General features: G+C 68.6%; 105 protein-coding genes and 1 pseudogene (2 of these 106 running past the window's edge). 50 read left to right on the top strand and 56 right to left on the bottom strand.

Annotated elements, in window-relative coordinates:
* Positions 1-357, bottom strand: the beginning of a protein-coding gene (locus ACXJKM_RS06865; RefSeq protein ID WP_457351190.1) for a ProQ/FINO family protein. 555 nt of this gene lie to the left of the window's left edge; only the first 357 of its 912 coding nucleotides appear in the window; it begins with the start codon at positions 355-357; the stop codon falls past the left edge of the window.
* A gap of 92 nt (positions 358-449) precedes the next feature.
* Between ACXJKM_RS06865 and ACXJKM_RS06870 the strand changes: the two genes are divergently transcribed.
* The gene (locus tag ACXJKM_RS06870; RefSeq protein ID WP_457351192.1) at positions 450-935 is read left to right on the top strand and encodes a GFA family protein; all 486 of its coding nucleotides are present in this window, start codon (positions 450-452) and stop codon (positions 933-935) included.
* Here the strand turns inward: ACXJKM_RS06870 and ACXJKM_RS06875 are convergent.
* The 4 genes from ACXJKM_RS06875 to ACXJKM_RS06890 form a co-directional block, all read right to left on the bottom strand.
* Positions 932-1609 (bottom strand): DUF4197 domain-containing protein, encoded by a 678-nt coding sequence (locus ACXJKM_RS06875; RefSeq protein ID WP_056191809.1) that lies wholly within the window; start codon positions 1607-1609, stop codon positions 932-934. The genes ACXJKM_RS06870 and ACXJKM_RS06875 overlap by 4 nt on opposite strands.
* Before the next feature lie 40 nt (positions 1610-1649).
* A complete protein-coding gene (locus tag ACXJKM_RS06880; protein ID WP_056191807.1) occupies positions 1650-2654 on the bottom strand; it encodes a sensor domain-containing diguanylate cyclase in 1005 nt (334 codons plus the stop codon).
* A gap of 201 nt (positions 2655-2855) precedes the next feature.
* The gene (locus ACXJKM_RS06885; RefSeq protein ID WP_457351194.1) at positions 2856-3794 is read right to left on the bottom strand and encodes a nucleoside hydrolase; all 939 of its coding nucleotides are present in this window, start codon (positions 3792-3794) and stop codon (positions 2856-2858) included.
* Positions 3791-4573: a fumarylacetoacetate hydrolase family protein gene (locus ACXJKM_RS06890; RefSeq protein WP_457351196.1), complete on the bottom strand. Its 783-nt coding sequence runs from the start codon at positions 4571-4573 to the stop codon at positions 3791-3793. Before ACXJKM_RS06890 ends, ACXJKM_RS06885 begins: the two co-directional genes overlap by 4 nt.
* 34 nt (positions 4574-4607) lie before the next feature.
* On the opposite strand from ACXJKM_RS06890, the gene ACXJKM_RS06895 reads away from it, so the two are divergent.
* The 3 genes from ACXJKM_RS06895 to ACXJKM_RS06905 all read left to right on the top strand — a co-directional run bounded on the left by ACXJKM_RS06895 (position 4608) and on the right by ACXJKM_RS06905 (position 8316).
* Entirely contained in the window at positions 4608-5504 is an 897-nt protein-coding gene (locus ACXJKM_RS06895) for a hypothetical protein (RefSeq protein ID WP_457351197.1), read from the top strand.
* 123 nt (positions 5505-5627) lie between these two features.
* Positions 5628-5909 carry a BTH_I0359 family protein gene (locus ACXJKM_RS06900; RefSeq protein ID WP_056191800.1) on the top strand — a complete coding sequence of 94 codons (282 nt, stop codon included), beginning with the start codon at positions 5628-5630 and terminating at the stop codon, positions 5907-5909.
* A gap of 94 nt (positions 5910-6003) precedes the next feature.
* On the top strand, positions 6004-8316 hold the full coding sequence (locus tag ACXJKM_RS06905) for an ATP-binding protein (protein WP_457351199.1): 2313 nt from the start codon (positions 6004-6006) through the stop codon (positions 8314-8316).
* On the opposite strand, the gene ACXJKM_RS06910 is transcribed toward ACXJKM_RS06905, so the two are convergent.
* The 4 genes and pseudogenes from ACXJKM_RS06910 to ACXJKM_RS06925 all read right to left on the bottom strand — a co-directional run bounded on the left by ACXJKM_RS06910 (position 8303) and on the right by ACXJKM_RS06925 (position 10868).
* Positions 8303-8824: a GNAT family N-acetyltransferase gene (locus ACXJKM_RS06910; protein WP_457351377.1), complete on the bottom strand. Its 522-nt coding sequence runs from the start codon at positions 8822-8824 to the stop codon at positions 8303-8305. The two genes, ACXJKM_RS06905 and ACXJKM_RS06910, sit on opposite strands and share 14 nt — an antisense overlap.
* Before the next feature lie 78 nt (positions 8825-8902).
* Positions 8903-9277 (bottom strand): annotated as a pseudogene (locus ACXJKM_RS06915) (GNAT family N-acetyltransferase); the annotation flags it as partial.
* Positions 9268-9840, bottom strand: coding sequence for a helix-turn-helix domain-containing protein (locus tag ACXJKM_RS06920; protein WP_457322847.1), 573 nt, complete (start codon positions 9838-9840; stop codon positions 9268-9270). The pseudogene ACXJKM_RS06915 and the gene ACXJKM_RS06920, both read right to left, overlap by 10 nt.
* 29 nt (positions 9841-9869) lie before the next feature.
* The gene (locus ACXJKM_RS06925; RefSeq protein ID WP_457351201.1) at positions 9870-10868 is read right to left on the bottom strand and encodes a questin oxidase family protein; all 999 of its coding nucleotides are present in this window, start codon (positions 10866-10868) and stop codon (positions 9870-9872) included.
* 30 nt (positions 10869-10898) lie between these two features.
* On the opposite strand from ACXJKM_RS06925, the gene soxR reads away from it, so the two are divergent.
* Entirely contained in the window at positions 10899-11387 is a 489-nt protein-coding gene (gene soxR, locus ACXJKM_RS06930; RefSeq protein ID WP_235531787.1) for a redox-sensitive transcriptional activator SoxR, read from the top strand.
* A gap of 104 nt (positions 11388-11491) precedes the next feature.
* On the top strand, positions 11492-12268 hold the full coding sequence (locus ACXJKM_RS06935) for a ferredoxin--NADP reductase (protein WP_457351202.1): 777 nt from the start codon (positions 11492-11494) through the stop codon (positions 12266-12268).
* Positions 12269-12438: 170 nt separating this feature from the next.
* Here ACXJKM_RS06935 and ACXJKM_RS06940 read toward each other — a convergent pair whose 3' ends face one another.
* The 6 genes from ACXJKM_RS06940 to ACXJKM_RS06965 form a co-directional block, all read right to left on the bottom strand.
* Complete coding sequence (locus ACXJKM_RS06940) at positions 12439-13278, bottom strand: LytR/AlgR family response regulator transcription factor (protein WP_457351204.1); 840 nt, start codon at positions 13276-13278, stop codon at positions 12439-12441.
* A gap of 16 nt (positions 13279-13294) precedes the next feature.
* A complete protein-coding gene (locus ACXJKM_RS06945) occupies positions 13295-13696 on the bottom strand; it encodes a hypothetical protein (protein WP_457351206.1) in 402 nt (133 codons plus the stop codon).
* Positions 13693-15135, bottom strand: coding sequence for a sensor histidine kinase (locus ACXJKM_RS06950; RefSeq protein ID WP_457351208.1), 1443 nt, complete (start codon positions 15133-15135; stop codon positions 13693-13695). Before ACXJKM_RS06950 ends, ACXJKM_RS06945 begins: the two co-directional genes overlap by 4 nt.
* Before the next feature lie 216 nt (positions 15136-15351).
* Positions 15352-15921 carry a YceI family protein gene (locus ACXJKM_RS06955; RefSeq protein WP_056191784.1) on the bottom strand — a complete coding sequence of 190 codons (570 nt, stop codon included), beginning with the start codon at positions 15919-15921 and terminating at the stop codon, positions 15352-15354.
* A 51-nt stretch (positions 15922-15972) separates the two neighbouring features.
* Positions 15973-16506, bottom strand: a complete 534-nt coding sequence (locus tag ACXJKM_RS06960; protein WP_056191782.1) for a YceI family protein — start codon at positions 16504-16506, stop codon at positions 15973-15975.
* Positions 16507-16526: 20 nt separating this feature from the next.
* Positions 16527-17063 carry a cytochrome b gene (locus ACXJKM_RS06965; protein ID WP_457351210.1) on the bottom strand — a complete coding sequence of 179 codons (537 nt, stop codon included), beginning with the start codon at positions 17061-17063 and terminating at the stop codon, positions 16527-16529.
* 217 nt (positions 17064-17280) lie between these two features.
* Between ACXJKM_RS06965 and ACXJKM_RS06970 the strand changes: the two genes are divergently transcribed.
* From ACXJKM_RS06970 to ACXJKM_RS06980, 3 genes are all read left to right on the top strand, one after another.
* Entirely contained in the window at positions 17281-18393 is a 1113-nt protein-coding gene (locus tag ACXJKM_RS06970; protein WP_457351212.1) for a TRAP transporter substrate-binding protein, read from the top strand.
* A gap of 63 nt (positions 18394-18456) precedes the next feature.
* Positions 18457-19125: a TRAP transporter small permease subunit gene (locus ACXJKM_RS06975; RefSeq protein ID WP_457351378.1), complete on the top strand. Its 669-nt coding sequence runs from the start codon at positions 18457-18459 to the stop codon at positions 19123-19125.
* Positions 19118-20989, top strand: a complete 1872-nt coding sequence (locus ACXJKM_RS06980; RefSeq protein ID WP_457351214.1) for a TRAP transporter large permease subunit — start codon at positions 19118-19120, stop codon at positions 20987-20989. The genes ACXJKM_RS06975 and ACXJKM_RS06980 overlap by 8 nt, the downstream gene beginning before the upstream one ends.
* Before the next feature lie 143 nt (positions 20990-21132).
* Here the strand turns inward: ACXJKM_RS06980 and ACXJKM_RS06985 are convergent, their stop codons facing one another.
* From ACXJKM_RS06985 to ACXJKM_RS07000, 4 genes are all read right to left on the bottom strand, one after another.
* Positions 21133-22047, bottom strand: a complete 915-nt coding sequence (locus ACXJKM_RS06985) for a DMT family transporter (RefSeq protein WP_056191772.1) — start codon at positions 22045-22047, stop codon at positions 21133-21135.
* An 83-nt stretch (positions 22048-22130) separates the two neighbouring features.
* Positions 22131-22928 carry a substrate-binding periplasmic protein gene (locus ACXJKM_RS06990; RefSeq protein WP_457351216.1) on the bottom strand — a complete coding sequence of 266 codons (798 nt, stop codon included), beginning with the start codon at positions 22926-22928 and terminating at the stop codon, positions 22131-22133.
* 66 nt (positions 22929-22994) lie between these two features.
* On the bottom strand, positions 22995-23714 hold the full coding sequence (locus ACXJKM_RS06995) for a site-2 protease family protein (RefSeq protein WP_457351218.1): 720 nt from the start codon (positions 23712-23714) through the stop codon (positions 22995-22997).
* Positions 23714-24595: a DUF2167 domain-containing protein gene (locus ACXJKM_RS07000; protein WP_457321069.1), complete on the bottom strand. Its 882-nt coding sequence runs from the start codon at positions 24593-24595 to the stop codon at positions 23714-23716. Before ACXJKM_RS07000 ends, ACXJKM_RS06995 begins: the two co-directional genes overlap by 1 nt.
* A 116-nt stretch (positions 24596-24711) precedes the next feature.
* Between ACXJKM_RS07000 and ACXJKM_RS07005 the strand changes: the two genes are divergently transcribed.
* Positions 24712-25221 carry a DUF4440 domain-containing protein gene (locus ACXJKM_RS07005; RefSeq protein WP_457351220.1) on the top strand — a complete coding sequence of 170 codons (510 nt, stop codon included), beginning with the start codon at positions 24712-24714 and terminating at the stop codon, positions 25219-25221.
* A 21-nt stretch (positions 25222-25242) separates the two neighbouring features.
* Here the strand turns inward: ACXJKM_RS07005 and ACXJKM_RS07010 are convergent, their stop codons facing one another.
* Complete coding sequence (locus ACXJKM_RS07010) at positions 25243-28788, bottom strand: indolepyruvate ferredoxin oxidoreductase family protein (RefSeq protein WP_457351222.1); 3546 nt, start codon at positions 28786-28788, stop codon at positions 25243-25245.
* Positions 28789-29004: 216 nt separating this feature from the next.
* Between ACXJKM_RS07010 and ACXJKM_RS07015 the strand changes: the two genes are divergently transcribed.
* From ACXJKM_RS07015 to ACXJKM_RS07025, 3 genes are all read left to right on the top strand, one after another.
* The gene (locus ACXJKM_RS07015) at positions 29005-29514 is read left to right on the top strand and encodes an Lrp/AsnC family transcriptional regulator (RefSeq protein WP_056191761.1); all 510 of its coding nucleotides are present in this window, start codon (positions 29005-29007) and stop codon (positions 29512-29514) included.
* Between the two features lie 10 nt (positions 29515-29524).
* Positions 29525-30262, top strand: a complete 738-nt coding sequence (locus ACXJKM_RS07020) for a metallophosphoesterase family protein (protein ID WP_457351224.1) — start codon at positions 29525-29527, stop codon at positions 30260-30262.
* 67 nt (positions 30263-30329) lie between these two features.
* On the top strand, positions 30330-31439 hold the full coding sequence (locus tag ACXJKM_RS07025; RefSeq protein WP_457351226.1) for a diguanylate cyclase: 1110 nt from the start codon (positions 30330-30332) through the stop codon (positions 31437-31439).
* Here the strand turns inward: ACXJKM_RS07025 and ACXJKM_RS07030 are convergent.
* From ACXJKM_RS07030 to ACXJKM_RS07040, 3 genes are all read right to left on the bottom strand, one after another.
* Positions 31436-34027: a hypothetical protein gene (locus ACXJKM_RS07030; RefSeq protein ID WP_457351228.1), complete on the bottom strand. Its 2592-nt coding sequence runs from the start codon at positions 34025-34027 to the stop codon at positions 31436-31438. The two genes, ACXJKM_RS07025 and ACXJKM_RS07030, sit on opposite strands and share 4 nt — an antisense overlap.
* The gene (locus ACXJKM_RS07035; RefSeq protein WP_457321080.1) at positions 34027-34662 is read right to left on the bottom strand and encodes a hypothetical protein; all 636 of its coding nucleotides are present in this window, start codon (positions 34660-34662) and stop codon (positions 34027-34029) included. The genes ACXJKM_RS07030 and ACXJKM_RS07035 overlap by 1 nt, the downstream gene beginning before the upstream one ends.
* Before the next feature lie 178 nt (positions 34663-34840).
* Complete coding sequence (locus tag ACXJKM_RS07040; protein ID WP_457351230.1) at positions 34841-36466, bottom strand: LuxR C-terminal-related transcriptional regulator; 1626 nt, start codon at positions 36464-36466, stop codon at positions 34841-34843.
* A 63-nt stretch (positions 36467-36529) separates the two neighbouring features.
* Between ACXJKM_RS07040 and ACXJKM_RS07045 the strand changes: the two genes are divergently transcribed.
* Both ACXJKM_RS07045 and ACXJKM_RS07050 read left to right on the top strand, forming a co-directional pair.
* Entirely contained in the window at positions 36530-37417 is an 888-nt protein-coding gene (locus ACXJKM_RS07045) for an EamA family transporter (RefSeq protein WP_457321094.1), read from the top strand.
* Between the two features lie 9 nt (positions 37418-37426).
* Positions 37427-38050 carry a hypothetical protein gene (locus ACXJKM_RS07050; RefSeq protein WP_457351232.1) on the top strand — a complete coding sequence of 208 codons (624 nt, stop codon included), beginning with the start codon at positions 37427-37429 and terminating at the stop codon, positions 38048-38050.
* On the opposite strand, the gene ACXJKM_RS07055 is transcribed toward ACXJKM_RS07050, so the two are convergent.
* Positions 38041-38835 (bottom strand): isocitrate lyase/PEP mutase family protein, encoded by a 795-nt coding sequence (locus ACXJKM_RS07055; RefSeq protein WP_457351233.1) that lies wholly within the window; start codon positions 38833-38835, stop codon positions 38041-38043. The two genes, ACXJKM_RS07050 and ACXJKM_RS07055, sit on opposite strands and share 10 nt — an antisense overlap.
* Before the next feature lie 194 nt (positions 38836-39029).
* On the opposite strand from ACXJKM_RS07055, the gene ACXJKM_RS07060 reads away from it, so the two are divergent.
* The 4 genes from ACXJKM_RS07060 (at position 39030) to ACXJKM_RS07075 (ending at position 43560) form a co-directional block, all read left to right on the top strand.
* Positions 39030-39398 carry a methylglyoxal synthase gene (locus ACXJKM_RS07060; RefSeq protein WP_457351235.1) on the top strand — a complete coding sequence of 123 codons (369 nt, stop codon included), beginning with the start codon at positions 39030-39032 and terminating at the stop codon, positions 39396-39398.
* Between the two features lie 22 nt (positions 39399-39420).
* Positions 39421-41529 (top strand): putative bifunctional diguanylate cyclase/phosphodiesterase, encoded by a 2109-nt coding sequence (locus ACXJKM_RS07065; RefSeq protein ID WP_457321090.1) that lies wholly within the window; start codon positions 39421-39423, stop codon positions 41527-41529.
* A 66-nt stretch (positions 41530-41595) separates the two neighbouring features.
* Positions 41596-41760, top strand: a complete 165-nt coding sequence (locus ACXJKM_RS07070; protein ID WP_200955205.1) for a hypothetical protein — start codon at positions 41596-41598, stop codon at positions 41758-41760.
* Between the two features lie 87 nt (positions 41761-41847).
* Positions 41848-43560 (top strand): NAD(P)/FAD-dependent oxidoreductase, encoded by a 1713-nt coding sequence (locus ACXJKM_RS07075; RefSeq protein ID WP_457351236.1) that lies wholly within the window; start codon positions 41848-41850, stop codon positions 43558-43560.
* On the opposite strand, the gene ACXJKM_RS07080 is transcribed toward ACXJKM_RS07075, so the two are convergent.
* From ACXJKM_RS07080 to ACXJKM_RS07090, 3 genes are all read right to left on the bottom strand, one after another.
* Complete coding sequence (locus ACXJKM_RS07080) at positions 43557-43931, bottom strand: zf-TFIIB domain-containing protein (protein ID WP_457351238.1); 375 nt, start codon at positions 43929-43931, stop codon at positions 43557-43559. The genes ACXJKM_RS07075 and ACXJKM_RS07080 overlap by 4 nt on opposite strands.
* Positions 43932-44030: 99 nt before the next feature.
* Entirely contained in the window at positions 44031-44678 is a 648-nt protein-coding gene (locus ACXJKM_RS07085; protein WP_457351240.1) for a glutathione S-transferase family protein, read from the bottom strand.
* Positions 44675-44914 carry a hypothetical protein gene (locus ACXJKM_RS07090; RefSeq protein ID WP_457351242.1) on the bottom strand — a complete coding sequence of 80 codons (240 nt, stop codon included), beginning with the start codon at positions 44912-44914 and terminating at the stop codon, positions 44675-44677. Before ACXJKM_RS07090 ends, ACXJKM_RS07085 begins: the two co-directional genes overlap by 4 nt.
* A gap of 24 nt (positions 44915-44938) precedes the next feature.
* Here ACXJKM_RS07090 and ACXJKM_RS07095 point away from each other — a divergent pair, with 24 nt between their 5' ends.
* Complete coding sequence (locus ACXJKM_RS07095; protein ID WP_056191728.1) at positions 44939-45220, top strand: DUF427 domain-containing protein; 282 nt, start codon at positions 44939-44941, stop codon at positions 45218-45220.
* Here the strand turns inward: ACXJKM_RS07095 and mltA are convergent.
* The 3 genes from mltA to apaG form a co-directional block, all read right to left on the bottom strand.
* Positions 45204-46301, bottom strand: a complete 1098-nt coding sequence (gene mltA, locus ACXJKM_RS07100) for a murein transglycosylase A (protein ID WP_457351244.1) — start codon at positions 46299-46301, stop codon at positions 45204-45206. The two genes, ACXJKM_RS07095 and mltA, sit on opposite strands and share 17 nt — an antisense overlap.
* A gap of 102 nt (positions 46302-46403) precedes the next feature.
* Entirely contained in the window at positions 46404-48371 is a 1968-nt protein-coding gene (locus tag ACXJKM_RS07105) for a site-specific recombinase (RefSeq protein WP_457351246.1), read from the bottom strand.
* Entirely contained in the window at positions 48368-48742 is a 375-nt protein-coding gene (gene apaG / locus ACXJKM_RS07110) for a Co2+/Mg2+ efflux protein ApaG (protein WP_056192606.1), read from the bottom strand. The genes ACXJKM_RS07105 and apaG overlap by 4 nt, the downstream gene beginning before the upstream one ends.
* An 83-nt stretch (positions 48743-48825) precedes the next feature.
* Here apaG and ACXJKM_RS07115 point away from each other — a divergent pair, with 83 nt between their 5' ends.
* From ACXJKM_RS07115 to ACXJKM_RS07130, 4 genes are all read left to right on the top strand, one after another.
* Entirely contained in the window at positions 48826-49551 is a 726-nt protein-coding gene (locus ACXJKM_RS07115) for a substrate-binding periplasmic protein (protein WP_457351248.1), read from the top strand.
* 293 nt (positions 49552-49844) lie between these two features.
* Entirely contained in the window at positions 49845-50465 is a 621-nt protein-coding gene (locus tag ACXJKM_RS07120; RefSeq protein WP_457351250.1) for a DNA-3-methyladenine glycosylase I, read from the top strand.
* 34 nt (positions 50466-50499) lie between these two features.
* A complete protein-coding gene (rpe, locus tag ACXJKM_RS07125; RefSeq protein WP_457351252.1) occupies positions 50500-51192 on the top strand; it encodes a ribulose-phosphate 3-epimerase in 693 nt (230 codons plus the stop codon).
* Between the two features lie 137 nt (positions 51193-51329).
* Positions 51330-51803 (top strand): low molecular weight protein-tyrosine-phosphatase, encoded by a 474-nt coding sequence (locus ACXJKM_RS07130; protein WP_056191718.1) that lies wholly within the window; start codon positions 51330-51332, stop codon positions 51801-51803.
* Here ACXJKM_RS07130 and ACXJKM_RS07135 read toward each other — a convergent pair whose 3' ends face one another.
* From ACXJKM_RS07135 to ACXJKM_RS07155, 5 genes are all read right to left on the bottom strand, one after another.
* Positions 51804-54905, bottom strand: coding sequence for an efflux RND transporter permease subunit (locus tag ACXJKM_RS07135; protein ID WP_457351254.1), 3102 nt, complete (start codon positions 54903-54905; stop codon positions 51804-51806).
* Positions 54902-56089 (bottom strand): efflux RND transporter periplasmic adaptor subunit, encoded by a 1188-nt coding sequence (locus ACXJKM_RS07140; RefSeq protein WP_457351256.1) that lies wholly within the window; start codon positions 56087-56089, stop codon positions 54902-54904. Before ACXJKM_RS07140 ends, ACXJKM_RS07135 begins: the two co-directional genes overlap by 4 nt.
* 107 nt (positions 56090-56196) lie before the next feature.
* On the bottom strand, positions 56197-57105 hold the full coding sequence (locus ACXJKM_RS07145; RefSeq protein WP_457323749.1) for a pseudouridine-5'-phosphate glycosidase: 909 nt from the start codon (positions 57103-57105) through the stop codon (positions 56197-56199).
* Entirely contained in the window at positions 57106-58014 is a 909-nt protein-coding gene (locus ACXJKM_RS07150; protein WP_457351258.1) for a carbohydrate kinase family protein, read from the bottom strand.
* 17 nt (positions 58015-58031) lie between these two features.
* A complete protein-coding gene (locus ACXJKM_RS07155) occupies positions 58032-58724 on the bottom strand; it encodes an alpha/beta hydrolase family protein (protein WP_457351260.1) in 693 nt (230 codons plus the stop codon).
* 94 nt (positions 58725-58818) lie between these two features.
* On the opposite strand from ACXJKM_RS07155, the gene alaC reads away from it, so the two are divergent.
* Entirely contained in the window at positions 58819-60039 is a 1221-nt protein-coding gene (gene alaC, locus ACXJKM_RS07160) for an alanine transaminase (RefSeq protein ID WP_457351262.1), read from the top strand.
* Entirely contained in the window at positions 60036-60683 is a 648-nt protein-coding gene (gene gph / locus ACXJKM_RS07165; protein ID WP_457351264.1) for a phosphoglycolate phosphatase, read from the top strand. The genes alaC and gph overlap by 4 nt, the downstream gene beginning before the upstream one ends.
* A gap of 164 nt (positions 60684-60847) precedes the next feature.
* Here gph and ACXJKM_RS07170 read toward each other — a convergent pair whose 3' ends face one another.
* On the bottom strand, positions 60848-61450 hold the full coding sequence (locus tag ACXJKM_RS07170; protein WP_056191702.1) for a chalcone isomerase family protein: 603 nt from the start codon (positions 61448-61450) through the stop codon (positions 60848-60850).
* A 272-nt stretch (positions 61451-61722) separates the two neighbouring features.
* Here ACXJKM_RS07170 and trpE point away from each other — a divergent pair, with 272 nt between their 5' ends.
* The 7 genes from trpE to ACXJKM_RS07205 all read left to right on the top strand — a co-directional run bounded on the left by trpE (position 61723) and on the right by ACXJKM_RS07205 (position 67813).
* Positions 61723-63210 carry an anthranilate synthase component I gene (gene trpE / locus ACXJKM_RS07175; RefSeq protein WP_457351265.1) on the top strand — a complete coding sequence of 496 codons (1488 nt, stop codon included), beginning with the start codon at positions 61723-61725 and terminating at the stop codon, positions 63208-63210.
* Between the two features lie 76 nt (positions 63211-63286).
* Positions 63287-63871, top strand: a complete 585-nt coding sequence (locus tag ACXJKM_RS07180; RefSeq protein WP_457351267.1) for an anthranilate synthase component II — start codon at positions 63287-63289, stop codon at positions 63869-63871.
* 70 nt (positions 63872-63941) lie between these two features.
* Positions 63942-64991 (top strand): low-specificity L-threonine aldolase, encoded by a 1050-nt coding sequence (gene ltaE, locus ACXJKM_RS07185; RefSeq protein WP_457351269.1) that lies wholly within the window; start codon positions 63942-63944, stop codon positions 64989-64991.
* 3 nt (positions 64992-64994) lie between these two features.
* Complete coding sequence (gene trpD, locus ACXJKM_RS07190) at positions 64995-66041, top strand: anthranilate phosphoribosyltransferase (RefSeq protein ID WP_457351271.1); 1047 nt, start codon at positions 64995-64997, stop codon at positions 66039-66041.
* Entirely contained in the window at positions 66038-66832 is a 795-nt protein-coding gene (gene trpC / locus ACXJKM_RS07195; RefSeq protein WP_457351273.1) for an indole-3-glycerol phosphate synthase TrpC, read from the top strand. Before trpD ends, trpC begins: the two co-directional genes overlap by 4 nt.
* A complete protein-coding gene (locus ACXJKM_RS07200) occupies positions 66829-67515 on the top strand; it encodes a uracil-DNA glycosylase (protein ID WP_457351275.1) in 687 nt (228 codons plus the stop codon). Before trpC ends, ACXJKM_RS07200 begins: the two co-directional genes overlap by 4 nt.
* Positions 67516-67654: 139 nt before the next feature.
* Positions 67655-67813 carry a hypothetical protein gene (locus tag ACXJKM_RS07205; protein WP_157256194.1) on the top strand — a complete coding sequence of 53 codons (159 nt, stop codon included), beginning with the start codon at positions 67655-67657 and terminating at the stop codon, positions 67811-67813.
* Positions 67814-67817: 4 nt separating this feature from the next.
* Here ACXJKM_RS07205 and ACXJKM_RS07210 read toward each other — a convergent pair whose 3' ends face one another.
* Entirely contained in the window at positions 67818-68753 is a 936-nt protein-coding gene (locus ACXJKM_RS07210) for a LysR family transcriptional regulator (protein ID WP_056191688.1), read from the bottom strand.
* An 83-nt stretch (positions 68754-68836) separates the two neighbouring features.
* On the opposite strand from ACXJKM_RS07210, the gene ACXJKM_RS07215 reads away from it, so the two are divergent.
* From ACXJKM_RS07215 to ACXJKM_RS07230, 4 genes are all read left to right on the top strand, one after another.
* Entirely contained in the window at positions 68837-69622 is a 786-nt protein-coding gene (locus tag ACXJKM_RS07215) for an alpha/beta hydrolase fold domain-containing protein (RefSeq protein WP_457323529.1), read from the top strand.
* A gap of 34 nt (positions 69623-69656) precedes the next feature.
* Positions 69657-70874, top strand: a complete 1218-nt coding sequence (locus ACXJKM_RS07220; protein WP_457351276.1) for an efflux RND transporter periplasmic adaptor subunit — start codon at positions 69657-69659, stop codon at positions 70872-70874.
* Positions 70875-70954: 80 nt separating this feature from the next.
* Positions 70955-74170, top strand: a complete 3216-nt coding sequence (locus tag ACXJKM_RS07225; protein WP_457351278.1) for an efflux RND transporter permease subunit — start codon at positions 70955-70957, stop codon at positions 74168-74170.
* A gap of 8 nt (positions 74171-74178) precedes the next feature.
* Complete coding sequence (locus ACXJKM_RS07230; RefSeq protein WP_056192599.1) at positions 74179-75567, top strand: efflux transporter outer membrane subunit; 1389 nt, start codon at positions 74179-74181, stop codon at positions 75565-75567.
* Here the strand turns inward: ACXJKM_RS07230 and ACXJKM_RS07235 are convergent.
* The 3 genes from ACXJKM_RS07235 to ACXJKM_RS07245 form a co-directional block, all read right to left on the bottom strand.
* Positions 75548-76222, bottom strand: a complete 675-nt coding sequence (locus tag ACXJKM_RS07235) for a GNAT family N-acetyltransferase (protein ID WP_082532352.1) — start codon at positions 76220-76222, stop codon at positions 75548-75550. The genes ACXJKM_RS07230 and ACXJKM_RS07235 overlap by 20 nt on opposite strands.
* Positions 76219-76695, bottom strand: a complete 477-nt coding sequence (locus tag ACXJKM_RS07240; protein ID WP_056191680.1) for a MarR family winged helix-turn-helix transcriptional regulator — start codon at positions 76693-76695, stop codon at positions 76219-76221. Before ACXJKM_RS07240 ends, ACXJKM_RS07235 begins: the two co-directional genes overlap by 4 nt.
* 108 nt (positions 76696-76803) lie before the next feature.
* Entirely contained in the window at positions 76804-77007 is a 204-nt protein-coding gene (locus ACXJKM_RS07245) for a hypothetical protein (protein WP_056191678.1), read from the bottom strand.
* Positions 77008-77174: 167 nt separating this feature from the next.
* Between ACXJKM_RS07245 and ACXJKM_RS07250 the strand changes: the two genes are divergently transcribed.
* On the top strand, positions 77175-77744 hold the full coding sequence (locus ACXJKM_RS07250; protein ID WP_056191676.1) for a thymidine kinase: 570 nt from the start codon (positions 77175-77177) through the stop codon (positions 77742-77744).
* A gap of 85 nt (positions 77745-77829) precedes the next feature.
* Here the strand turns inward: ACXJKM_RS07250 and ACXJKM_RS07255 are convergent, their stop codons facing one another.
* From ACXJKM_RS07255 to ACXJKM_RS07265, 3 genes are all read right to left on the bottom strand, one after another.
* Entirely contained in the window at positions 77830-78066 is a 237-nt protein-coding gene (locus tag ACXJKM_RS07255) for a hypothetical protein (protein WP_056266878.1), read from the bottom strand.
* A gap of 95 nt (positions 78067-78161) precedes the next feature.
* Positions 78162-78923 (bottom strand): enoyl-CoA hydratase/isomerase family protein, encoded by a 762-nt coding sequence (locus ACXJKM_RS07260; protein WP_457351281.1) that lies wholly within the window; start codon positions 78921-78923, stop codon positions 78162-78164.
* Positions 78920-80692: a hypothetical protein gene (locus ACXJKM_RS07265; protein ID WP_457351283.1), complete on the bottom strand. Its 1773-nt coding sequence runs from the start codon at positions 80690-80692 to the stop codon at positions 78920-78922. The genes ACXJKM_RS07260 and ACXJKM_RS07265 overlap by 4 nt, the downstream gene beginning before the upstream one ends.
* A 62-nt stretch (positions 80693-80754) precedes the next feature.
* On the opposite strand from ACXJKM_RS07265, the gene ACXJKM_RS07270 reads away from it, so the two are divergent.
* Complete coding sequence (locus ACXJKM_RS07270; protein ID WP_457351285.1) at positions 80755-82407, top strand: alkaline phosphatase family protein; 1653 nt, start codon at positions 80755-80757, stop codon at positions 82405-82407.
* Here ACXJKM_RS07270 and ACXJKM_RS07275 read toward each other — a convergent pair.
* Positions 82397-83038 carry a hypothetical protein gene (locus ACXJKM_RS07275; RefSeq protein WP_056191668.1) on the bottom strand — a complete coding sequence of 214 codons (642 nt, stop codon included), beginning with the start codon at positions 83036-83038 and terminating at the stop codon, positions 82397-82399. The two genes, ACXJKM_RS07270 and ACXJKM_RS07275, sit on opposite strands and share 11 nt — an antisense overlap.
* A gap of 33 nt (positions 83039-83071) precedes the next feature.
* Positions 83072-83866 (bottom strand): head GIN domain-containing protein, encoded by a 795-nt coding sequence (locus ACXJKM_RS07280; RefSeq protein ID WP_457323752.1) that lies wholly within the window; start codon positions 83864-83866, stop codon positions 83072-83074.
* A gap of 127 nt (positions 83867-83993) precedes the next feature.
* Between ACXJKM_RS07280 and ypfJ the strand changes: the two genes are divergently transcribed.
* The 6 genes from ypfJ (at position 83994) to pssA (ending at position 88776) form a co-directional block, all read left to right on the top strand.
* Positions 83994-84872 carry a KPN_02809 family neutral zinc metallopeptidase gene (gene ypfJ / locus ACXJKM_RS07285; RefSeq protein ID WP_056191665.1) on the top strand — a complete coding sequence of 293 codons (879 nt, stop codon included), beginning with the start codon at positions 83994-83996 and terminating at the stop codon, positions 84870-84872.
* A gap of 178 nt (positions 84873-85050) precedes the next feature.
* Positions 85051-85788, top strand: a complete 738-nt coding sequence (locus ACXJKM_RS07290) for a hypothetical protein (protein WP_457351286.1) — start codon at positions 85051-85053, stop codon at positions 85786-85788.
* A gap of 70 nt (positions 85789-85858) precedes the next feature.
* Positions 85859-86134 carry a hypothetical protein gene (locus ACXJKM_RS07295; protein WP_457351288.1) on the top strand — a complete coding sequence of 92 codons (276 nt, stop codon included), beginning with the start codon at positions 85859-85861 and terminating at the stop codon, positions 86132-86134.
* Complete coding sequence (locus tag ACXJKM_RS07300) at positions 86128-87033, top strand: HprK-related kinase A (RefSeq protein ID WP_457351290.1); 906 nt, start codon at positions 86128-86130, stop codon at positions 87031-87033. Before ACXJKM_RS07295 ends, ACXJKM_RS07300 begins: the two co-directional genes overlap by 7 nt.
* Positions 87030-88145, top strand: coding sequence for a nucleotidyltransferase domain-containing protein (locus tag ACXJKM_RS07305; RefSeq protein ID WP_457351292.1), 1116 nt, complete (start codon positions 87030-87032; stop codon positions 88143-88145). Before ACXJKM_RS07300 ends, ACXJKM_RS07305 begins: the two co-directional genes overlap by 4 nt.
* A 13-nt stretch (positions 88146-88158) precedes the next feature.
* A complete protein-coding gene (gene pssA, locus ACXJKM_RS07310) occupies positions 88159-88776 on the top strand; it encodes a CDP-diacylglycerol--serine O-phosphatidyltransferase (RefSeq protein ID WP_056191659.1) in 618 nt (205 codons plus the stop codon).
* On the opposite strand, the gene ACXJKM_RS07315 is transcribed toward pssA, so the two are convergent.
* Positions 88773-88994 carry a hypothetical protein gene (locus tag ACXJKM_RS07315; protein ID WP_056191657.1) on the bottom strand — a complete coding sequence of 74 codons (222 nt, stop codon included), beginning with the start codon at positions 88992-88994 and terminating at the stop codon, positions 88773-88775. The genes pssA and ACXJKM_RS07315 overlap by 4 nt on opposite strands.
* Positions 88995-89290: 296 nt before the next feature.
* Between ACXJKM_RS07315 and ACXJKM_RS07320 the strand changes: the two genes are divergently transcribed.
* On the top strand, positions 89291-89464 hold the full coding sequence (locus ACXJKM_RS07320; protein WP_157281035.1) for a hypothetical protein: 174 nt from the start codon (positions 89291-89293) through the stop codon (positions 89462-89464).
* On the opposite strand, the gene ACXJKM_RS07325 is transcribed toward ACXJKM_RS07320, so the two are convergent.
* Positions 89465-90370: a LysR family transcriptional regulator ArgP gene (locus tag ACXJKM_RS07325; RefSeq protein ID WP_056191655.1), complete on the bottom strand. Its 906-nt coding sequence runs from the start codon at positions 90368-90370 to the stop codon at positions 89465-89467. It lies immediately after the preceding gene.
* A 73-nt stretch (positions 90371-90443) separates the two neighbouring features.
* On the opposite strand from ACXJKM_RS07325, the gene ACXJKM_RS07330 reads away from it, so the two are divergent.
* Together ACXJKM_RS07330 and ACXJKM_RS07335 are read left to right on the top strand one after the other, a co-directional pair.
* Entirely contained in the window at positions 90444-91082 is a 639-nt protein-coding gene (locus tag ACXJKM_RS07330) for a LysE/ArgO family amino acid transporter (RefSeq protein WP_457351294.1), read from the top strand.
* An 18-nt stretch (positions 91083-91100) separates the two neighbouring features.
* Entirely contained in the window at positions 91101-92378 is a 1278-nt protein-coding gene (locus ACXJKM_RS07335; RefSeq protein WP_457351296.1) for a D-amino acid dehydrogenase, read from the top strand.
* Here ACXJKM_RS07335 and prsT read toward each other — a convergent pair whose 3' ends face one another.
* Positions 92379-95165, bottom strand: a complete 2787-nt coding sequence (prsT, locus tag ACXJKM_RS07340) for an XrtA/PEP-CTERM system TPR-repeat protein PrsT (RefSeq protein WP_457351298.1) — start codon at positions 95163-95165, stop codon at positions 92379-92381.
* A 105-nt stretch (positions 95166-95270) separates the two neighbouring features.
* On the opposite strand from prsT, the gene ACXJKM_RS07345 reads away from it, so the two are divergent.
* Positions 95271-96569, top strand: a complete 1299-nt coding sequence (locus tag ACXJKM_RS07345) for an Hsp70 family protein (RefSeq protein WP_457351300.1) — start codon at positions 95271-95273, stop codon at positions 96567-96569.
* On the opposite strand, the gene ACXJKM_RS07350 is transcribed toward ACXJKM_RS07345, so the two are convergent.
* Complete coding sequence (locus ACXJKM_RS07350; protein ID WP_056191642.1) at positions 96481-97149, bottom strand: YecA/YgfB family protein; 669 nt, start codon at positions 97147-97149, stop codon at positions 96481-96483. The two genes, ACXJKM_RS07345 and ACXJKM_RS07350, sit on opposite strands and share 89 nt — an antisense overlap.
* 353 nt (positions 97150-97502) lie before the next feature.
* Here ACXJKM_RS07350 and ACXJKM_RS07355 point away from each other — a divergent pair, with 353 nt between their 5' ends.
* On the top strand, positions 97503-99659 hold the full coding sequence (locus ACXJKM_RS07355) for a putative bifunctional diguanylate cyclase/phosphodiesterase (protein WP_457351302.1): 2157 nt from the start codon (positions 97503-97505) through the stop codon (positions 99657-99659).
* Positions 99660-99671: 12 nt separating this feature from the next.
* On the opposite strand, the gene gshA is transcribed toward ACXJKM_RS07355, so the two are convergent.
* The 7 genes from gshA to ACXJKM_RS07390 form a co-directional block, all read right to left on the bottom strand.
* Complete coding sequence (gshA, locus tag ACXJKM_RS07360; RefSeq protein ID WP_457351304.1) at positions 99672-101165, bottom strand: glutamate--cysteine ligase; 1494 nt, start codon at positions 101163-101165, stop codon at positions 99672-99674.
* 46 nt (positions 101166-101211) lie between these two features.
* A complete protein-coding gene (locus ACXJKM_RS07365; RefSeq protein ID WP_457351306.1) occupies positions 101212-102879 on the bottom strand; it encodes a SulP family inorganic anion transporter in 1668 nt (555 codons plus the stop codon).
* The gene (locus ACXJKM_RS07370; protein ID WP_457351308.1) at positions 102879-103865 is read right to left on the bottom strand and encodes a tripartite tricarboxylate transporter substrate binding protein; all 987 of its coding nucleotides are present in this window, start codon (positions 103863-103865) and stop codon (positions 102879-102881) included. The genes ACXJKM_RS07365 and ACXJKM_RS07370 overlap by 1 nt, the downstream gene beginning before the upstream one ends.
* 168 nt (positions 103866-104033) lie before the next feature.
* Positions 104034-105041 (bottom strand): Bug family tripartite tricarboxylate transporter substrate binding protein, encoded by a 1008-nt coding sequence (locus ACXJKM_RS07375; RefSeq protein WP_457351310.1) that lies wholly within the window; start codon positions 105039-105041, stop codon positions 104034-104036.
* Between the two features lie 226 nt (positions 105042-105267).
* Entirely contained in the window at positions 105268-107304 is a 2037-nt protein-coding gene (locus ACXJKM_RS07380) for a diguanylate cyclase (RefSeq protein WP_457351312.1), read from the bottom strand.
* Positions 107301-109400, bottom strand: a complete 2100-nt coding sequence (locus ACXJKM_RS07385) for a GGDEF domain-containing protein (RefSeq protein ID WP_157281031.1) — start codon at positions 109398-109400, stop codon at positions 107301-107303. The genes ACXJKM_RS07380 and ACXJKM_RS07385 overlap by 4 nt, the downstream gene beginning before the upstream one ends.
* Before the next feature lie 122 nt (positions 109401-109522).
* Positions 109523-110214, bottom strand: partial view of an ABC transporter ATP-binding protein gene (locus tag ACXJKM_RS07390; RefSeq protein WP_457351314.1) — the final stretch only. Its footprint extends 994 nt past the window's final position; 692 of the gene's 1686 nt are visible here — the last part of the coding sequence; its start codon lies off the right edge, out of view; it ends in the stop codon at positions 109523-109525.

Genomic DNA, 110214 nt, shown 5'->3' on the forward strand with positions numbered 1-110214 from the left:
CAGATAGCCGGTGCTGCCGGTGTGGCGGCGCAGGAAGGCGCTGAGCTGAGCCTTGCTGAACTTGCCCGGTGCGCGCTCCTGGATGTCGGCCTGCACGCGCAGCTTGACAGGCTTGGGCTTGCCGGTGAACAGGGCCGGGAACAGGGCCTTGAGCTCGGCAGTGGCGTCTACCGCCGGCGCAGCGGGCGAGCCAGCAGCAGCCGGCGCGGCGTCGGCGGAAACCTCGGTCGCGCTCTCGATCTGGGGCGCGGCTTCGGGTGTGGCCGCCGGTGTGGCCTCAGGCACAGGCACGGGTGCGGGCACAGCGGCTGCCGGTTCTTCGGACGGGGTGACGGGATCAGGAAGATCGGAATTCATCGCAAAGCCGTCGAAGCGGCAGCAAACAGGCAAGGGCCGGGATTGTCGGCCATCATGGGCTCCTGCACGCCATCCCACAGAAAGGCCAGCAAATGCACCTCGAAGGCTCATGCCATTGCGGCAGCGTGAAGTTCTCGGTCGAGGCCGACTCACCCGTCCCTTTCATGCGCTGCTACTGCTCCATCTGCCGCAAGACGGCCGGCGCCGGCGGCTATGCGATCAACCTCGGCGCTCAGACGCACACGATGAAGGTCAAGGGCAAGCGGCATCTGCGCATCTACCGCGCCAAGCTGCCGAACAAGGAAGGCAAGGGCCGGCACAAGAGCAGCGGGCGGCGCTACTTCTGCATGAAGTGCGGCAGCGCGCTGTGGCTCTGGGACCCGACCTGGCCGGAGCTTGTGCACCCGCATGCCAGCGCCATCGACACGCCGTTGCCGACGCCACCCGAGCACGTGCATTGCATGGTGGGTTCCAAGGCGGATTGGGTCGAGGTGGAGGGCTCGCCTCGGGACCCGCGCTTTGACGAGTACCCCGACGTGTCATTGGCCGAGTGGCACAAGGCGCACTACAGGCCCTAGCCCAGCCCGCCGAAAACCTTTTTGAGGATGGCGCTGCCCGTACCAACCGGGTCCTGCCGGATCTTCTTCTCCTCCTCGCCAATGATGCGGTAGAGCCCGTCCAGCGCCCTGGCCGTCACGTACTGCTGGATGTTGGCCTCGTCGCCCTTGACGAGGCCGAAGCCGCCGGCCTTCCTGGCGACGGCGTTGTACTTGTCGGCGAGAGACACCTTCTCGGTCGCCTTGGTCACGATGGGTAGGAACTGCTGGCCCAGCGGCTCGCGCGTCTTCACGGCGAAGAACTGCGTCACCGAGTCGTCACCACCCCTGAGGATCTTCAGCCCGTCCTCGACGCTCATGTCCTTCACCGCCTTGACGAGCAGCGGCTTGGCCGCCGGCACGGCGGCTTCGGCGGCGCGGTTCATCGCTGTGACGAGCTCGTCGAGCTTCCTGCCTTGCCCGGTGGCCTTCAGCAGCTTGGCGGCGTCCCTCAGATAACCCGGCAGCTCGATCTTGACGAGCGGGTTGCCGAGAAAGCCGTCGGGACGCCCCAGCAGCGACACCGCCGAATTGGCGCCGCGCTCCAGGGCCGCGCGGATGCCGGCGTTGGCATCACCCTCGCTGAGGTTCAGCGCCCAGGCCGGGCGCAGCAGGAACAGCGCGGGGGCACTGGCGATGACGAGGCGGCGTTGCATGGCGGGCTCCGGTGAGACGGAGCGCCATCTTGCCACCGGCTCAGGCGTGGGCGTGCTGCAGGCCGCGCTTGTGGCGGTACATGCGCTGGTCGGCCAGCTCGATGAGCCGGCCGAGATCCATCCCATCCTCGGGGAAGCAGGCCGTGCCCATGCTGGCACCGACCTGCAGCAGCCGACCTTCGAACTCGAAGCCGCCGTCGAGATGCGCCGCCAGCCGCTGCATCGTCGCCTCCAGGCCGCCGTCGGCCGCCAGCGGCCGCAGCAGCACGCCGAACTCGTCACCCCCAAGCCGCGCCGCCATGTCGGACTGGCGCAGGCCGCCAACCAGGCGGCGCGCGAACTCCAACAGCGCCGCGTCGCCGGCACGATGACCGAAACCGTCGTTGATCCGCTTGAGGCCATTCATGTCCAGCATCATGACGGCCAGCGGCTGGCCGTCCCGCATGGCCTGGGCCAGCGAGGCATGCAGGCGATCCAGGAAGAGGGAGCGGTTGGGCAGGTCCGTCAGCCCGTCATGCGTCGCCTTGTGGAAGAGTTCGGCGGGCGCATAGCGGGTGGCGAAATACATGGCCGCGGCGACGAGCTGGGACACCAGCCCCAGCAGGGACAGATGCCGGTCAGCGAAATGACCCTCGCGTTTGGACATGGCCTTCAGCACGCCCACCGTCACGCCGTGATGACGCAGCGGCACGACGACCATGGCGCGCAGGCCCAGGCGCTCGCAGGCGGCGCGGTCGCAGCGCGGATCGAGCAGTGCGTCGTCGCAGCGCAGTGCCCGCCCCTGGGCGACGCACAGGCCCGACAGGCTGTGACTGCGTTTGAGCCGCAGGCCCAGGCTGCCCTCCGCCATGCCGGCTGCCGCGCGGTAGACCATCTCGTCGCCCTCGGCCATCTCCAGGGCGGCGCCGTCGGCATCCACCAGGCTCAGGGTGCGTTTGACGACGCGATCCAGCAGGCGCCCAAGGTCCAAGTCCAGGTCCAGCCCCAGTCCGGCCACCTCGGTCTGCAATGCGATGACCTCCAGCAGCTTGTCTCTGGTCGGCATCGATGTCTCCTCGACGCGCCGTCGCGCGACGATGCGCCTCTTCCACCCCGGGCGCTGCGGTGTCCCCCCCAGTGGCCAGTGTCTCACCGGATATAAATGATGTCGATACCCGTTTGCACATCATCTATGCGTCAAGCGCGTACTAATGGAGTTCCGGATCTTGCCCTGCCGGACCATCCCGGCTTTCGCTCAATGACGCACTCACTGCAGAGCCGACAGCCTCTCGGTCAGCAGCGCGAAGAAGCCGTCAGCATCGACATGGCGCAGCACCTGGGCGTTGGCAGGCAGGCCGGTGACGGCCCACCAGTCGATGACCGTCATGCCGCGCGTCAGCTCGCTCCGGGTCTCGACGCGCACATTGCAGTCCCGGCCGGTGAACAGCTCCGGCGCCAGCAGCCAGGCGATGACACAGGGGTCGTGCAGCGGGCCGCCGTCCTGGCCATATTTCTCCTCGTCAAAGCGTTCGAAGAATTCCATCCAGGCGGCGACGACGCTGCCAACGCGGTTGCCCAAGGCGCGGATGGCCTCGATGCGGGCCGCCGTCGTCAGCGCCTCGTGGGTGACGTCCAGCGGCGCCATCGTGATGGGCACGCCACTCGTGAACACCTCATGGGCCGCCTGCGGATCGACATAGATGTTGAACTCGGCGGCCGGCGTGACGTTGCCGCCCTCGAAAAAGCCGCCGCCCATCAGCACGATGCGGCGGATGCGCGCCGCGATGTCGGGCGCCTGGCGCAGGGCCAGCGCAATATTCGTCAGTGGCCCCAGCGGGCACAGCGTCACGGTGCCGGCCTCGCGCTCACGCAGGGTCTGGATGATGAAGTCGACCGCATGGCGCGGGTCCAGGGCCAGCGTCGGCTCGGGCAGCTCGACGCCGTTCAGGCCGGTGTCGCCATGCACATGCTCGGCGGTGACCAGGGGCACGTCCAGCGGCCTGTCGGCACCGGCGCAGATGGGCACGTCGCGCCGGCCGGCCAATTCCAAGACCTTGCGGGCGTTCAGTGTCGTCAGCGCCAGCGGCACATTGCCGGCTACCGTGGTCACGCCGAGCAGTTCCAGCTCCGGGCTGGCAGCGGCCAGCAGCAGCGCGATGGCGTCGTCCTGGCCCGGGTCGGTGTCAATGATGATGGCTTGGCTCATACGGATGCGGGTGGCGGTGCGAGATCGATGTCGATGGCGCCGAACAGGCTGTGCTGGCCGTCGGCGGTCTTGAGGTCCAGGCGCAGGCTGTCACCGGGCGCGAGCGGCAGATCCAGCCCGCCCAGGGCCGAGCCGGCCAACTGCCCGGCGCGCAGCGCCCGCAAGCGGGCCAGACGCGCCAGTGCGTCACCGGGCAGGGCAGCCACGTCGCGCGGATCGAGCTTGGCGCCGTTGTGCAGGGCCACCAGGCGGGCCTGCAGACGGCCGGCGCCCCAGGCCTCGCCCAACTCATCAGGCGTGACGGCCAACGGCGCGCAGTGGGTGGCGATCAATTCGCCGTCCAGGCGCCAGTCCACGGCAAAAGTCAGCAGGCGCATGGCATCAAGTGCCGAGGCGGCATCACTCGCTGCTGCCAGGTCGCCCGTGATGACGGCAAGGGCCGGCTCGCAGGCCGCCGGCGCCCTCAAAGGCTGATGCGCGCCATGGAACTGACCAGCTTCGCGGCGCACGCCGCCTTCGGCGTCGGCAACGGCCCAGCCATAAGCGCGTGGCAGAGGCGCGACACATTTCTCGGGTTCGAAAGCGAAGGCGTGGCGCAGCTTGCCGTGGTTGAGCTGCACGGCCAGGTCTTCGAGCTGCGGCGACAGGAAGCCCCAGTCATCGAGGACCTGCTGCAAGCGCGTGGCGATGCCGGTGGCGTAATGCGCCTGGGTCTGGTCGCGCGACACGACGACGAGGTGGCCGTCGCGCGAGCCGTCGGCGTAGCTGGCGAGTTTCATGAGCGGGAGTTCAGGGTGATGGCAGCATTGTGCGATGCGCGCCGCCCTGCCCTCACCCCGCGCCGCCACGGTTGCACTGGCGGCCAGCCTGCTCGTCCACGCGCTGCTGCTGGGCGGTGAGCGGGTGCGCGACGACAGCGCCGCTCGGCCGGCGCGGGCCGTCAGCATCGCGTTGTTGCAGCCGCCGACGCTGCCCATGGCCCTGCCCGAGCCCACCCCATCCACCCGGCCCTTGCCTCAGGCCCGCTCGCCCCGCGCCAGCGCCAGGCCACCGATGCCCGCCGTTGAAGCCCCCATCGCCGCCCCCGAGGCCCCGCCGCTGCGCCTGGCCGGCCCAGCCGCCTGGCAGTACCGGCTGCGCCAGGGCGGCCAGGATGGCGAGGCGCTGTTGGACTGGCGCCCCGAAGCCGATGGCCGCTACAGCCTGCGCCTGACCCGCCGCATCGGCGAGCGCGCGCTGCCGGCCCTGGAAAGCCTGGGCCATACCGGCAGTGCGGGCCTGGCCCCCGAACGCTTCGCGCTGCAGCGCGGCGGCCAGGACCGCCAAGCCATCAACTTCGATGCCGAAGGGCGGCGTGTCAGCTTCTCGGCCAGCCCGGCCCAGCTCGAACTGCCCGAGGGCGCGCAGGACCGCCTGTCCTGGTGGCTGCAACTCGCCGCCTTGGTGCAGGCCGCCCCGACACCGGGTGGGCGCTGGCGTGTCTGGGTGGCCGGATTGCGCGGCGAACTGCGGGAATGGACCTTCGAGACCGTGGATGCGACGCCTGAAGACGCCGGCAGCCTGCATCTGCGACGCCTGCCGCTGGGTGAGCGAGACCCTGGCGTGGAGCTGTGGCTGGACCCCAACCGCGGCTACTGGCCGGTCCGCCTGCGCCAGGGCGACCCCGAAACGCGCGGTTTCGAGATCCGTCTGTCCGACGTGAACTCCTGACGCTTCCTACACGTTGTCAGCGCATGGGATGACCCGAACAGCAGGGCGTTCTGCCAGTATCTGAACCAAGCGGGGCTTGAAACACCAGGCCTCACCCGCAGCTGAAGCCCTGAGGAGAACTCCATGCACATGCTTTACAACTCCGACAGCTTCATCGTCGTCCAGTTCGACGTCCCACACGCCGAGCTCCAGGCGGTGGAGGCCGGCCCGCAGCTGAACCGAGGCGGTTTTGAGATCGTCGACAAGTTCGCCCGCAAGGAAATCTTCATCGAAGGCGCCCTGGCCGAATCCTTCCAGCAAGGCGTGCAGGCCCTCATCGACGATGGCGAGCCTTCCGAGGACGAACTGGACGCCTTCATCGAGCGCTATGCCGTGATGGGCCAGCAACCGGTCGTGATGCACTGAACGTTTAGGGGGCCGATCTGACGTTGCTCTGCCGCCAAGCCTGATACAAGATGGGTCCGCGCCGCCGCTGCAGGCTGCGCAAGGAGCCCATCGAATGGTGAAGCGAGTCGCCGCTGAGACAGCCGCCCGGGCATCTGCCCGCTTGCTGCCCTCGCCCGGCCTGGACAGCGCTCCGGTGCTGGACCGCATGTGCTCGCAGTTCGTGCTGACGCTGACCGTCAGGCACGCCGGCCGCTTCAACCTGCGGCGCGACTTCAACGGCCTGCTGTCCTTCACGGGCCGCCATCTCGTCTGGCCCACGCGTGTGCTGCAAAGGCTGCGCGGCTATCTGGGCCAGCGCTGCGCCGGCAACGAGTTGTGGCGCGGCCACGATGCGCTGAGTGACGAAGCCTTCCTCGACCGCTTCGGCCAATGGAGCGGCCCCTTCTCGGAAGCCACACTGTTCTTCTACCTAGACGAATACGTCAAGGATGCGCCCAAGGACATGATGGCCCTGCTGGCCACCACCTGCGAGTACCTGGACCGCCAGCTCAAGCGCGAGTCGACGCTGGTCGAGAAGAACATCGCTGCGCTGGGCACGCTGCTGCAGCTCAACCCCGCCGAGCGGGCCATCCTGCTGTACGGCACCCTCGCCCGCTACCAGCGTGAGCTGCGCGGGGCGCTGGTCGAGTTCAAGGTCAACACCGCGCAGGAAGCCTTCGCGGCAATCGCCGCCGTTGCCGGCGTGGACGAACGCGAGGTCGCCGAGGCGCTGCGCGCCGGTTCACGCCTCGAGCGCATCGGCATGGTCGAGAACCTGATCTCCGAGCACAACATCACCGACCTGGCCGACCTGATGAAAGTCAGCGACCAGCTGCCGCCGGTGCTGATGCGCGAATACCAGGGCCCGCATGACCTGATGGCCGTCTTCACGCGGCCCGCCACGCTGAGCACGCTGGGCGCCAGTGATTTCCAGTTCGTCAGTGATGACCTGAGCTTGCTGCAAGGCCTGTTGCGCCAGGCCGTCACCACGCACGCGACCGGCGTCAACGTGCTGCTGTACGGCCCGCCGGGCACGGGCAAGACGGAGCTGGCCAAGGTGGCTGCCGCAGCTGCGGGGCTGGATCTGTACGAGGTCGAGTATGCCGACCGCGATGGCAACTCACTGTCGGGCCGCGACCGCTACCGTTCGCTGCAGATCAGCCAGGTCTTCCTGAAGGCCAGCGCCAATGTGGCCCTGCTGTTCGATGAGGTCGAGGATGTGTTCCCGCCGCTGTCCAGCGACACAGCCTCGCTGCTGAACCGGCTGGACGCCAGCGGCGAAGGCGGGGTCGGCAACTCGGTCAGCGGCAAGGCCTGGGTCAACCAGATCCTGGAAACCAACCCGGTGCCGGTCATCTGGGTCACCAACCGCATCGAGCAGATCGACCCGGCCTTCCGGCGCCGCTTCCAGTACCACCTGGAGCTGAAGTCGCCGCCGCCCGGCGCCCGCAAGGGGCTGGTGGCCAAGGCGCTGGGCGAGGTGCCCGTCAGCGAAGGCTTCATCGCCAAGCTGGCGGAACGCCCGGGCCTGACGCCCGCGCAGATCCGCACAGCCGTACGCTTCGCCCAGCTGGCCGGCTCGGCCGACGACGCCGAGAAACTGATCGAGCGCCAGCTGCTCAACGCCGACAAGGCCCTGGGCCGCGACGACGGCAGCAGCATGGCCCGGCCCTGCGTCACCAGCTACGCACTGGATCTGCTGAACTGCGAAAGCCGCTTCGAGATCCCGCGCATCGTCGAGGCATTGCGCCGCAAGGGCGCGGGTCAACTCTGCTTCTACGGGCCACCCGGCAGCGGCAAGACCGCCCTGGCCGAGCACATCGCCCAGGCCCTGGGCCGGCCGCTCATGGTCAGGCGCGCCAGCGACATCGCCAGCAAGTTCGTCGGCGAGACCGAGCAGAACATGGCGCGCATGTTCGAAACGGCCCAGACCGAAGGCGCCGTGCTGCTGCTGGATGAAGCCGACAGCTTCCTGCGCAGCCGCAAGCATGCCGAGCGCAACTACGAGGTGTCGGAGGTCAACGAGATGCTGGCCGGCATGGAGCGCTTCAGCGGCCTCTTCATCTGCACGACCAACCTCTTCGACGACCTCGACGAGGCGGCGCTGCGGCGCTTCGCGTTCAAGATCCGCTTCAAGGCGCTCAAGCCCGAACAGCGCGTGGCGATGTTCGAGCGCGAGGCGGGCGCCGCCCCGGCCGATGAGCAGCGCTCACGGCTGGTGGCGATGGACTGCCTGACGCATGGCGACTTCGCGGCCGTGCGCAACCAGGTCGAGATCCTCGGCGAGGCATTCACGCCGGATGAGTTCCTGGCTCAACTGGAGGCGGAGCATCGAGCGAAGCCTGAAGTCCGCGAACGCAGAGGCATCGGGTTCAGAGCGGCTTGAAGTAGTAGGTCGTCGAGCAGAACGGCCCTTCCGGCATCAATGCGTAGTTCGGAATGTCGCCCGCTCGCTGCCAACCCGTTCTCTCATAGACCCGCGAAGCATCGCTGCCGGTGACGGTGTCCAGCACCAGCGTCGTCTTGCCCAACTCACGAGCCTTTACCTCCAGCGCCCGCAGCAGGTGTTCGGCCACACCCTGCCGGCGCGCGCTGCGATGAACCAACATCTTGGACACGTCGGCCCTGTGCGGCTGGTTGTCGGGCATGTCGACGACGAGAGACAGCGTGCCGCACACCCGCCCGGCGTCATCCAGCGCCACGAACAGGTGCCGCTTGCCGTCAGCCACCTGCCCTGCCACGCCTTGCCAGAACACCCGAGCACGTTCGGTCGACAGGTCGGCCATGAAGCCCACTGAGGCGCCACCCGCCACGCAGTCGAGCAGCACAACGGCCAGTTCGTCCATGCGCGCCTCGGCCTGCGCCGCATCCAGTTCTTTGATCGTGACGGCCATGTCTAGTTCCTTGCCAAAACACACCGCCGCCGCGTTGCCTGCGTAGCGGCCGAAGTTGTCGATGCGCCGGTAGCCATGCCGCTCGTAGAACGACACGGCGCGGGTGTTCACGGCGCGTGTTTCCAGCCACAGGGCGCGGTAGCCCAAGTGCCTCGCAGATGACTCCAAATGAGTCAGCAACGCCGCGCCGACACCGTGCGAGCCGGGGCGGGCGTACATGCGCTTGAGTTCCGCCACACCATCTTGCAGCGGTCGCAGGGCGCCGCAACCCAGCGCCGCGCCGGCCTCGTCCTGTGCGATGACGAAACGGCTGCGCGGCCCGCGCACGTCGTCGGCCGCGAAACCGCTGCGCCCGCTGTCGCCGGTGATCGCCTGCAGTGCAGCGGACAACTCGTCCAGCAGCAAGCGCGCGTCAGTGTGGTCCGGAGCGACAGTGACGAGGTTCAGCGCCATGACTTGGCCCCGCTCAAGGCCACGAGGTAACGCGCCGGCTTGGTTCCAGGATTGTGGAAACGGATGGGCGCATCCAGCCGCATCGCCAGGCAGTCGCCCGGGTTCAGCTGCCACTGCTCGCTGCCGTGGCCGATCTCCATGGCGCCATCGATCATCCAGACGAGCTGGTGGATGTCGGCATCACGCTCCGAGGTTTCGAAGGAGACGCGCTGGCCGGCCGGGAAGATGACGTCCACCAGTTGCAGTGGCGACACGCCGGCGGGCGACACGTTGCGGCGGCGGTAACCCGAGGCCGGGTCGTCCCAGACGGGTTGCTCGGCTACACGCGCCAGCGGCGAGGGTGTGGTCGGTGCCGGACCAGCCTCGAACATCGACGCGACGCTGACGCCGAGCGCCGACGAAAGCTTGTCGAGCACCACGGCCGTCGGGCTGCTCTGGCCGCGCTCGATCAGCGAGATGTTGGAGCGGCTGACGCCACTCTTGTTGGCCAATGCGTCGAGCGACAGGCCGGCAGCCGAGCGCAGTTCGTGCAGGCGATGGCCGATGCGTTGCGTGATATCCATTCATCCAGTTTACTGGAATTTGTTTTCCATCAAAATGGAATTGCACGTTCAACGACGCGGCGCCAGGCCGGATCGGGCCAGCGGCGGCCAAGGCGCCAGGCGGCGTGGGTGAGCTTGATGGCATGGGCATCGTCCTGTTCGCAGGCCGCCGCGATCAGCGCCGGCCAGGGGCGGCTGGGTGGGCGGTCGAGCATCAGCGCCGGCTCGGCGCCGCTGGCCAGCAGGCCGGCAGCAGCGGCGACGCTGAAGCCCCGCGCCAGCTGGGGCGCCGGCCACCAGGGCTCCAGCACCACCATCGCGTGGCTGGCCGTCAGCAGATGCAGCACGGTGAAGTTGCCGGTCGCCGCATAGGTGCGGGCCGCCAGCAGCGCCAGGTCGCGCAGTGCGTCCGGCCCATGGCGCAGCCGCCCGGCGACTGCGGCGAAATCCGGCGATTCGCCCCAGGCCTGCATGCGGCCGTGGATCAGCGCACCTGCCGGGTAGGCCGGACGCGACAGCTCGCTCAGCGCCGGCAGCCAATCGGCCAGTTCCAGCGGCGGGCCGTCGGCCGTGGTCGGCAGCGGCAGGAAGTGGGCCGCCCAGTGCGCAAGGCCAGCGGCCAGCTCGCCCTCGTGGCCGGCCAGCACCGCATGGCCGGTGCGGATCAGGCCATGGAAGGCGATGGCACCGACACCAGGCAGCAGCAGGGACAGAGCCTTGCGCAACGTGCCGGCCGCACCGATCTCCGCAATGCGCGCCGCGAAGTGAGCATGCCAGGCGGTCTCGCTGTCGGGTCGGCCCAGGTCGCGCTCGACCGTGACGCTGCCCGGGCGAGCGGCGACGCGTGGTTCGAGGTGGACTTCGTAGCTTTCGGTCCAGGCCTGCAGCCGCGCCGCCGAGGCGCCCAGCTCCAGCAAGGCCTGCTGGGCCATGGGCAGGTGGTTGCTCAGTCGGCCCCGGTAGGTGGGCGCCAGCGCCGCACCGGCGTCGAGCAGATGGTGCAACTGGGCCAGCGTGGCGGGCGCGGGCAAGGCGGTCTTGGTCAGCATGGCGGCTCTTGGCTGTGGGAACATGGCGCCATGCTCGAAGTTCAAGTGGACTTGAAGTCAAGCGCCATGGAGTCCGCCGCACCGCTGACCATCGGCCAGTTGGCCAAGCGTGCCGGCGTGGCGGCCAGCGCGCTGCGCTTCTACGAGGCCGAGGGCCTGATCGCCGGCGGCCGCAGCGCCGGCGGGCACCGCCAATACCCCCGCCACGTGCTGCGGCGGGTGGCCTTCATTCGTGCGGCCCAGGTGGTGGGGCTGACGCTGCCGCAGATCAAGGCGGCGCTGGCCACCCTGCCCCAGGGCCGCACGCCCACCAAGGCGGATTGGACGCGGCTGTCGGCCGGCTGGGCGCCGTTGCTGGACGAACGCATCGCGGCCCTGCAGCAGTTGCGCGAACGGCTGACGGGCTGCATCGGCTGCGGCTGCCTGTCGCTGAAGGCCTGTGCCCTTTACAACCCCCAGGACGTCAAGCGCAGCGAGGGTGCCGGGGCGAGGCTTCTGCGCATCGAAACCGCGACTTGACCCCTTGGCGACGGCGGGTGAGCACTTCCCGGCGAAAATACCCGGGTTAACCCGCCAAACCGTCCGCCCAACCGTCCGCCCAACCGTCCGCAAGAACGACCGCCATGAGTGCCTTCCACGAAGAGACCGTCCTGACCGTCCACCACTGGACCGACCGCCTGTTCAGCTTCACGACGACGCGCGACCAGGCCCTGCGTTTTTCCAATGGCCACTTCACGATGATTGGCCTCAAGACCGAGACGGGCAAACCGCTGCTGCGCGCCTACAGCATCGTCAGCGCCAACTATGAAGAGCAGCTGGAGTTCCTCAGCATCAAGGTGCCGGACGGCCCGCTGACCTCCAAACTGCAGCACATCAAACCAGGCGACAAGATCATCGTCGGCCGCAAGCCCACGGGCACGCTGCTGATCGACTATCTGCTGCCGGGCAAGAACCTCTATCTGCTGGGCAGCGGCACCGGCCTGGCGCCCTTCATCAGCGTCGCGCGTGACCCCGAGACCTACGAGCGCTTCGAAAAGGTCATCGTCGTGCACGGCGTGCGCCACGTGAACGAGCTGGCCTATCACGACCACCTCACGGTCGACCTGCACCAGCACGAATTCCTCGGCGAATTCGCTGCCGAGCAGCTGCTGTACTACCCGACGGTCACGCGCGAACCCTTCAAGAACATGGGCCGCATCACCGACCTGATCCAGACCGGCAAGCTGCAGGCCGACCTGGGCCTGCCGCCGCTGGACCCCGAGACCGACCGCATCATGCTGTGCGGCAGCCCCGCGCTGCTGAAGGACATGCAGGAGATGCTGGAGATCCGTGGTTTCAAGGAAGGCAGCACGACGACACCGGGCGACTACGTCATCGAGCGCGCTTTCGTCGAGAAGTAGGGCGCCCCTCGCCTGGTCTTGCCCTGCTGAACGCGGGCAAGCCCAGTCGGTCCCCCGAGGGGACGGCGATGCAAGCGGCATTGAGCCGCTCGCACATCGCCAGACGGGCCGGCTTGGGAGCGGCCCGGCGCTCGGCCCACAGGAAAACGCAGACGCCTCCTCGAAGGCGCCTACATTCCCTTGAACAAGTGGGTATAGCTGCGGCTGACTTCGAGCTTCTCGGTCAGACCGCGCACCCCCACCAGCTGGCGGCCGCGGAAGTCGCGGGTGATGCCGTCGATGGCGCGCGCATTCACAAGCGTGGAGCGGTGGATCTGCCAGAAGACCTGCGGGTCCAGCTCGTCCACCAGCTCTTTGATCGGCTTGCGGATCAAGGCCTCGACCTTGGCTGTCTGCACCCGGGTGTACTTCTCGTCGCTGATGAAGAACAGCACGTCCTCGACCGGGATCATCTGGATGGCCTGGCCGACCGTGGCCTGGATCCACTGCAGATATTGCGGCTTGCCAGCCGGGTTCATCTGCCCCGACAGCTTGTGCAGTAGCTGCTGCAGCGGCACCGGCGCGCTGTCGCTGAAGTCGTTGGAGGGCGCCTCGCGCTGGGCCAGGCGCTTCTTGATGCGAGCCACCGTCAGCTGCAGGCGCTCGCGCTCGGCGGGCTTGAGCACGTAGTCGGCCACACCCTGCTCGAAGGCTTCGACGGCGTACTGGTCGTAGGCCGTGATGAAGACGATCTCGGGCACCAGCCAGTCGTCGTCCCCCGAGCCCTCCCCCTCATCTCCCATTTGGGCGATCTGGCGGGCGGCCTCGACGCCCGTCAGGCCCGGCATGCGGATATCGAGGAAGACGATATCGGGCTTGTGCTCCTTGGTCAGCTCGACCGCCTCGAGGCCGTTCTTGGCCTCGGCGACGATCTCCAGCTCGGGCCAGACCTCGGTCAATCGGGCGCGCAATTGCTCGCGCATCAGTCTTTCGTCGTCGGCCAGAACGGCACGGATGGGTGCATTGCTCATAGCCGACGATGCTAGTTCAGACTGGCGTCGATTTGGCGGTGTTGGCGCGGCTGCGGTTGCGCAGGACGACGAAGAGCAGCAGGCCGAGCAGGATCAGCGGCGAGCCGAGCACGGCGCCGACGCCCAGCAGGCTGGCCACGACCAGGGCCAGCACGCCGCCGACGATGAGCAGCGGCAGGGCCACACCCAGCAGCAGCACCAGTGGCACGACGATGACGCAGATGATGCCGGCGACGAACAGGCCGATGGTCGCGCCCAGCCAGTCGCCGACATCGCTGCCGCCGAGGAAGAACTCGCCGTCGTCCAGCACGATGTGCATGTCGGGGCCGCCATGGTGCAGCAGCGCAAAGCCGCCGAACATCGCCATCAGGACCATCAGCGCGGTGCCGATGAACAGAATCTTGAACAGGGTTTTCATGCCGTGGCTCCTTCGTCGTTGCGGCTGCGATAGGGCACGGTGATCGTGACGACCGTGCCACTGGGTTGGTTCTCGGTGACGGTGACGCTGGCGCGGTTGCCGTGCAGCAGTTGCAGGCGTTCGCGGATATTGGCCAGGCCCACGCCGGTGCCCGAGGTGGCGGCCCGGCCAAACCCCAGGCCCGTGTCGGCGACCGTGACGGCCAGCTTGCCGTTCACGATCTCGGCCTTGACCTTCAGCGTGCCGCCCTCGGCCTTGGGCTCCAGGCCATGCTTGATGGCGTTCTCGACCAGGCCCTGAATCATCATGGGCGGGAATTCGGCCGACAGCAGGCCCTCGGGCACATCGATCTCGGTCTGCAGGCGCTCTTCCATGCGCACCTTCAGGATCTCGAGGTAGGGCTTGATGACGGCCAACTCGCGGCCCAGGTCGCGGGTGGCGGTGGCGTTGGCCTCACGCATGGTGGGCATGGAGGCCCGCAACAGCGCGATGAGGTTCTTCTGCATCTGGCTGGCACGCGGCGGGTCGGTCTCGATCAGGTGGTCGATGGAGGCCAGCGTGTTGAACAGGAAGTGCGGCTCCACCTGGGCCTGCATGGCGGCCATGCGGGCCTCGATGACCTGGCGCTTCAGGGCCTCGCTCTCGGCGTTCTCGGCCGCCTGGGCGGCCTTGACCTCGGCCTGAATGCGGCCCTTGTACATGGCCTTGATGACGGCGGAGGCCAGGATCCACAGGATGGCCAGGTCGACCAGGGAGTCGCCGGCATGCACGATGGTGACGCGCTTGCGGCTCTGCGCGTCCTTGGCTTCCTCGGCGGCCTGCTGCAGGGCGGCCTGGGCGTCGGCGGCGGCTTCCTGGGCTTCCTTGACCTCCTCGGCCTCCTGCTTGAGCTGGCTGAGCTGCTCCTTGGCCTGGTCGATGGCGGCGCGGATGTCCTCGGGACGGGCGCTCTTGGGGAAGTCGATGGAAATGGCCGGGGCCTCGTTGGCCTTGGGCTCGCCGTCGTCGCCTTCGGCGGCGCTGGCTGCCGAGGCTGCGGAGCGCACGGGCTGGATGCGCACACCACGCTCGTCGATCTTGACCTCGTAGTGAACGCCCTTGTCGGCCACCTTCTTGCCGCCCTTTTCGGCCCTGTCGACCGCCTTGCGGGCCTGGTCGGCAGCCTTCTTTGCCTCGGCCTCGAGCTTGGCCTGGCGGCGCACGGCGCCGTGGTCATGCTCCTCGACCTGCTCGCTGATGCGCCAGGTGAAGGGAGGCAGGTTCTTCAGCACGTTGACGCCGATCAGCAGCGCCAGCGACAGCAGCACGAAACGCTTCCAGCTGATGCCGACCAGCCATCCGGCGTAGATGTGGAAATACCGCACCACGGTGGCGGAAAAACGCTGCCAACGCTCGATCCAGAGCTTTTGCTGGGGGCTGGGGGAGAAGGAGGGAGTCATGGCCGGGGTCTGTCGTTGGGAGTCACTGTACGCAGGGGCTCGGCGCCCTGTGGGGCGGAAGCGACGCGCCGGCGCGGTCACGGGACGAACTGCAGGGGAGGGCGACAGGCCGCGTACCCATTACAGACAGGGCCGCGAAGGCCCCGGCAATAGTTCACGGATCACACAGCAAAAAGCCCGCCAGAGGCGGGCTTGCAGAGGGCGTCGGCAGGCAGATTACTGCTTGATGGCCTCGACCTGGACCAGCAGGCGGATGGCGTCCGGCGTGACGGCGGGCATGGCGTAGACGATGCCCCACTGGCTGCGCTGGATGGTGGTCTCGAAGTCACCGCCGCAGACCTCGCGCTTCAGGCGCGGGTTCTCGTAGCAGTTGAAGTTGGTGGCCGTCAGCGTGACCGGGTTGGTCTTGCCGCGCAGCGTCAGCTCGCCGGAGACGCTGGCCACCTTGTCGCCGTTGAAGCTGAACTTGTCGCCGACGAACTTGGCCGTCGGGAACTCCTCGACGGCGAAGAAGTCCTTGCTCTTCAGGTGGCCGTCGAACGGGGCCGTGCCGGTCGTGAGGGAGGCCATGTCGATGGTGAACTCGACCTTGCCGGTCTTGGCGGCCTTGTCCAGCGTGACCGTGCCTTCCTTCTTGTCCCAGCGGCCGCGCAGCGTGCTGGTGCCGAAATGCTTGGCTTCGAAGGTGACCGCGGTGTGGCTGGGATCAATGGCGTAGGTGGCGCTTTGGGCTTGAGCGGCGCCAGCGGCGGCGATCAGGGTGGCAAGCAACAGGGCATTCTTCATCGTGAAGGTCTCCGGGGGGTGGGAAGAGAGGGGTGGGAGGTTACAGGCCGACTAGATGCCGGAAAAGGACAGTTTGAACTTCACGGTCACGTCGTTGGCGACCATCGACGTGTCGGCCCATTCGCCGTCACCGATCTTGAAATCCAGGCGCTTGATGGCCACGCTGCCGCTGGCCACGCCAGAGGCCAGCGTGAGGGGCACGACGACATCGCGGCTGGCGCCCTTGATGCTCAGCTTGCCGGCCACGTCGTACTTGCCGGGGCCGGTGGCCTTGATGCCGCTGGACACAAATGTGGCCTTGCCGTTGCGCTTGGTGTCGAACCAGGGCGTCTTGGCGAGCTCGGCGTCGAAGCTGGCGTCGCCCAGGGACACGCTGCCCAGGTCCACCGTGAAGGCGATCTTGCCGGCCTCGGGCTTCTTGGTGTCGAAATCGAGCTGGGCTTCGAACTTCTTGAACTTGCCGTCCACCGGCACGCCCATCTGCTTGAAAGTGAAGCTGAGGTCGCTCTTCTCGGGTTGCAGCGTGGCGGCCTGGGCGGCCAGGGCGCTGGTGGCGATCAGCAGGGCGGAGATCAGGCGTTTCATGAAGTCCTTTCAGGTGCGGTTCAGTTGCGACCCAGGCCCATGCGGGCAAGCAGGCCGTCCCGGTCGATGAAGTGATGCTTGAGGGCGGCGCCGACATGGCCGGCGACGAGCAGGCCCAGGCCGTAGGCGGCGAAGTGGTGCACCAGCTTCAGCGTCTCGGCGAGTTCCTTGTCCTTGGGCACGAAGTCCGGCAGCGGCAGCACGCCGAACCAGACGATGGGAAAGCCCGCGGCCGAGCTGTAGGCCCAGCCCGTCAGCGGCACAGCGAAGAACAGCACATAGAGCAGGTTGTGCGTCACATGGGCCGCGCTCAGTTGCCAGGCCGGCATGGGGATGTCGGCGGGCGGGCGGTGCGTCAGGCGCCAAAGCAGGCGCAGTGCGGACAGCGTCAGGATGGTGACGCCGGCCCATTTGTGCCAGTTGTAGAGCTTGAGCCGCGTCGGCGAGAACGGCAGGCTGGTCATGTACAGGCCCACGCCGAAGGCGCCGACGATGGCCAGCGCCAGCAGCCAGTGCAGCGCGATGGCGATGGGGGTGTAGCGGTTGGCAGGGCTCATATGGGTTTGCAGTGTGTTCCCGGCAGAGGGGGGAGCGGTTCATCGGCGTTGTCGCCAATGTTCAGCGATTTTGAACGGCTCGGGGGTGGTGCGTGCAATCCCGTGGGTTTGACCCAGTTGCGCACCGACAGCTCCCAGCCAGACTCGGTCTCAGCGGCGCGCGCCCGGCCGCAGGTTCTGTTGAAGGCGCATTCAAAACATCCATTGGAGACAGCCCATGACCCAGAAACCCAGCGCTCGCCGTCGCTTCATCAAGACGGCCGCGGCCACGACGGCCGGGGGTGCCGCCCTGGCAGCCCCCATGATCTCGAAAGCGGAGACCGTCAGCCTGCGCTTCCAGTCGACCTGGCCTGCCAAGGACATCTTCCACGAGTACGCCCAGGACTTCGCCAGGAAGGTCAACGACATGGCCGGCGGTCGCCTGAAGATCGAGGTGCTGCCGTCCAACGCAGTGGTACCGGCCTTCCAGCTGCTCGARGCCGTCAACAAGGGMACGCTGGACGGCGGCCAYGGCGTGGTGGCCTACCACTACGGCAAGAACTCGGCGCTGGCGCTGTGGGGCTCGGGCCCGGGCTTCGGCATGGACCCGAACATGCTGCTGGCCTGGCACAACTACGGCGGCGGCGAGGCTCTGCTGGAGGAGATCTACAAGTCCATCAGCATGGAAGTGGTGTCCTTCCTGTACGGCCCGATGCCGACCCAGCCCTATGGCTGGTTCAAGAAGCCGGTGGCCAACCTCGACCAGATGAAGGGCGTGAAGTTCCGCACCGTGGGCTTGGCGGTGGACCTCTACACCGAGCAGGGTGCGGCCGTGAACCCGCTGCCCGGCGGCGAGATCGTCGCGGCCCTGGACCGCGGCCTCATCGATGCGGCCGAGTTCAACAACGCCACCAGCGACCGCATCCTCGGCTTCCCCGACGTGGCCAAGAACTGCATGCTGCAGAGCTTCCACCAGAGCACCGAGCAGTTCGAGATCCTGTTCAACAAGGGCAAGTACAACGCGCTGCCGGCCGAGCTGAAGAAGATCATCGACTACGCCGTGCAGGCCTCCAGCGCCGACATGAGCTGGAAGGCGATCGACCGCAACTCCAAGGACTACGCCGAGATGAAGAAGGGCGGCGTGGCCTTCTACAAGACGCCGGACGCCATCCTGCGCAACCAGCTCGAATCCTGGGACAAGGTGATCGCCAAGAAGTCGGCCGAGAACCCGCACTTCAAGAAGGTGCTGGACAGCCAGCGCGCCTTCGCCCAGCGGGCCGGCCAATGGCAGAACGACTACCTGGTCGACTTCAAGATGGCCTGGAACCACTACTTCGCCAAGAAGGGCTGAAGGCTCTCTGAGCGTGTCAATCGACGGGCCCTTCGGGGCCTGTCCTGCATGAGGGGTGTCGCGATGGATGTGCAGAAGCTGCTGCATCGGGTGGACGGCATCAGCACGTGGGTCGGCAAGGCCTCCGCCTGGCTGATCGTCGTGCTGATGCTGCTGGTGGTGGCCGAGGTGTTCAAGCGCTATGCGCTGAACATGCCGACGGCCTGGATCTTCGACGCGAGCAACATGCTCTACGGCACGCTGTTCATGATGGGCGGCGCCTACGCGCTGGCCCACGACGGCCACGTGCGCGGCGACTTCCTCTACGGCCGCATGCAGCCGCGCACCCAGGCCTGGCTGGACCTCGTTCTCTACGTCGTCTTCTTCCTGCCCGGCATCGGCGCGCTGACCTGGAGCGGCTGGACCTACTTCGGCGACTCGCTGCGCATCCACGAGACGACCTTCAACGCCACGCCGCTGCCGGTCTACCCCTTCAAGGCCATCATCCCGATCGCCGGCGCGATGGTGATGCTCCAGGGCCTGTCCGAGATCCTGCGCTGCATCGTCTGCATACGCACGGGGGCGTGGACGCCAAGGCTGCGCGACGCCGAGGAGATCGACGTCGTCGAGCAGCAATTGGCGGCCAGCACGCATGTCGACGCCGACGCCGCCCGCGAGGCGATCGACCGCGCCAAGGACATCGACGAGATCGCGCGCCAGCGCACCACCAGTGGAGGCAACCCGCATGAGTAATGCCGCCCTCGGCCTGACCATGCTCAGCCTCATCGTGGTCGTCATCCTGCTGGGCTTCCCGACGGCCTTCACGCTGATGGGCCTGGGCATGCTGTTCGGCTTCGTCGCCTTCTACGACCCCGGCCAGCCCTGGCTGGACAACCGCATCTTCGACCTGATGGTGCAGCGCGCCTACGGCGCGATGAACAACGACACGCTGCTGTCGATACCGCTCTTTGTGCTGATGGGCTATGTGATGGAACGCGGCGCGCTGGTGGACAAGATGTTCCACAGCGTGCAGCTGGCCTTCCGCCGCCTGCCCGGTTCGCTGGCCGTCACGACCCTGGTCATCTGCACCTTCTGGGGCATTGCCAGCGGCCTGGTGGGCGCCGTCGTCGTGCTGATGGGCGTCATCGCGATGCGGCCCATGCTGAAGGCCGGCTACGACACGCGCCTGGCCGCGGGCGTCATCACGGCCGGCGGCACCCTGGGCATCCTGATCCCGCCCTCCGTGATGATCATCGTCTACGCGGCCGTGGCCGGGCAGTCGGTCGTCAAGCTCTACGCAGCGGCGATGTTCCCGGGCTTCTTCCTGGCCTTCCTGTACCTGGTCTACGTGATCGGTTGGTGCATGATCAATCCGAAGGTCGCGCCGCAGTTGCCGCCGGAGCAGCAGCGCGCACCGATCTCGCCGGCCATCGCCGCACTGGCCGATCGCTATTCGCCGCGCATGCTGTGGGCACTGCTGAAGGCGGTGCTGTCCCCTTCAGGCGCACCCATGGGCTGGGGCCGGCTGCTGGCCAGCCTGCTTCGCGCTCTGGTACCCGTGTGGCTGGCCCTGGTCTGCCTCGGCACGACCTGGTGGTACGTCACCGACTACACGCAAAAGACCGAGGTCAGTGCGCCCGCGGCGATGCAGAAGCTGGATGCGCCGGCCGCACCCGGCGGGCTGCAGGAGCCGCCGAGCCCATCGGGCGGCCTGGCCGAACCGCCAGGGGCCAGCGGCGGGTTGCAGGAACCGCCCGGTGCCCTGGCCGAACCGGGCGCAGCCAAGCCCGCCGCCGACGAGCCGCTGCAGCGCATGGGTGGCGCAGTCAGCGAAGCACCCCGACCCGAGGCCGTACCGAAGAACTTCTACACGGGCTTCGCCATCGTCTGCGTGCTGACGGCCCTGCTGCTGGCCTGGTACTACTGGCGCTTCGACGCCGAGCAGTACGAGATCCTGACCATGCTGGTGTCGTCGGTGATGCCGCTGGGCATCCTGACGCTGGTGGTGCTGGGCGTCATCCTGTTCGGCATCACCACCGCCACCGAATCAGCCGCAGTGGGTGCGGCAGGTGCCTTCCTGATGGCCTGGCAGGCCGGCTCGCTGACCTTCAAGAAGACCCGCGAGGCGGTGTTCCTGACCGCCAAGACGACGGCCATGGTCTGCTGGCTCTTCGTCGGCTCGGCGTTGTTCTCGGCCGTGTTCGCGCTGCTGGGCGGGCAGGCGCTGGTGGAGCGCTGGGTGCTGTCGATGGACCTGACGCCGCTGCAGTTCATGCTGCTGTCGCAGGCCATCATCTTCGTGCTGGGCTGGCCGCTGGAGTGGACCGAGATCATCGTCATCTTCGTGCCCATCTTCCTGCCGCTGCTGGCGCACTTCCAGATCGACCCGATGCTGTGGGGCGTGCTGGTGTTCGTGAACCTGCAGGCCGCTTTCCTGAGCCCGCCGGTGGCCATGTCGGCCTTCTACCTGAAGGGGGTGAGCCCGCCGCATGTGACGCTGAACCAGATCTTCGCGGGCATGATGCCCTACATGCTCATCGTCATTCTGTGCATGGTGTTCATGTACGTGTGGCCGGAGATGACGCTGTGGCTGCCGGGCTACCTCTACGGAAGGTGATGTCCGCCCCTCGTCCAGTCACGCCGCGCTGAACGCGGGCGTGCTCAGCCGGTCCCCCGAGGGGACGGCGATGCTTGCGGCATTGAGCCGCAAGCACATCGCCTGACGGGCCGGCTCGGGAGCGGCCCAGCGCTCGGCCCAAATCACCGCGGGCGAGTGGTGAGGAAGACTCCCACCAGCACGAGCATGGTCCCGACCGCGATCCAGCCGTTCATTGGCTCGCCGAGGATGAAGTAGCCCATCAGGATGGTGCTCATCGGCCCGACCATGCCGACCTGCGACGACAGCGGCGCGCCAATGCGGGCGATGGCCAGCATCACCATCAGCACCGGCGCCACCGTGCAGGCGGTGGCATTCAGCAGCGACAGCCACATCACCGGCTCGGGCACGATGAAGGCGGAGGCGGGCTTGAGCAACGCGAACTGCGCGATGCACAGCACGCAGGCCACGCTGCTGGCCAGGCCTGCCAACCGCATCGAGCCCAGGCGCTGCACGACCTTGCCGGACAGCGCCAGATAGACGGCATAGCTGACGGCACTGCCGAACACCAGGGCCGCCCCGAGCGCCGTGTCGGACCCCTGGAAGCTGAGTTCATGCGCGAACACCGCCACGACGCCGGCATAGCTGATGGCCAGCGCAATGACCTGCCGCGCTTGCAGCCGGTGGTGGAAGAAGACGACCGACAGCAGCAGCACCAGCGTCGGGTTGAGGTAGAGGATCAGCCGCTCCAGGCTGGCCGTGATGTAGGCCAGGCCGGCGAAGTCGAGGTAGCTCGCCAGGTAGTAGCCGGTGAAGCCGAGCACGCCGATGTCGCGCCAGTCGCGACGCGTCAGCACCGGCTTGCCGCGGCCGGCCCACCAGGCCAGCGCCACGAAGAAAGGCAGGGCCAGCAGCATGCGCCACATCAGCAGCGTGACCGCGTCGACGCCGTGGCGATAGGCCAGCTTGACGATGATGGCCTTGCCCGAGAAGCCGATGGCGCCCAGCACCGCCAGCAGCAGGCCCAGCCACCTGCGGCGGTCAGCGGCGGGCTGGAGCGGCGGCGGGGTCGGCATCATCCTGGCGCATGGTGCGGCCCAGTCTAGGCCGGCGCCGCGCGACGACGGCACTTGACTGGTGAAGCCTCGCTTGCCCGGCAGCCTCAGCGCCCGCAGCGCCCCAGTTCGCGCGGCGGATTTTGCTGACGATAGAGCTCGGCCTGCTGGCGATGCAGCTGCTGCAGTTCGGCTGCGTAGCCGGGCTGCAGCAGATAGTCCCGCACCTGCGCGGCGGCCGACACGCCCGGCGATTGCCGCGATATCTGCAGGTACAGCCCTGCCGCGCCGAGGCCACGCGGCAGCACGCGCACCTCCTGCTCGCAGCCCACGGCGCGCAACAGTTGCTCGCCCGATTCGCGCGCCGTGGCAACCGCATCCAGGCGGCCCAGCAGCAATTTGCGCAGGTTCAGCTCCTCGCTGAGCGCGTTGTCCACCAGGGCATGATGGGCAAGTTGCTGGTCCACCTCCGTTCCCAGGCTGACGCCCAGGCCCACGCCGATGCGAAGGCCGGCGAGATCGGTCCAGCCCTCAAAGCGCAGCGGGTTGTCCCGCCGCACGAAGAGTGCGCCCTCATTGCGTGCCAGCGCCGGCTCCACGACCACGGCGTACCCGCGCCGCTTGGGGGTGTCGAAGGCGCAGACCATCACGTCCACTTCGCCGCGCTCGACCAGGGCCCGGCAGCGGGACCAGGGCCCGACCGGTTCGACGGCAAGCGTCCATCCGGCGGCAGCGAAGGCGCGACGCGCGACCTCGACGCAGACGCCGTGCAGCCGGCCCTGCTGCTCCCAGCTCATCGGCTGGGCGGCCGGATGGGCGCAGGCGCGCAGCTGCCGCTCCGCGCTGGCTGGTGACGCCAGCAGGGCGGACAGGCACAAGGCCAGCAGCAGGCGGGTGCGGGTCATGGGGAACTCCGGGCACGGGGTGCGGCTGGATCGTAGTGCGCCCCGAGGCCAGCTCGCCTGCTCGTGTCAGCCGCGCACGACGGCCAGCATTTCGTGCACGTCGTGGCACATGACGGCAAGGTAGGCGGCCAGCACGAGGTAGTAGGTCGCGTACTCCCATTTCACGGCCGTGGGCACGGCGTAATAGGTCTGCGCCTCGAGGCTGTCGCTGCGATGCCGCCAGGCCTTGATGAGCTGGGGCCAGGCCAGCAGGGCCATCAGGATCAGCATCGGGCTGGGCCGCCAGAAGAACAGCGCCACGAGCATGGGCGCGCCGAGCAGCCAGATGCGCGGCGACAGCACGGCCGTGATGCGGCCGCCGTCGAAAGGCGAGATCGGGATCAGGTTGAACAGGTTCAGGAAGAAGCCGCTGTAGGACACGGCCAGCAGCCAGTCGGCGCCCCAGCTGCGCGCCATCAGATAGGTGACCGTGGCGCCGACCGTACCCAGCATCGGCCCGGCCAGGCCGACGAAAGCCTCGGTCTGAGCGTCGTGCGGCATGTCCTTCAGCTCGACCCAGGCGCCGACGAAGGGGATGAAGGTCGGCGCGCCGACGTTCAGGCCCTTGTAGCGCGCCGCGATGAAGTGGCCCATCTCGTGCACGAAGAGCAGCGCGATGAAGCCTGCCGCATAGCGCCAACCGTAGATCCAGGCGTAGACGACCAGCGAGATCAGCATGCTGCCGCCGGTGGTCAGCAGCTTGCCGAACTTGGCGCCCGTGAAGAGCAGCGCGAGGAGCTTGAACATCAGACCGTGGGCTTGTCGCGCTTGAAGAACTTCGTGATGGCTGCACCGCCACCAATCACCGCAATGAAGATGATCTTGGCGAACTTGGCGATGAAGGCGAACGCCACAGCCAGCAGGCCGAGCTTCTTGGCGCCAACGCCGACCACCAGCGCCGCCAGGCCGTACTCGGCGACATGGTCGGTGGAAGAGTCGAAGTCCTCGTAGCGCTTGCCCTTGTCGAACTCCAGCGCGCCGAGCAAGGCCTTGGCGTCGGGTTTCTGGTCCGGCAACTCCTTCAGGTCGGTGATGAAATTCAGGCTCAGATAGCCCTCGCGGCCCAACGCATAGGTGTTGTAGTTGACGCCCTGGCCCGCGTCGGCCGGCGCGCCCTTTTCCTTGGAGCTCATCGCCCAGACGAGTCGATGCTGGGTCGCTTCATAGGCCGGCGGCTCGGCCCAGCCGGTGATCTCGATGGGCGCCACGCCCATCTTCTGGCGCTCGTCGTTGCTGGCCTCGGTGCCTTCCTTGTAGCTGGCCAGCAGGTCATCGGCCTTCCACTCCTTGGCGTCGCCGTCCTTCACGTAGCCGGAGGCGATGTAGCGCAGCGTGGCGAACCATTCGCCGTCGCCCTTGGGGAAGATGAGGCCGGCCAGTTCGGTGTGTTCGCCCGGGTTGCCCATCGCGGTCAGCAGCTTGCCGGCCTGGGGCTGGGGGATGAAGATGCGGCCGGCCGGCAGGTGCAGCGTGGCCTGCCCTGCGATGGCGACGTCGGCCGGGCCTTCCTTGGCCGCGGCCTTGGCCTCGGTCCAGGCAGCGTTCTCGGGTGGGGCGTCGGCGGCCTGTGTGGACAGGCTCAGCAGCAGGCCGACAGCGGCCAGCAGGCCGCGCAGCATCGTCTTCATTGGTTCTCCCTGTTGGAAAGGGCGCAGTCTAGGCAACCCCGGACGCGGCCCCGTTCAGGGATTGCCCCGCGACGGGCAGATTCACAATTCGCACCACAACGCAGGGGGAGCTGAACATGGCAATGATCAACAAGATGCGCCGCGTGCTCGCTGCGGCGACATGCCTGCTGCTGATGCTGGCCGGCAGCGGCTGCACGACGAAGCGCACGGTGGTCGTGTCACCGCCGCTGCGTTGCGACCAGCCCAGCAGCAACTGCGTCAACGACTTGATGCAGGCGCTGGAAGACTGGAAGGACGCCTACAACAACCGCGACCCGCGGCGGCTCCAGCAGCTCTATGCCCCGGGCGCGTTGATCACCGACGACGAATACTCGGCCGTGCCACTGGACGGCAGCGAGTTGCCGGTGTTCTTCGACCAGATGGCGCAACGGCCGACGGCGCGCATGCGCTGGATCATCGGCAACCTGCAGTTGTTCGGCGACACCGCCGTGCGCTCGGGCCAATACGAGTTCAGCGAGCAGGTCGAAGGCCAGACCAAGACGCGGCCGGCGCGCTACAGCTTTGCCTATCAGCGCATCGACGGTCGCTGGCTGATCGTGCTGCAGCACTCCACGATCAGGCCCTGAACGGCAAAGCGCTGCGCGCGGTCAGAACTTGGCCAGCAGCGCATCCCACTTGGCGCGGGCGGCCTTCTCGTGGCGCTCCTTCACGTGGCCGTAGCCGCGGATGTCTTCCGGCACGCGGGCCAGCTCAACCGCATCGGCCAGCTTCTCGGTCGTCAGGCCGGCCAGCGCCTTGTCGACACCGGCGCGGTAGTCGGCGATCCAGCGGCGCTCCATCTTGCGCTCCGCGGTGTGGCCAAAGATGTCGAAAGCCGTGCCGCGCAGGCCCTTCATCTTGGCCAGCAGGCCGAAGGCGGGGCGAATCCATTGGCCGAACGGCTGCTTGACCAGCTCGCCCTTGTTGTTCTTCTTGGCCAGCAGCGGCGGCGCGAGGTGATGCACCAGCTTGTAGTTGCCCTCGAACATGCCGGCCACCTTCTCGGCAAAGCCCATGTCGGTGTGCAGGCGGGCGACCTCGTACTCGTCCTTGTAGGCCATCAGCTTGAACAGATAGCGCGCGACCGCTTCCGTCAGCTTGGTCGTGCCGCCCAGCTTGGCTTCGGCCGCGCGCACCTTGTCGACGAAGGCCTTGTACTCGGCCGCGTAGGCGGCGTTCTGGTAGCCGGTCAGGAAGTCGACGCGCTTGGTGACGATCTCCTCGACGCCCTGGCGCTTGACCATCTGGATGACCTGCTGGGCCGCATACAGCGCCTGCACGCTCTTCAGGTCCTGCGCGCAGCGACGCCCCCATTCGAAGGCGATCTTGTTGTTGTCGATCTGCACGCCGTTCAGTTCGATGGCGCGCATCAGCGCGTCGTAGCTGAGCGGGATGCGGCCCTGCTGCCAGGCGTAGCCCAGCATCAGCGGGTTGGTGTAGAGCGAATCGCCCACCAGCTTGACGGCCACTTCCTCGGCGTCGAAGGCGCCGAGGTGGTCGCGGCCCACGGCGTTGCCCACAGCGGCCTCGCAGGCGGCACCGGGGAAGCTCCAGTTGGCGTCATTCACGAGAGTCGCCGTCGGCGAGCCGTGCGTGTTCAGCGCCACATAGGTGCGGCCTTCGCGCATGACAGCCAGCGTGGCCTTGTTGGCGGCCACGATGGCATCGCAGGCGATGACGAGGTCGGCCTCGGCGGTGCCGACCTTGGTGCAGAAGATCGCTTCCGGGCTGTTGGCGATCTGGATGTGGCTCCAGGTCGCGCCGCCCTTTTGCGCCAGGCCCGCGGCGTCCTGCGTGATGACACCCTTGCCTTCGAGATGGGCTGCCATGCCCAGCAGCTGGCCGATGGTGATGACGCCGGTGCCGCCGACACCGCCGACGACGATGCCCCAGGCCTTCTCGGGGTTGGGCACGATGGGCATGGGCAGCGGTGCCAGCGCGGCGTCGAAGGGGCTCTTGCGCGCTTCCTTCTTGGGCTTCTTCAGCTCGCCGCCTTCCACCGTGACGAAGCTCGGGCAGAAGCCCTTCACGCAGGAGTAGTCCTTGTTGCAGGTGTTCTGGTTGATCTGGCGCTTGCGGCCGAAGTCGGTCTCCACCGGCTCGATGGACAGGCAGTTGGACTGCACCGAACAATCGCCGCAGCCTTCGCAGACCAGCTCGTTGATGACGACGCGCTTGGCCGGGTCGACCAGCTTGCCGCGCTTGCGGCGGCGACGCTTCTCGGTGGCGCAGGTCTGGTCGTAGATGATGACCGTGGTGCCTTCGAGCTCACGGAACTGGCGCTGGATCTCGTCCAGCTCGTCGCGGTGGTGCACGGTGACGCCCGGCGCCAAGGCCACGCCTTCGTACTTGAAAGGCTCGTCGGTGACGATGACCAGCTTCTTCACGCCTTCCGAGATCACGCTGTTCATGATCTGGATGACGGTGTGGCCCTCGGGCCGCTCGCCGACCTGCTGGCCACCGGTCATCGCAACCGCGTCGTTATAGAGGATCTTGTAGGTGATGTTGACGCCCGCAGCGATGCTCTGGCGGATGGCCAGGCTGCCGCTGTGGAAGTAGGTGCCGTCGCCCAGGTTGGAGAAGATGTGCTTCTCGTCGGTGAACGGCGCCTGGCCGACCCAGGGCACGCCCTCGCCGCCCATCTGCGTGAAGGTGGCCGTGTTGCGGCCGGGCATCCACGTGACCATGTAGTGGCAGCCGATGCCGCCGACGGCGCGCGAGCCGTCGGGCACGCGGGTGGAGGTGTTGTGCGGGCAGCCGGAGCAGAACCAGGGCGTGCGGTCGGCGCCGCCGGCGGTCTTCTCTTCGGCCTTCAGCGAGTTTTCCTTGGCATCGATGACGGCCAGGCGTGCATCCAGGCGGGCCGCGATGTCGCTGTCCACGCCGAGCTTCTTCAGGCGCTTGGCAATGGCGCGGGCAATGATGGCCGGCGTCAGGTCGGCCTGCGGGCGCAGCAGCCAGTGCTCGCTGGGGTTGGGCACGCTCCACTCGCCGCCCTCGCCGCCGTCACCGGCGTCGAACTTGCCGAGCACATTGGGGCGCACGTCGGCGCGCCAGTTGTAGAGCTCTTCCTTGACCTGGTATTCGATGATCTGGCGCTTCTCTTCGACGACCAGGATCTCCTGCAGGCCCTTGGCGAAGTCGCGCGTGATCTGCGCTTCCAGCGGCCACACGACGTTGACCTTGTGCAGGCGGATGCCGATGCGACGGCAGGTGTCGTCGTCCAGGCCCAGGTCGTGCAGCGCCTGGCGCGTGTCGTTGAAAGCCTTGCCGCTGGTGATGAGGCCGAAGCGGTCGTTCTGGCCCTCGATGACGTTGTAGTTCAGCTTGTTCGCGCGGATGTAGGCGAGGGCTGCATACCACTTGTAATTCATCATCCGCGACTCTTGCTCGAGCGGCGGATCGGGCCAGCGGATGTGCAGGCCACCGGCCGGCATCTGGAAGTCTTCCGGCAGGATGATGTTGACGCGGTCCGGGTCGACACTGACCGAGGCCGAGGATTCAACGATCTCCTGGATCGTCTTCATGCCTGCCCAAACGCCCGAGAAGCGGCTCATCGCAAAGGCGTGCAGGCCCATGTCGAGGATGTCCTGCACGCTGCTGGGGAAGAAGGTCGGGAAGCCGACAGCCTTGAAGACGTGGTCACTCTGGTGCGCCGCGGTGGAGCTCTTGGCGATGTGGTCGTCACCCGCGATGGCGATGACGCCGCCGTGCTTGCTCGTGCCGGCCATGTTGGCGTGCTTGAACACGTCGATGCAGCGGTCCACGCCCGGGCCCTTGCCGTACCAGAGGCCGAAGACGCCGTCGAACTTGGCCTTCTCGGGGAAGAGGTCAAGCTGCTGCGTGCCCCAGACGGCCGTCGCGCCGAGTTCCTCGTTGACGCCGGGCTGGAAGACGATGTTCTGCTTGGCCAGGTGCTTCTTGGCGGCCATCAGCGCCTGGTCATAAGTGCCCAGCGGCGAGCCGCGGTAGCCGCTGATGAAGCCCGCGGTGTTCAGGCCGGCCAGCGCGTCGCGCGTGCGCTGCAGCATCGGCAGGCGCACCAGGGCCTGCACGCCGCTCATGAAGGCACGGCCGGAATCGAGCGCGTATTTGTCGTCGAGGGAGACAGTCTGCAGCGCGCGCAGGATGTGTTCGGGCAGCGGGGCGTTCATCAGTGGGAGCTCCTGAATGGCGACCCGAGAGGCCAGCCCTTGTGAGGCAGGCGCGCGGGCCATGGGCCAGTATGGCCGGACCGATCAGTGTAGGGAAATGGGGGCGAGCAGTGCTTTCTCAATTGCGCTCGAAACCAGACACTCCGGCAATATTCTTGCTCAAGTCCGCCAAATTCTCTTCCAATTGCATCGCCACTTCGCCGATCAGGGCAAACCATGAGTTCTCAAGTCGTCGATTCCAGCGCCACTCCCGAAGCCCTCGACCGCCACCACATCGCCATCCTGGCCGAGTTGCAGGCCGATGCTCGCCTGTCCAACGCCGAACTGGCCCAGCGCATCGGCCTGTCGGCCGCGCCGACCTGGCGGCGCGTCAAGTGGCTGGAGGACCAGGGCTACATCACCGGCTACCGCGCCGAGATCGACCGCAGGAAGCTCGGCCTGGGCGTGCTGGCCTTTGTGCGCGTGGACGCCGAGCGCAGCGCGGGCGCCGCCACCAAGCCGCTGGAAGACGCCATCCGCCAGCTGCCCGAGGTCATCGCCTGCCACTACATCTCGGGCGCCGGCACCTTCGAGTTGCAGGTCATGGCGACCGACCTGGACGCCTTCTCGCGCTTTTCCATCGACACGCTGCTGAACTTGCCCAACGTGAAAGACATCCACACCAGCTTCTCGCTTGGTGAGGTCAAGGCCAGCGGCGTGTTGCCTCTCGGTCACTTGGGCGGCTAGTCTCGAGACCATGCGCATCGCCCTCGTCTCAGACATCCATGGCAATCTGCCCGCCCTTGAAGCTGTTGCCGCCGACATCCGCCGCCGCGGCGCCGACCAAGTGCTGTGCCTGGGCGACAACCTCTCCGGCCCGCTGCTGCCGCGCGAGACGGCGCAGTTCCTGATGGCCTCGGGCTGGCCCATCCTGGCCGGCAACCACGAACGCCAGATCCTCGAATGGCAGCCCGACGCCGGTGGCGCCTCCGACGGCTATGCGCTGTCCACGCTCGGCACGCCGGAGCTCGACTGGCTGCGCAGTCTGCAGCCGATGTGGCAATGGGCGCCCGACATCTTCCTGTGCCACGGCACGCCACGCGGTGACTGTGAGCACTTCCTCGAAACCCCGCGCGGCGGCGTGCTCGGCCTGGCCACGGCCGCCGAGATCGCCGAGCGCCTGGGCGATCAACGCAGCGCACTGATCGCCTGCGGCCACAGCCATCTGCCGCGCTTTCTGCGCAATGCCGCCGGCCAGGTCCTCGTCAACCCCGGCAGCGTCGGCCTGCAGGCCTATGTGGACGATGAGCCGGAGCGCTATGTCGTCGAGCGCGGCACGCCCGACGCGACCTACGCCATCGTCGAGAAGCTCGACGGCGCCTGGCACTGTGCCCAGCACGCGGTGCCCTATGACCACGGCGCTATGGCCACCTTGGCCGCGCGCAACGGCCGGCCCGACTGGGCGCAAGCGTTGCAGACCGGCTACGTGGGCTGAAGGCTCGAACAAGGACGCAGGCGGGCAAGGCCCGGCACCGCCGGCGCGGTAGGCTAGCGCCATGGCGATGTCGTACCTCCGTCGGCTCGGCGACCTGTGGCTGGGCAGCGAACCAGCCCAGCGCCTGCGGCTGCGCCAGACCTCGCTCGCGATGGCGCTGATGGGCATCAGCGCCGTGATGCTGTGTTACGCCATCAAGGTCAACGGCGGCGAGTTCGGGCCGGTGCTGTGGGGCTGGGCGGCCTATTCCCTGGGCGGCATGGCGCTGATCTATGCCGCCATCCGCAGCGGCTGGTCGCGGCGCTTCACCGACCCCTCGCTGACCAGCGTACAGATCGCCTTCGCGATCAGCTGCGCGGCCCTGGGCTATGCGCAGGCCGGGCTGCTGCGCGGTGGCGCCTTCCCGGTGCTGACGCTGATCCTGATGTTCGGCATGTTCCAGCTGCGCGCGCGCAGCGCCTATGTGCTGAGCTTCTTTGCACTCGCGCTGTTCGCCATGGTCATGGGCACCATGGCCTGGCTCCAGCCAGCGACCTACCCACCCGAAGTCGAGTTCGGCCACTTCGTCATGCTGGCCTGCATGCTGCCCGCCGTGGCCGTGCTGACGGCGCGGCTCAGCCGCATCCGTCGCCGCCTGTCCGAGCAGCGCGAGGAGCTGGCCCGGGCGCTGGCCCAGCTGCAGGCCATCGCCACGCGTGACGAGTTGACCGGCCTGCCCAACCGCCGCCAGATGCAGGCGCTGATGGACCAGGAGCTGTTGCGATCGCTTCGCCACCCCCACGACTTCTGCATCGCCCTCGTCGATCTGGACCACTTCAAGCGCGTCAATGATGAGCACGGCCATGCGGCCGGCGATGCCGTGCTGCGCGCCTTCGCCCAGGGCGGCCAGACCGCCATGCGCGGCACCGACGTGCTGGCGCGCTGGGGCGGCGAGGAGTTCCTCGTGCTGCTGCCCGACACCGCCATGCCGCCGGCCGTGGCCGGCATGGAGAGGTTGCGCCAACAGACCGCCGCCTTGCGCATCGACATTGGTGACGACAAGCAGGTGGCGATCACCGTCTCCATCGGCCTGACCGGGCACCGCCGCGGCGACACCCTGGCCCAGACCCTGGAGCGCGCCGACCGCCTGCTCTACAAGGCCAAGGCGGAAGGGCGCAACCGCACCTGCATCGACTAGCGATCGGAGTGCCGCAGATGCTCGCAGCGGCCCATGCGGGCGCCGTGCTTCACTTCGTCGACGAACTCGCTCGGGAAACCGACCTCGGTCGAGTTGCCATGCTTGCAGACGAAGGCCTTCTTCAGGTCGACATACCAGCTCATCGGGTAGCCCGGGATGCCGCCGACGATCTCGTTGCCGGCCGCGTTCATCGACGCCGGGCCGTCCAGGCCGTAGCGATAGGCCTCGGCCACGCCCTGGGTGCGGAAGAAGTCGCTGAGCTGGATCCAGCCGATGTCCTCCAGCCACAGCACGCCGCGCAGGCCGCTGAACCAGACACCGGCCGAGCCGATCATCATCTTGCCGTCGTCGCTGATGTCGGCCACCTGCACGGGGATGGCGCCGAACTGCTGCTGGATGGCTGCGGCGCCCTCGCTCTCGCAGGTCACGTCCAGGCCCAGCAGCGGCATGTCCACACACCACTGCATCTGCCTGAACTTCGTGAAGGCGCTGGCCTTGCTGCCCTTGTTGGCATTCCAGAACACGACGCCGTCGCGCTCCGTGTTCAGCGCCACGCGGCCAGCGTCGGGCGTCATCGCATAGCCGTCGATGGCACCGACGGCCTTGTAGAGGTCGATCGGCTTGCCCTCGTCAATCCAGGCATAGGCCTTCATGAAGTTGCTGTTGCCCAGCACCACGCGGCCGTCGGCCGAGACCGCATGCGCTCGGTGCCAGGGCTCGGCGCTCAGGTCCACGCCGTCCAGGCTCAGCGCGCGCATGCCGCGGCCCGCCGTCCAGATGAAGGGGATGACTTCGCCGCCGATGGTGGCGTCGCCGGACCAGCCACCTTCGCAGCTGCCATCGCCATTGCGGTCCACATAGGCCGTGCCGACGGCCGTGCGCCCGGTCGAATCGAGCGCCCAGCCGTAGCTGCTGCTGACGCCGATCTGGCTGCTGCCGCCGCAGCGGTCGCGGTTGAGGTTGCCCAGGTCGGTCAGGCCGCCGGTGCGGGTGTCCCAGATCGTGGCCGAGTTGGTCTTCACCGGCTGGCCTTCGCCATCGGTGCCGATGACGTTGCCGTTGAGGTCGGCCTGCACGATGAGCTTGCGGCCGTCGCGCGTGATGCTGGTGTTGACGCCCGCGACACCGTCCGGCGCCCATTCAACACCGCTGCGCGAGTCCCAGACGAAGGGCTTGTTGTCGATCCAGCCCGCCGCGCGCTCGCCGTCCTTGGACATGCTGCCCAGGAAGCCGTAGACGATGGGCGTGTACTGCACGCCGTCCTTGTAGCCATTGAAGTAGAAGTTGGCCGTCTTGGTGACACCCGCCTCGGCCGTGATCGCGCTGGCCGTGCAGGCGCGGTCGTTGGCCGCGTTGGACTGCTCGTTGCTGTTCCAGTACTCGGCCTCGGAGACCAGCGCGGTCGGCGTCGTCGGATAGCCGCCAGCGACGATCTCCTCCAGGTAGAGCACGTACTTCTGCCCGGGCTTCAGGTTGTTGATGCGAAAGCGCCCGTCGGGGCCGACCAGGCCCTGCGTCTTGTCGCCGCTCATCGCCGAGATCGCGTCGCCGAGCGGGTCGGCAACGTTGCGGGCGACGATATTGATGCCGCCATAGGGCGTGCGGCCATCCTTCAGGAACAGCGTGCCAGCCACCGAGCCGCGCGTCTTCAGGTAGGTTGCGCTCGGGTAGAGGTCGGAGATGCCCGCCATGTCGTCGCTGCGGTCCACCGTACTTTGCTCGTAACCGGCGTTGCGGCCGTTGGCATCGGGGAAAGTCGGGTCGATGAAGGGGAACATCGTCTCGATGTACTTCGGGTCGATCTTTTTCGCCGCCGGATCGTCGTCGCGCCAGGAATGCAGGGCCGGCACGCAGCCGGGCACGCCGGGGAAAGCCTCGTAGTAGTAGGGATGGCTGAAATAGGCCATGGTGCCGTTGACCTGCGAGTGCGACAGGTTGATGGCGTGGCCGAACTCGTGCGTGAACACGCCGGCGATGCGCTTGCCGTCGATGTCGGGCGGCGGCATCCAGGGCTGGTCTGGGTCCAACGGCTCATGCGGCACGACATAGCCGTTCATGACGGCCGTGGCCTTGACGATGGTCTCGGGGTAGCCGTCGCCGTCGCGGTCCTCGGCGATCTCGGCGAAGGCGATGCCCAGCACCTGGTCCTTGGGCACGCCGAAATACTCCTCGATGACCTGGCCGCGCTGGTCGTAGATGACGTAGATGCCGCCCTCCAGCGCCTGGCCATAGACGCGCTTGGCGGTCTCGCCGTCCTTCACGTCCACGCCGACGCCCGCGAGCTGGCTGAACTTCTTGAACTTGGCCGGGTCGGTGACGGCTTTCCAGGTCGAGGTCGGTACATCGCTCCACTGCTTCAGCGCAAAGGCGGTGATCCTGTCGGCCTGGGCGTTGCTGAGGAACTCCGTGCCGCTGTCGCGGTAGGTCAGCGGTCCGATGTCGGTGTAGACCTGGATGGGCTTGCTCGTGTCCCAACGCAGCGGCTGCGGGTTGCGTGGGTGCTCGGTCAGCAGCAGTGGGCCGGCGGCCTGGGCCAGGGAAGCCGCCGCGAACAGCGCGGCCAGCGGGAATTTGAGGAAGGCGTTCATCAGCGCATCACTCCCTTGGCGATCCAGTCTTCGCGCACCGCGCGCTTGACCAATTGGTTCAGCACGCCACCGTCGACGGCGCCGCTGTTGCGGGTCAGCATCTCGGCCTCGAGCGGGCTCAGCACCGCCGGGTCCACGCTCATGCCCTGGAACAGGCCGCGGTTGTCGAAGGCATTGGCCAGCTTCGGCCCGCTGCCGGTCAGCTTGCCCTGGGCCAGGCCCACCGGGCTGGTCAGGCCCGTGCGGACCGAGGGCTTGTTCATGAAGACGGTCACCTTCTCGCCGACCGTCCAGCCCGGCAGGCCCTCGATGCGTGTGGCCAGCAGGTATTTGCCATCGGCCATGCGGCGGTTCTTCAGCAGGCCGTACTGGCGGAAGCGGTAGCTGCTGTCCGTCGCCAGCTCACGCTTGACGCTGCCCTTGACCTTGAGCGTCACTTCCGTGAACGGCACGCCGCGGTCGATGCCGTCACTGACCTTGGCGACATCGCCACTGACGATGACGTCGGCGGCCGCGATCATCTGCTTGAGGTTCTGGTGCACCAGCTGGGTGGCGTGCGCGGCTGGCGCCAGCAAGGCGGCCAGGCCGCCCAGCAGGGCCAGGCGCCGCAGCGCGGAAAGGGGTTCTCGGTTCATGGCGAAAAGCGGTTGGGTTTGCGGGCGGACAGCGCTCCGCCAACCCAGGGCCCGCGCTCATGCCGCCGGCCCGGGCTCGTGGTCGTCTTGTCCGGGGTGAGGGCACTGTGCGGCCGCCTCCCGACCCCGCCCATCCCCCGCGGCGGGGGACCCGCGAGCGCGGGGAGGAAAAACCCGGTCAGCCCGCCACGCCGATGACTCCCAGCGCCCGCGCTCGCGTCACCGCGTGCTTGCGCGAGCCGGCCTCCAGCTTGGCGTAGATCTTCTTCAGATGCGACTTGACCGTCTCGTCGCTGACCGCCAGCGCCGTGGCGATTTCCTTGTTGGCGTAGCCGCGCGCCACCAGCACCAGCACCTCGCGCTCCTTGGGGCTGAGCAGGCGCTCGGCGGCCGTTGCGCCCGCGCCCTGCGGCACGGCGCCGCGGCGCAGCGCCGCCGGCGTCTGGCTGAGCCGCATGCGCTCGGTCTCGCCGTCCTTCAGCGCCAGGGCCTGGCGGGCATGGCCATAGGCCCGGCCCATGTCGCCGGCCGCGGCCCAGTCCTCGGCCAGGGCCACGTGCAGGGAGGCCGGCGCCTTCCAGCCGACGATCTTCAGCCCCTCGGCCAGCGTCGCCTCGCCGTGGTGCAGCGTCGCGTTTGGCAACACCAGGCCGGGCGGCGGCGCCAGGTGCGGGTGCCGGCGGTGGATCTCGGTCAGCGCCTCCTGCACGCCGACGACCAGCGCGTTGAAGCCATGGCGTGCGATCAGCTGCTCCGCTTCATCCAGCGCAGCCTGCGCCACGTCCACCTGGCCTGCCGCCGACAGCGCCCGCGCCAGGCCCAGCAGGTTGACCGTCAGGTTGTCCGTGGAGCGCACCGCGCGGTACATCGCGATCGCCTCGGTCATGGGGCCGACCGCCTCGACGCCGCGGCCCAGGGCCAGCAGCGTCTGGGCCAGTTCGGCACAGGCGTTGGCCTTGTTGATGCCAGGCGGCACGCCCGCCAGCGAGGCCAGCGCGTCGCCCAGCAGCACGAGCGCTTCATCGAGGCGGCCGATCTCCTTCAGCAGCGCGCCCAGCCGCGTCTCGCAGGCGCCGATCAAGGCCGGCCAACCGGCCGCGCGCGATTCCAGCGTCGCCTGGTCGTAGCAGGCAGCTGCGCGGTCAAACTCGCCCAGGCCCTGCAGGGCCGTACCGGCATTGATGGTGCAGACCAGGGCGTGCCGCAGCAGGCCCCAGTGGCGGGCCGCATCGGCCGCACGCAGGAAGAGCGCCGCTGCGCGCGCCGGGTCGCGGCGGGACAGCGGCAGTGCCAGCGCAGCGTCGGCAAAGGCAGCCGCAGCGGGCTCGGCCGCGGGTGCGTCCGCATCGGCTGGCGTCGCGAAGGACTGCTCGTAGGCCAGCCAGGCGCGGGCGATGGCCTGGCGGCGCGGGTCAGGCCCGCGTGCGTGGCAGGCCGCAGCACGGGCATAGGCGCCCAGCTCGCGCTCGCGCTGGCCGCGCGCCTTGGCGACGACGGCCTCGGCCAGCAAGGCATCACCCTCCAGCGTGGCCCCGCCGCCGCTGCGCCGAGCCTGCGCCAGCTGCGTTTCGGCCTCGTCGAGCCGCCCCTGCAGGGCGGCGATCTCGCAACGCGAGAGCGCCAGCCGGGCCTGCAATGAAGGCGTGAGACCCGCCATGGCCAGAACCTGCTCACACAGGGCCAGCGCGCGGCGGCTGTCGCGCTGGCGCAGCTGCCAGGCCAACTCGGCCAGCGCTGCCGCCTCGCCGCCCTGCGCGGCCGCTTCAAGGCCGGCCAGCGCCGTGGCGGGAACGAGGAAATCCATGGCAAAAATTGTAGAAGTGCCTCCGCCTAGACTGCCTCCATGTCATCCCCCTCCGCACAGACCCTGCCGCTGCGCCATTTCCTGCTCGCACTGGCGGTCGTGGCGATCTGGGGCAGCAATTTCGTCGTCATCAAATACGCCCTGCACACGCTGCCGCCGATGACGCTGGCCGTGCTGCGCTTCAGCTTCGCCCTGGTGCCGGCCTGCTTCTTCCTGCGCCGGCCGCAGGTGGGCTGGGGCAATCTGGCGGGCTACGGCATCCTCATCGGCGTGGGCCAGTTCGGCCTGCTGTATCTCGCCATGCGCAGCCAGATCTCGCCGGGGCTGGCCTCGCTGGTCGTGCAGACCCAGGTGTTCTTCACGCTGCTGCTGGCGGTGCGCATCCGCAAGGAGAAGGTGCTGGGCGCGCAATGGCTGGGGCTGGTGCTGGCAGCCAGCGGCATTGTTGTCATCGCCTCGCACACCGACGGCACCACCACGGCGGTGGGCATCGCCATGGTGCTGGCGGCCGCCTTCTCGTGGGCCTGCGCCAATTTGCTGACGCAGCGCGCCGGCCGCATCGACATGCTCGCCTACGTCGTCTGGAGCAGCGCCTTCGCGGTGCCGCCGCTGCTGCTGCTGGCGCTGCTGATCGACGGGCCGCAGCAGATGGCCGCGGGCCTGGCGGCGTCGGACCTCGGCACCTGGACGGCGGTGCTGTGGCAGTCGGTCGGCAACACGCTGTTCGGCTATGGTGTCTGGAGCTGGCTGCTGGCCCGCCATCCGGCCGGGCGCATCGTGCCCATGGCGCTGCTGGTACCGGTGTTCGGCATGGGTTCGGCCGCGGTGCTGCTGGGCGAGCCGCTGCCGGCCTGGAAGCTCATCGCCGCCGCCCTGGTGCTGGCCGGTCTGGCGATCAACCTGTTCGGACCGCGGCTTTTGGCGGCCAGGGCCAAGGCCGTTGAGGAATAAGCTGGGCGCATGAAGCGCCGCCTCCTGCTCCTGCTGGCCCTGGTTGCGCCCTGGGCCACCGCCGCCCCACCCGCCGTGCAGCTCATCGTCGAGCTGCGCTGGGTGGATTCCAACCTGCCGCCCGCCGCACAGGCCGCCGTGCGCGACGGTGCGGTCGTGGTCGGCACGGCGGGCTCGATCTCGCCGCGCGGCGCCGGAATCGTCACCTCGACCGCGGCGCCAGCGCCCCAGCAGATCCAGCGCCTGAACGTGCTGAACGGCCAACGCGGCATGCTGCGCCTGACGACCCGCGAGCCTCTGCAGTGGGTGGATGCCGTCGTCGAGCTCGACCCGACCACCCGCACGCCCCAACGCGTCTACGCCAGCCCGCGCAGCGCCGAGCGCCGCTCGGTGCAGAGCTTCACCGTGACGCCCACCTGGCCCGGCGGCAAGGCGCCGGTGCAGGTCGCGTTCGACATCGACCAGGACGACCACGCCTTCCAGTCGACGCTGCAGCTGGCGCTGGACCGCTGGCAGACCGTCGCACGCAGCGGCAGCGCGGCATCCCCCGCTCCCAAGGGCACCTTGAGCAGCGCGGATGCCGCCGGCCGGCCCGAGCGTGAACTGCAGCTGCGGGTGTCGCTTCAGCCTTGAGCCGAAGCCAGGGCGCCATTGATCTGCGGATAGGGCGCGGCGCCGTCGAACAGCTCAGTGCCAGCACCATGCTCAAGGAAGCCCGTCGCCGCACGCTGCGCGCGGCCCCAGGCCGCCTCGGCGATGGCGCTGCCGGCCGAGATGCGGCGCACACCCAGGCGCTGGAGTTCGTCAAGGCCCGGCAGCACCGGCCGCGCCATCACGTTCAACGGCAGGGGCTGGCCGCCCACCAGGGCCTCGATGTCGGCCACGGCCGTCACGCCAGGGGCAAACAGGCCATCGGCGCCCGCCGCTGCATAGTCGCGCGCCCGCAGCAGCACTTCCTCGACCGCCCGGCCGGGCGCCAGGTTCTTCAGCCAGACATCGCAACGCGCATTGATGAAGATATCGACACCGGCCCGCGCCGCGGCGGCCTTGATGGCCTCGATCTTGCGGCACAGCAGGGCGGGCGCTCCGGCACCGTCCTCGATGTTGATGCCGGCGGCGCCGGCTTCGGCGAACTTCAGGATGTTGTCGGCCACCACCGCCGGGTCGTCGCTGTAGCCGGCCTCGCTGTCAGCCGACAGCGGCACGCGGGCGACGCGGGCGATGCGGCGCAGTGCCGCGGCATGCTCGTCGACCGGCAGGTGGTTGCCATCCGGGTAGCCCAGGGCCCAGGCCAGGCCGGCGCTGGTCGTGGCCAGGGCCGGCACGCCCAAGGCCTGGACCAGGACGGCGCTGCCGGCGTCCCAGACGTTGGCGATCTTCAGGAGCCCGGGGCCCTGGTGGAGCTGGCGGAAGTTCATGGTGTCTTTTGCGGGGTTGGCGAGATAGATTGGCGATGCTGCCGAGCCCCGCTGCCAGACCATGGCAGCAGGCCGGCGGCGGGTACATCGAGTAACAGGTGCCGCCAGACCGGCAATGTGCCAAGTCTTGCGCGTTTATGGTCACGTCTTGCGTGTAACGTCAATCCTTTGCAGAACTCCCCGCCTTTCCGACCATGAAGCTTGCCTTGATCGCCCACGATGGCAAAAAGGACGCCATGATCTCCCTGGTCGCCGACTTCCTGCCGCTGCTGCGCCGCTGCCAGCTGATGGCCACCGGCACCACGGGCACCCGGCTGAACGCAGCCCATGGCCTGACCATCGAGCGCGTGCTCAGCGGCCCGATGGGCGGTGACCTGCAGATCGGCGCGCGGCTGGCGGTGGGCGACCTGGACGGCGTCATCTTCCTGCGCGACCCGATGACGCCCCAGCCGCACGAGCCCGACATCAACGCCCTGGTGCGCGCCTGCGACGTGCACGACGTGCCCTGCGCCACCAATGTGGCCACCGCGCGGCTGCTGCTGGCGCGCTGGAGCGCTGCATGACGCCTGAGATGCCGTCGGCCCCATGAGCAGCCTCGACAGGCCCCTGAGCCGGCTGTCGCGGCGGCTGCGCATACGCACCCGCTTGGGCCTGGCCTTCGGTCTGCTGCTGCTGCTGCTGATGGGCCTCGCCGCCCTGTCGGTTTATCGCCTCACGGGGTTGTCGGATGCACTCAACCGCATCGTCGACGACCAGGCCGTCATCCGCGACTCGGTCAACGAGATCAACCGCAATGCCGAGGCCGTCGCCCGCAAGCTGCTGGTGCTGATGAGCCCCGACGCCGAGCTGCGCGTGTCGGCCTACCCCGAGATCGCGTCGGCCAACAATCGGCTCGACGACGCCATGCAGCGGCTGGCCATGGTGCTGCCATTGGGGCCCCGCACCGATCGCCTGTCCGAGGTGCGCCTGCGCCTGGCCGACTACCGCGCCAGCTATGTCGACGTGCGCAACCTCATCGAGCGCGACGATTTCCAGGCCGCCCGCGCCCTGCTGGGCAGTGACACCGAATCGGCCCTGTCCCTCTTTGTCAGCGCCATCCACCAGCTCGCGGCCAGCGAGGAGCGTGCGGGCACGGCCCAGGCCCGTGAGCTGCGCGACCAGATCGACGTCGACCGCACCGGCGTGCTGGCCCTGTGCATCGGCGCCCTCGTCGCCGGGGCGCTGCTGGCGGTGGGCGTCACGCGCTCCATCGTCATCCCGCTCAAGCGCGCCGAGGACGGCGCCGAGCTGATCGCGCAGGGCCAGTACGGCCACCGCATCGAGGTGGACTCGGCCGACGAGCTCGGCCACATGGCCGCGGCGATGAACACCATGGCCGCAGCCGTCGGCGAGCGCGAGGCCGAGTTGCGCCGCCTGGCCGACATCGACCTGCTGACCGGCCTGCCCCAGCGCGCCCGCTTCATCGCCGACGGCGACCGGCTGCTGGCCAACCTGCCCGAGCGCGAGCAGCTGGCCGTGTTGATCTGCATCGACGTCGACCGGCTCAAGGCGGTCAACAGCGTGCTGGGCTTTGACGCGGGCGACGCGTTGCTGCGCGGTGCGGCAGCCAAGCTGGAGGGCCTGTTCGAAGGCGTCGCCGCCTACGGGCGCCTGGCCGGCGGCACCTTCGCGGCCCTCGCCCCCGTGGCACGGCTGGACCATGCCAACGCGCTGGCCGCCCAGTTGCGCGAAGAGGTCGAGCACAAGCTCAGCTGGCAGGGCCAGTCGCTGGACCTGTCGGTGTCGCTCGGCGTGGCCCATTGGCCGGAGCATGCCGCTGACACCGAGGCCCTGCTGCGCCGTGCCGAGCAGGCCATGTTCGAGGCCAAGCGCCTGCGCCAGGACGTTGCCGTCTTCAACCCCAGCGCCGAGGCCTCGCGCGCCCTGCACCTGAGCTTGCTGTCTGACCTGGCCACTGCCATCCAGCAGGACCAGCTGCGCCAGTTCCTGCAGCCCAAGCGCTGTCTGAAGACCGGCCGCATCACCGGCGCCGAGGCCCTGGTGCGCTGGCAGCATCCGCAGCGCGGCTGGCTGCCACCGGGCGACTTCGTGCCCTTTGCCGAGCGCAGCGGCCGCATCCGCCAGATCACCGACTGGATGCTGGCCCGCGCCGTGCGCACCCTGGCAGCCTGGGAGGCCGAGGGCCGCGAGCCCATGAGCATTGCCGTCAACATCTCGACGCTGGACATCCAGGACCAGACCCTGCCGGCCCGCCTGGCCGCCCTGCTGGCCGAATACCGCGTCGACCCCGGCCAGCTGCAGCTGGAGGTCACCGAGACCGGCCTGATGTCCAGCGGCACCGATCCCATCGCCGTGCTGAACGCGTTGAAGGCCTGGGGCGTGAGCCTGGCCATCGACGACTTCGGCACCGGCCAGTCGTCGCTGGCCTATTTGCAGCACCTGCCGGTGGACGAACTCAAGATCGACCGCAGCTTTGTGCAGGACGTGGACGGCGACCCACGCCGCCAGGCCCTGCTGAAATCCATCGTCGGCGTGGGCCAGGGCCTGGGCCTCAAGGTGACCGCCGAAGGGGTGGAAAACGCCGCCGAACTGGACTGCATCACGGCCTGCGGCTGTGATCTCATCCAGGGTTATCTGCTGGCCCGGCCGATGGATCTGCCGGACTTTGAAGCCTGGCTGGGCCGAACAGGCTAAAATCCGCGCCTTTCGTCGCTGTTTTGCGTTTCGCCCCTGCTGTGGGCTTTTGTTTACGGAGCCATCATGGGCAACAAGATCATCACCGAAGCGGCTCGCCGCGCCACCCCCCGTCCCGAAGCCCCCAAGGGCGTGACCTTCACCGCCGGCAAGGGCCAGCTGAGCAGCCTGGAGCGCGGTTCGCACACCCGCTCCAAGAAGAACCCGGGCAAGCGCCCGCATTCGGGTTGATTGACGGGCTGATCGCCTGACGATCTTCCCCACACACAGGCCCTGCGGGGCCTGTTTGTTTTTGTTGTCGGCTAAATCCTGACCACCATGATCCGCATCACCGAACTCCGCCTGCCGCTCAGCCATACCGAAGACGCGTTGCGACCCGCCGTGCTGGCGCGGCTCAAGCTCGCCGACACCGAGCTGGCCACCATCCAGGTGTTCCGCCGCGGCTATGACGCCCGCAAGCGCAGCGACATCCAGCTCGTCTACACGCTGGACTGCACGCTGAGCGAAGGCACCGACGAAGCCGCCGTGCTGGCGCGCTTTGCCGGCGACCACCAGATCCGGCCCACGCCCGACACCGGCTACCACTTCCTGGCCCAATTTGGAAAGGGTCGAGGCGAGTACACCGGCCCGCGGCCCGTCGTCGTCGGCTTCGGCCCCTGCGGCCTGTTCGCCGCGCTGATCCTGGCCCAGATGGGCCTGCGCCCCATCGTGCTGGAACGCGGCAAAGCCGTGCGCGAGCGGACGCAAGACACCTGGGGCCTGTGGCGCGAACAGAAGCTCCACCCCGAGAGCAATGTGCAGTTCGGCGAAGGCGGCGCCGGCACCTTCTCCGACGGCAAGCTCTACAGCCAGATCTCCGACCCGCGCCACCTGACGCGCAAGGTGCTGACCGAGTTCGTCAAGGCCGGCGCGCCCGACGAGATCCTGTTCGTCAGCAAGCCCCACATCGGCACCTTCCGCCTGGTCAGCATGATCATCAAGATGCGGGCCGACATCGAGGCGCTGGGCGGCGAGATCCGCTTCCAGCAGAAGATGACCGATCTGCTGATCGAGAACGGCGCGGTGCGTGGCGTGCAGCTCGAATCCGGCGAGCAGATTGCCACCACCCACGTCGTCATCGCGCTGGGCCACAGCGCCCGCGACACCTTCCAGATGCTGCATGCCCGCGGCGTGCAGATGGAAGCCAAGCCCTTTTCCATCGGCTACCGCATCGAGCACCCGCAGAGCCTGGTTGACGCGGCCCGCTTCGGTGTCCACGCCGGCAACGAGATCCTCGGCGCGGCCGACTACAAGCTCGTGCACCACGCCAAGAACGGCCGCTCGGTCTACAGCTTCTGCATGTGCCCCGGCGGCACCGTGGTGGCTGCCACCAGCGAGCCCGACCGCGTCGTCACCAACGGCATGAGTCAGTACTCGCGCAACGAGCGCAATGCCAATGCCGGCATCGTCGTGGGGCTCACGCCCGAGGACTACCGCCAGGACGGCAAGCGCGACGGCAGCCCCGTGAACCCGCTGGACGGCATGGCCTTCCAACGTATCTGGGAAAGCCGCGCCTATGAGCTGGGCGGCGGCGGCTACCTGGCGCCGGGCTCGCTGGTGGGGGACTTCGTCAAGCGGCAGGTGAGCAAGGCATTCGGTGACGTCGCGCCGAGCTACAAGCCGGGCGTCACGCTGACGGACCTGCAGCAAAAGGGCCGCGGCTCGCTGCCGTCGTATGCCCTGGAGGCGATCCGCGAGGCCTTGCCTGCGTTTGCGCGCCAGATCCGCGGCTTCGACCGGCCGGATGCGGTGCTGACGGGCGTGGAGACGCGCACCTCATCCCCGCTGCGCATCAACCGTGGGCGGGACTACCAAAGCGTCAATGTGCGCGGGCTGTTTCCGGCCGGCGAGGGGGCAGGGTATGCGGGCGGCATCATGAGCGCGGGCGTCGACGGCATCGAGGTGGCCGAGGCGCTGGCGGCGGCTCTGCTGGGCATGCCGGATGCGCCGGTGCTGCAGGGCAAGGGGGCGAAGGCGGGCGGGCAGGTCTAGGCGCCGCGCGCCTTTGCCCTGAAGCTTTTGACGAAGTCAGAAAGCGATCGATCGGCAAGGTCCTTGTACTCGCCAGCATCGAAGAATCGCCCATTGCACGACGGGCAGGCTTCGAACCAGATATGCGGCTGATCGTTGTCCACCATCCGTGTCAGCGGCGTGTTGGCGCACACGGGGCAGGAGATGCGATCCACCGTGTTGAACCTGGCCCCGCGTTCGGCGTCTCCGGTGTCAATCTGCTCGGCGAAGTCCAACTGTTTCTTGTCTTCGAGCCGATCGAACCAGAGCCCGCCGCAAGCGCTGCACTGATCGACCGCCCCCGCTTCGGTGCTGACGGAGACCATGGATGCTTGGCACTTGGGGCAGTTCATAGCGGCAGCGGGTTAGGAAGGTTGTTCACGCAACCAGTATGCCAGCCGAGACTTGTGCACCGCGCCACGCTTGAGCGGCATGGCAAGACGGCGTCGGAGTCAATCGTCAGGAAACCGCTCGCGCCACAGCGTCGCCAACCGAGGCTCTTCATCGACACGGCGGATGACCTGCGCCATCCGCGGCGCCGCCTCGTAGAACCGCTCCCGCCACGGCCCGAAGCGCGAGATGACGGCGACGTAGAGGTCGAGCACGGTCAACTCTTCACCCAGCAGCCAGCGCCCCGGCGTCAACTGGCGGTCCATGTTGGACCAACAGAAGGCGATGCGCTCGTGCACTGCGTCGACGACCGCATCGCGCGCGCTGTCGGGTGCGCCGATGCGCTTCACGTCCGGCTTGATCCAGTGCAGCGAATAGATGGCCGATGACACATACACCATCCAGCGCAGGAACTGCCGCCGCCGCGGGTCGTCGGCCGCGGGCGCCAACCGCGCCTCGGGATGCAGGTCGGCCAGATAGATCAGGATGGCCGCGCTCTCGGTCATGACTTCGCCGTCGGGCAGCACCAGCGTCGGGATCTGGCGCATCGGATTGGTCGGCGCAACGCGATCACGCGCGGCGGCCTCGGCCCAGGTGGCGCCTTCGATCAGTTGGTAAGGCAGGCCCAGCAGCGTCAGCGCGGCTTCGACAGCCACAGACCCCGAGGCAGCAGCCCCATAGAGGGTGAGCGGGGCAGCGGGAGAGTTCATGGTGCGGTCATCATCCCGATCAACTCCTTCGCAAACGCCAGCGCCTCCTCTGGCGTCTCGAAGTGCATCTCGTTGTTGAGCTCGTCCACGTCGCCCTCCGGCCCCTTGTGCACGACCGACCAGCCGCCCGCGCCGCCGTCGATGGCGAGCACGCCGAACTGGCCGGGGTCGAGATCCCGGGCGCTGCCGCCGGTGATGACGATGTCGCGGCCGAGGTGGGAGTGGTAGCGTCGCATCCCTTGATTCTCCCGGAGCAGACGATGAAGGCAGTGTGGAACGGCGTAACCATCGCCGAAAGCGACGATACGGTGGTCGTCGAAGGCAACCACTACTTTCCGGCCGAAGCGCTGAAGAAGGAATACACGACCTTCTCCAACCACCGCAGCGGCTGCCCCTGGAAGGGCCAGGCTCAGTACCTGAGCCTGTTCGTCAACGGCGAGATGAACCCGGATGCGGTCTGGTACTACGCCGACCCGCTGCCCGCCGCAGCCGAGATCAAGGGCCGCTACGCCTTCTGGAAGGGCGTCAAGGTTTCGGAGTAAATCCGTCGGGCCACAGCGCCCACAGCCGCAGCGCCTGCTTGGTGCGGCCGGCCTGCAGCGCGGCGTCTTCACCCCAGCCCCAGAACAGGTCGGCGCGCACGGCGCCCTGGATGGCACTGCCGGTGTCCTGGGCCAGCACGAGGCGACGCAGCGGTGTCGTCGACAGCGGCGCGGTGCTGTCCAGCCACAGCGGCGTGCCCAGCGCGATGTAGCTGCGGTCGATGGCGACGGAACGGCCCGGCGTCAGCGGCACGCCTTGGGCGCCGCGCGGGCCCTGGTTCACATCGGGCAGGGGCTCCTCGCGGAAGTAGACGACGCGCGGGTTGACGGCCAGGGCCTCGCGCACCTTGGCCGGGTTGCGGCGCGCCCAGTCGCTCAGGGTTCGTGGCGTCGCGTCGCCCACCTCGCCACGGTCCAGCAGCGCGCGCGCGACAGACTGGAAGGGCTGATCGTTGTGGCCCGCGTAGGCGACGCGGCTGACGCGGTCGGCACCAGCCGCATCGCGCACGACGAGACGGCCCGAGCCCTGGATCTGCACTTGCAGCAGCGCAAAAGGGTCGTCGACATAGGCCAGCTCCAGCGCCGTGAAGCGCGGATTGGCGTCGATGTCGCGGCGCGGCGTGCGACGCAGCGCGGCATCGGCGGGCAGCGCATGCAGCGCCCACTGGAAGGCACCCTGGCGCGTGCGGCTGGCCGCGAGCTGGGGCTCGAAATAGCCCGTCAGCAGCCCGGCGGCCTCACCGCCTTCGCCCTGCAGCCGCCAGGGGCGCAGATGCTTCATCAGGAACAGCGTGGCCTCCAGCGGGTCGGCGGGCACCTGCAGCGCGGCGCGGGCACAGAACTCGGCCCAGCCCGGCGCGGGGCGCTGGCAGCTGGCCAGCAGGGCCGGCCAGGCGGCCAGCAGGTCATCGCTCCCCCAACCAGGCAGATCCTTCCAGTCGGCGGCGACCCAGCGCTGCGGCGCGGGCCGCAGCGCGGCCGGCACGGCCGGCGCCGGCTCGGGCGGCTGCAGGGGTGGCGAGGAGCAGGCGGCAAGGCTTCCTAGAATGGCGGCCAGCCCCAACCGCGCGCACCAAACCATGCTGTTACTCGCCCTCGAAGCCCTCGGCGCGCTGCTGATCTTCGTCTTCATCATCTGGTGGACCATGTTCTCGGGCCGCAAGAAGGGCGAGCGGCGCGAGGACTAACTCCTCGCTATCAGGAAGCTCAGCGGCTGGCGCCGCAGCCGCGCACGGATGGCGGCATAGACGCGCTTGCGGTCCGCCAGGCGCACACCGCGCGAGCGCATCGCCACCTTGAAGGCGCAGAAGAAGCTGACGCCGACATTGAGCATGCCGATGCCGGCGATGCAAAGCACGCAGGACCAGAAGGCCCAGGTCGTCATGACGCCGACACCGAGCGCCCCCACGGCGGCGGCGAGCTGGCCGGTGGACAACGTCACGTGGCGCACCTCCAGGCCCAGGCCGACGAAGCCGAACAGCGCCGGCGCCAGGCCCAGCATCAGGCCCAGGCTGATATTGGCCGTCAGGCCGGAGATGTTGGCCCGCCACCAGTGCGACCAGCGCTGCGCGCGCGTCTGACCCAGCGTCGCGACGATGCGCGGGTTCCAGGCGATGGCGCTGTCCAGGCGGTGGAAGACGAACCAGTTCTCCACCCAGCCGGCGATCATGCTGGACGCGAACAGCAGCGTGCCGGTGAAGGCGGCAAACAGCAGCGAAGGGCCGAACAGGCTCAGCGAATGCAGCACGTATTCGGCATCCCGCACGCCCACCAGCGGCGCACCGAAGGCCAGCCAGCACAGGCCCTGCACCGCCAGCACCAGCGGCGCCACGACGGTGAGGTTGCCGATGATGCCGGCCACTTGTGAACGCACGAGATGGGTCACTTCGTCGACGAAACCGACGATGGCGTCGTCGCGGTCGATGTGCAACAGCTTGTCGGCCATGGCCGGGGCCGTCATCGCCGGCTGCTTGGTGGCCACCGTCCAGTGCAGCAGGTGGATGAGGACGAAGCACAGCGCGTAGTTCACACCGGCCCAGAAGCCGCCCCAGAAGGCCGTGAAGCCGAGCAGGGCGATGCCGAACTTCAGGAAGGTGGTGCCGGCCAAAACAGCGCCGCCACCGGCTGCGCGACGCAGCATGTCGCGGTATTCCTCGCGGCTGCGGGTGATGTAGTGCTCGCCCGTCTCGGCGCTGCGCTCGGCCACCTTGCGCGCCATCAGCGAGTAGTGGCGCGCGAACAGCGTGCGCAGGCTGCGCCGCTCGTGCACGACGCGCACCAGGCCCGACACCAGGCGCAGCAGCTCGCGCTGGGGTTCGTGGGACAGCAGGCAGGCCAGCAGCGCATCGATGCGGTCCAGCCGCGCGGTGAGCTGCTCGACGGAGAACATCAGATCCACCGACACGCCATGCACTTCCAGATGCTCGGGCACCGTCAGCGCAGCAGCGCGGCAGCGGTCCAGCAACGCGTGCAGGTATTGCATGGCCGACCCCAGTGCGGCCGCATCGTCATCGGCGCCGGCCAGCGCGCGCTCGACGGCCGCCCAGGCGGCGGGCAGCTGGTGGAAGGGCTTGTCCTGCACCAACTCCGCATCCATGCGCACCCGCAGCGGGCCGGCCAGGCCGGCGGCATGCACGCTGCTGACCAGCACGGTGATCGCGGCGTTGGCCTCGACGCGCCAGCCGTCGTCGGGCGTGGCGGCAAACAGCAGGCCCAATCGCGCCAGCAGCTCATCGTCGATGGCGGCGATCCAGTCCTCGTCGGCCTCGTCGGGGAAGAGCAGTTCGAACAGCGCCGCGAGGTCGCGCGTGTCGGTCGTGGCCGGCAACAGGCGGCGGCGCAGCCGGCCCAGGAATTCATGCCACAGCGCCATGCGCGGCGCGAAGCCCACTTCGGCGAACAGCGCCACCGCGTCGACGTCGTTCCAGACGCCGCCGATGACATTGGCAAACGCCCAGGCGTGCTCGGGGTGGCGCTCCAGCACATTGAGCAGGTGCTTCAGGCGCACGATGGGCAGCGGCGTGCCCGATGAGGCCTCTTCACGCGGCGCGTGCCGCAGCCATTCCAGCAGGCGCACCAGCCACAGATTGCGCTCGGCGAGCGCGGCCTGCGGGTCGGCCGCGTTCAGGAGAGCTGTGAGATCCCAGGTCAATGCAGAGAAGCGCTGTCGGCGAGCAGGAATTCGTCGACCTCGGTGTGGAAGATCTCGCAGCCCTCGGTCACGCACAGGAAACGCCCGCGCATCGTGCCCTGGGGGGTGCCGATCTGGGCCCAGGAGCTGTACTGGAAGCTCTGGCCTGGGGCGAGCACGGGCTGGTGGCCGACGACGGCCAGGCCGTCGACGACCTGCATCTGGCCACGCGCATCGGTGATCTCCCAATGCCGGCCGATGAGCTGGGACAGCACATCGCCGGTGTTCTCGATCGTGATCGTGTAGCTGAAGGCGTACAGGCTTTGCTCGAGATGGGTCTGCTCGGGCAGGGTCTGCACGGTGACGCTGCAACTGAAACGGGGGTTGGCCATCGGGTGATTGTCCGTCTCGGGGGCTATGCTCGCCGCATGTTCTTCGGGGTGTGTGATCCTAAGTGCTGCGCTGGCCCTGGTTGTTGACTGCGCTGTTGAGCCTGGCGGCGCCGGCCCAGGAGCTGACGCTGCGCACGGTCCAGCAGGCCAGCTCGACAGTGAAGTACGACCCCGATGGTGGCCCGCTCAAGCCCGGGCTCTGCCTGGAGATCCTGCACGCCGTCGAGCGGCAGGACCCGAGCCTGCACTTCAGCGGGCTGGACCAGCAGGTGCCGCTCAAGCGCGTCGAACGCCTGCTGGCCGAAGGCCTCATTGATGCTTTCTTCTGCCTGCTGAAGTCGCCCGAGCGCGAGAAACAATGGCGTTATGCGCCGGTGGCGCTGTATACCGTCCGCCACGTGGTCGTGCAGCGCGCCGACGACCCGCGCAACCCCGATTCGCTGGCCCAATTGGCCGCCTTGAGCCGCCGCAAGCCGGTGCTGGTCATGCGCGGCACGGCGCTGGCGCGCCGGCTGGTGGCGGCCAATGTGGCTGTCGCCGAGGTGAGCTCCGAGCGCGAGGCCCTGCAGATGCTGGTCATGGGGCGCGCCGACGCCATCTACGGCCAGGACATCAACCTGCAGCGCCATGTGGCGCAGAGCAAGCTGGGCGACAAGCTCAAGTTCGGCCGCACCGTCTTCCAGGAGGAGCCGCAGTTCCTCGCGCTGCGCGCCGACCTGCCGGCCGCCCATGAGGAACGCCTGACCCAGGCGCTGCGCAAGCTGGAGAAGGACGGCACGCTGCGCCAACTCGCCGAAAAGTACCGTTAGCCCCTCGCCCAGTCCCGCCCCGCTGAACGCGGGCGCGCCTGGTCGGTCTTGCAGACCGCGCCGCGGCAGTGCCGCAACTCTTCAGCAGGCACATGCCGCCCACTTGGCGCCATGTGTCCGGCCTCAGCCCCCGAGGGGACGGCGATGCTTGCGGCATTGAACCGCAAGCACATCGCCAGCGCGGGCCGGCTAGGGAGCGGCCCGGCGCTCGGCCCGCAAAATGCGAGTGTGCAGCTGACACGTCAGTGCTCGTGTGAGTCGACACTCGGCACTTCGCAAGGAGCAGCTTCCCGATGCCGACCCGCCCCCTCTACTTGCCGCCCGACGGCCGCCCGCGCTGCGCCTGGTGCGCCGCCGCGCCCGGCGACGAGACTTATCTGCGCTATCACGACGAGGAATGGGGCCGGCCGGTGGCCGACGACTTCCGCCTGTTCGAGAAGCTGTGCCTGGAAGGTTTCCAGAGCGGCCTGTCGTGGCGAACCATCCTGAACAAACGCGAAACCTTTCGCGCCGCCTTTTCGGGTTTCGACTACAACCAGGTCGCCAAGTTTGGCGAGAAGGACGTGAACCGCCTGCTAGCCGACGCCGGCATCGTGCGCCACCGCGGCAAGATCGAGGCGGCCATCCACAACGCCGGGCGCTGCGTGGAGCTGGTGGCTACCGAGGGCTCGCTGGCCGCCTATCTGTGGCGTTTCGAGCCGCCCAAGAACTCGGTGGCCCACAACCTGGCCACATCGGCGCCTTCCGAGGCCTTGTCCAAGGATCTGAAGAAGCGCGGCTGGAAATTCGTCGGACCGACGACCATGCATGCGCTGATCCAGGCCATGGGGCTGATCAACGACCACCAGCCCGGTTGCCACCACTGGGCCGAGGCGCAGAAGGCGCGCGACAGCTTCAAGCGGCCGGGCCGCTGAAGCCGTGCGAGCGGGCTGCCTAGAATCACGCGCTATGCCCGCCGCACCGCAATACCGCATCGCCCCCAGCCTGCTGTCCGCCGATTTCGCCCGCCTGGGCGAGGAAGTGAAGGCCGTGCTCGCCGCTGGTGCCGACTGGATCCACTTCGACGTGATGGACAACCATTACGTGCCCAACCTGACCTTCGGACCGATGGTCTGCGAGGCGCTGCGCAAGCACGCCGTGAAGCCCGACGGCACGCCGGCCGTCATCGATGTGCACCTGATGGTGCAACCGGTCGACAGCCTGGCCCAGGCCTTCTGCCGCGCCGGCGCCGACGTGGTGACCTTCCACCCCGAGGCCAGCGCCCATGTGGACCGCACGCTGCAGCTCATCAAGGCCGAGGGCAAGCAGGCCGGCCTGGTGTTCAACCCGGGGACGCCGCTGGACGTGCTGGAGTGGGTCATCGACAAGGTCGATGTGATCCTGCTGATGAGCGTCAACCCCGGCTTTGGCGGCCAGAGCTTCATCCCTTCGGCATTGAAGAAGCTGCAGAAGGCGCGCGAGATCATCAGCGCCAGCGGCCGGGACATCCGCCTGGAGATCGACGGCGGCGTCAAGGTCGACAACATCCGCGAGATCGCCGCGGCGGGCGCCGACACCTTCGTCGCCGGCTCGGCCATCTTCGGCAAGCCCGACTACAAGGCCGTCATCGACGCGATGCGCACGGAACTTGCGAGATCGTGAGCCCCTCGTCCAAGGATTACCTTGGCCGGTCCCCCGCGGGGACGGCGATGCTTGCCGGTTCGACCGGCAAGCACATCACCATTGCGGGCCGGCTTGGGAGCGGCCCGGCGCTCGTCCCGCGCAACTGAGTAACTGACATGGCCGCCATCCTGCTCGTCTGCACCGCCAACATCTGCCGCTCACCGATGGCCGAGGCCATCTTCAGGGCCAAGCTCGGCGACGTGTTCAAGACCATCGCCTCGGCCGGCGTGCATGCTGACCCGCGCGGCGGCCCGGTGGATGCCCGCGCCGCAGCGGCACTGGGCCGGCACAACTACAGCCTCGACCGCAAATGGCGCTCGCGCCGCGTCGAGCCTGAGCAGCTCGGCCAATACGACCTCGTGCTGGCCATGGAGGCTGAGCATGTCGACGCGCTGCGCACCAAGGCAGCGCCCGAGCACCACGCCAAGATCCTGCTGCTGACCGACTTCGTGCCCGAGCTGGCCGGCCAGGACATCCCCGACCCCTATTTCGGCCCGGTCGCAGGCTTTGACGCCGTCATCGGCATGCTGGAGCGCGCGGCCCAGCGGCTGCTCACCGAGAGCCGCGAAGGCCGCCTGAAACTGAGCTGATCAGGCGGCCTTGCTGGCGAAGTCCGCCACTTCGCGCACGTCCGGCCCGGTGCCGCTGAAGCGGTCCAGCGCCAGGTAGATGACCGGCGTGATGTAGAGCGTCACCGCCTGCGACAGGATCAGGCCGCCCACCACGGCCAGGCCCAGCGGCTGGCGCAGCTCGGCCCCCGCGCCCAGGCCGAGCGCAATGGGCAGCGCGCCCATCAGCGCCGCCAGCGTCGTCATCAKGATGGGCCGAAAGCGCAGSAKCGCGGCCTGGCGGATCGCCTCGGCCGGCTTGAGCCCCTGGCTGCGCTGCACGTCCAGCGCGAAGTCGATCATCATGATCGCGTTCTTCTTGACGATGCCGATCAGCATGACGATGCCGATGGTGGCGATGATGGTCAGCTCCATGCCGAACAGCTGCAGCGTGATCAACGCCCCCACCGCCGCCGACGGCAGGCCGGCCAGGATGGTCAGCGGGTGGATATAGCTCTCGTAGAGCACGCCCAGCAGCACGTAGATCACGGCCACTGCCAGCCCGATCAGCAGCAGCTGGCCGCCCTGCGAATCCTGGAACACGGCCGCATCGCCGCCGTAGCTGGTGATGATGCTGGGTGGTAGCTTGATGTCGCGCGTGAAGGCGTCGATCTGCTTGGTGGCGTCGCCCAGCGGCACGTTGGGTGCGAGATTGAAGCTGATCGTGACGGCCTGCAGCTGGCCCTGGTGGTTGACCGCCGTAGGCCCGAGCGTGCGCTGCACGGTGGCGAAGGCCGTCAGCGGCACCTGGGCGCCGTTCTTGCCGCGCAGGTAGATCTTGTCGAAGGCGGCTTCGCTGCTGCGGTCGTCCTCGCCCGCTTCCATGATGACCTGGTAGGTGTTGCTCTCGGCGTAGATGCTGGACACCTGGCGCTCGCCGAAAGCGCCGTACAGCGCGTTGCGCAGGTCCTGCATCTGCACGCCCAGGATGGCGGCGCGCTCGCGGTCGATGACGAGGCTGGCCTGCAGGCCGCGCAATTGCGAGTCGCTGGTGATGTCGCGGAAGCGCTCATCGCCGCGCAGCTTCTCCTGCAGCCGGGTTGCCCAGGTGTTGAGTTCGCCGGTGGACACCGACTGCAGCGTGTACTGGTAGCGGCTCTTGCTCTGGCGGCCGCCGAGCTGCAGGTTCTGCACCGGGCGCAGGTAGACCTGGATGCCGGGCACCGCGCGCAGCTTCTTGCGCAGGCCTTCCAGCACCTTGGGCATGGGCTCGCGGCTATTGCGGGCCTTCAGGTTGATGAACATGCGGCCGGTATTGGTGGCGCTGCCCGAGGGCCCACCGCCGACAGCCGAACTCAGGGCGAAAACGTTGGGATCGTTGCGCACGATGGCGGCCACGCGCTCCTGCAGCAGGGTCATCGCGGCGAAGGATGTGTCCTCGGCAGACTCGGTGCTGGCCTGTATCTGGCCGATATCCTCCTCGGGGAAAAAGCCCTTGGGGATGGTCATGTAGAACCACACCGTCGCGATGAAGCTCAGCAGCGCCACGCCCAGCACCCAGTTGCGGTGGCGCAGGGCCAGGTCCAGCGTGCGGGTGTAGGTGTCCAGCGTCCATGTGAAGCCGCGCTCGAACAGGCACCCCATCGGGCCATCCTCATGGTGCTCGTCGGCCTTCAACAACCGGCTGCAGAGCATAGGCACCAGCGTCAGCGACACCACGGCCGACACAAGAATGGACAGGCCCACGACGACCGCGAACTCGTGGAACAGCAGGCCGATGACGCCCGGCATGAAGAAGATCGGGATCAGCACGGCCACCAGCGACACCGAGATCGACAGGATGGTGAAGGCCATCTCGCGCGCGCCGCGCACCGCCGCGTCGAAGGGCTTCATGCCGTCCTCGACGTGGCGGACGATGTTCTCCAGCATGACGATGGCGTCGTCCACCACCAGGCCCACGGCCAGCGTGATGCCGAGCAGCGAGATGTTGTCCAGCGAGTAGCCGAGCGCGAACAGCAGCGTGAGCGCGCCGATCAGCGAGATTGGCAGCGAGGCCGTCGGGATCAACGTGGCCACGGCGCGGCGCAGGAAGATGAAGATCACCAGCACAACGAGGCCGACCGTCAGCGCTAGCGTCACGTAGACATCGTGCAGCGACTCGCGGATGGATACCGAGCGGTCGTTCAGCGTGCTCATCTGGATGGACGCCGGCATCTGCGACGCGTAGCGCGGCAGCAGGGCCTTGACCCTGTCCACCACCTGCACGGTGTTGGCGTCGGGCTGGCGCTGGATGGCCAGCACGATGGAGCGCTCGCCCTGGTAGGTGGAGTAGGTCTTGCTGGTTTCGACGCTGTCCTGCACGTCGGCCACGTCGCGCAGCAGCACCGGCGCGCCGTTGCGCGAGGCGACGACGGTGCGGCCGAACTCGGCGGCGTTGCGCAGCTGGCGGTTGGCCTGGATGGTCAGTGTCTGGCGCGAGCCGTCCAGCACGCCGACCGGCGTGTTGGCATTGGCGGCGCGCACCGCCGTCTGCAGCTCGTCCAGCGTGATGTTGCGCTGGTTGAGCAGGTCCGTCTTGACCTTGATGCGCACCGCATAGCGCTTCTGGCCAAAGATGGACACCTGGGCCACGCCGTCGATGGTGGACAGGCCCGGCGACAGCAGGTTCTCGGCGTAGTCGTTCAGCTCGGTCAGGTCGATGGAAGGCGACGTCAGCGCCACCAGCAGCACCGGCGCATCGGCCGGGTTCACCTTGCGGTAGCTCGGCGGCGAGGTCATCTCGGCCGGCAGCGCGCGCAAAGACCGGAACAGCGCCGCCTGCACGTCCACGGCGGCGGCGTCGATGTTGCGGGAGGGGTCGAACTCCAGCGTCAGCGAGGTGTTGCCCAGCGTGTTGGTCGACGAAATGGTCAACAGGCCGGCGATGGTCGAGAACTGCTTTTCCAGCGGCAGCGCGACGGACGAGGCCATGGTCTCGGGCGATGCGCCCGGCAGCGACGCACCGACGTTGATGATGGGCGTGTTGTAGGACGGCAGCGCCGCGACCGGGATGCGGCTCCAGGCGGCCAGGCCGGCGATGACGAGTGACAGGTTCAGCAGCACGGTCATGACCGGCCGCCGGATGAACAGCTCGGTGAGCCTCATTTGTCAGCGCCCGAAGCGGCAGACGCTGGGGCCGATGCGGCGCCCGCTCCGCCGCTGGCTTGAATGCGCAGTGGCGTGCCCGGCCGCAGGTTCTGCTTGCCTTCCATGACGACCTGGGCCGTCGCGTCCAGGCCCTCCACCACCGCCTGCTCGCCCATGGCCTGACGCAGCTGCACGGGCACCAGCTTGGCGGTGTTGTCGGGCGCCACGACGTAGACCGAGCGCTCGTTGCCGCGCATGATGATGGCGGCCTGCGGCACCACGGTCACGCCCTTGAGCGTGCGCAGCGTGACGCGCACGCGCAGGTACTGGCCCGGCCAAAGCGACTGGGCCTTGTTGTCGAACTCGGCCTTGACCTTGATCGTGCCGGTGGCGCTGTCGACGAGGTTGTCCACCGCCGTGACGCGGCCCTTGATGGAGGTTGCGCCGCGCGCCGAGCCCGGCGGCGGCAAGGCCTCGACATCCAGCTCGCCGGCACGCGTGGCGCTCAGCAGCGAGCCGAGCTGGGTTTCAGGCACCGTGAAGCTGATGGCGATGGGGTCCAGCTGCGCGATGTTGACCAGCGGCAGCGCCGTCGCATTGGCCTGCACCAGGCTGCCCGGGTAGACGCTGACGATGCCGACGCGCCCGCTGATGGGCGCGCGCAACTCGTTGTAGCCCAGCGTGACCTGGGTCGCCTGGATCGCGGCCTCGTCACTGCGGATCAACGCCTGGCCGGCATCGAAGTTGGCCTGGGCCGTGTCCACCGCGTTCTGGGCGATGAAGTTCTGCGCCTTCAGTTCCTTGGCGCGGTTGAGCTGGCGCTCCAGGTCGGTGAGGCTGGCGCGGTCGCGGGCCAGCTGGGCGCGCGCCTTCTCCAGCGCGGCGCGGTCACCGCGGTCATCGAAGCGGAACAGCAGGTCACCCTTCCTGACGTTCTGGCCGTCCTTGACGAGGACCTGGGCGACGATGCTGCTCGTCTGCGCACGCAGGTCCACGCTCTGCAGCGCGGTGACGGTGCCGCTGGCCTCCACGGTGATCGGCACGTCGGCCTGCCTGACCTTGACGACACCGACGTTCTGCGCCGGCGGCGCGCTCGCCGCCCCCGCCGGGGCCGACGCGCCGCCTGCATCGTCCTTGCGCCCACAGCCCGCCAGGACGGCCAGCACCAGGCCACAAAGAATCACAGGGGAGGTCGCGCGCATGCAAGCCTGCTGAAAGTAATGGGGATTGACTCAGGAAACAGATCAGCTTAACCGGCCTGTTTTGCTCGCAGTTTGCTGGCCACCACCAGCTTGCGCGTTTTTCGCTTTCAGTTCTGCAGGGCGCGCGCCAACCGTGCACCGACGATCGCGTTGTGCTTCACGAGGGCGATGTTGGTCGTCAGGCTGCGACCACCCGTCAGCGCCTTGATGCGCGCGAGCAGGAAGGGCGTGATGGCTTTGCCGGCGACGCCTTGCGCGTCGGCTTCCGCCAGGGCCTGGGCCGTGATGGCATCGATTTCCTCGCGCGGCATGGCCTGGGCTGCTGGCACCGGGTTGCTGACGACGACACCGCCGGCCAGGCCCAGCGTCCACTTGGCGCGAATGAAGCGGGCCTGCTCGTCGGCCGAGTCCATGCGGAAGTCCGCCTTCAAGCCGCTGTCGGGGGTGAAGAAGGCGGCGAAGTTGTCCTGGCCGACCGACAGCACCGGCACGCCGTGGGTCTCCAGGTACTCCAGCGTCAGGCCCAGGTCGAGGATGGACTTGGCGCCCGCACAGACGACGGCCACCGGCGTGCGCGCCAGCTCCTGCAGGTCGGCCGAGATGTCGAAGCTCTCATGCCCGCCGCGGTGCACGCCGCCGATGCCGCCGGTGACAAAGACCTCGATGCCGGCCAGGTGGGCGCAGATCATCGTCGCCGCCACCGTCGTGGCACCGAGGCGCCCGGTGGCGATGGCAAACGGCAGGTCGCGACGGCTGAGCTTCATGGCGTCGGGCGCCTGGGCCAGCTGCTGCAGTTCGGCGTCCGTCAGGCCGACGCGGATGCGCCCGCCGATGACCGCGATGGTGGCCGGCACGGCGCCTTCGATGCGGATGACGTCCTCGACGTCCCGCGCCGTGTCCAGGTTCTGCGGCCAGGGCATGCCGTGGGCAATGATGGTCGATTCGAGGGCCACGATCGGTCGGCCCTGCTCATGGGCGGCGGCGACTTCGGGCGAGAGCTGGATCAGTTCGTTCATCTATCGTTCTTCCAGGAATCTGGGGTTCAGTTCGGGGTGGACGCTGTCCTCGGTCTGCAGCGTCAATGCGGCGAGGTCCAGGCCCAGGCGGGCGGCGGCGTCGAAGTCGTTGGGCGCGCGCAGCAGCGAAGCGCAGACGCCGGCCGACAGCGCGTCGCCGGCACCGGTCACGTCCACGACGTGCACCTGCGGCGCCGGCCAGTGGCGTGGTGCGCGGCCCGGCGTGCTGAGCAACAAGCCGTCGGCGCCCTTGGAGACCAGCACGCAGCCGACGCCGCGTGCGTGCAATGCATCGAAGGCCTCGTTCGCGTCTGCCGCGATGGTGGCCAGTTCACCGGCATTCATGACGAGCAGGTGCAGGCCGTCCAGGCGCTCTGGCAGTCTTTCCATCTTGGCTTCGGACACCGCCACGCCCACCAATGGGATGCCGCTGTCGCGCGCCTCGCCGAGCAGCAAGGGCCAGGCGTCGGTGGGCAGGTTGCCGTCGGCCACGACGAGGGCGGCCCCGGCGCGCAAGGCTTTGCTGGCCGCCAGCGCCCAGGGGTTCAGGCTCTCGACGAGCGGCATCGACGCCAGGCCGAGTTCCAGGCTGCCGTCTGGCGCGAGCACCGCGGTGTAGCTGTCGCTGGCATGGCGGCGCAGCCGGATGACGGCGCGTGTGTCCATGCCGACCTGCGCGGCCTGCTCCAGCAGCATGCGCCCGCCGGCGTCGTCGCCCACCGCGGCGACCAACGCGACCGGCAGGCCCAGCCGCGCCAGGTTCTCGGCGACGTTGCGCACGACGCCGCCAGGAGTTTCATGTGACTCGCAGGGGTTGGACGATCCGTGCAGGGAGTTGGACAGCAGCCTGAGCTTGCGGTCGATATTGAGGCCGCCGATGCAGACTATGGGGGCGGCGGAGGTGTTCATCGCCCGATTCTAGGAAGTCACCCGCCGCGCGCCCCCGGGGCTTGCGCTAGGAACCATGCCGCCATCGCGTCTGCCAGGGCCTGCACCACCTGCGCGTCGTTGCGCCCGCTGCGCGCCCTGACATGGAAGGCGTGGTCGGCATCATCCTCGAGATGCAGCGTGGTTGGGTCGCCCAGGCCCTGGACAACGCCCCGCAGCAAGGCCAGGTCGGCCAGCTCGTCCCGCGTGCCCTGCAGGAACAGCATCGGTACGGCGACCTGCGCCAAGTGCGCCGCCCGGTCAATGGCCGGTTTGCCAGCCGGGTGCAAGGGAAAGCCGACGAACACCAGCCCACGCACACCCGGCATCGCCTCGGCCGCCTGGGCCTGCGAGGTCATGCGGCCGCCGAAGGATTTGCCGCCGGCGAACAGCGGTGTGTCGGGCAACCGCTGGCGCGCCGCCGCCACCGCAGCGCGAACGGCGGCGTGCGCCACAGCGGGCGAGTCGGGGCGCTTGGAGCCGCGCTCCATGTAGGGGAACTGGTAGCGCAGGGTCGCCACCGACGCGTCGAACAGGGCCTGCGACAACGCCGCCATGAAGCTGTGGTGCATGCCGGCACCGGCGCCATGAGCGAACACGTAGGTCGAACGCGGCTTGGGCGGCTGCAGCCACAAGGCCGAGACCGTGGTTTGATCGTCAACGGTCAGCGTGAGGGACTCAGGCGTGCTCATGGTCACCAGCTTAGTGCGCTAGAGTCGCCCGCGGTGCGGCGCCACGCCGCCCACGTCGCTCGGACGGTTCCGGGCGCTCACGTGAACACTGCCAATGACTTCCTCTTCTTCCGCTTCCAGCGGCAAGCGCCGCTTCGCGCGCATCGACCGTCTCCCGCCCTACGTCTTCAACATCACCGCCGAGCTCAAGCTGGCGGCCCGCCGACGGGGCGAAGACATCATCGACATGAGCATGGGCAACCCCGACGGGGCCACACCGGCCCACATCGTCGCCAAGCTCAACGAGGTGGCCCAGCGGCCCGACACCCACGGCTACTCGGCCAGCAAGGGCATCCCGCGCCTGCGCCGCGCCATTTCGCACTGGTACCAGCGCCGCTACGGCGTCGCCATTGACCCCGACCATGAGGCTATCGTCACCATCGGCTCCAAGGAGGGCCTGGCCCACCTGATGCTGGCCACACTCGACCGTGGCGACACCGTGCTGGTGCCGGACCCGAGCTACCCCATCCACATCTACGGCGCGGTCATTGCCGGCGCCGACATCCGCGCCATTCCGGTCAGCAGCGAGGTCGACTTCTTCGCCGAGCTGGAGAAGACCATCCGCGGCAGCTACCCCAAGCCCAAGATGATGGTCTTCGGCTTCCCGTCCAACCCGACGGCGCAGTGCGTGGACCTGGCCTTCTTCGAGCGCGTCGTGGCGCTGGCCAAGAAGCACGACATCCTCGTCGTGCATGACCTGGCCTATGCCGACATCGTCTACGACGGCTACGTCGCGCCATCCATCATGCAGGTGCCCGGCGCCAAGGACGTGGCGGTCGAGTTCTTCACGCTCTCCAAGAGCTACAACATGGCCGGCTGGCGGGTCGGCTTCATGGTCGGCAATCCGGATCTCGTCGCGGCGCTGGCGCGCATCAAGAGTTATCACGACTACGGCACCTTCACGCCGCTGCAGGTCGCCGCCATCGCTGCGCTGGAGGGCGACCAGCAGTGCGTCAAGGACATCACCGCCAGCTATCAGCGCCGCCGCGACGTGCTCTACAAGGGCCTCATCGAGGCCGGCTGGGTGGTGGACTGCCCCAAGGCCAGCATGTACATCTGGGCGCCTATTCCCGAGCCCTACCGCGAGCTTGGCTCGCTGGAGTTCGCGAAGCAGTTGCTGGAGAAGGCCAAGGTCTGCGTATCGCCCGGAATCGGCTTCGGCGACCACGGTGACGGCCATGTGCGCTTTGCGCTGATCGAGAACGAGTCGCGCATCCGCCAGGCGGTGCGGGGCATCAAGGCGATGTTCAAGGCCGATGGCCAGCTGAAAACATGAAACCTCAAGCCCTCATCCTCGACCTGGACGGCACCCTTATCGACACGCTGGGCGACTTCGTTGCCGTGCTGGGCCGCGTGCTGGTCGATCTCGGCCTGCCACCGGTCACGTCGGCCTTCGTCGAGCACACCATCGGCCGCGGCAGCGAGCACCTGGTGCGCACGACGCTGGCCGAGGTGGGCGGCGCGCCGGCGCTGTTCGAGCAAGCCTGGCCGCTCTACCAGCAGCACTACGCCGGCCTGAATGGCGAGCATGCGACCGTCTATGCGGGCGTCGTCGAAGGGTTGGAGGCGCTGCGGGCGCTGGGCCTGCCGCTGGCCGTGCTGACCAACAAGCCGGGCGCGCCGGCGCGCGAACTGCTCAGGCGCAAGGGCCTGGATGGTTACTTCACCCACGTCTTCGGCGGCGACGACTTCGCGCGCAAGAAGCCCGATCCGCTGCCGTTGCTCAAGACCTGCGAGGCGCTGGGCACACCGCCCGCGGCCACCTGGATGGTGGGCGACTCACGCAACGACGCCGAGGCCGCGCGCGCGGCCGGCTGCCCGCTGGTGCTGATGACCTACGGCTACAACCATGGCGAGGACATCCGTGCCGTGCCGGCCCTGCAGCATCTGGGCCGCCTGGACGAGATCCAGTTCGGCTGACTGAGGCTCATTGCCTGCTGCGGGCCGAGCGCCGGGCCGCTCCCTAGCCGGCCCGTCTGGTGATGTGCTCGCGGCTCGATGCCGCGAGCATCGCCGTCCCCTCGGGGGACCGACCAGACTCGCTCGCGTTCAGCGACGCGAGGCTGGGCGAGGGGTGGTTCGACTCAGCGGCGGCGTTCGCGCTTGATGCCGAGCAGGGCTTCTTTCAGCGCATCGTCGGCCGGCTTGTCGCCCAGCCAGATGCGCAGCAGGGCCGTGAAGAACTCAGGCTCCTTGATCGGCTCGCTCAACAGCGACTTGCCGTTGACCAGCAGCGTAGACCCGAGCCCGGGCACATAGTCGACCGTGAAGTTGTCGCCGCTGTTGAGCTGCTTGCGGCTGGCGAAGACTTCGCTCAACTTGAGCACGCCATTGATGGACTTGACGAACTCGTCGCGCGGCGCATTGGCTTCCATGCCCTTGGTGAAAAGCTTGCCGAGTTCGTTGCCGTCGATCTCGCGCAACATCTGGATATGGATGCGCTTGGGGCCGGGCGCCGCGAGCACCTCGGGCGTCGTGCTGACCTTGTGCGTCAGGTACAGGCCCGCCGTGTAGACCTTGACGACAAACTTGTAGCGCACGCCGGCGCCGTTGAGGACCAGCTTCTGGCCCGCCAGGTCCATGGCCGTCTCGTACTTCACGTTGGCCACCTCGACCGTCTCGGCCCAGGCGCTCCCCCCGCTCAGACTGCCCACGGCCACCAGGGCCGCGACGATGAATGCGCGCATGTCTCGCTCCGTTGCTGTGCCGCGATGGCGGCATCTTCGTGAACCGAAGTATGGCGTGTCAGGCTCAAAGACCCGCTGATACACTGATCCGATCATGTTCATCACGCGGAAGTACATCACGGGGTCGAGCGACCGGGGAGCCTGGCCCTGGCGTCGCTGGTTCACCGCCGACTGATGCTGCTTGGCGCGCCCTGACGCGCTTTTTCTCGCGTTGCCCGTTCTCCATCGGGCTGCACGCCAAGCCCTGAAAACTGTCTTTTCAAGGTTTGACCGTGATCACCGAACTTGAATTCCAGAGCCTCGCTGCCGAGGGCTACAACCGCATCCCGCTGATCAGCGAGGCCTTTGCGGATCTCGAAACCCCGCTGTCCCTGTACCTCAAGCTCTGCGCCGGCTCCGGCCAGGGCCGCAACAGCTTCCTGCTGGAGTCCGTCGTCGGCGGCGAGCGCTTCGGGCGCTACTCCTTCATCGGCCTGCCGGCCCGCACGCTGATCCGCGCAACGGGCCAGCTCTGCGAAGTCGTCACCGACGGCGCCATCGTCGAGACGCACGAAGGCAACCCGCTGGACTTCATCGCCGCCTACCAGGAACGCATCAAGCCCAAGATCCCGACGGGTCTGCCGCGCTTTTGCGGCGGCCTGGCCGGCTACTTCGGCTACGAGGCGGTGCGCGCCATCGAGAAGCGCCTGGACCGCGATCACGCGGGCGAGAGCCTGGGCACGCCGGACATCCTGCTGCTGCTGTCCGAGGAAGTCGCCGTCATCGACAACCTCTCCGGGCGCCTGTACCTCATCGTCTGGGCCGACCCGCGCCAGCCGGAGGCCTATTTCCGCGCCAAGAAGAAGCTCTCGCAGCTGCGCGACAAGCTGACCTACAGCGTCAGCGTGCCCCGCGTGCCGCGCGGTGAAGCCCACCCAGTCACGCGCGGCTTTGCCAAGGCCGACTACCTGGCCGCCGTGGCCAAGGCCAAGGAATACATCGCCGCCGGCGACCTGATGCAGGTGCAGGTGGGCCAGCGCATCTCCAAGCCCTACAAGGCCGAGCCGATCGCGCTGTACCGGGCGCTGCGAGCGCTGAACCCCAGCCCCTATATGTACTTCTACGACCTGGGCGACTTCCAGATCGTCGGCGCCAGCCCCGAGATCCTCGTGCGTGAAGAACATGCCGGCGACGGCAGCCGCAAGGTCACGATCCGCCCCCTGGCCGGCACGCGCCCGCGCGGCTCGACGGTCGAGCGCGACCTGGAACTGGAAGCCGAGCTGCAGGCCGACCCCAAGGAGCGCGCCGAGCACCTGATGCTGATCGACCTGGCGCGCAACGACATCGGCCGCATCGCCCGCGTCGGCAGCGTCAAGGTGACGCAGTCCTTCGCCGTGGAGCGCTATTCGCATGTGATGCATATCGTCTCCAACGTCGAGGGTGTGCTGCGACCCGAGGTCGGCCAGCTCGATGTGCTGAAGGCCACCTTCCCTGCCGGCACGCTGACCGGCGCGCCCAAGGTGAGGGCCATGGAGCTGATCGACGAGCTGGAGCCCGTGCAGCGCGGCATCTACGGCGGCGCCTGCGGCTACCTGAGCTTTGCCGGCGACATGGACCTGGCAATTGCCATCCGCACCGGCATCATCAAGAACGGCATGCTCTATGTGCAGGCGGCGGCCGGCGTCGTCGCAGACTCGGTACCCGAACTGGAGTGGCAAGAGACTGAGGCGAAGGCACGCGCTCTGCTGCGCGCCGCCGAACTCGTCGAGGAGGGATTTTGATGAGCCCCCACGTTCACTTCGTTCACTGCCCCCCAAGGGGGATGGCCTCCCTTGGGGCGGCCCGGCGGGAGTCCAAATGCTGCTGATGATCGACAACTACGACAGCTTCACCTTCAACCTCGTCCAGTACTTCGGTGAACTGGGCGCGGACGTGAAGGTGGTGCGCAACGACGAGATCACCGTGGCCGAGATGGCGGCGCTGGACCCGGCTCATATCGTGTTCTCGCCCGGCCCCTGCACGCCCAACGAAGCCGGCGTCTGCGTGGAAGCCATCCAGCATTTCATCGGCAAGAAGCCGTTGCTGGGCGTGTGCCTGGGCCACCAGTCCATGGGCCAGGCCCTGGGCGGCAATATCATCCGGGCCCAGCGCCAGATGCACGGCAAGGCCAGCACGATCACGACCGATGGTCGCGGCGTCTACACCGGCCTGCCCAAGGATTTCTCGGTGATCCGCTACCACTCCCTCGTCATCGAGGAAGCGAGCTGCCCGGCGGTGCTGGAGATCACCTCGCGCAGCGAGGATGGCGAGATCATGGGCGTGCGCCACCGCGAACTGGCCGGCACGGCCACGCCGTGCGAGGGCGTGCAGTTCCACCCCGAGTCCATCCTCAGCGAGCATGGGCACGCGATGCTGCGCAACTTCCTGGAGTTGAAGGCATGAGCCCCGCACGGCCGCCCGAAGGGGCTCATTCCCGCGTGGCGGGACAGCGCGAAGCGCGAAGGGTGCACCAATGACCGACTACGCGCCCGGATCGGGCGCAGCCGCCACCGGCAAGGTCGTGGATCTGCGCAGCGACACAGTCACCAAGCCGACGCCCGCCATGCTCGCAGCGATCGCAGCGGCACAAGTTGGCGACGACGTCTTCGGCGACGACCCCACCGTCAACGCGCTGCAGGAGCGCGTCGCTGCCCTGCTCGGCAAGGAGGCCGCTCTCTTCATGCCAAGCGGCACGCAGAGCAACCTCTGTGCCCTGCTGGCCCATTGCGGCCGTGGCGACGAGTACATCGTCGGCCAGCTCGCCCACACCTACCGCTACGAAGGCGGCGGCGCGGCGGTGCTGGGCAGCATCCAGCCCCAGCCCCTGACCAACCAGCCCGACGGCACGATCAAGCTCGAAGACATCGCCGCCGCCATCAAGCCCGACGACCCGCACTTCGCACGCACGCGGCTGCTGGCGCTGGAGAACACCTGGAGCGGCAATGTGCTGTCCACCCAGTACACCAACGCCGCCTGCGAACTGGCTCATGCGCGTGGCCTGGCCACGCATCTGGACGGCGCCCGCCTCTTCAACGCGGCGGTTGCCTCGGGCCGCAGCGTGGCCGACCTGGCCCGCCCTTTCGACTCGGTCTCCCTCTGCTTCAGCAAGGGCCTGGGCGCGCCCATCGGCTCGATGCTGGTCGGCTCGCGCGAGCTGATCGGCCGCGCCCACCGTGTGCGCAAGATGGTGGGCGGCGGCCTGCGTCAGGTCGGCCTGCTGGCGGCCGCAGCCGACCATGCGCTGACCCATCACGTCGACCGCCTCGCCGACGACCACGCGCTGGCCAAGCGCCTGGCCGAGGGCCTGGCCGCGCTGCCGGGTGTCACGGTCACGCCACCGCAGACGAATATCGTCTTTGCCCAGATCAGCGACGGCCGCACACCGGCCCTGCTGGAGCACCTGAAGTCACGCGGCGTGCTGGCCACCGGCCTCATCGGTCTGCGCTTTGTGACCCATCTCGATGTCGACACCCCCGGCGTCGATCACGCCATTGCCGCCGCACGCGAGTTCCTGGAGCGCTGAGCCATGCCCATCACCGACACCGAAGCCCTGACCCGCGTCATCGAGCACCGCGAGATCTTTCACGACGAGATGCTGACGCTGATGCGCCGCATCATGGCCGGCGAGATGTCGCCCGTCATCTCTGCGGCGCTGCTGACCGGCCTGCGCGTGAAGAAGGAAACCATCGGCGAAATCACGGCCGCCGCGCAGGTCATGCGCGAGTTGTCCAACAAGGTGCCCTTGCATGAGATTGGGCCGCTGCCGCATCTCGTCGACGTCGTCGGCACCGGTGGCGATGGCGCACACAGCTTCAACATCTCCACCTGCTCGATGTTCGTCGCGGCGGCAGCGGGTGCGCAGGTGGCCAAGCATGGCAACCGCAGCGTCAGCAGCAAGACCGGCAGCGCCGACGTGCTGGAGGCTCTGGGCGCCAACATCCAGCTTTCGCCACGTGCCGTGGCAGCGTGCCTGGACGAGTGCGGCATCGGCTTCATGTTCGCGCCCAATCACCACCCGGCGATGAAGAACATCGCGCCGGTGCGCCGCGAGCTCGGCGTGCGCACCATCTTCAACATCCTGGGCCCGCTGACCAACCCGGCCGGCGCGCCCAACATCCTGATGGGCGTCTTCCACCCCGACCTCGTCGGCATCCAGGTGCGGGTGCTGCAGCGCCTGGGCGCCGAGCACGCTCTCGTCGTCTACGGCAAGGACGGCATGGACGAGATTTCGCTGGGCGCCACCACCCTGGTGGGCGAGCTGAAGGACGGCGCCGTGCGCGAGTACGAGATCCATCCCGAGGACTTCGGCATGGCCATGGCCAGCAATCGCAGCCTCAAGGTCGAGAACCCGGAACAGTCGCGCGAGATGCTGGTCGGTGTGCTCGACGGCAAGCCCGGCCCAGCGCGCGACATCGTGCTGTTGAACGCTGGCGCGACGCTATACGCCGCCAACGTGGCGCCGACGCTGAGCGACGGCATCGCCCGCGCACGCACGGCACTCGATAGTGGTGCGGCGCGTGCCAAGCTGGATGCCTTCGTCAAGCAGACCCAGGGATTGGGAGGAAAAGCGTGAGCAGCGATATCCTGAACCGCATCGTCGAGGTCAAGCGGGAAGAGATCGCGGCGGCCAAGCTCAAGCGCTCGCTGGCCTCACAGCGTGAGGAGGCAGAGGCCCGCAAGGGTGAGCGCCTGGGCTTCGAACGGTCGCTGCGCGCCACCATCGCGGCCGGCCACGCGGCCGTCATTGCCGAGATCAAGAAGGCCAGCCCCAGCAAGGGCGTGCTGCGCGAGGACTTCAAGCCCGGGCAGATCGCCGAAAGCTATGCCCGCAACGGCGCGGCCTGCCTGAGTGTGCTGACTGACGAGCGCTTCTTCCAGGGCTCGGCCGCCTATCTGCGCGAAGCCCGCGCCGCCTGCGAGCTGCCGGTGCTGCGCAAGGACTTCATGGTGGACGAGTACCAGGTCATGGAAGCCGGTGCGATGGGCGCCGACTGCATCCTGCTGATCGCCGCCTGCCTGGCCGACTCGCAGATGGCCGACCTCGAGGCGGCGGCCCATGCCCTCGGGCTGGACGTTCTCGTTGAAGTCCATGACGGCGAGGAGCTCGACCGCGCCCTCCAGCTGAAGACGCCGCTGGTCGGCATCAACAACCGCAATCTGCGCACCTTCGACGTGACGCTGGACACGACGCTGGCCCTGCTCCCGCGCGTGCCGGCCGACAAGCTGCTGGTGACCGAATCCGGCATCCTCGGCGCGGCGGACGTGAAGCGCATGCGCGAGGCGAACGTCAACGCCTTCCTCGTCGGCGAGGCCTTCATGCGCGCGCCCGACCCGGGCCAGGCGCTGGCGACCCTGTTCGGATGAAGCTGCCGCTGCAACTTCCCGACACCGACTGGCGCCCCGTCGTCGAAGCTTGGGCCGCCTCGCCCGTTGGCCAGAAACTGGAAGCCTTCCTGGAAGAGCGCGCCGCCGCCGGCGCCACCATCTACCCGCCCGAGCCGCTGCGCGCGCTGACGCTGACGCCGCTGGCCAGCACCCGCGTCGTCATCCTCGGCCAGGACCCCTACCACGGCCCCGGCCAGGCGGAAGGTCTGAGCTTCAGCGTGCCGCCCGGCGTGCCGCTGCCGCCCAGCCTGCGCAATATCTTCAAGGAGATCCAGCGCGACCTCGGCAAGCCCTTCCCGCCCAATGGCAGCCTGGTGCGCTGGGCCGAAGGCGGCACGCTGCTGCTCAACGCCGTGTTGACGGTGGAGGACGGCCAGCCCGCCAGCCATGCCAACCGTGGCTGGGAGGTGCTGACCGACGCCCTCATCAAGGCCGCGGCTGAAGACCCGGCCCCCAAGGTCTTCATGCTGTGGGGCGCCTATGCCCAGGCCAAGGCGCCGCTGATCGAGGCGGCCCGCCAGGACCACCTGGTGCTGAAGGCCAACCACCCCTCGCCGCTGTCGGCGCTGAAGCCGCCGCGGCCCTTCATCGGTTGCGGACATTTCTCGACGGCCAAAACCTGGCTGGAGGAGCGCGGGCGGGGTGCGCCGCGCAAGAGCTGACCGGTTTTCAAGCCGCGGATTGTTCCGCTGGCAGCAACTCGCCGTTCTCTCTGCCCCGCTTTTTCTCGCGGCGCGCAATTCCTACAGTGACAACCTATCGGCACACCCCGCTCGGCGGTGGCCGACCAGGAGAGTCACCATGAACAACACCCGATCCATTTCCACGCTGATCACCGCCGCGACGGCTGTCGCAGCGTTGGCGGCGGGCATGTTGCTGGCTATCAGCGCCCCAGCTCCGTCGGCCGAAGACTTCGGTCCGGCGGCCGTGGTCGCCAGCAGCGCGGCCGACGAGGCTTGAGCCCTCAGCTCGTCGTACAGCGCAGCTTCAGCCCGCCCATCGCCTCGCGGCCGATCAGCTCGACGACCCAGTCGACAAACACCCGCAGCTTGCTGCTGAGATGGCGGTTGGGCGGGTAGACGACATAGACCGGCACCGGGTCGGCGTCCCATTCCTCCAGCACGCGCACCAGTTCGCCGCTCTTGAGCAGCGGGCCGGCCATGAAGCAGGTCACCTGCACGACGCCCAGGTGGGCCAAGCCGGCATTCAGATAGGCATTCGCATCGTTCACCGCCAGGATGTGGTTGCCCGCCACCTCTATTTCTTCCTCGCCGCGGCGGAAGGTGTCTGGCATGACCTTGCCGCTGCGTGCCGAGAAATAACCCACCATGCGATGTGGCGCCTGCGTCAGCTCCAGCGGATGGGCCGGCGCGCCATGGCGGCGCAGGTATTCGGGCGTCGCGCAGGTGATGAAGCGGAATTCGCCGATGCGCCGCGCGACCAGGCTCTGGTCGGTCAACTCGCCACCACGGATCACGCAGTCGATGTTGTCGCTGATCAGGTCCACCGTGCGATCGCTGACGCCAAGCTCGATCTGGATGTCGGGGTACTTGGCGTAGAAATCCGGCAGGTGCGGAATGATCATCTCGCGCCCCACCACGCCGGGAACGTCGATGCGGATGCGGCCACGCGGCGTCACACGGGCCTGGTTCATGCTGCCTTCCAGCTCCTCCAGGTCGCCCAGCAGGCGCATGGCGCGCTCGTAGTAGGCCGCGCCATCCGGCGTCACTGTCACGCGCCGCGTGGTGCGGTTCAGCAGCTTGGTGCGCAGATGGCCTTCCAGCGTCTGGATCAGGCGCGTGACGGTGGCCTTGGGCAGGTCCAGGGAATCGGCCGCCTTGGTGAAGGTGCCGGCCTCGACCACCCGGACATAGGCTTGCATCGCGGAGAGTCGGTCCATGACTTCATTGTTCCACGGCAAGGAAAAGTGAGTCACTTTCAAGGCCGTTTATCCCTAGGCCGTTGATCACTATCTTTCGGTCCATGGACAAGATCGCCTCCCCTGCCACTTTGCGCCTCGGCCCTGCGCCGGGCCTCGTGGCCCAGGTCTACACGGCGCGCCGGCCGCTGGACGGCGACGGGCGCGCGCTGCTGCTCTGGCTGCACGGCGGCTGCTTCACGGACGGCTCACTCCAGGCCAGCCGGGCGCGCAGCGAGATGCTCGCCGACGCGGGCGCTGATGTCGTCTCGCTGGACTATCCGCTGGCGCCTGAGCACCCTTTCCCCAGCGGCCTGAGCGCCGCCTTCGAGGCCCTGCAGGCCCTCGCCGCCAAGCCGGCCAGGCTGACCGGCAGCCCGCACACCGCCCTGTTCGTTGCCGGCGAGGAAGCGGGCGGCAACCTCGCCGCGGCGCTCGCGCTGATGGCCCGCGACCAGCACGCACCCAAGCTCGCTGGCCAGTTGCTGATTGCGCCCATGCTGGACCCGCAACTCGGCAGCGCCTCCATGCGTGACGGCGAATGCGGAGGCTGTGAATGCCACTACGCCAAGGGCTGGCAGGCCTATCTGGGCGGCAGCACGCGCGCCGACCACCCCTATGCCGCGCCGCTGAACGCCAGCCGGCTGAGCGGCCTGGCGCCCGCGCTGATCCTCAGCGCCGCGGGCCACCCGCTGAGCGACGAGTCGCGCCGCTATGCCGTTGCACTGCGGGAGCAAGGCGGCACCGCCAAGGAGATGACGCTGCCCGCCATCGCGCCGGGCTATGCGCTGAATCCCATCCACGAATTCCTGCGTGAAGCGGCCCGCCGCGCGCTGTCCCTTCCCGCCTGATTCCTGCCTGATTGACCTTCGGAGAGAAATAGAAATGCAGTCCAACCCTCGTCTCAATCGTCGTGCCGGCCTGATCGCTGGCGCTGTCGCTCTCGTCGCCCTGGGCGCCGTGGGCTTCGCCCAGTTCGGCTCGGGCGCAGCCCAGGCCGACGCCGGCCCCACCGCGCCGCCCGCCACACCGGTGTCCGTCGCCCAGGTTGTCAGCCAGGATGTATCGGCCTGGAACGAGTTCTCGGGCCGCCTGGAAGCCGTCGAGCGCGTCGATGTGCGGGCCCGTGTGTCGGGCGCCGTGCAGGCCGTGCATTTCCGCGAGGGCAGCCTCGTGAAGGCGGGCGACCTGCTCGTCACCATCGACCCCGCGCCCTACCAGGCCGAGGTGCAGCGCCTGGATGCACAGGTGGCCGCCGCCCAGGCCCGCGTCACCTACACGCTCAGCGAGGCCCAACGCGCCAAGTCCCTGCTGGAGGAGCGCGCCGTGGCGCGCCGCGAGTTCGACGAGAAGGACAACGCCGCCCGTGAAGGTGCGGCCAACCTGCGCGCCGCTCAGGCCGCGCTGCAATCGGCGCAGCTGTCCTTGAGCTACACCCAGGTGCGTGCACCGGTGGCGGGCCGCGTTGGCAGGATCGAAGTGACGCAGGGCAACCTCGTCGCCGCGGGTGCCGGTGCGCCGGTGCTGACGACGCTGGTGTCGGTCAGCCCGATCTACGCCAGCTTCGACGCCGACGAAAAGGTGGTGCGCGAGGCGCTCGCCTCGCTGCCCGGCGGCGGCGCCGAGCGCAAAGGCATGGAGCGCATTCCCGTGGAGATGCTGGCAGGCAGTGACAAGAGCCAGACAGGCCGCCTGCAACTCGTCGACAACCAAGTGGATGCCAGGAGCGGCACGTTGCGCGTGCGCGCCGTCTTCGACAACAAGGACGGCGGCCTGATCCCTGGCCAGTTTGCCAAGCTGCGCATGGGCCAGGCGAAGAACGAGGCGGCCCTGCTCGTCAATGAGCGCGCCGTCGGCACCGACCAGGACAAGCGTTATGTCATCGTCGTCGGCCAGGGCAACCAGGCCGAATGGCGCGGTGTGACGCTGGGCGCCAATGTCAACGGCCTGCGTGTCGTGACCAGCGGCCTCAAGGGCGGCGAGCGCATCGTCGTCGGCGGCGTGCAGCGCGTGAGGCCGGGGTCGGTGCTCGCGCCCAAGGACGTCGCCATGGACGCCAAACCCGAACTGGCTGCCCAGCAAGCTGCCGCAAAGATCTCCTGACCTAGCCCCCATCCCACCGCAAGCCCCGTGCTGCGGGCCGGTTCAGCCGGCCTGCGGGGGGCGTGCTGTCTGGAGCAACCATGAATCTCTCTAAATTCTTCATAGACCGCCCCATTTTTGCGGGCGTGCTGTCGCTGCTGATCTTCATCGGCGGCCTGCTGTCGATCCGCGCGCTGCCGATCTCGGAATACCCCGACGTCGTGCCGCCCTCGGTCGTCGTGCGCGCTCAATACCCCGGCGCCAACCCCAAGGTCATCGCCGAGACCGTGGCCACGCCGCTCGAGGAAGCCATCAACGGCATCGAGGACATGCTCTACATGAGCAGCCAGGCGACGACTGACGGCCTGATGACGCTGACCGTCAGCTTCAAGCTCGGCACCGACCCCGACAAGGCCCAGCAGCTGGTGCAGAACCGCGTCAGCCAGGCCGAGGCGCGCCTGCCCGAGGAGGTCAAGCGCCTGGGCGTGACGACGGTCAAGAGCAGCCCCGACCTGACCATGGTCGTGCACCTGACCTCGCCCAACGAGCGCTACGACATGACCTATCTGCGCAACTACGCGCTGCTCAACGTCAAGGACCGCCTCGCGCGCATCCCCGGCGTGGGCCAGGTGCTGATGTTCGGCTCGGGCGACTACGCGATGCGCGTCTGGCTGGACCCGCAGAAGGTCGCCGAGCATGGCCTGTCGGCCAGTGACGTGGTGACCGCCATCCGCGGCCAGAACGTGCAGGCCGCCGCCGGCGTCGTTGGCGCTTCACCGGGCCTGCAAGGCATCGACCTGCAGTTGTCCGTCAACGCGCAGGGCCGGCTGCAGACCGCTGAGGARTTCGGCGACATCATCGTCAAGASYGGCGCSRATGGSGCSGTGACKCGSCTGCGCGACMTCGSCCGCRTCGARCTCGGCGCCRSCGAMTACGCGCTGCGCTCGCTGCTSGACAACAAGKMCGCSGTCGCGGTGCCGATCTTCCAGGCTCCGGGCGGCAATGCGCTGGACATCTCGGCCAATGTGCGCGCCGCGATGGAAGACCTGAAGACGGCCATGCCCGAAGGCGTGGAATACACCATCGTCTACGACCCGACGCAGTTCGTGCGCGCGTCCATCGAGTCAGTCATCCACACGCTGCTGGAGGCCGTGGCCCTGGTGGTGCTGGTCGTCATCCTGTTCCTGCAGACCTGGCGCGCCTCCATCATCCCGCTGCTGGCCGTGCCGGTGTCCATCATCGGCACCTTCGCCGTCATGCACGGCTTCGGCTTCTCGATCAACGCGCTGAGCCTGTTCGGCCTGGTGCTGGCCATCGGCATCGTCGTGGACGACGCCATCGTGGTGGTCGAGAACGTCGAGCGCAACATCGCCTCGGGCCTGTCGCCCCGCGACGCCACCTACCGCGCCATGCGTGAGGTGTCGGGCCCCATCATCGCCATCGCGCTGACGCTGATCTCGGTGTTCGTGCCGCTGGCCTTCATCAGCGGCCTGACCGGCCAGTTCTACAAGCAGTTCGCGCTGACCATCGCCATCTCGACGGTGATCTCGGCGATCAACTCGCTGACGCTGTCGCCTGCCCTGGCCGCCCTGCTGCTGAAGAGCCACGACGCCCCCAAGGACGCGCTGACCCGTGGCATGGACGCCGTGCTGGGCCGTTTCTTCGGCGGCTTCAACCGGCTGTTCTCGAGCGGCTCGGCCAAGTACGGCAGTGGCGTGAAGACGCTGATGTCGCGCAAGGCCTTCATGATGGTCGTCTACCTCGTGCTCGTTGCAGCCACGGCCGGCCTGTTCAAGGCCGTGCCCGGTGGCTTCGTGCCGGGCCAGGACAAGCAGTACCTGATCGGCTTCGCCCAGCTGCCCGACGGCGCGACGCTGGACCGCACCGAGGACGTCATCCGCCGCATGACCGACATCACGCTGAAGACGCCGGGTGTGGAGCACGCGGTGGCCTTCCCCGGCCTGTCGATCAACGGCTTCACCAACAGCTCCAGCTCGGGCATCGTCTTCGCGACGCTCAAGCCCTTTGACGAGCGCAAGAGCAAGGACCTGTCCGCGGGCGCCATCGCCGGCAAGCTGAACGCGCAATACGGCGCCATCGAGGATGCCTTCATCGTCATGTTCCCGCCGCCGCCCGTGCAGGGCCTGGGCACGACGGGTGGTTTCAAGCTGCAGCTGCAGGATCGCGGCGGCCTCGGCTACGAGGCCATGGACCAGGCGCTGAAGGGCTTCATGGCCAAGGCCTACAAGACGCCCGAACTGGCCGGCCTGTTCTCRAGCTWCCAGGTCAATGTGCCGCAGCTGTWYGCCGACMTCGACCGCACCAAGGCGCGCCAGCTYGGCGTGSCSGTGACKGACGTGTTCGACACCATGCAGATYTACCTSGGCAGCCTGTAYGYSAAYGACTTCAACAAGTTCGGCCGCACCTACTCGGTTCGCGTGCAGGCCGATGCCGCCTACCGCGCCCGTGCCGAGGACATCGGCGCGCTGAAGGTGCGCTCCAACACCGGCGAGATGGTGCCGCTGGCCGCGCTGATGAAGGTCACGCCCAGTTTCGGGCCGGAGCGCGCGCTGCGCTACAACGGCTTCCTGTCCGCCGACATCAATGGCGGCGCCGCACCCGGCTTCTCGTCGGGCCAGGCCCAGGCCGCGGTAGAACGCATCGCCGCCGAGACCCTGCCCCCGGGCATCGGTTACGAGTGGACCGACCTGACCTACCAGGAAAAGATTGCCGGCAACTCGGGTGCGTGGGTCTTCCCGCTGGCCATCCTGCTGGTGTTCCTGGTGCTGGCCGCGCAGTACGAAAGCCTGACGCTGCCCATCGCCATCCTGCTCATCGTGCCCATGGGCCTGTTGGCGGCGATGACGGGCGTGTATCTCAGCCATGGCGACAACAACGTGTTCACGCAGATCGGCCTCATCGTGCTGGTGGGCCTGAGTGCGAAGAACGCCATCCTGATCGTCGAGTTCGCCCGTGAGCTGGAGTTCGCCGGCAGAACGCCGATGCAGGCCGCGCTGGAGGCGGCGCGGCTCAGACTGCGTCCCATCCTGATGACGTCAATGGCCTTCGTCATGGGCGTGCTGCCCCTGGTGCTGTCCACCGGCGCCGGCGCCGAGATGCGCCAGGCCATGGGCATCGCGGTGTTCGCCGGAATGATCGGCGTGACGCTGTTCGGCCTGTTCCTGACGCCGCTGTTCTACGTCATCGTGCGCCGTGTCACCGGCAATGCACCGCTGCGCCACCACGGTGGCCAGGTCGCCGCTCCTGCCGCACCCACGCAGCCCGTCATCGACGCCCTGCCGCAACGAGGAAAGTGATCAACATCATGAAATTGAACCTGACCCCACTTTTTGCAGCGCTGCTGCTGGCCGGCTGCGCGTCGGTCGGCACGGTCGACCCGTCCCAGCTGCCGCAGGCGCCCGCCGCCTACAAGGCCCAGGTTGCGAACGACGCACCTGCGCTGACCGCCAGCTGGTGGCAGCCCTTTGCCGACCCGGTGCTGGACGACCTCGTCGGCCGTGCGATGGCGGCCAACACCAGCGTGCAAGCCGCAGCCAACCGCCTGGCGCAGGCGCGTGCGGCACTGGGCAGCACCGAGGCGGCGCGTCTGCCGCAGCTCGGCGTCGCCGCCGGTGCTGGCCGCGCTGCCGACCCCGGCGCGCGCGGCATCACGCAATACAACGCCGGCCTGAACCTGGCCTATGAACTGGACCTGGGCGGCCGCCTGCTGCACGAACGCAATGCCAGCGCGCTGGACGTGCTCGCCCGCGAACAGCTGCTGGCCGATGCCCGCCTGCTGGTGCAGGCCAATGTTGCCCGCGGCTATCTGGCGCTGCGTGCCCTGGATGCCGAGCGCGAGATCGTCAGGGGTACCGTTGCGGCCTATGGCGAGACGCTGTCGCTGACCGAGAAGCGCGCCCGCGCTGGCGACGTCGCCGACCTGGACCTGGCTCGCGTGCGCGCCGAGCTGGCCGCCAACGAGGCCGAGGCGCTGGCCCTGGACCGCCGCCGCCTGGAGCTTGAAACGGCGTTGGCCGTGCTGCTGGGCGAGCCGGCCTCCAACTTCCGACTCGCGCCCACCGCGTGGGCCACTGCCCTGCCCACAGTACCCGCCGGCTTGCCGAGCGAGCTGCTGCAACGACGCCCCGACCTCGCCGCCGCACGCAGCCAGTTGCAGGCCGCGCAAGCGCGGGTTGGCGTCGCCCAGGCTGCGTGGTGGCCGAGCCTGGCGCTGACGGCGCAGGGCGGCGGCGTGTCGAGCGAGCTGTCCAACCTGCTCAAGAGTGGCGCCAGCACCTGGGGCGTCGGCCTGCTGGCCGCGCTGCCCATCTTTGACGGCGGCCGCCGCGAGGCGGGTGTCAACGCGGCCAAGACCCAGCTCGATGGCTCGGCGATTGCCTTCCGCGAGCAGTTCCTGCTGGCGCTGAAGGACGTCGAGGACCAACTCGGCGCGCTGACGCTGCTGCAGCAGCAGGGCGAGGCCAATGCGCGTGCGGTCAGCGCGGCCGGCCAGGCGCTGAAGCTGTCGGACACGCGCTACCGCAACGGCCTGGTCAGCCAGCTGGAACTGCTGGACGCGCGCCGCAGTGAGCTCGCCAACAAGCGGGCCGCGCTGCAGGTGCGCTCGGCTCAGTACCAGGCCACGGTCGGGCTGATCCGGGCCCTGGGTGGCGGCTGGAGCGAGACGGCCCCGGTCAAGCTGGCTGGCGCTTGAGCACAGCGATGTTCACGGTGGCACGCGTGACGAAGCCCAGGCTTTCGTAGAGCGCAATCGCGGCGGTGTTGCTCGTCCAGGCGTGCAGGAAAGCCTGCTCGCCGCGACGCTGGATGTCGGCCGTCACCGCGGCCGACAGCCGGCGCGCCAGGCCCCGACCGCGGAAGTCGGGGTGGGTGCAGACACCGCTGACCTCGACATGGCCGGCAAAGCGCATGCGCTCGCCGGCCATGGCCGCCAGCCGGCCGTCGATGCGGATGCCGATGAAGCGGCCCATGGTGTGGGTTCGCGGCAGAAAGGGCCCGGGCTCGGTCAACGTGGCCAGGGCCAGCATCTCGGCGGCATCGGCATCGCCGAGGACTTGCAAGTCTCCGTCTGCCGTCAAAGGTTGCGTCGCCACCATCTGCACGCCCAGCGCTTCCTTCACTGCGATCAAGCCCGGCGGCACGACGATGGGTGGCACCTGGGCCAGGAAGACGGCGTCATCGCCCGGCTGCACGAGGGCGGCGAGCGCGGCCAGGCTGGCGGCGCTTTCGTCGGGTGTCGCAGCAAAGCGGTTGATGTCGGCCTTGAAGCGTCGCGCCTTCTCGTCACCCGTGCCCCAATGCGGCTGGTGCTGCAGGCTGGCCCAGACGGGTCGGTCGAGTTCGTTCATGCCGGCCCTCGCTGCATCAGCGGCGCTTCGATCAGCGCGTCTTCCAGCGCCGCGAGCTGGGCCAGCAGGTCGCCTTCCAGCCCCGCGCAGGCCTGCGCGACGGCCGTTTCGATGGCCGGCCAGGCCTCGCGCTGCGACCGCTCGACGAGACCCTGCCCCTTCCTGCTCAGCGCGATGCGGCGTACCCGCCGGTCCTGCTCCGACGCCTCCGAGCCGATGAGGCCTTCGTCTTCCAGCCCGCGCAGCGAACGCGTGATGACGGGCTGGCTGACACCCACGGCCTGGCTCAGCTCGCCGACGCTCAGCGGCCCCAGCCGGTCCAGCGCCGCCAGCAGCGGAAACCATGCGGCCGGCTGCTCAAAGCCATGCGCCACCAGCACGGCCTGGGTCTGCGCCTGCAGCGTCTCGCCGATGCGCTTGAGGCGAGTGCCCAGGCTCAGGTGGCCCAGTTCCTTGACGACATCTTCGACCATGACGAGCTCCGCTCAACCGATATGCATATCATGCTATGCAACAGGTCCAGCGCCGTCAATGGCGGGCGTCATAGGGTGCGGCAAGCGCACCCAGCCGACAGAGGCCCCTTAGGGCTCGGCCTTGCAGTTGGGCTTGCAGACTACCTCGTTGCGGCCAAGCAGTCGGATGGACTGCAGGCTGGCCGGCGCACGATGCTTGCCGCATTTGAAGCAGGAGCGGGTGTGGCCGCTTCCAAGGAAAGGCGAACCGCCGATTTTCGACTGGTAGCGCAAGCCATCCTGGCGGACCGCGGTGACGGTGTCTTTGCTCATTCTTCAGACAGGTCGGGACGAAACGTGAATTGACGCACGGCGAAGATGACAACGCCATCTCGCAAGCCCGCGGTTGCCGCCAGCAAAGGCCGAAATCGCGGGCTTTCCCTACCCCGATCTGCGGGGTAAGCGAGCGAGGACAATGCCGCTCCGCTCCAGAAGACGACATGGCCAAGCTTTTTTTCCGCTACGCCGCGATGAATGCCGGCAAATCCACCGCCTTGCTGCAGGTGGCACACAACTACGAGGAACGCGGCCATCGGGTGCGCATCTTCACGGCTCGCCTGGACGACCGCTATGGCCACGGCTTCGTCACGTCGCGCCTCGGCCCGAAGCGTGAGGCCGAGCAATTCGACGAGACCACCGATTTCCTGGCCCTGGTCGGCCAGAACGAAGACGGGCCGGGCATCGCCTGCCTGCTGGTCGACGAGGCGCAGTTCCTGTCCAAGCACCAGGTGCAGCAACTGCACGAATTGGCGCATCTGCGCAATCTGCCGGCCATCTGCTACGGCCTGCGCACGGATTTCCAGGGCGAACTCTTCCCCGGTTCGGCCACGTTGCTGGCGCTGGCCGACGAGATGGACGAGATGAAGACCATCTGCGACTGCGGCCGCAAGGCGACGATGAACATGCGCGTGGACGCCAACAACCGCAAGGTCACCGAAGGCGCCCAGGTCGAGATCGGCGGCAACGCGCGCTACCGTTCCGTCTGCGGCCGCTGCTTCCGCCAAGGCTGAATGCAAAAAGCGCCGCCACGGCGGTCGAGGCCGTGGCGGCGCTGGGTCGTTCATGGCCCTCACGCGAGGTGAGGGGCTGACAGCCCTATTTGGCTGCTATTTGCGCATCGAGTTCCTTGCAAGAAGGCGAGCAGACGGGCTGCGACTTGCCCAACAGCTTCTTGGACTTGAGCATGGCTCGGGGGCGGTGCTTGCCGCAAAGGAAGCAAGACATCGTTGCTGCGCCGAAAGACGAGGTTGCCGCGAAGGGCGAACCGGGAGCTTTGGAGCGGTAGCGCAGACCATCCGCTTCGATGGTGGTCTTGGTGGTTTCTTTGGCCACGCTGGTCCTGTCGAAGAGTGTGTAAAGAGGGGCGCCAGGCAGGCGCGCAGGCCCCGTATTTTCCACGATGTGGCGAAAGCCCCGGCCTAGGGCTTTCAACCCCCCTTGAATCGCGCTGGTCTTTTGCCCGCCCAGGCCGCCTGACCCTCGGCAAGATCGGCCGAATCGCGCGCCTTGACGATGTCGGCCGCCAGCTGTTTCGCGTCGAGCCGCCCAGCGGCGATCGCGTTCAGGTGCTGCTTCATCGGCAGCAGGGCCAGGGGCGCCATCCCCTGCAGTTCGTCGGCCAGAGCCTGCAGCGCGGCGTCCAGCGTTGCGACGTCGGGCAGCAACTGGTCCAGATAGCCGCAGCCAAGAAGGGCGGCGGCGTCCAGCGTGCGCCCGGCCAGCAGCACCTGCTTGGCGGTGGCGAGACCCAGGCGGTCGACGAAGCGCTGCAGGCCACCGGCATAAAAATGCAGCCCGATGCGCGCCGCCGGCACGAACATCTCGACGGCCGGCACGCCGAGGCGGAAGTCGCAGGCCAGGGCCAGATCGGCGGCGCCGCCATAGACACCGCCATGCAGGCGCGCAATCGTGATGGGCCGCGCGGCCTCCAGTGCATCGGCCAGTTCCCCGAAGCGCGCGCCCGCATCAACGGCACCCAGGGCGCCGAGATCAAAGCCGCTGCAGAAATGCCTGCCTTCGCCGGCCAGGACCAGCACACGCACGGCATCGTTCGCATCCACCGCCTCGATGAAGCCGCCGAGGGTGTCGAGGTCGTCCACAGCCAGGCGATTGGCCTGGCGCGGCCGGCGCAGCGTGATGAGCGCCACGCCATCGGCCACCTCCAGCAACGGCGCCTGGCCGCTCGTCATGGCTTGCGCCGGGCGACGCGGCCCTGGGACTGGTAGCCGGCGTTCAAGCGCGCCAGATTGGCGCGGCGCTCCGCTTCCACGAACTCGCGCAGCACCTGGGCGTGGTTGGGCCGCAGGTCCCTGTCCTGGTGCAACACGAGTTCCGCCACCAGCCCCCAGTCCGCCTCCAACTCGGCCGGCCACAACGCCGCCTCGGTGGGCAGTGCCTCCAGCAAGGACGCCAAGGCATCGACTCTCGTCGCCGCGCCGACGAGAGTGACCATCTCAGGCCAGCGCGCCAGCAGTGCCGGCTGCGCGTCCAGGGGCGGCCACAGGGCGCAGAGCCACTGCGTTGCATGGTTTTCCACGTGCAGGCCATGCGCCGTCTGCGACACCTCGGTACTGGCATCGGCCACGTGCTGCGTCAACGCCGTCCAGGCCTGCGGCTGCCACTCAGCAACCAGCCGCGGGTCGGGTTCGCTGCGCGAGGCAAGGGCCTGCATGTCCAGCACCGGTGCCTCGACGGCCGTGGGCAGGGGCACCACCTTGGGCAGCTCGATGTCGTCGAGGACCTGCTGCGGGTCCGGCTCGGGCGGTGGCGGCGGGGCCCGGAAGTCCAGCACCGGCGCTTCGACGACGGCAGGGGGCGGTGCGCGGAAATCCAGTACCGGCGTTTCGACGGTGGCCGGCGGCGTGTCGAGCGACCCGGCGTCTTCCGCGACGGCGGGCGTGGACAGCGGCGGCGCGGGTGGCGGTTCAGGCATTTGCGCGACTGCGGGCTGCAGCGGCTCGTCGGGCAGCTCGACGGGTTCGATGAGCGGTTCGGGCTCGGGCTCGACCGTCGGCGGCTCCGGGTCCAACACTGCCGCTTCGACCGCAGCAGGTGGCGGAATTTCGAGCGGCTCAGCGTCCTCCACAAGGGCAGGCGCTGTTGGCAGCGGCGCGCTCAACGACTCAGGCGCCTGCGCGGCAGCGGGCTGCAGCGGCTCGTCGATCGACTCGGCGATGTCGATGAACGGCGTTGGCTCCGGCGCGAACACTTCGGGCGCTTCAACGTCTGCCATCAGCGCGGCGGCGCCCACGTCCGACGAGGGCGCTGCGAGCGCTTCGCCGCCATGCATGACCGCAGTTGCGGGTGGCGGCTCCGCCAACGCTTCATCGTCCTCAACGATCTGAGGCGGCTCGAACCGGAGATCAAGCCATGCCGCTTCGGCGGCGAAAAGCGGCGGCGCTCCAGGCGAGTCGACAGCGTCGGGCTCGGCGGGCGCCGAGGCCCTTTCCTCGAGGACCTGTGCTTCGGCTTCGAAGAGGGGCCATGGCCCCTCGACCGGCGGCGCAGGCGGCACCTCGCTCACAGGCGGCGGCACGAACTCGGCCTCGGCAAGCGGTGGCGCGGGCGAGACTTCCCGAACCAGGAGCTCGACGGCGATGCGCGGCGGCGGCGCCTCGGGCAACTCGATGTCCTCAACGTCCAGCATCTCGTAGCCACGCGCCTTCAGTCGCGCCTTCTTGGCCTCGTCGGGCCCGCTGCGGCCCGCGCGCACCAGGGACCTGAGTTCCAGGTCCAAGGGCGCCGGAGCGGGCGGGCGCCAGCCGTCCAGCAGATGCGTGGGGTCGAAGTTGACGGTTTCAGCCCTGACGAGAGGAAGCAGCGGCTCACTGCCCTGCCCATTGCCGTCGCCCTGCAGCAACGCGCCGAGCGCCAGATCCTGCAGCGGCACGGGCACAGGCGCGGGCGGACGCCAGCCGTCCAGCGCATGGGTGGGGTCGAAGGTGTCCGGTTCGGCCATGGCGTTTACAAGCCAGACATTGTGACGACGTAAGCTTGCGGACCCACTGTCACGAAAACGTCATGTTGCACACTCGCCGTCGCCTGCTGAGCCTGGCCTTCGCCGCTGCCCTGTCCGCCTGCGCAACGACGGCGCCGCCGGCCGTGGCGCCGCAAAAAAAACCCAAGCTCCTCGTCCTGGTCGTCATCGACGGCCTGCCGATGCGCCAGGTGACGGGCTACCGGGACCAGCTGGCACCTGACGGCTTCGCCCGCTTCCTCGACCATGGGCGCTGGTTTTCGCAGGCCCACTACGGCCATGGCCACACGGTGACGGCAGCCGGCCACTCGGTGATGCTTTCCGGCGCCTATCCACAGCGCAGCGGCATCATCAGCAACGAATGGCGCGACCCCGCCACCGGCGCCCAGGTCTACAACACCGGCGACGTGGCTTACCAGTACATCGACAGCCCGACCGCGCCGCTCGCCGGCACCAGCCCGCGCAACCTCAAGGTCGAGACCCTGGGCGACGTGCTGCGCACGGGTTCGCCGGCGTCCAAGGTCATCGGCATCTCGGGCAAGGATCGCGGCGCCATCCTGCCGGCCGGCCACAAGGGCACGGCGTATATGTACATGACGGAGACGGGCCGTTTCGCCTCCAGCACCTATTACATGCAGGCCCATCCGCAATGGGTGAAGGATTTCAACGCCACCAACCCGGCCGACGCCTTCTTCAAGAAGACCTGGGCTCCCCTTCTCCCGGAGGCGGCCTACGCCCGCTCCGTGCCTGACGGCCAGTCCTGGCAGATCGCCAGCGGCAACGGCAACAAGCTGCCGGCCGTCATCGGCGACAAGATGGACGGCCCCGGCCCGCGCTTCTACGGCGGCCTGCTGGCCTCGCCCTTCGGCGACGAGCTAACGCTGGCCTTCGCGCGCGCCGCCATCACGAACGAGAAGCTCGGCCAGCGCGGTGTGCAGGACATCCTGTCGGTCAGCCTGTCSRGCCACGACTACATCAACCATGCCTTCGGCCCCGAGTCGCGGCTGTCGCACGACCACACCCTGCATCTGGACCGCCATCTGCAGGCCTTCTTCCAATTCCTCGACAAGGAAGTCGGTGCCGGCAACTATGTACTCGCGCTGACGGCGGACCACGGCTTCACCGATACGCCGGAATGGGCGGCCACCCAGGGCCGCGATGCCGGCCGCTTCAACAGCTCGCCGTCACTGGCGGTCGTCAATACCGCCCTGTCGGCACGCTTTGGCGTCGACAGGCTGGCGCGCGACTTTTCCGCTTCCGGCCTGTTGCTGGACGAGAAGCTGGCCGCCGACAAGGGCCTGAAGTTCGCTGACGTCCAGGCTGCCGCCCGCGAGGAACTGCTGAAGCTGCCCGGCGTGGCCACCGTCTTCACCCGCGAGCAGTTGCTGGGAGACGACCGCACCACCCCCTACCTGGAAGCCATGCGCAAGTCCTTCGATCCGACGCGCGCCGCGCAGTTGCAGATCGTGCTGAAACGCAACTGGATCTTCAGCTACCGGCCTGGTGGCAGCACGCACGGCAGCCCTTACGACTACGACACCCATGTGCCCCTGCTGTTCTGGGGTCCGGGCTATGTCGGCCAGGGCGAGGTGAAAGAACGCGTCGAAATTGCCGATCTGGCGCCCACGCTGGCCGCCATCGCCGGCTTGCCCGCGCCGGCCCAGGCTCAAGGCCGGGACCTGAAGCTCAAGCCCTGACGATCAGTGCCGCTGCCGATTCGCCCCAGATGGCCTCGGTGAGCGTCAATGCCCCGAGGCGCTCGCCCAGCGCCGCGGCCTGGGCTGGCCCAGTGGACGGCAGCATGACGAGCAGCCGCCCGTCGTCCAGGCGCATGCAGCCATCCTCGCCACGGGTGCGCGCCAGCAGCTCGGCCGGATCGGCCTCGGGTGCCAACGTCGCCACGGACAAGGGCCAGGCGCGCGGGTCGGCCAGCAGAGCCTGCAGCAGTTCGCGGCCGGCCTGAGCCGACAGCAACTGGCCCGTCAAAGGCCGCGGCCCCGCCAGCGCGCTGATGTCCACGCCGGTCAGCGCCAGGCCGCCGTCTGGCATGCGCTGCTCCACCCACCAGAGGCGCCGGCCGTCGCGCCAGGCCTGTTCATAGCCTCGCTGCGCCATGCGGCTGCGGCGCTCCGGCACGTCGACCGGGCCGACGCCGGCCCGCTGGGCGGCCTCGACCATCTCGAGCCAGCCCGGCGATGCATCGGCAGCCAGCCCCCAGGCCTGTCGATAGGCCGCATTGGCTTGCCGCAGGCATTCGCCCGCATCAAACAGGGCCAGCAGCAGCGGGCCATCGGCCAGCGTCTGCCACCAGAGGTCGTTGGGGTTCACGGCCCCATTCTGAGGGGCCTGGGCCGTCGCGCTCTAGCGGCGGCTGATCTCGCCCGAGCCGCTGACGCTTTGGCGCAACTGCGGCCGTCCGGCGTAGCTCAGGTCGCCGGAACCGCTCAGTTGGACGTCCAGCTGTTCCGTCACCCCGACAGACACGTCGCCCGAACCGTTGATGTTGACTCGGGCTGCGCGGCCGGCAAGGGAGCGCGCGTCAACATCGCCCGAACCGCTGACCGTCCAGCTCTGCTGGTCCGCCCGGCCGGCCAGGCGCACATCGCCCGAGCCGCTGATGCTGACGCTCAGGTCCTTCAGCTCGACGGCACCGAAATGCACATCCCCCGAGCCGATGACGTTCAGGCTGAGGCTGTCGGCCTTGAAGCGCTCCACGGCCAGGTCGCCCGAGCCATTGATGGCGATGGACTGCAGGGCCCGGGCGTCGACGCGCACCGTCGGCGCGGAACGCGTCGTGAAGCCGGCGTCGCGTTTCATGCGCACCACCAGGGCATCGCCCTCGACAACGGTCTCCACCAGCGGCTCGATGTTGTCGTCGGCAACCACCGTGGCCTGGTCGCTGCCCGCCTGGGTCAGCTTGACGTCGAAGGGGCCGTCGATGCGCAGCTTGCTGAAGCTGCCGAGGGCGCGCGCCTTCTCGACCTTGACGCCCGAGCCCTTGATGCGGTTCTTGCCGCTGCCGTAGTCGATGGGACCGCTGAAGTGGGCCGTCCAGCCGTCGGATTCCTTCTTGATGCGCAGATGCCAGTCGTTGTCGCCGGCAAAGCTGCTGGTGGCAAGGGCGGCGGCAAGGGTCAGCAGGGCGAGGCGTTTCATGGGGGCTCCTGGTTCGGCGATGCGGCGGCAGTGTGTCCAGCCGGCCGGTGCGACGCCCGCGAGAGGCGACGGACTGCGTTTTGGCGGTCATGGGCCGTAGGATTGCCCGATCAGCAGGAGAGACAGCATGAAGTTGGATGGCCAGCGTGAGAGCGACAACGTCGAAGATGTCCGTGGCAGCAGCAGCGGGGGTGGCGGCCTGCCCATCGGCGGGCGCGGCCTGAGCCTGGGCGGTGTCGTCATCGCCCTGCTGGCATCCTGGGCCTTCGGCATCAACCCGCTGACGGTGCTCGGGCTGCTCGACGGCGGGGGCGGCGCTGCGCCGCAGGTCCAACCGGGCGCGCCGGCCGAGCAACACCCCAAGGATCCGGGTGCGGTATTCGTCAGCAAGGTACTGGCGGATACCGAAGACGTCTGGGGCGCCTACTTCCAACGCGCAGGCCAGCAATACCCCGCTCCCAAGCTTGTCATCTTCCGCGACCGCTGGCCCACCGGCTGCGGCACCGGCGAGGCCGCCATGGGCCCGTTCTACTGCCCCGCCGACCGCAAGGTCTACATCGACCTGGGCTTCTACGACACCTTGCGACAGCGCCTGGGCGCGCCGGGCGACTTCGCCCAGGCCTATGTCATCGCCCACGAGGTCGGCCACCACCTGCAGAACCTGATGGGCACGACCGAAAAGCTGGATCGCGCCCGCGGCCGCGTCTCCGAGCGCGAGGCGAACGCCATGAGCGTCAAGCTGGAGCTGCAGGCGGACTGCTTTGCCGGTGTCTGGGCGAATCTGTCGCAGCGCAGCAAAGGCTGGCTGGAGCAAGGCGACATCGAGGAGGCGCTGAACGCCGCCTCCCAGATCGGCGACGACACCCTGCAAAAGCGCTCCCGGGGCGCCGTCGTGCCCGAAAGCTTCACCCACGGCAGCAGCGCGCAGCGTGTTCGCTGGTTCAAGCGCGGCCTGGAAGCGGGCGATCTGAAGACATGTGACACGTTTTCGTCAGCCGCCCTCTAAGTCCCTGATTCAGGCCCACCCAATCAAGGGGGCGCCAGATGACCCCCAAAAGGCTTTGTGTGAAACACTGCCATCCAAACCGCCGAGCCCCCTATTAGCATCGGCCCGCTCTGACGCCCAGAGCGAGTTGTGCCCTAGTCTGGTGCAACCCAAAAACGGATCCACGAGGCACACTGTCATGAGCGAACGCCAAATCAACGACCCGCAGTCGACGCCCAAGGTGCCGGCCTCCGTCGACGCGTCCGCCGGCCGGCCGACCTCGACCCGGATGAACGCGTCGCGCCGACGCTTTGCCCAAGCGGGCGCGGCCACGCCGGTCGTGCTGGGCAGCCTGTTGAGCAAACCGGCGCTGGCGAGCCAGGCCTACAACTGCACCGTGTCGGGCCAGATGTCCGGCAATGCGTCGCCGCGGCCTGGCAAGGCGGACTGCAAGCTCCTCGGCAAGTCGCCCGGCTACTGGAAGAACGCAAGCACCTGGCCGGCCGGCACGCTGAAGGGCACTCTGCCCACGGCGAGTTGCAGCTTCGGCGGCAACAAGGGCACCGTCTTCGGAGGCTTCATCAGCGGTGGCCAGACACTGATGGACGCCTTCCGCTACAAGGCTGAGTCCTCGGCCTGCAATGTTTATGGCTACCGCGATTCGGCGTTCGGGTTGTGCACGAGCAAGGCCACCCTGCTGCAGGTCCTGAATACGCCCGGCGGCCAGAACGACACGATGATCTACGCGCTGGGCCGCGCCACCGTGGCGACCATCCTGAATGCGCTGAACGTCGGTACCGACTACCCGATCACGGTCGCCCAAGCCATCAAGATGTTCAATGCCGTCTGCCCGCTGGGCGGCAAATACCAGGTCAATACGACGGTCTCTTGGGACGCCAACCAGGTCATGGCTTACTTCCAGAGCCTGTACTCCTGAGCGGCCGGCACCGTCGGTGTGACACTTCGGGCGTCCGTAGCGACGCCCGAAGTCTTTCTGCAGCCACTCCGTGACCTCCACCGATCCAGTGCCAACGCCTCGATGGGCACTCACTTACGGGGCCGATCTGTCGATCAGGGTCTGGGGTGACGACTGCCTCGTGCATCACGCGCTGTCCAACGACACCCATCGCCTCGCCGCCTGGCTGGTACCCGCCCTGCGACGCCTCGCCGAGCAGCCGCCTGCGGAGTTCGACGAACTGGCTGCGCTGATGGATGCCGATTCGGAAATGACCGCCGATGTGCTGCAACAGCTCGAACAGCTGTTGTTGGTCCAGCGATGCTGACGCTGGGCATGCTGGCCCCGGCGGAACTTGGCCAACGGCTGCACGACGGCCTGACGCTCAGGACTGGCCCCTTCGCCTACCGCATCCACAGCAGCTGCCCGCCCGTGGCGGCGGGCCTGGCGGCGTTGTACGCGGATTTCGAGCTGGAACCCGAGGGCGGCATCGCCGACTTCCACGTGCATGTGCAGCCTGTCACCGGGCTGCGGCGCTGGCTTGGCGCCCAGGTGGAATTCCGGCTGGATCAGCACAGCCCCTTTCTGCCGCTGCCTGCCAACCACGCCTTCGCTCTGCTGGAATGGGGCATGAACTGGTGCCTGGCCAGCCAGGCGAATCACTACCTGCTCTTCCACGCGGCGGTACTCGAGAAAGACGGCCAATGCCTCGTCATGCCGGGCGACCCCGGTGCCGGCAAAAGCACGCTGACGGCCGCGCTGATGCTGTCGGGCTGGCGGCTGCTCTCTGACGAGATGGCCATGATCGACCGCGATGACGGGCAGGTCGCACCGCTGGCCCGTCCGGTCAGCCTGAAGAACCAGTCGATCGCCATCATCCGCCGCTTCTCCCCGCAGGCCGTCTTGGGTGAGGCGGCCCGCGACACGCACAAGGGCACGGTCTCCCATTTGCGCGCGTCGGCCGCCAGCGTGACCGGCCAGCAACAGCAGGCGCGGCCTACGCAGCTGATCTTTCCGCGCTGGCGTGCCGGCGCGCCGACGCAGCTGACGCCGGTGCCACAGGCCCAGGCCTTCGAGCGGCTGGCCGGCCATGCGTTCAACTACAGCATGCTGGGCCGGGTGGGCTTCGAGCTGACGGCAGCGTTGATCGATTCGTGCGGGTGCTGGGATTTCTGCTACTCCGACCTGGCGGAAGGGCTGGCCACGCTTGACGGGCTGAAGTCATGACGCCGGCATGGGAACCGCTGCTGCGCTCCTTGCGCGAGCCGGCTTTCATGGCTTCCCATGGCGAAGCGACCTGGGACCTGCTGCTGCGCCAGGCCGTGTCGGCCGGCTTGTTGGCCCGGCTGGGTGCGCTGGCCTGTGAGGCGGGCGTCGAGCGCTCACTGCCCTTGCCCGTGCGCCGCCAGATGCGCGCGCTGCTGGCCGTTTCCCAGGAACAGCGGCGCGCCGTGCGCTGGGAGCTGGTGCTGCTGTCCCGCGATCTGGCAAGCCTCCCCGGCCCCGTGATGCTGCTCAAGGGCGCGGCCTATGTCGCCGGCGACCTGCCGCCAGCCCCGGGCCGACTGTTCTCGGACATCGACATCCTGGTGCCGCGTGAGCAGCTCGACGAGGCGGAGGCGGCGCTGATGCTCGGTGGCTGGGCCAGTGCTGCGGGGACAGCCTACGATGAACGCTACTACCGACGATGGATGCACGAGCTACCGCCGATGGTGCACCTGCGCCGCCAGACCAACCTGGACCTGCACCACAACATCCTGCCATTGACGGCGCGCATCAAAACCCACAGCGCACCGCTTCTGGCGGCCGCCCAGCCGGTCACGGAATTCCCGCGTTTCAGCCTGCCGTCGGCGCCGGACCAGATCCTGCACAGCGCGACGCATCTGATGCACGAGGGCGAATGGGGGCACGGCCTGCGCGACCTCAGTGATCTCGACAGCCTGTTGCGCCGCCATGCTGCCGAGCCTGGCTTCTGGAACACCTTGCTGGCGCGCGCCGCAACCCTGTCGCTGGGCCGGCCGCTGTTCTATGCCCTTTGCCTGTGCCGGCGCCATCTGCACACACCCATCCCCGAGGATGTGCTGGAGCGCTGCCCTGCCCGGCCCGGCCCTCTGTTGCGCTGGCTGATGCAGGGCTTGCTGAGGCGGGCCCTGACCAGCGCCCACCGCGGCTCGATGGCGCCGGGCACGCGCGTTGCCGAGTTTGCGCTCTTCGTTCGCAGCCATTACCTTCGCATGCCACTGCATCTGCTCGTGCCTCATCTCGTCGTGAAAGCGGTCAGCCGGCCGCCTGCGAGCCCGTCCCGGCGCGACGACATCGATCCGCTGGAGCAGCGTTGAGGAGGAGGTCCTGATGGAAAAACCCAAGCCCTTTTCGATGATCCGCGAGTTCCATCTCGCCGATTGGTTCACCCTCGGCAATGCCTGCGCCGGCATGGGCGCCCTGTTCGCCGTGATGAGCTTCCTGCAGACCGGCGAGCGCCAACATCTGCAATACGCCTGTGCGTTGATTCCGCTGGCGCTGGCCTTCGACGTGCTGGACGGCCGTATTGCGCGCTGGCGCCAGAAGAGCTCGGCCCTGGGCCGCGAGCTGGATTCCCTGGCCGACGTGATCTCCTTCGGCGTCGCGCCCGCGGCGATCGCCTACGGCTGCGGCATGCAGGGGCTGTATGACCGCATCGTGCTGGTGTTCTTCGTCGCCTGCGGCGTCAGCCGGCTGGCGCGCTACAACGTGACGGCGGAAAAACTCAGCGCAGGCTCGGACAAGGTGGCGTATTTCGAGGGCACGCCGATTCCGACGTCCATGCTGCTTGTGGCTGTGCTGTGGGTGGCCGCGGTTCAGGGGGCCATCGGTGACGCGCTATGGGGTGGCGTCTGGTGGCTGGCGGGCTTCAAGTTGCACCCGCTGGTGCTGATGTTCGCGCTATCCGGCTCGTTGATGGTGAGCCGGATTCGGATTCCGAAACTCTAAGCCGTTCGGCGCGACAACCAGCTCAGCGGCGATTCCTGAATCGCGACAGACGACTGGGATTCGAGGAAATCACTGGGCGGCTGGCTGCGATATTCGCTGACGCCCACGCCGTCCAAGCAGGCATCCAGGCCGAAGGCGGTGCCGAGGTCGGCGGGATCCGGCTCGCTGCGCGCAGCGACGTCTCGGCGGAAGAAGCGCAGCGCTGGAACGAATCGCATGGCAGACCTCATTGGCTTGACGGGCCGACAACAACATCAGCACCGTGAACCCAGTGTGCGGGATTCATGTGACAACCGAACCCCCCATCTGTGAGTAAATATTGCCTCGCCAGGCATTTCCGCACAGGGGCAACCCCTGTTTTTCCCAGTGTTGATGGGGTCTGCGGGCCGATGCCCCCGATCCGAGGGGAGCGTTGCGCTTTTGCAATTCTTTTCTGCGCCTCCCTAGAGCTCAGGATAGGTTCGCAGGGTCCGGCGCTTAAGCTGCCCCACCTCCAAGCCCCCCGGCTTTTTGCATGAGTTCAGAACTGTTGAAGTGGGTCGCCAGCGGCCTGATTGCCACCGTGCTCGTCTGTACGTTGTGGATGGCGAGTGCCATACATCCCGAACAGGGCGGCACCAACTTGATGCTCGCCCAGGTGGCAGCACCGACAACGGCCGCATCGGCTCCAGTGACGGCCACTCGCTGATCAGCCCAGCGCAAGCTTGGCGCCGTCCGCCAGGGCCTGGCCGATCTGATCCAGCAGGGCGCCCCGCCCTTGCAACTGCCATTGGTGCCAGTACAGCGCCACGTCGACGCCGATCTCCGGCCTGAGCACGACGAGCTGGCCGGCTTCGACAAGGGCGCGAACCTGGATCTCGGGCGCCACGCCCACGCCCCAACCCATGGCGGCGGCGCGCACATAGGCTTCGCTGGACGGCACAAAGCGTTCGCGCAGCCTTGGTCCGCGCACGCCGAAGGCCTGTGACACCCATTGCACCTGCGTGTCGTCCTTGCGGTTGAAGACGAGAAACGGTGTGTCGGCGAAGTTGCCAGCGTGCAAACCTTCGGGCAACTGGCTCGCCAGGAAACCCGGGCTGGCCACTGCCACATAACGCATGACGCCCAGGGCCTGCACCCGGCAGCCCTGCAGCGCCTCGGCCACTGTGGACATGCAGCCGAGCACCGCGCCCTGGCGCAGGCTGTCGTGGGTGAAGTCCTGGTCGTCGACGACGAGTTCCAGCCCATAGCCCTCATGCAGGCCCCGCTGCACGAGAGCGTCGAGTGCCAGGGGTACCCAGGTCGCCAGGCTGTCGGCGTTGACGGCAATGGCCAGGCGCGATTGCGGCGCGACGCGCTCGCCCAGTTCTCGTGCCACATCCACGCGCAGCGCCTGCAACTGCCGGGCAAAGCGCAGCAGCACCTTGCCCGCCTCCGTCAGCCGCAGCGGCCGCGAGCGCACCACCAGCGGCTGGCCGACCTGGGCCTCCAGCGACCGCAAGCGTTGCGACACGGCGCTCTGCGTGATCGACAGGCGCTGGGCGGCACGCTCGAAGCCCTGCTCGTCGGCCAGGGCGGCCAGGCAGTCCAGCGCGGCGTGATCGAAGTCATTCATAAGCATTACTAATGTATAGCCAAGAATATGAATGACACTTCTTGAATTGCCTGCCAATGCAGAGAATCTGCCGATGCCCGCCTCCGCTCTGGCCTCTGCAACCGCGCCCGCCGTCTTTGCGCAGGGCTGGGCCATGGGCGCCGGCCTCATCCTGGCCATTGGTGCCCAGAACGCGCTGGTGCTGCGCCAAGGCCTCAAGCGGGAACACGTCGGCGCCGTCGTCGCGGTCTGCACGCTGTCGGACTGGCTGCTGATTGCGCTGGGCGTCTTCGGCCTCGGTGCGCTGATCCAGGGCCAGCCGCTTCTGCTGGAAGTGTTTCGCTTCGGTGGCGCCGCCTTCCTGCTCATTTACGCGCTGCTCGCCGCCCGGCGCGCCTGGCGTCCCGCCCCCGGGCTGGATGCCGCAACAGCCGCGTCCAGCCTCGGCGCCACCTTGTCGGCCGCTTTTGCCTTCACCTATCTGAATCCCCACGTCTACCTGGACACCGTCGTGCTGCTCGGCGGCCTGGGTGCGCGCCAGCCGGCCGAGCTGCGCACCGCCTTCGCGGCCGGGGCCGGCCTGGCGTCGGCGATGTGGTTTGGCCTGCTCGGTTTCGGCGCGGCGGCGGCGGCGCCGCGGTTGCGCAGCGCCCACACCTGGCGGGTCATCGATGCCCTCGTCGCTGTGCTGATGGCCGCGCTGGGTTTACAACTCCTCCTGCAACCCCTCTAAGAACTCAAAAGGACAGCCATGAAGATCGTCGTTCTCGGCGCCGGCATCATCGGCATCGCCACCGCCTGGTATTTGCTCGACGAGGGGCATGAGGTCATCGTCGTCGACCGCCAGCCGGACGCCGCGCTGGAGACCAGCTTCGCCAACGGCGCGCAGATCTCGGTCAGCTTCTGCGAACCCTGGGCCAATGCCGGCGCACCCTTCAAGGTGGCCAAGTGGCTGTTGCGCGACGACTCGCCGCTGCTGTTCCGTCCGCGCCTGGACCCCAACCAGTGGCGCTGGGGCCTGGCCTTCCTGATGCAGTGCACGAACGCCGCCTTCGAGCGCAATGTCGAGGAACTCGTGCAGCTGGGCCGCTACTCGCATGCCTCGCTGAAAGATCTTGTCGCGCGCACCGGCATCGAATATGACCGCCTGGAGCGCGGCATCCTGCATTTCTTCTCCAGCCAGGCCGACTTCGACAACGGCGCCGCCGGCGCCGAGATCATGCGACGCCATGGCGTGGACCGCCGCGTGCTGGGCCGTGAGGAGGTGCTGAAGGTCGAGCCGGCGCTGGCGGCCTTCGGCAACCGCATCTTCGGCGGCACCTTCACGCCCAGCGACGAAAGCGGTGACGCCAAGGTCTTCACGCAGAAGCTCGCCCGGCTGTGCGCCGAACGCGGCGCGCAATTCCTGTACGAGCACGACATCCTCGGACTGCAGCGTGCGGGCGACGGCATCGAGTCCGTGCAGGTTGCCCACACGCGCAGCGGCGAGCGCCTGACGTTGAAAGCCGATGCCTTCGTCGCCGCCATGGGCTCCTACACGCCGGCCCTGGTTCAGCCCCTCGGCGAGCACCTCAACATCTATCCCGCCAAGGGCTACTCGGCCACGCTGCGGCTGAAGAAGCCCGAGGCCGCCAGCGTTGTCAGCCTGCTGGATGACACCCGCAAGATCGCCATCTCGCGCCTGGGCGACCACATCCGCATCGCCGGCACGGCCGAGCTGTCGGGCTTCGACCTCAACCTCGATTCACCGACGGCCCGGGTGCGCTGTGCCGCCCTGGTCAAGCGCTACGAGGAACTCTTTCCCGGCGTGGCCGACACCAGCGAGCCCAACTACTGGACCGGCCTGCGCCCCAGCACGCCGACCAACATCCCCTACATCGGCCGCAGCAAGAAGGCTCGCAACCTGTGGATCAACGCCGGCCACGGCACCCTGGGCTGGACGCATGGCGCCGGCTCGGGCCATGCGATGGCCGAGTTGATCGCTGGCCGAAAGCCGGGCATGGCCTTCGGCTTCTACGGTTCGGTCTGATCAGAGCGTCTTCAGCAGCGCCTCGACCTGGGCCTGCTGCGGGAACTTCTTGCCCAGCTTGGCCAGGCCTTCAAGCTCCGCCTTGGCGGCCGGCTTGTCGCCGGACTGGATCAGGATCTGTGCCAGGTTGAGCTTGTAGGCCGGCTGGTCGGGCTGGTCGCTGATGAGCTGGCGCTGCGCGCTGATCGCCTTGCTGAAGTCCTTTTCGTTGGCCAGCACGGTGGCATAGGTGTCTCGCAAGGCCGCGTAGTCGGGGTTGAGCTTGAGGCCGCGCTCGGCCAGTTCGCGCGCACCGGGCTTGCCGGTCTTGCTGCGCAGCCAGGCGACGTTGTTGATGATGGGCAGCGCGTCAGGGTTGCGCTTGAGCAGCGCTTCATAGCGGCCGAGCGCCGGGTCGAGTTCGCCGCGGGCCAGCAGGATGTCGGCCGTGGCTGCCGGGAAGCTCTGGTCCTGCGGGTGCGCAGCCGCCCACTGGGTCTCGAAGGCCTGCGCCTCGTCACGCTTCTTGGCCGCCATCAGCACGGAGAACAGACGCGGTGCGGCGTCGGCCGGCTCGCGCAGGGCGACGGCCTTGCGCAGGGCCGCGATGGCTACGTCGTAGTGCTGGCGGTTGCTCTCGATCTCGGCTTCGGCCATCAGCGCAAAGGCCTCTTGCGGATTCTTCTTCTGGCGCTCGCGCAGGGCGGTCAGCGCCTCGTCAACGCGACCCTGGCGGGCGGCGAGCTGGATCAGCAGGCGCTGGGCCGGCACAGAGGCCGGTTCGGCTTCCAGCGCGCGCTTGACCTCGCGCTCGGCGCCCGCGTCGTCCTTCTCCATGAAGCGCAGCTGCGCTAGGCCCAGCCAGCCTTGGGCGCGCGTGGGCGCCATCACCGTCAAGCGCGTATAGGTCTTGGCAGCCTGGGCCTTGTCGCCCGACGCCAGCTGGGTGCGTGCCAGGCGCTCCAGCAGGTCGGCGTTGAGCGGCAGAGCGGCGGCGGCCTCCTGCGCCGCCTGGGCGGCCTTGGCGGCGTCGCCGTTGCGCAGGTAGTGGTCGATCAACGACACGCGCAGTGCGGCCTCGGTCGGCTCCTCGCGCACGCCGGCGGCGAGCACCTCGGTGACGCGATCGACCGGCGCACGCGTCTGCGCCAGCAGGTCGGCCAGGGCCAAGCGGGCCTGCGGCGAATGCTGCTGGGTCGTGACGAAGCTCTCCAGGCGCTTGACCGCGGCCTCACTGCGGTTGGCCTGCATGTCCAGCGTGACCAGGCCCAGCACGGCGGGCAGATAGCCGGCATCGGCCTTCAGCGAGGCTTCGAAGGAGGCTTGCGCCGCCGCCGTGTCCTTGCGAACGAGGTGGATGCGCCCACGCAGGCCGTCCGGCACCGGGCTGCCCTGCATCTTGGGTGCAAGCTTGTCCAGGGCTGCCAGCGCCGCAGGCAGGTCATTGCGCCGCAGCAGCGCATTGATCAGCATCAAGTCGTAACTGCTGCCGCTGTCCTTGGCGGCAATGTCGCGCAGCTGGTTCATGGCCGCGTCGGCCTTGGCCCGGCTGGCGCCGCCCGGCGCAGCGCTGTCGCGAATGATGGCCGACAGTGCCAGGGCCGCGGTGGTCTTGGCGTCGTCAGGGCGCAGCTTGGCGGCGGCACCGAAGGCCTGATCGGCAGCCTCGAAATTGCCCTGCATCAGCTGGGCCTTGCCGGCCATCAGCAGGGAGTCGGCGTCGGCGCGGCCGCTTTCAAGCATCGGGCGCAGCGTCTCCAGCGTCTTGGCGGGCGAGCGCCGCTGCAGCTGCAGCCCGGCGAACTGGCGGCGCAGCGCCAGGTCCTCAGGCGCGAGCTTGAGGGCCTGGTTGAGCAGGTTCTCCGCGTCGGCAAGCTCGCCCAACTGCTGATGGGCTCCCGAGGCCAGGCGCAGCAGCGGCAGGTAGTTGGGCATCACCTTGAGCAGGGGCACGGCCAGCTCTTTCGCCTTGGCCGCATCACCCTTGGCCAGCGCGAGCTGGCCCTGCATGAAACGACCCTGCGGCTTCTTGGCGAGATCCGGCGGCATTTCGTCGACGAGCTTGGTCGCCACGTCGATCTGCTGGCGACCGAACGCCAGGCGCAGCAGCAGCGAGCGCGCGTCGTAGGAGCGCGGATCCAGCACCAGCACTTCGCGCAGCAGCGGCTCGGCCTCATCCATCTTGCCGCGCGCCAGCAGCACCTCGGCCTTGAGCAGCAGCGCCTTGCCCGCCTTGGGGTTCTTCAGGATCAGCTGGTCCAGCGCCGCGAGGGCCTCGTCGGGAAAGCCGGCGGCCACCTTGGTGCGGGCGCTGACGATGATGGCATCCTCGGACTCGGGCTGCAGCTGCAGGGCTCGCCCGGCCGCCGCCTTCGCTTCGGTCACGTTGCCCTGAGCCAGGAAAGCCATGGCCAGGTATTGCTGCAACGTCGACTGGGCCACGGGGTCGGCCAGGGTCTGGTCGGAGAATTCGCCGATCAACTTGCGCGACTGGCCCGACAGCAGCAGCGTTTGCGCCAGCAGCGGCGCCAGTTCGTCGCGCGGCGCGCCCAGCTCCCAGGCCCGGCGCAACTCGATCTCGGCGCCGGCTACGTCACCGGCATCCAGCAGCGCCTTGCCCAGTAGATGCCGGGCCTTGGCGTTCTCGGGGTTCTGCTGCAGCAGATTCTTCAGTTCAATGACAGCACCGCCGACGTCCTTCTGCTCCATGCGCTTTTGCGCGGCGGCGAGCAGGTCCTGCTCGGAACGTTGGCCGCAGGCCGCCAGTGCGGCAGCCAGCAGGAGGGGAGCGAAATGGCGCGTCTTCATCGAATCTCCGCAAATCAGGCGCGCGATTGTGTTCCTAGAATCCGCGCCCTTTCCTCCGAACTTTTCAGGACTTGTCAGGACTGGCCTCCCAGGGCCGTAATTCGAATGATTGCCCCTCCCCCTTTTTGCGCGATTGACTTCGGCACGTCGAATTCCGCGGTGGCGGTGCCCAATGCCAGCACGGCCGCCGGCGAGATGCATCTCATCGAGCTGGAACCGGCTCAACGCACGATGCCGACCGCGGTCTTCTACTTCACCGAAGGCGCCCACGACGCCGACGGCCCGCCGCGCGCCTTCGGCCGCGCCGCCGTGGCTGCCTATGTCGAGGGCCACGACGGCCGGCTGATGCGCTCGATGAAGAGCATCCTCGGCTCGCCCCTCATCGACCAGACCACCGACGTGGGCGGCGGCCGCGGCGCCAAGTATTCGGACATCGTCGCCGGCTACCTGAAGCGGCTGCGCCGCCTGGCCGGCGAACCCGAGCGCGCCGTGCTGGGCCGGCCGGTGTTCTTCGTCGACAGTGAGCCCGAGCGCGATGCGGCCGCCCAGGCCCAGCTGGAGGCCTGTGCCCGCGCGGCGGGCTTTCGCGAGGTGCATTTCCAGTACGAACCGATCGCGGCGGCCTTCGACTTCGAGCAGCAGGCGACGCGCGAACAGGTCGTGCTGGTCGCCGACATCGGTGGCGGCACCAGCGACTTCTCCATCGTGCGCGTCGGCCCCGAGCGCATGCAGCGCCTGGCGCGCCGCGACGACATCCTGGCCAGCCACGGCATCCACATCGCCGGCACCGATTTCGACCGCCACATCGAACTCGCCGGCCTGCTGCAGGAGTTCGGCTACCGCACCACGGGACCCAGCGGGCGCGAGGTGCCCAGCGGCATCTATTTCGACCTGGCCACCTGGCATCTGATCAACACCTGCTACTCGCCGCTGCGCGTGGCCGAGTGGCGCGGCATGAAGAGCTGGTTCAGCGACGTGCGCCAGCACGCCCGGCTGATGACGGTGCTGGAGGAGCGCCTGGGCCACGAGTTGGCCGCTCGCGCCGAGGGCGCCAAGATTGCCGTGTCGGGCGGCGAGGACACGACGGTGGACCTCGGTCACATCGAGACCGGCCTGGTGCTGCCGCTGAGCGAGAAGACCGCGGTGGACGCGCTACGCGCCGACCTCGACCGCATCATCTCGACCGCCCACGAAACCGTGGCGCTTGCCGGCCTGAAGGCCGGCCAGATCGACGCCCTTTACTTCACCGGCGGCTCAACCGGGCTGCGCCTGCTGGTGGACGGCATGGCCGCCGGCTTCCCCGCCGCGGCGCGCGTCAGCGGCGACCGCTTTGCTTCGGTCGCGACCGGCCTGGGCCTGCACGCCCGACGGCTTTTTGGGCCGGCTGCGGCTTCAATGGCCTAGACACGTCCGCCAGCATCAACACCGCGCTGACCAGCCCCTCGACCGCTTCTTCCAGATCGGTCGGCGGCTCCAGCGACTCGATCTCCTCGAGCAGCGTATCGGCGTCCTCGAGGTCGTCCGGGTCCAGGTGCAGATAGAGGGCCGCCAGCGGCTCCAGCAGCGGTTCCTCGGGCAGCTTCATCAGTGCTGGATGGGCATCCAGCGCATGCGCAAAGCCGGCCACCCACGGCAGCACGGTTTCGCTGGGACTGGCGTCCTCGTCGAGCTCGAACACCCAGGGGTCGAACCACTGCCGACCGACGATGGCCAAGTTCAGCTCCTTGTGGCGGCGGCGCAGCAGCCCGATCAACTCGTCGCTGATGCGCTGGGGAATGGGTCGCCCCTCGCTGTCCAACAGCGGCGGCAGCCATTGCTCCAGCGGCACGACTGAAGGCTGCAGCAGCACGCCACAGAGATAGCCGTCGGCCATGCTGACGTCCAGCGGTTCCAGCGGCGCCGGCAAGGCGTCAAGCAGAGCCTGCAGGCGCTCCAGATCGGCTTCGGACAGGGCTTCGGTGGGGCGGTGCTGGGGGGCTGACATGGCGGGATTATGGGCAGTGCAAGTGAATATTGCCCACCGGGGCGCCGGCCGAAGCTCTAGAGTGCCTCCATCCCAACGACGCCCTCTACCCTGAGGGCTTCACGACCCGGCAGCCTGCTGACCGGGTCTTTTTTTGTTGGTCACTTGGCACGCAGCTCGCTGGCGCGAGCCGCTCGGCGCTGGTGCGCCGGGACCTGCGGCCCTGTGCCAAGAGGCCCATCCGCGCCCCGTGGGGCGCGAGGCCGGTCACGTTGCACGCATCTCCCCAGCGTGAGCCGTGGGTTCCGGCACCCCTTCACGCAGCAAGCGAATGGCGCCGGGCCAATCTTGCGTCGGGCTTTCATACTGGCGGCATGTCCGCTGCCGTACTCGCGCTGCGCTTCGACCCGGCGGTCGTGGTGCTGTCCTACCTGACCGCTGCCTTCGCCTCCTATGTGGCGCTGGACCTCGCCCAACGCGTGCGCACGCCCGATGCGCTGGTCGCCCGCACCTGGTGGATTGCCGGTTCGCTGTCCATGGGCACGGGCATCTGGGCCATGCATTTCGTCGGCATGCTGGCCCTCAAGCTGCCCTTCCTCGTCGGCTATGACAGCGCCGTCACACTGCTGAGCTGGCTCGCGGCCGTGGGCGTGTCGGCTATCGCGCTGCGCGTTGCGGCCGGAGAGGCGCTGACGCCCACCCGCCTGGCCGTGGGCGCCGTCAGCATGGGCGCGGGCATCTGCGCCATGCACTACACCGGCATGGCCGCCCTGGTGCTGGCGCCCGGCATCCAGTGGCATTGGGGCCTGGTGGCGGCCTCGGTCGCCGTCGCCACCGGCGCAGCCGCCGCGGCCCTCATCATCTTCTTCGGCCTGCGCAGGCTGCCGCGGGCCTGGGCCCGCTGGGGCCAGCTCGTCGCGGCCCTCGTCATGGGTGCGGCCGTGGCCGGCATGCACTACACCGGCATGGCCGCCGCCGACATTGCCGAAGGCACGGTCTGCCTCAGCGCCGACGCGCTGCGCGGCGACAACCTCGGCAATCTCGTCGCCGGCGCCACCTTCGCGCTGCTGTTGCTGACGCTGATCACCTCGGCCCTGGACGCCCGCGGCCAGCGCCGCACCAACCGGCTGCAGCAGTCCCTGCAGGCCGCCACGACCGAGCTGCAGGAAATCGCGCTGCGCGACCCGCTGACCGGCCTGGCCAACCGCCAGCTGCTGGACGACCGCCTGCAGCATGCCGCCGCGCGCGGCCAGCGCGAGGGCGCTCGTCTGGCCCTGCTGACCGTCAACCTGGACGGCTTCAAGCCCATCAACGACAGCTTCGGCCTGGCCGCCGGCGACCAGGTGTTGCGCGAGACCGCTCTGCGGCTGCAAGGCCTGGCCCGTGGCCATGACACCCTGGCCCGGCTGGCCGCCGATGAATTCGTGCTGATGGTAGAGGGCGATGTCGGCGAGACGACGCTGGCCCAGATCGCCCAACGCCTGCTGGACGCGCTGGCCGAGCCCATGACCGGCGTGCCTGGCGCCGGCAGCCAGCCGCTGCGGCTGTCGGCCTCGGTCGGCATTGCGCTGTACGACGGCAGCGGGCCCGGCGAGGCGCTGGTGGCCCAGGCGGATTCGGCCGCCCAGTCGGTCAAACGTGCGGGCGGCAATGGCTTTGCCTTCTTCGAGGCGCATATGCAGGCCGGCGTGCGCGAGCAGGTCGAGCTGGCCCGCGACCTGCGCGCCGCACTGGCCGGCGAAACCGGCAGCGGCCGCCTGACCCTGCACTACCAGCCCAAGATCGCCACTGCCCACGGCGAAGTCAGGGGCGTCGAGGCGCTGCTGCGCTGGCAGCACCCGCAGCGCGGTGCGATCAGCCCGGTCGTCTTCATCCCGGTGGCCGAGCGCTTCGGTCTGATCGTGCCGCTGGGTGACTGGGTCATCAAGGAGTCCTGTCGCCAGATTGCACTTTGGCGTGAGGCGGGCCTGCAGATGCGCGTGGCCATCAACCTGTCGGTGCAGCAGCTGCGCCAGCCCGACGCCCTGGTGCGCCGCTTCGAGGAGGCGCTGGCCCAGTATGGCGTCGACGCCCGCCAACTGACCTGCGAGATCACCGAGTCCGTCGCGATGGACGACGCCACCGCCACCGAACGCTCACTGCAGCGCCTGGCCGAACTCGGTCTGTGCCTGTCCATTGACGATTTCGGCACCGGCTATTCCAGCCTGGCCTATCTGCGTCGCCTGCCGGTGTCGCAGCTCAAGATCGATCGCAGCTTCATCCAGGACCTGGAGAGCAGCGCCGACGCCCGCGCCATCGTCAGGGCCGTCATCGAACTGGCCCATGCGCTAGGCCTGCAGGTGGTGGCAGAAGGGGTCGAGACCGAAGGCCAGGCCGAGGTGCTGCGCGGCAAACGCTGCGACAAGCTGCAGGGCTTTTTGTTCGCGCGCCCGATGCCGGCCGAGGACCTGACGCGCTGGGCGAAGGACGCGCAGGACGACCGGCCGCGCTTCAGCTCGTCGGTCTACGCAACGCTGGACCCCAGCATTTAGGGCCGAACGGCCCTAAACCGCCATCCGCGCCGGCGCCACGTAGAAGCGCCGGAACTCCTCGAAATCCATGGCGTCGGCCGCCTCGATGCGGGCCTGCTCGGCCAGCGACTCGGCCGCCATCTTCTCGAAGCGGCGTTGCAGCTCGTCTGGAAACGGCAGCGCCAGCAGGGCCGCACGCGTGGCATCGCTCTGGCGGCGGGTGAAGCCGACATAGCTGTCGTCGAAGTCCTGGGCCATCACGGTCAGCACGCGCGCCGATGGGCAGAGCTCGGGCTGCTGCAGGCGCTGGCCGACGCGGCGCAGGGCCGCGCGGTAGGCGTCGCCGCCATGGGCCGCGTCAAGGGCTGCGGCGTGCACAGCGCAGGCGGCGAGGATCTCGCCGGCCCAGTCGGCGAGGCTGCGCTCACCCCCGCGCCAATGCTCCAGCATCAGGCCCGGCTCCCGGCCGCGGGCGGCCACGCGGTGCTGGTTGCGGCTGTTGGCGGCGATCTCGTCGGGCGTGTCGTCGGGGCTGTCGCTCTTCAGGCAGTGCAGCAGGAAGGCGTCCAGCACGCGGATGGCGTCGGCACCGATGCCGACCGGCTCGAAGGGGTCGAGGTCCATCAGCCGCACCTCGATGTACTCGACACCGCGCTCGCGCAGCGCATGCAGCGGCCGCTCGCCGGAGCGGATCACCCGTTTGGCGCGAATGGTGCTGTAGAACTCGTTCTCGATCTGCAGCAGGCTGGTGGAGAGCTGGTTGTAGTCGCCGCCGGGCGTCTGCACGCCAATGGCCTCATAAGGCGGATAAGGCCGGCTCAGCGCCTCCTGCAGCGAGGCCGCATAGCTCTCCAGGCAGTTGTAGGTGACGGCGATGCTGGACTGCGCGTCGCTCTGGTAGCCCAGCCGGCCCATGCGCAGCGAGGTGGCGTGCGGCAGGTAGAGGGTGTGGTTGGAGAGGCGCTGCAGGCCATGCTCGCGGTCATGCACGAAGCTGTCGCACAGCGCCGGGCTGGCGCCGAAGAGGTAGAGCAGCAGCCAGCCCTCGCGGCGGAAGTTGCGGATGGCACCGAAATAGCCCTCCGTCGACACGCCCGGCAACGACCAGTTGTAGTGAATGCCCGAGATGGTCTGCATGCGCCGGCCATAGCGCTGGCCCAGGCCCATGCGGTAGACGCTCTTGGCACGGCCGACATTGCTCGAACCGTAGCGGCCGATCGGGATGGTCTCGTCCGTGGGCAGGCCGCAGGGCATGGAGCCCACCCAGAGCCGCTCGTCGGCAAGGGCCCGGTAGACGGCCTGGTGGACCTCGGTCAGCTCCAGCAGGCAGTCGTCGACACCGGCATGCACGCCGGTGATCAGCTCCAGCTGCGACTCGCTGTAGTCGGTCGTGATGTGCGGATGGGTCAGGGCCGCGCCGAGGGCCACCGGATGCGGTGTCAACGCCAGGCCGCCCCCGGGGAGGGCGCGCAGGCTTTCCTTCTCGATGCCACGGCGGATGCCGAGCAATGTCTCTTTGTCGTTCATGGCGTCCGGGGACCGGGAATTGGGCCAAGACGGTAGCAGATGAAGGCTAAAGCTGCCCAGGCGCGTCCATGTCAGCCAGACTCGGCCTCAGGGCATGTTCGCCGGCCTGGATGCCTTCGTGGTGGCTGAGGTAGAGCGAAACGTCATAGCGCTCCAGCCAACCGACGGCCTTGAGCCTGTCCAGCACCGGGCCCTTGACCTCGGAGAACTCCAGCCTCAGCCCCTCGGCCTGCAACGCCGCATGCAGCTCCTGCAGGGCGGTCAGGCCCGACACATCGATGTGGTTGACCGGCGCCATCAGCATCAGCACGCGCTGCGGCGCGCCGACCTTCTCGCGGTGCTCGCGCACATGGGCCAGCACGGCGTCGACCAGGCCGCGGGCGTTGGTGAACACCAGGCTCTCGTCGACACGCAGCCCCACGACCTCGGGCCGGCACTCGACGGCATAGCGCTCGAGGTTGCGGTAATGCTGCGTGCCCGGCACGCGGCCGATGCGGGCGACATGGGGCTGGGCGGTACGCTGGATCAGCAGCGCGACAGAACCCACCACGCCGATGGCCAGCGCGGCAGCGATGCTCCAGCACAGCACGGCCACCGTGACCGCCACCATCAGCAGGCCTTCTGCGCGCGCATAACGCCAGGCCTCACGGTAGGGCCGCAGCGAGAAGCCGCCCAGCACCGCCACGACGATGGTCGCGGCCAGCACGGGCTTGGGCAGGTGGGCCAGCGGCTCGGCCAGCAGCAGCATCGCGACGAACATGAAGGCGCAGACGAACACCAGGCTCCAGCGGCTGGCCGAGCCGGCCTCATGCAGCAGGATGCTGCGCGAGAAGCTGCCCGCCACCGGCATGCCGCCGCTGACCGACGCGACCAGGTTGGCCGCTGCCAGGCCGCGCATCTCGGCCGCCGGCAGCAGCTTTTCGCCACGCCGCTGCGCCAGCGACTCCGACACAGCCAGGCTGGAAACGAAACCCATCAGGGCCACCAGGGCTGCGGACGGCAGCAACTGCAGCCACAGCGCAGCCTCCAGCCGCGGCAAGCCGAGCGGCAAGACCAGCGACGGCAGCGCACCGACCTGGGCAACGCCCGTGGCGGCGGGCGTGAAGGCCGACAGCGCCATCGCCGCAACCAGCAGCAGAAGCGGCGCCAGCCGCGCCAGCAGGCGTGGGCCGGCCCGGCGCGACAGCAGCAGCAGCGCGATGCCTGCGCCTCCCCAGACCGCGCTGGCGACGCCGAAGCCGCCCTGCGGGGCCGATGCGATCAGGTCGGGCAGCGTGAAGCCCGCCGCCGCACTGCCCAGCAACACCGGCAGCTGGCCGGCCGCGATCATCAGCGTCGCGCCGGTCTCGAAGCCGCGCAGCGCCGGCACCGACAACAGGCTGGATAGCGCATCCAGGCGCAGCAGCGCGGCCACCGCCAGCAGCAGGCCCACCTCGGCTGCGAGCACGAGCGCACCTTCGGTCGCACTGACGCTGGCCGGCAACGCGCCCAGGGCCTGCGCGATCATCAGCGCCAGCACCGCCACCGGGCCCAGGCCCAGCACCGGGCTGGAGCCCAGGGCCGCATAGGCCAGCAGCGGCAGCAGGCTGGCATACAGCCCCACCTGCGGCGGCAGGCCGGCCAGCATCGCGTAGGCCAGGCTCTGCGGGATCAACAGCACGGCGACGACGGCGCCGGCGATCAGGTCAGCGCGCCAGGTGCGCAAGAGGGACATCAATCGACCTTGGCGCCCGAGACCTTCACGACCTTGGCCCACTTGAGGGTCTCGCTGGCGATGAGCGCCGCGAACTCCGCGGAGGAGCCCCCACCAGCCACTGCGCCCTGGCCTGCCATCCGTTCGCGCAGCGCCGGCGTATTCAGCGCCGCGGCGGCTTCGCGCTGCAGGCGGGCGACCTGGTCGGCCGGCTGGTGGGCAGGCGCCAACAGGCCGAACCAGGAGCTGGCCTCATAGCCCTTCAGTGCCGCGCCACCCGCCTCGGCCATCGTGGGCAGGTCGGGCACGGCCGGGCTGCGCTGAGCGCTGGTGACGGCCAGGGCCAGCAGCTTGCCGGCCTTGATCTGCGGCAGCGCCGAGGGCAGGTTGTCGAACATCAGGTCGGTGTTGCCGGCGATCAGGTCGAGCAGGGCGGGACCCGAGCCGCGGTAGGGGAAGTGCAGCATGAAGCTGCCCGTCATGCTCTTGAACAGCTCGCCGGCCAGGTGGATGGACGTGCCGTTGCCGCTGGAGGCCATGTTGAGCTTGCCAGGATTGGCGCGCGCGACGCGGATCAGGTCAGCCACGCTGTGAATGCCATAACGCGCCGCGTTGGCGGGGTTTAGCACCAGCACATTGGGCACGGCCGCGACCAGCGTGATGGGCGTGAAGTCCTTCACCGGGTCGTAGGGCAGCTTGGGGTAGAGAGACGCGTTGATCGCATGCGTGCCGACCGTGCCCATCAGCAGCGTGTGGCCGTCCGTGGCCTTGGCGACCTCGGCCGAACCGATATTGCCGCCGGCGCCAGGCTTGTTGTCGACGACGACAGCCTGCCCCAGGCGCTGCTGCAGTTCGGGCGCCATCGCCCGTGCCAGCAGGTCGGTCGTACCACCGGGCGTGAAGGGCACGACAAGACGGATGGGCTTGCTCGGCCACGGCGCTTGGGCGGCGGCAGGCAGCGCGAGGCTGCCGGCCAGGGCCGCAACTTGGCGACGGTTCAGCTTCATGGCGATCTCCATCAGTGATGCGCGTTCGGGCCGAGCGCCGGGCCGCTCCCAAGCCGGCCCGCGCTGGCGATGTGCTTGCGGCTCAATGCCGCAAGCATCGTCGTCCCCACGGGGGACCGACTGGGCTTGCCCGCGTCCAGCAGAGCAAGACCGGGCGAGGGGCTCACTCTATCTGTCTACCTTGACGCCCGAAAGCTGGACGACGCGCGCCCACTTGGCCGTCTCGGCGGCAATCAGCGCAGCGAACTCCGGCCCGCCGCTGCCATGCACGAGCATGCCACGTGCGGTCAGCCGCTCGCGCAGCGCGGGACTGGCGAGTGCGGCAACGCTGTCACGCTGCAGGCGGGCAAGCTGCTCCGCCGGCTGGCCGCTGGGAGAAAACAGGCCGATCCAGGCACTGGCCTCATAGCCCTTGAGCGCCGGCCCGCCGGCTTCTTCGACGGTGGGCAGCTCCGGCAGGCTGGGGCTGCGCCGCGCGCTCGTGACGGCCAAGGCCAGCAGCTTGCCGGCCTTGATCTGCGGCAGGGCCGAGGGCAGGGAGTCGAACATCAGGTCCATGTTGCCGGCGATGACGTCCTGCTGGGCCGAGGCCGCGCTGCGGTAGGGGAAGTGCAGCATGTAGGTCTGGGTCAGTCGCTTGAAGAGCTCGCCGGACAGGTGCGTCGGGTTGCCGTTGCCGCCGGAGGCGATGTGCAGGCGCCCGGGCTGGGTGGTGGCGGCGTGCACCAGGTCGCTCACGCTGCGCACGCCCAAGGCTTGCGCGACACCGGGGTTGATGACGAGCACCAGCGGCACGGTCGCGACCAGGCTGATCGGCGCGAAATCCTTCACCGCGTCATAGGGCAGGCGGCGCCACAGCAGCGGGTTGATGACATGCGTGCCAACGCTGCCCATCAGCAGCGTGTGGCCATCGCTGGCGCCGGCGACTTCGGCGGTGCCGATATTGCCGTCGGCGCCGGGCTTGATGTCGATGATGACGGGCTGGCCCAGGCTCTTCTGCAGCTCGGGCGCGAGCTGACGGGCGGCGACGTCGGCCGCGCCGCCCACTGCATAGGGCACGACGATGCGCAGCGGCCGCGTCGGCCATGGGCCACTGGGCTGGCTGTAAGCCGATGGCGCCGACAAAGCGGCCAGCCACATCAGCAAGCTGCGGCGCTGCAGCGGCGGCAGTGTCATGCTTGCCACTCCGCATGGGGGCCCGCGGGCCGAGCGCCGGGCCGCTCCCTAGCCGGCCCGCCATGGCGATGTGCTTGAGGCTCAATGCCGCAAGCATCGCCGTCCCCGCGGGGGCTAAGGCCGGACACATCGCGCCCGGTGGGCGGGATGTGCCTGCCGAAGGGCTGCGGCTCATGCCGCAGCGCGGCCTGCAAGGCCGGCCAAGGTACTCCTTGGACGAGGGGCCTCATTGCGGCCCCGGCAGCTGCCTGAGCTTGACCTGGCCATTCATGCAGGCGGCGTCGAAGTCCTGCAGCACGGCGGCCAGCGCATGGGCGTTGGGGGCCTCGACGGCACTGATGCCCACACCACGGTTGCGGCCCTCGGCCTTGGCCTGGTACAGCACCATGTCGGCCCAGTTGACGGCCTGCTCCCAATGCAAGCGCAGGCCCGCGCCGGCCGCGCCGCCGAGGGGGAAGCTCGCAAATCCGATCGAGACCGTGATGCGCAGCGGGCCCTCGGCGGTCTCGATCGGCTGGCTGCCGATGCCGCGCAGGACGCGCTCGGCCATCAGCGCGAGGTCGTCGCCAGGCAGCGCGGGCGCGAAGACGAGGAACTCCTCGCCGCCCCAGCGCACCACGAGATCGGTATCGCGCACGGCGGCGCGGATGCGGCGTGCCACCTCGACGATGACGGCATCGCCGGCCGCGTGGCCGTGCCAGTCGTTGACGTTCTTGAAGTGGTCGATGTCGATCATCATCAGCGCGCCGACAAAGCCCTCGCCCTTGGCGTCGCGGGCGCTCTGGTCCATGACGGCCAGGAAGTGGCGCCGGTTGGACAGGTCCGTCAGCGGATCGCGTTCGCTCTGGGCCCGCAACAGGCTCTGGTTGGCCGTGAGGCGCGCCTGGGCGCGGCGCATGCGCACCAGCGTCACGCCGATGAGGGCGACGGACAGCAGCAGCAGCGCGCCGATGGCGAAGCCAACCTGCTGCGCGAGCTGCTGGTTGGAGATCTGCTGGTCCTTGAGCTGGCCGTCGCGGGCCAGCAGGTCGAGGTCGCGCTGCTTGGCGGCGCTGTCGTATTTGCGGCCCAGCTCCTCCAACGCCGCGGCGCGGTTGCGCTCGTTGGCGCGGGTGTTGAGATCCCGCTCGGCATGCAGGGCCGCCAGCGCCTCCTTGTACTGGCCCGCCTCGCCCCAGGTGTCGCCCAGCTCACGCAGCTCGCGGGCGCGCGGCACCAGGTCGGCCGGGTCGGTGCCGAACTCGCCGACCTTGGCGAGCTCCTGGCGGGCCTGGTCGAACTGGCGCAGCTTGATGTGGGCCACCGCCAGGTTGTGGTGCAGGCTGCGCTCGTAGAAGCGGTCGCCGAAGCGCTGCAGCACCGGCATGGCACGCTGCCCGGCGACCAGCGCCTCCTTGGCCATGCCCAGATGCATGTAGGAGTCGACCAGGTTGGAGCGCAACTGCGCGGCCAGGTGGGGCGCGTCGGCCTGCTCGGCCAGCAGCAGCGCGGCCTCGACGGCGCTGCGCGAAGCCGCCATGTCGCGGGCGCGGCGCTCGACCGCGGCCTCGTAGTTGCGCACGCGGGCGCCGGCCACGAGGTCGCCCGCGGCCTCGGCCGCGGCGGCACGCAGCTCGGCTCGCGCGGCGTCCATGCGGTCCTGGGCCTGCTGCGCCACCGCCAGCATGCCGTGGCTGAGGGCGGTCAGATGCTTGTCATCGCCGGCACGGGCCAGGGCCAGGGCTCGCCTGATGCTGGCCTCGGCGACGGCGAAGGCGCCCTGGGCGTATTGCTCGCGCTGCAGGATGCGCAGGGCCTCCCAGGCGCTGCGGAAGTCGCAGCCCAGCTCGCGCACGGCACGCACCTCATCGCCGGCGGGGCAGCGTTTGTCCAGGCCCGCCAGGGCCCGGGCAGCCAGGGCTGTGGCGGATCTGCCGGTACGTTCCTGAGCCAGGGCACGCAGCACCCAGCTGCGGTCGACGCCGTCCTCGCGGCCCATCAGTTGCACGGCAACGGCATCGGCCGCCCCGGCCTGGCCGGCGGCCAGCAGCACACGGCCCCGTGCCATCAGCCAGGCGGCCTCGCGCGGCTGACCGGGTTCGGCATGGGTGGGCCAGCGCTGCTGCAGCTCGGCCAGCATGGCCTCGGGCGCATCGAAGGCGCGGCGGGTGATGTTGGCCAGCAGGGTGTCCTCGGCCACCGGGTCGGGGGCCGTGACCGGTGCTGCGGTCGCAAAGCCCGAAGCCAGCATCAGCAGCAGCAGCAGCAACGCAATGGTTCTCATGCGTTGGCCGGCCGGCTGGCGGCGTCGGGATGGAAGCCGCTGTCGGCCGTGCGGGCCGGACCGCTGAGGGCCTGCAGGCCCACCAGGCCCTCGGCCCAGGCGGCCTCCAGCCGGGCCGTCAATTGCGCCGCAGCCAGGGCATCCTCGGCATGAATGCGCTCGACGCCATAGGCCTTGTTGCGGCCATGCGCCTTGGCCAGGTACATGACGGTGTCGACGAGGTCGATGGCGCGCTCCCAGGACAGGCGCAGCCCGTGCGGCGCCACCGGCAGGCTGACGAAGCCGATGGAGGCCGTGACGGTCACCTCGCGGCCCTCATACAGAACAGGCTTGCTGCCGACCAGGTCGAGCAGACGCTGGGCCAGCTGGTTCGCCAGCATGCCGTCGTGGCTGCGTGCCACGATAAGGAATTCCTCGCCGCCCCAGCGCACGATGAGGTCGTCGTCGCGCACGGCCTGGCGCAGCCGCTCGGCAATCTCGATGAGGACGGTGTCACCGGCGGCATGGCCGAAGCTGTCGTTGATGCGCTTGAAGTGGTCGATGTCGATGAGGAAGAGACTGGCCGCCAGACCCTCGCCGCTGGCCAGGGTCTTGATCGCGGCCTGGAAGTGGCGGCGGTTGGCCAGCCCGGTCAAGGGGTCGGTCTCGCTCTGGCGCTTCAGCGAGGCATTGCTGTGGGCCAGCGCCTCGTTGGTGCGACGCACGCGGCGGAAGGCCTGCCAGAGCAGGCCCAGCGACACCAGCACGCAGCCGCCCATGGCCGACCACAGCGTCAGCGCCAGGTTGCGCTGGTGGACCTGCTCGGCCTTGAGGGCGTTGTCGCGGTTGAGCAGCTCGATGTCGCGCGCACGCTGTTCGGCGTCCTGGCGCTCCTGGGCCTCCAGCAGCAGCTTGCGGGTCTCGTCGCGCAGCACGCGCTCGTCCATGCGGCGATGCTCGCGGTAGGCGGCGATGGCGCCGGCCAGGTCGCCGGCGCGTTCCAGATAACCCGCGAGCTCCTGCCAGCCGGCGGAGGCGTAGGACATGGCGCCCTGCTGTTCGTCCAGCGTGATGCCGGCGCGCACGTCGTCGCGGCCCTCGGCGATGCGGCCCATGGCGATCTTGGCCAGGCCGATGTTGGAGCGGGCGACGCTTTCGGCGCTGATGTTGCGCGTCGCGCGCGCCAGCGGCAGCGCCTGCTCGGCGAGTTCCAGCGCCCGCGCCGGGTGGCCCTGGCGCAGGTGATAGTCGGCGAAGTTGGCCAGGCCCAGGGCGCGCACCGAGTCGGCACCAGCGCGCGTGGCCTGTTCCAGCGCATCCGAATTGGCCTGTAGCGTGATGCTGGAGTCACTGTCCTCGGCGTAGACGATGCCACGCATCGTGTAGACCTGGTTCAGCGTCATCGGGTCCGGGTCCTTCTGGGCCTCGGTGAGCGCCTGGCCGATGAGCTGGCGGGCGCGCGCCGGCGTGTCCGCACGGCTGGACGTGAAGGCCAGGTCCACCAGCGTCAACGCCACGCGCCAGGGCCGGCCGATCTGTTCGGCCAGGCGCTGGGCAGCGTGGCCCTGGTTCAGCGACAGGTCGAGTTCACCCGAATCGCTGGCGATGGCCATGAGCTGGTGGTGGTAGCGCCAGCGGAACACGGGCGCGGCGGCATTGAGCTGGGCGGCGTCCACGGCCAGCAGCGTCTTGCGCGCCTCGCGCAGGTCGCCGTGCGAGCGCAGGTATTCGGCGCTGGTGCTGGCGGCTGCGACGGCGGCCGCGGCGCGCAGTTCACCGGCTGGCCAGTCGCGCAGGCGCTGGGTGATCTGGTCGGTCAGCGCGCGGTCGCGTGCATAGGCGGCGAGCAACCCACGCAGGGCCAGCACGTCCAGCTCGGCGGCGCTGCCGGCTGGCAGCTTTTCGCCGCGGACCCGCAGCTCCTGCTCCAGCGCCGCGGGCTTGGCGCGGGCAGCGCGCTCGATGCGTTCGAGGTCATGGGCCAGGCCTTCGTCCGGCACGTTCGATGCGGCGGAGGCGGGCGCACCGGGACCCTCGCTGGGCGAGCAGGCGCACAGCAATGCCAATGCGGCCAGCGCCGCGCACAGCGTCGATCGTGAAGCCAGGGATTGATGCATCGAAACGGTTGGCGGCCGGGCTTGCCGGGCCGCGCTGCTGATTTCAGCGCGGTTCGGCCTGGCTGTTGCGGATCCCACGTCAGAGACCGTTGAAATTACACGCAACCGTAAGAATCGCCAGGCTAGGCCGGTCGGGCGCCGGGCCCCTGATATCCGCGCGGCACCGCGCCAAGCAGGCGGCGCGTGTAATCCTCACGCGGGGCCTGGATGATCTCGCGCGTGGGTGCCTGCTCGACAACGTCGCCGTTCTGCATCACCAGCACCTCGTCGGAGATGAACTTGACGACGGCCAGGTCGTGGCTGATGAAGATGTAGCTCAGGCCGAATTCGTCCTGCAGGTCCTTCAGCAGGTTGAGCACCTGGGCCTGCACCGACACGTCCAGCGCCGACACCGCCTCGTCCAGTACCAGCACCTCGGGCTGCAGCGTCAGGCAGCGCGCGATGGCGATGCGCTGGCGCTGGCCGCCCGAGAACTCGTGCGGGTACTTGGCCATTGCGCTCTCGTCCAGGCCCACCTTCTTCAACAGGGCGACGGCACGGGCCTCGCGGTCGGCGGTGCTGGTGCCGATGCCGTGGATCTCCATCGGCTCGCGCAGCGTCTGGCCGATGGTGAAGCGCGGGTTCAGCGAGGCATAGGGGTTCTGGAACACGACCTGGATGCGGCGGCGCATCTGCTGCCAGTCGGCACCGCTCATCTTCAAGAGGTCCTTGCCTTCGAACAGCACCTGGCCGCCGGTGGGCTCATGCAGGCGCAGCAGCGTCAGGCCCATGGTCGTCTTGCCCGAGCCCGACTCGCCGACCACGCCCAGCGTGT

Source organism: Roseateles sp. P5_D6 (assembly GCF_054049415.1).

Excerpts from the sequence above, each read along its gene's own strand:
- trpD (WP_457351271.1), top strand. The coding sequence starts at position 64,995 with ATGCCCATCACCGACACCGAAGCCCTGACCCGCGTCATCGAGCACCGC.
- ACXJKM_RS07380 (WP_457351312.1), bottom strand. The coding sequence starts at position 107,304 with ATGAGAACCATTGCGTTGCTGCTGCTGCTGCTGATGCTGGCTTCGGGC.
- ACXJKM_RS06925 (WP_457351201.1), bottom strand. The coding sequence starts at position 10,868 with ATGCTGACCAAGACCGCCTTGCCCGCGCCCGCCACGCTGGCCCAGTTG.
- ACXJKM_RS07210 (WP_056191688.1), bottom strand. The coding sequence starts at position 68,753 with ATGGACCGACTCTCCGCGATGCAAGCCTATGTCCGGGTGGTCGAGGCC.
- ACXJKM_RS06995 (WP_457351218.1), bottom strand. The coding sequence starts at position 23,714 with ATGTTCAAGCTCCTCGCGCTGCTCTTCACGGGCGCCAAGTTCGGCAAG.
- ACXJKM_RS06905 (WP_457351199.1), top strand. The coding sequence starts at position 6,004 with ATGGTGAAGCGAGTCGCCGCTGAGACAGCCGCCCGGGCATCTGCCCGC.
- gshA (WP_457351304.1), bottom strand. The coding sequence starts at position 101,165 with ATGAACGACAAAGAGACATTGCTCGGCATCCGCCGTGGCATCGAGAAG.
- ACXJKM_RS07350 (WP_056191642.1), bottom strand. The coding sequence starts at position 97,149 with ATGTCAGCCCCCCAGCACCGCCCCACCGAAGCCCTGTCCGAAGCCGAT.
- ACXJKM_RS07235 (WP_082532352.1), bottom strand. The coding sequence starts at position 76,222 with ATGAACGAACTCGACCGACCCGTCTGGGCCAGCCTGCAGCACCAGCCG.
- ACXJKM_RS07015 (WP_056191761.1), top strand. The coding sequence starts at position 29,005 with ATGAGTTCTCAAGTCGTCGATTCCAGCGCCACTCCCGAAGCCCTCGAC.
- ACXJKM_RS07025 (WP_457351226.1), top strand. The coding sequence starts at position 30,330 with ATGTCGTACCTCCGTCGGCTCGGCGACCTGTGGCTGGGCAGCGAACCA.
- ACXJKM_RS07230 (WP_056192599.1), top strand. The coding sequence starts at position 74,179 with ATGAAATTGAACCTGACCCCACTTTTTGCAGCGCTGCTGCTGGCCGGC.
- ACXJKM_RS06975 (WP_457351378.1), top strand. The coding sequence starts at position 18,457 with ATGGATGTGCAGAAGCTGCTGCATCGGGTGGACGGCATCAGCACGTGG.
- ACXJKM_RS07085 (WP_457351240.1), bottom strand. The coding sequence starts at position 44,678 with ATGAACTCTCCCGCTGCCCCGCTCACCCTCTATGGGGCTGCTGCCTCG.
- ACXJKM_RS07355 (WP_457351302.1), top strand. The coding sequence starts at position 97,503 with ATGTCCGCTGCCGTACTCGCGCTGCGCTTCGACCCGGCGGTCGTGGTG.
- ACXJKM_RS07375 (WP_457351310.1), bottom strand. The coding sequence starts at position 105,041 with ATGACACTGCCGCCGCTGCAGCGCCGCAGCTTGCTGATGTGGCTGGCC.
- ACXJKM_RS07145 (WP_457323749.1), bottom strand. The coding sequence starts at position 57,105 with ATGAACGAACTGATCCAGCTCTCGCCCGAAGTCGCCGCCGCCCATGAG.
- ACXJKM_RS07250 (WP_056191676.1), top strand. The coding sequence starts at position 77,175 with ATGGCCAAGCTTTTTTTCCGCTACGCCGCGATGAATGCCGGCAAATCC.
- ACXJKM_RS07370 (WP_457351308.1), bottom strand. The coding sequence starts at position 103,865 with ATGAAGCTGAACCGTCGCCAAGTTGCGGCCCTGGCCGGCAGCCTCGCG.
- ACXJKM_RS07060 (WP_457351235.1), top strand. The coding sequence starts at position 39,030 with ATGAAGCTTGCCTTGATCGCCCACGATGGCAAAAAGGACGCCATGATC.
- ACXJKM_RS07005 (WP_457351220.1), top strand. The coding sequence starts at position 24,712 with ATGGCAATGATCAACAAGATGCGCCGCGTGCTCGCTGCGGCGACATGC.
- ACXJKM_RS07050 (WP_457351232.1), top strand. The coding sequence starts at position 37,427 with ATGAAGCGCCGCCTCCTGCTCCTGCTGGCCCTGGTTGCGCCCTGGGCC.
- ACXJKM_RS07245 (WP_056191678.1), bottom strand. The coding sequence starts at position 77,007 with ATGAGCAAAGACACCGTCACCGCGGTCCGCCAGGATGGCTTGCGCTAC.
- gph (WP_457351264.1), top strand. The coding sequence starts at position 60,036 with ATGAAACCTCAAGCCCTCATCCTCGACCTGGACGGCACCCTTATCGAC.
- ypfJ (WP_056191665.1), top strand. The coding sequence starts at position 83,994 with ATGAAGTTGGATGGCCAGCGTGAGAGCGACAACGTCGAAGATGTCCGT.
- ACXJKM_RS07205 (WP_157256194.1), top strand. The coding sequence starts at position 67,655 with ATGAACAACACCCGATCCATTTCCACGCTGATCACCGCCGCGACGGCT.
- ACXJKM_RS07035 (WP_457321080.1), bottom strand. The coding sequence starts at position 34,662 with ATGAACCGAGAACCCCTTTCCGCGCTGCGGCGCCTGGCCCTGCTGGGC.
- ACXJKM_RS07260 (WP_457351281.1), bottom strand. The coding sequence starts at position 78,923 with ATGACGAGCGGCCAGGCGCCGTTGCTGGAGGTGGCCGATGGCGTGGCG.
- ACXJKM_RS07385 (WP_157281031.1), bottom strand. The coding sequence starts at position 109,400 with ATGCATCAATCCCTGGCTTCACGATCGACGCTGTGCGCGGCGCTGGCC.
- ACXJKM_RS06910 (WP_457351377.1), bottom strand. The coding sequence starts at position 8,824 with ATGGCCGTCACGATCAAAGAACTGGATGCGGCGCAGGCCGAGGCGCGC.
- ACXJKM_RS07320 (WP_157281035.1), top strand. The coding sequence starts at position 89,291 with ATGAGTTCAGAACTGTTGAAGTGGGTCGCCAGCGGCCTGATTGCCACC.
- ACXJKM_RS07080 (WP_457351238.1), bottom strand. The coding sequence starts at position 43,931 with ATGAACTGCCCCAAGTGCCAAGCATCCATGGTCTCCGTCAGCACCGAA.
- ACXJKM_RS06895 (WP_457351197.1), top strand. The coding sequence starts at position 4,608 with ATGCGCGCCGCCCTGCCCTCACCCCGCGCCGCCACGGTTGCACTGGCG.
- ACXJKM_RS06955 (WP_056191784.1), bottom strand. The coding sequence starts at position 15,921 with ATGAAGAATGCCCTGTTGCTTGCCACCCTGATCGCCGCCGCTGGCGCC.
- ACXJKM_RS06890 (WP_457351196.1), bottom strand. The coding sequence starts at position 4,573 with ATGAAACTCGCCAGCTACGCCGACGGCTCGCGCGACGGCCACCTCGTC.
- ltaE (WP_457351269.1), top strand. The coding sequence starts at position 63,942 with ATGACCGACTACGCGCCCGGATCGGGCGCAGCCGCCACCGGCAAGGTC.
- ACXJKM_RS07070 (WP_200955205.1), top strand. The coding sequence starts at position 41,596 with ATGGGCAACAAGATCATCACCGAAGCGGCTCGCCGCGCCACCCCCCGT.
- ACXJKM_RS07265 (WP_457351283.1), bottom strand. The coding sequence starts at position 80,692 with ATGGCCGAACCGGACACCTTCGACCCCACCCATGCGCTGGACGGCTGG.
- alaC (WP_457351262.1), top strand. The coding sequence starts at position 58,819 with ATGACTTCCTCTTCTTCCGCTTCCAGCGGCAAGCGCCGCTTCGCGCGC.
- ACXJKM_RS06985 (WP_056191772.1), bottom strand. The coding sequence starts at position 22,047 with ATGATGCCGACCCCGCCGCCGCTCCAGCCCGCCGCTGACCGCCGCAGG.
- ACXJKM_RS07180 (WP_457351267.1), top strand. The coding sequence starts at position 63,287 with ATGCTGCTGATGATCGACAACTACGACAGCTTCACCTTCAACCTCGTC.
- ACXJKM_RS07215 (WP_457323529.1), top strand. The coding sequence starts at position 68,837 with ATGGACAAGATCGCCTCCCCTGCCACTTTGCGCCTCGGCCCTGCGCCG.
- prsT (WP_457351298.1), bottom strand. The coding sequence starts at position 95,165 with ATGAAGACGCGCCATTTCGCTCCCCTCCTGCTGGCTGCCGCACTGGCG.
- ACXJKM_RS07170 (WP_056191702.1), bottom strand. The coding sequence starts at position 61,450 with ATGCGCGCATTCATCGTCGCGGCCCTGGTGGCCGTGGGCAGTCTGAGC.
- ACXJKM_RS07150 (WP_457351258.1), bottom strand. The coding sequence starts at position 58,014 with ATGAACACCTCCGCCGCCCCCATAGTCTGCATCGGCGGCCTCAATATC.
- ACXJKM_RS07290 (WP_457351286.1), top strand. The coding sequence starts at position 85,051 with ATGAGCGAACGCCAAATCAACGACCCGCAGTCGACGCCCAAGGTGCCG.
- ACXJKM_RS06950 (WP_457351208.1), bottom strand. The coding sequence starts at position 15,135 with ATGACTCCCTCCTTCTCCCCCAGCCCCCAGCAAAAGCTCTGGATCGAG.
- ACXJKM_RS07065 (WP_457321090.1), top strand. The coding sequence starts at position 39,421 with ATGAGCAGCCTCGACAGGCCCCTGAGCCGGCTGTCGCGGCGGCTGCGC.
- ACXJKM_RS07020 (WP_457351224.1), top strand. The coding sequence starts at position 29,525 with ATGCGCATCGCCCTCGTCTCAGACATCCATGGCAATCTGCCCGCCCTT.
- ACXJKM_RS06945 (WP_457351206.1), bottom strand. The coding sequence starts at position 13,696 with ATGAAAACCCTGTTCAAGATTCTGTTCATCGGCACCGCGCTGATGGTC.
- ACXJKM_RS07140 (WP_457351256.1), bottom strand. The coding sequence starts at position 56,089 with ATGCGCGCGACCTCCCCTGTGATTCTTTGTGGCCTGGTGCTGGCCGTC.
- ACXJKM_RS07200 (WP_457351275.1), top strand. The coding sequence starts at position 66,829 with ATGAAGCTGCCGCTGCAACTTCCCGACACCGACTGGCGCCCCGTCGTC.
- ACXJKM_RS07305 (WP_457351292.1), top strand. The coding sequence starts at position 87,030 with ATGACGCCGGCATGGGAACCGCTGCTGCGCTCCTTGCGCGAGCCGGCT.
- ACXJKM_RS07155 (WP_457351260.1), bottom strand. The coding sequence starts at position 58,724 with ATGAGCACGCCTGAGTCCCTCACGCTGACCGTTGACGATCAAACCACG.
- rpe (WP_457351252.1), top strand. The coding sequence starts at position 50,500 with ATGCCCGCCGCACCGCAATACCGCATCGCCCCCAGCCTGCTGTCCGCC.
- ACXJKM_RS06880 (WP_056191807.1), bottom strand. The coding sequence starts at position 2,654 with ATGCCGACCAGAGACAAGCTGCTGGAGGTCATCGCATTGCAGACCGAG.
- ACXJKM_RS07130 (WP_056191718.1), top strand. The coding sequence starts at position 51,330 with ATGGCCGCCATCCTGCTCGTCTGCACCGCCAACATCTGCCGCTCACCG.
- soxR (WP_235531787.1), top strand. The coding sequence starts at position 10,899 with ATGCTCGAAGTTCAAGTGGACTTGAAGTCAAGCGCCATGGAGTCCGCC.
- ACXJKM_RS06990 (WP_457351216.1), bottom strand. The coding sequence starts at position 22,928 with ATGACCCGCACCCGCCTGCTGCTGGCCTTGTGCCTGTCCGCCCTGCTG.
- ACXJKM_RS07120 (WP_457351250.1), top strand. The coding sequence starts at position 49,845 with ATGCCGACCCGCCCCCTCTACTTGCCGCCCGACGGCCGCCCGCGCTGC.
- ACXJKM_RS07300 (WP_457351290.1), top strand. The coding sequence starts at position 86,128 with ATGCTGACGCTGGGCATGCTGGCCCCGGCGGAACTTGGCCAACGGCTG.
- ACXJKM_RS07055 (WP_457351233.1), bottom strand. The coding sequence starts at position 38,835 with ATGAACTTCCGCCAGCTCCACCAGGGCCCCGGGCTCCTGAAGATCGCC.
- ACXJKM_RS07095 (WP_056191728.1), top strand. The coding sequence starts at position 44,939 with ATGAAGGCAGTGTGGAACGGCGTAACCATCGCCGAAAGCGACGATACG.
- ACXJKM_RS06965 (WP_457351210.1), bottom strand. The coding sequence starts at position 17,063 with ATGAGCCCTGCCAACCGCTACACCCCCATCGCCATCGCGCTGCACTGG.
- ACXJKM_RS07010 (WP_457351222.1), bottom strand. The coding sequence starts at position 28,788 with ATGAACGCCCCGCTGCCCGAACACATCCTGCGCGCGCTGCAGACTGTC.
- ACXJKM_RS06935 (WP_457351202.1), top strand. The coding sequence starts at position 11,492 with ATGAGTGCCTTCCACGAAGAGACCGTCCTGACCGTCCACCACTGGACC.
- ACXJKM_RS06960 (WP_056191782.1), bottom strand. The coding sequence starts at position 16,506 with ATGAAACGCCTGATCTCCGCCCTGCTGATCGCCACCAGCGCCCTGGCC.
- mltA (WP_457351244.1), bottom strand. The coding sequence starts at position 46,301 with ATGGTTTGGTGCGCGCGGTTGGGGCTGGCCGCCATTCTAGGAAGCCTT.
- ACXJKM_RS06940 (WP_457351204.1), bottom strand. The coding sequence starts at position 13,278 with ATGAGCAATGCACCCATCCGTGCCGTTCTGGCCGACGACGAAAGACTG.
- ACXJKM_RS07030 (WP_457351228.1), bottom strand. The coding sequence starts at position 34,027 with ATGAACGCCTTCCTCAAATTCCCGCTGGCCGCGCTGTTCGCGGCGGCT.
- ACXJKM_RS07335 (WP_457351296.1), top strand. The coding sequence starts at position 91,101 with ATGAAGATCGTCGTTCTCGGCGCCGGCATCATCGGCATCGCCACCGCC.
- ACXJKM_RS07330 (WP_457351294.1), top strand. The coding sequence starts at position 90,444 with ATGCCCGCCTCCGCTCTGGCCTCTGCAACCGCGCCCGCCGTCTTTGCG.
- ACXJKM_RS07280 (WP_457323752.1), bottom strand. The coding sequence starts at position 83,866 with ATGAAACGCCTCGCCCTGCTGACCCTTGCCGCCGCCCTTGCCACCAGC.
- ACXJKM_RS07090 (WP_457351242.1), bottom strand. The coding sequence starts at position 44,914 with ATGCGACGCTACCACTCCCACCTCGGCCGCGACATCGTCATCACCGGC.
- pssA (WP_056191659.1), top strand. The coding sequence starts at position 88,159 with ATGGAAAAACCCAAGCCCTTTTCGATGATCCGCGAGTTCCATCTCGCC.
- ACXJKM_RS07000 (WP_457321069.1), bottom strand. The coding sequence starts at position 24,595 with ATGAAGACGATGCTGCGCGGCCTGCTGGCCGCTGTCGGCCTGCTGCTG.
- ACXJKM_RS07075 (WP_457351236.1), top strand. The coding sequence starts at position 41,848 with ATGATCCGCATCACCGAACTCCGCCTGCCGCTCAGCCATACCGAAGAC.
- ACXJKM_RS06900 (WP_056191800.1), top strand. The coding sequence starts at position 5,628 with ATGCACATGCTTTACAACTCCGACAGCTTCATCGTCGTCCAGTTCGAC.
- ACXJKM_RS07345 (WP_457351300.1), top strand. The coding sequence starts at position 95,271 with ATGATTGCCCCTCCCCCTTTTTGCGCGATTGACTTCGGCACGTCGAAT.
- ACXJKM_RS07315 (WP_056191657.1), bottom strand. The coding sequence starts at position 88,994 with ATGCGATTCGTTCCAGCGCTGCGCTTCTTCCGCCGAGACGTCGCTGCG.
- ACXJKM_RS07325 (WP_056191655.1), bottom strand. The coding sequence starts at position 90,370 with ATGAATGACTTCGATCACGCCGCGCTGGACTGCCTGGCCGCCCTGGCC.
- ACXJKM_RS06875 (WP_056191809.1), bottom strand. The coding sequence starts at position 1,609 with ATGCAACGCCGCCTCGTCATCGCCAGTGCCCCCGCGCTGTTCCTGCTG.
- ACXJKM_RS07240 (WP_056191680.1), bottom strand. The coding sequence starts at position 76,695 with ATGGTCGAAGATGTCGTCAAGGAACTGGGCCACCTGAGCCTGGGCACT.
- ACXJKM_RS07365 (WP_457351306.1), bottom strand. The coding sequence starts at position 102,879 with ATGTCCCTCTTGCGCACCTGGCGCGCTGACCTGATCGCCGGCGCCGTC.
- apaG (WP_056192606.1), bottom strand. The coding sequence starts at position 48,742 with ATGGCCAACCCCCGTTTCAGTTGCAGCGTCACCGTGCAGACCCTGCCC.
- ACXJKM_RS06870 (WP_457351192.1), top strand. The coding sequence starts at position 450 with ATGCACCTCGAAGGCTCATGCCATTGCGGCAGCGTGAAGTTCTCGGTC.
- ACXJKM_RS06980 (WP_457351214.1), top strand. The coding sequence starts at position 19,118 with ATGAGTAATGCCGCCCTCGGCCTGACCATGCTCAGCCTCATCGTGGTC.
- ACXJKM_RS07220 (WP_457351276.1), top strand. The coding sequence starts at position 69,657 with ATGCAGTCCAACCCTCGTCTCAATCGTCGTGCCGGCCTGATCGCTGGC.
- ACXJKM_RS07040 (WP_457351230.1), bottom strand. The coding sequence starts at position 36,466 with ATGGATTTCCTCGTTCCCGCCACGGCGCTGGCCGGCCTTGAAGCGGCC.
- ACXJKM_RS06885 (WP_457351194.1), bottom strand. The coding sequence starts at position 3,794 with ATGAGCCAAGCCATCATCATTGACACCGACCCGGGCCAGGACGACGCC.
- ACXJKM_RS06920 (WP_457322847.1), bottom strand. The coding sequence starts at position 9,840 with ATGGATATCACGCAACGCATCGGCCATCGCCTGCACGAACTGCGCTCG.